Annotated in this window: 50 protein-coding genes (1 of these 50 cut by a window edge); 11 read left to right on the forward strand and 39 right to left on the reverse strand. The window is 74.2% G+C overall.

Features of this window, described 5'->3' with window-relative positions:
- The 10 genes from ACWIGU_RS28395 to ACWIGU_RS28440 form a co-directional block, all read right to left on the reverse strand.
- Positions 1 to 5,723: the 5' end (the start) of an amino acid adenylation domain-containing protein gene (locus ACWIGU_RS28395; RefSeq protein ID WP_454404531.1), read on the reverse strand. It extends 8,827 nt beyond the left edge of the window; only the first 5,723 of its 14,550 coding nucleotides appear in the window; it begins with the start codon at positions 5,721 to 5,723; its stop codon lies beyond the left edge, outside the window.
- On the reverse strand, positions 5,720 to 13,519 hold the full coding sequence (locus tag ACWIGU_RS28400) for an amino acid adenylation domain-containing protein (RefSeq protein WP_454404532.1): 7,800 nt from the start codon (positions 13,517 to 13,519) through the stop codon (positions 5,720 to 5,722). Before ACWIGU_RS28400 ends, ACWIGU_RS28395 begins: the two co-directional genes overlap by 4 nt.
- Positions 13,520 to 13,623: 104 nt before the next feature.
- Complete coding sequence (locus tag ACWIGU_RS28405; protein WP_454404533.1) at positions 13,624 to 14,325, reverse strand: response regulator transcription factor; 702 nt, start codon at positions 14,323 to 14,325, stop codon at positions 13,624 to 13,626.
- A 129-nt stretch (positions 14,326 to 14,454) separates the two neighbouring features.
- On the reverse strand, positions 14,455 to 15,273 hold the full coding sequence (locus ACWIGU_RS28410; protein ID WP_454404534.1) for a 4'-phosphopantetheinyl transferase family protein: 819 nt from the start codon (positions 15,271 to 15,273) through the stop codon (positions 14,455 to 14,457).
- A gap of 16 nt (positions 15,274 to 15,289) precedes the next feature.
- The gene (locus tag ACWIGU_RS28415) at positions 15,290 to 17,026 is read right to left on the reverse strand and encodes an acyl-CoA dehydrogenase (protein WP_454404535.1); all 1,737 of its coding nucleotides are present in this window, start codon (positions 17,024 to 17,026) and stop codon (positions 15,290 to 15,292) included.
- Between the two features lie 53 nt (positions 17,027 to 17,079).
- A complete protein-coding gene (locus tag ACWIGU_RS28420) occupies positions 17,080 to 18,036 on the reverse strand; it encodes an aromatase/cyclase (protein WP_454404536.1) in 957 nt (318 codons plus the stop codon).
- 44 nt (positions 18,037 to 18,080) lie between these two features.
- Positions 18,081 to 18,902, reverse strand: a complete 822-nt coding sequence (gene fabG, locus ACWIGU_RS28425) for a 3-oxoacyl-ACP reductase FabG (protein ID WP_454404537.1) — start codon at positions 18,900 to 18,902, stop codon at positions 18,081 to 18,083.
- Between the two features lie 23 nt (positions 18,903 to 18,925).
- Positions 18,926 to 20,797: an FAD-dependent monooxygenase gene (locus ACWIGU_RS28430; protein ID WP_454404538.1), complete on the reverse strand. Its 1,872-nt coding sequence runs from the start codon at positions 20,795 to 20,797 to the stop codon at positions 18,926 to 18,928.
- The gene (locus ACWIGU_RS28435; RefSeq protein WP_454404539.1) at positions 20,797 to 21,120 is read right to left on the reverse strand and encodes an antibiotic biosynthesis monooxygenase family protein; all 324 of its coding nucleotides are present in this window, start codon (positions 21,118 to 21,120) and stop codon (positions 20,797 to 20,799) included. Before ACWIGU_RS28435 ends, ACWIGU_RS28430 begins: the two co-directional genes overlap by 1 nt.
- A 45-nt stretch (positions 21,121 to 21,165) precedes the next feature.
- On the reverse strand, positions 21,166 to 22,791 hold the full coding sequence (locus tag ACWIGU_RS28440) for a class I adenylate-forming enzyme family protein (RefSeq protein WP_454404540.1): 1,626 nt from the start codon (positions 22,789 to 22,791) through the stop codon (positions 21,166 to 21,168).
- Between the two features lie 166 nt (positions 22,792 to 22,957).
- Between ACWIGU_RS28440 and ACWIGU_RS28445 the strand changes: the two genes are divergently transcribed.
- Positions 22,958 to 23,410: a nuclear transport factor 2 family protein gene (locus ACWIGU_RS28445; protein ID WP_454404541.1), complete on the forward strand. Its 453-nt coding sequence runs from the start codon at positions 22,958 to 22,960 to the stop codon at positions 23,408 to 23,410.
- Between the two features lie 25 nt (positions 23,411 to 23,435).
- Here the strand turns inward: ACWIGU_RS28445 and ACWIGU_RS28450 are convergent, their stop codons facing one another.
- Positions 23,436 to 24,386 carry an MBL fold metallo-hydrolase gene (locus ACWIGU_RS28450; protein WP_454404542.1) on the reverse strand — a complete coding sequence of 317 codons (951 nt, stop codon included), beginning with the start codon at positions 24,384 to 24,386 and terminating at the stop codon, positions 23,436 to 23,438.
- A 155-nt stretch (positions 24,387 to 24,541) separates the two neighbouring features.
- On the opposite strand from ACWIGU_RS28450, the gene ACWIGU_RS28455 reads away from it, so the two are divergent.
- Positions 24,542 to 24,760 carry a DUF6059 family protein gene (locus ACWIGU_RS28455; protein ID WP_454404543.1) on the forward strand — a complete coding sequence of 73 codons (219 nt, stop codon included), beginning with the start codon at positions 24,542 to 24,544 and terminating at the stop codon, positions 24,758 to 24,760.
- Between the two features lie 38 nt (positions 24,761 to 24,798).
- On the opposite strand, the gene ACWIGU_RS28460 is transcribed toward ACWIGU_RS28455, so the two are convergent.
- The 6 genes from ACWIGU_RS28460 to ACWIGU_RS28485 form a co-directional block, all read right to left on the reverse strand.
- On the reverse strand, positions 24,799 to 26,106 hold the full coding sequence (locus tag ACWIGU_RS28460; protein ID WP_454404544.1) for an FAD-dependent monooxygenase: 1,308 nt from the start codon (positions 26,104 to 26,106) through the stop codon (positions 24,799 to 24,801).
- Between the two features lie 2 nt (positions 26,107 to 26,108).
- Complete coding sequence (locus tag ACWIGU_RS28465) at positions 26,109 to 26,375, reverse strand: acyl carrier protein (RefSeq protein ID WP_454404545.1); 267 nt, start codon at positions 26,373 to 26,375, stop codon at positions 26,109 to 26,111.
- Positions 26,376 to 26,434: 59 nt separating this feature from the next.
- The gene (locus tag ACWIGU_RS28470; RefSeq protein ID WP_454404546.1) at positions 26,435 to 27,688 is read right to left on the reverse strand and encodes a ketosynthase chain-length factor; all 1,254 of its coding nucleotides are present in this window, start codon (positions 27,686 to 27,688) and stop codon (positions 26,435 to 26,437) included.
- The gene (locus tag ACWIGU_RS28475) at positions 27,685 to 28,950 is read right to left on the reverse strand and encodes a beta-ketoacyl-[acyl-carrier-protein] synthase family protein (protein ID WP_454404547.1); all 1,266 of its coding nucleotides are present in this window, start codon (positions 28,948 to 28,950) and stop codon (positions 27,685 to 27,687) included. The genes ACWIGU_RS28470 and ACWIGU_RS28475 overlap by 4 nt, the downstream gene beginning before the upstream one ends.
- 10 nt (positions 28,951 to 28,960) lie before the next feature.
- Positions 28,961 to 29,719 (reverse strand): thioesterase II family protein, encoded by a 759-nt coding sequence (locus ACWIGU_RS28480; RefSeq protein WP_454404548.1) that lies wholly within the window; start codon positions 29,717 to 29,719, stop codon positions 28,961 to 28,963.
- Between the two features lie 70 nt (positions 29,720 to 29,789).
- Entirely contained in the window at positions 29,790 to 30,611 is an 822-nt protein-coding gene (locus tag ACWIGU_RS28485) for an AfsR/SARP family transcriptional regulator (RefSeq protein WP_454404549.1), read from the reverse strand.
- A gap of 250 nt (positions 30,612 to 30,861) precedes the next feature.
- On the opposite strand from ACWIGU_RS28485, the gene ACWIGU_RS28490 reads away from it, so the two are divergent.
- The 5 genes from ACWIGU_RS28490 to ACWIGU_RS28510 all read left to right on the forward strand — a co-directional run bounded on the left by ACWIGU_RS28490 (position 30,862) and on the right by ACWIGU_RS28510 (position 35,399).
- Positions 30,862 to 31,149 (forward strand): phosphopantetheine-binding protein, encoded by a 288-nt coding sequence (locus ACWIGU_RS28490; protein ID WP_454404550.1) that lies wholly within the window; start codon positions 30,862 to 30,864, stop codon positions 31,147 to 31,149.
- 190 nt (positions 31,150 to 31,339) lie between these two features.
- Positions 31,340 to 32,410, forward strand: coding sequence for an LLM class flavin-dependent oxidoreductase (locus ACWIGU_RS28495; RefSeq protein ID WP_454404551.1), 1,071 nt, complete (start codon positions 31,340 to 31,342; stop codon positions 32,408 to 32,410).
- A 14-nt stretch (positions 32,411 to 32,424) separates the two neighbouring features.
- Positions 32,425 to 33,156, forward strand: coding sequence for a thioesterase II family protein (locus ACWIGU_RS28500; RefSeq protein ID WP_454404552.1), 732 nt, complete (start codon positions 32,425 to 32,427; stop codon positions 33,154 to 33,156).
- Positions 33,153 to 34,337 (forward strand): N-methyl-L-tryptophan oxidase, encoded by a 1,185-nt coding sequence (gene solA / locus ACWIGU_RS28505; RefSeq protein ID WP_454404553.1) that lies wholly within the window; start codon positions 33,153 to 33,155, stop codon positions 34,335 to 34,337. The genes ACWIGU_RS28500 and solA overlap by 4 nt, the downstream gene beginning before the upstream one ends.
- A gap of 48 nt (positions 34,338 to 34,385) precedes the next feature.
- Complete coding sequence (locus ACWIGU_RS28510; RefSeq protein ID WP_454404554.1) at positions 34,386 to 35,399, forward strand: AfsR/SARP family transcriptional regulator; 1,014 nt, start codon at positions 34,386 to 34,388, stop codon at positions 35,397 to 35,399.
- A gap of 24 nt (positions 35,400 to 35,423) precedes the next feature.
- Here ACWIGU_RS28510 and ACWIGU_RS28515 read toward each other — a convergent pair whose 3' ends face one another.
- The 16 genes from ACWIGU_RS28515 to ACWIGU_RS28590 form a co-directional block, all read right to left on the reverse strand.
- Entirely contained in the window at positions 35,424 to 35,948 is a 525-nt protein-coding gene (locus tag ACWIGU_RS28515; RefSeq protein WP_454404555.1) for a flavin reductase family protein, read from the reverse strand.
- A complete protein-coding gene (locus ACWIGU_RS28520; protein WP_454404556.1) occupies positions 35,945 to 36,802 on the reverse strand; it encodes a 4'-phosphopantetheinyl transferase family protein in 858 nt (285 codons plus the stop codon). Before ACWIGU_RS28520 ends, ACWIGU_RS28515 begins: the two co-directional genes overlap by 4 nt.
- Positions 36,799 to 37,689 carry an ACP S-malonyltransferase gene (gene fabD / locus ACWIGU_RS28525; protein WP_454404557.1) on the reverse strand — a complete coding sequence of 297 codons (891 nt, stop codon included), beginning with the start codon at positions 37,687 to 37,689 and terminating at the stop codon, positions 36,799 to 36,801. The genes ACWIGU_RS28520 and fabD overlap by 4 nt, the downstream gene beginning before the upstream one ends.
- Positions 37,690 to 37,708: 19 nt before the next feature.
- Entirely contained in the window at positions 37,709 to 45,616 is a 7,908-nt protein-coding gene (locus tag ACWIGU_RS28530; RefSeq protein WP_454404558.1) for an amino acid adenylation domain-containing protein, read from the reverse strand.
- 21 nt (positions 45,617 to 45,637) lie between these two features.
- Entirely contained in the window at positions 45,638 to 51,664 is a 6,027-nt protein-coding gene (locus ACWIGU_RS28535) for an SDR family NAD(P)-dependent oxidoreductase (protein ID WP_454404559.1), read from the reverse strand.
- Between the two features lie 38 nt (positions 51,665 to 51,702).
- The gene (locus ACWIGU_RS28540; RefSeq protein ID WP_454404560.1) at positions 51,703 to 52,479 is read right to left on the reverse strand and encodes a polyketide synthase; all 777 of its coding nucleotides are present in this window, start codon (positions 52,477 to 52,479) and stop codon (positions 51,703 to 51,705) included.
- Positions 52,476 to 53,210, reverse strand: coding sequence for an enoyl-CoA hydratase/isomerase family protein (locus ACWIGU_RS28545; RefSeq protein ID WP_454404561.1), 735 nt, complete (start codon positions 53,208 to 53,210; stop codon positions 52,476 to 52,478). Before ACWIGU_RS28545 ends, ACWIGU_RS28540 begins: the two co-directional genes overlap by 4 nt.
- On the reverse strand, positions 53,210 to 54,457 hold the full coding sequence (locus ACWIGU_RS28550; RefSeq protein ID WP_454404562.1) for a hydroxymethylglutaryl-CoA synthase family protein: 1,248 nt from the start codon (positions 54,455 to 54,457) through the stop codon (positions 53,210 to 53,212). Before ACWIGU_RS28550 ends, ACWIGU_RS28545 begins: the two co-directional genes overlap by 1 nt.
- A gap of 38 nt (positions 54,458 to 54,495) precedes the next feature.
- Entirely contained in the window at positions 54,496 to 55,785 is a 1,290-nt protein-coding gene (locus tag ACWIGU_RS28555) for a beta-ketoacyl synthase N-terminal-like domain-containing protein (protein ID WP_454404563.1), read from the reverse strand.
- Positions 55,782 to 56,033 carry a phosphopantetheine-binding protein gene (locus ACWIGU_RS28560; protein WP_329582750.1) on the reverse strand — a complete coding sequence of 84 codons (252 nt, stop codon included), beginning with the start codon at positions 56,031 to 56,033 and terminating at the stop codon, positions 55,782 to 55,784. The genes ACWIGU_RS28555 and ACWIGU_RS28560 overlap by 4 nt, the downstream gene beginning before the upstream one ends.
- A gap of 53 nt (positions 56,034 to 56,086) precedes the next feature.
- Positions 56,087 to 63,262: a beta-ketoacyl synthase N-terminal-like domain-containing protein gene (locus ACWIGU_RS28565; RefSeq protein WP_454404564.1), complete on the reverse strand. Its 7,176-nt coding sequence runs from the start codon at positions 63,260 to 63,262 to the stop codon at positions 56,087 to 56,089.
- Complete coding sequence (locus ACWIGU_RS28570; RefSeq protein WP_454404565.1) at positions 63,259 to 78,123, reverse strand: amino acid adenylation domain-containing protein; 14,865 nt, start codon at positions 78,121 to 78,123, stop codon at positions 63,259 to 63,261. Before ACWIGU_RS28570 ends, ACWIGU_RS28565 begins: the two co-directional genes overlap by 4 nt.
- 22 nt (positions 78,124 to 78,145) lie before the next feature.
- Entirely contained in the window at positions 78,146 to 80,149 is a 2,004-nt protein-coding gene (locus ACWIGU_RS28575) for an alpha-ketoacid dehydrogenase subunit alpha/beta (RefSeq protein ID WP_454404566.1), read from the reverse strand.
- A 238-nt stretch (positions 80,150 to 80,387) separates the two neighbouring features.
- Positions 80,388 to 81,185: an AfsR/SARP family transcriptional regulator gene (locus tag ACWIGU_RS28580; RefSeq protein WP_326779403.1), complete on the reverse strand. Its 798-nt coding sequence runs from the start codon at positions 81,183 to 81,185 to the stop codon at positions 80,388 to 80,390.
- Positions 81,186 to 81,361: 176 nt separating this feature from the next.
- Positions 81,362 to 82,261, reverse strand: coding sequence for a N5-glutamine methyltransferase family protein (locus ACWIGU_RS28585; RefSeq protein ID WP_454404567.1), 900 nt, complete (start codon positions 82,259 to 82,261; stop codon positions 81,362 to 81,364).
- Complete coding sequence (locus ACWIGU_RS28590) at positions 82,258 to 82,602, reverse strand: chorismate mutase family protein (RefSeq protein ID WP_454404568.1); 345 nt, start codon at positions 82,600 to 82,602, stop codon at positions 82,258 to 82,260. The genes ACWIGU_RS28585 and ACWIGU_RS28590 overlap by 4 nt, the downstream gene beginning before the upstream one ends.
- Before the next feature lie 16 nt (positions 82,603 to 82,618).
- Between ACWIGU_RS28590 and ACWIGU_RS28595 the strand changes: the two genes are divergently transcribed.
- On the forward strand, positions 82,619 to 83,515 hold the full coding sequence (locus ACWIGU_RS28595) for a prephenate dehydrogenase/arogenate dehydrogenase family protein (protein WP_454404569.1): 897 nt from the start codon (positions 82,619 to 82,621) through the stop codon (positions 83,513 to 83,515).
- 34 nt (positions 83,516 to 83,549) lie between these two features.
- Here ACWIGU_RS28595 and pabB read toward each other — a convergent pair whose 3' ends face one another.
- From pabB to ACWIGU_RS28610, 3 genes are all read right to left on the reverse strand, one after another.
- Positions 83,550 to 85,694: an aminodeoxychorismate synthase component I gene (pabB, locus tag ACWIGU_RS28600; protein WP_454404570.1), complete on the reverse strand. Its 2,145-nt coding sequence runs from the start codon at positions 85,692 to 85,694 to the stop codon at positions 83,550 to 83,552.
- A gap of 16 nt (positions 85,695 to 85,710) precedes the next feature.
- On the reverse strand, positions 85,711 to 86,922 hold the full coding sequence (locus tag ACWIGU_RS28605; RefSeq protein ID WP_454404571.1) for a cytochrome P450: 1,212 nt from the start codon (positions 86,920 to 86,922) through the stop codon (positions 85,711 to 85,713).
- Positions 86,923 to 86,986: 64 nt separating this feature from the next.
- Positions 86,987 to 88,051 (reverse strand): ornithine cyclodeaminase family protein, encoded by a 1,065-nt coding sequence (locus ACWIGU_RS28610; protein ID WP_454404572.1) that lies wholly within the window; start codon positions 88,049 to 88,051, stop codon positions 86,987 to 86,989.
- Between the two features lie 193 nt (positions 88,052 to 88,244).
- Between ACWIGU_RS28610 and ACWIGU_RS28615 the strand changes: the two genes are divergently transcribed.
- From ACWIGU_RS28615 to ACWIGU_RS28625, 3 genes are all read left to right on the forward strand, one after another.
- Positions 88,245 to 89,897 carry a (2,3-dihydroxybenzoyl)adenylate synthase gene (locus ACWIGU_RS28615; protein WP_454404573.1) on the forward strand — a complete coding sequence of 551 codons (1,653 nt, stop codon included), beginning with the start codon at positions 88,245 to 88,247 and terminating at the stop codon, positions 89,895 to 89,897.
- Positions 89,894 to 91,156, forward strand: a complete 1,263-nt coding sequence (locus ACWIGU_RS28620; protein ID WP_454404574.1) for a DegT/DnrJ/EryC1/StrS family aminotransferase — start codon at positions 89,894 to 89,896, stop codon at positions 91,154 to 91,156. Before ACWIGU_RS28615 ends, ACWIGU_RS28620 begins: the two co-directional genes overlap by 4 nt.
- Before the next feature lie 61 nt (positions 91,157 to 91,217).
- Positions 91,218 to 91,403: a tautomerase family protein gene (locus tag ACWIGU_RS28625; RefSeq protein WP_100598875.1), complete on the forward strand. Its 186-nt coding sequence runs from the start codon at positions 91,218 to 91,220 to the stop codon at positions 91,401 to 91,403.
- A gap of 80 nt (positions 91,404 to 91,483) precedes the next feature.
- On the opposite strand, the gene ACWIGU_RS28630 is transcribed toward ACWIGU_RS28625, so the two are convergent.
- The 3 genes from ACWIGU_RS28630 to ACWIGU_RS28640 form a co-directional block, all read right to left on the reverse strand.
- Positions 91,484 to 93,028, reverse strand: a complete 1,545-nt coding sequence (locus ACWIGU_RS28630) for a DHA2 family efflux MFS transporter permease subunit (RefSeq protein WP_454404575.1) — start codon at positions 93,026 to 93,028, stop codon at positions 91,484 to 91,486.
- Positions 93,029 to 93,131: 103 nt separating this feature from the next.
- Positions 93,132 to 93,785, reverse strand: coding sequence for a ScbR family autoregulator-binding transcription factor (locus ACWIGU_RS28635; protein ID WP_454404576.1), 654 nt, complete (start codon positions 93,783 to 93,785; stop codon positions 93,132 to 93,134).
- A gap of 12 nt (positions 93,786 to 93,797) precedes the next feature.
- Positions 93,798 to 94,052 (reverse strand): carboxyl transferase domain-containing protein (locus tag ACWIGU_RS28640; RefSeq protein ID WP_454404577.1); only part of this gene is annotated, 255 nt, incomplete at its 5' end.

A 94,052-nucleotide genomic window follows, 5' to 3' on the forward strand; every position in this document is an offset into this window, starting at 1 on the left:
CGGATCTTGAGCTGCTGGTCGGCGCGGCCGGCGAACTCGAGCTGCCCGTCGGTCCGCAGCCGCGCGAGGTCGCCGGTGCGGTACATGCGGGCGCCGGTCTCACCGAACAGGAGCGCGTACGGGTCGGGGACGAACCGTTCGGCGGTCAGTTCCCGGCGGCCCAGATAGCCGCGGGCGAGGCCGGCACCGGCGACGTACATCTCGCCGGTGACGCCGGGCGGCACGGGCCGCAGCCGCTCGTCGAGGACATACACGCGCGCGCCGTCGACGGGCCGGCCGATCGGCGGGACGACGGACCCGGCCAGCGGTGCGCTCATGGTGGCGCACACGGTCGTCTCGGTGAGCCCGTACGCGTTGACCATGCGGCGGCCGGGGGCGAACCGCTCGCTCTGGTCGGCGGCCGTGGTGTCGCCCGCGACGATCAGGTCCGTGCCGGGCGGCAGCGCGCCGTCGGGCAGGGCGGGAAGAGCGCTCGGCGGGAGGGCGATCAGCGTGACGCCCTGCTCGCGTACGAGCGTGGCGAGGCCGGGCCCCGGCAGGAGCTCGTCCGGCGTGGCGACGACCAGACCGGCCCCGGTGAGCAGGGCGCAGGTGAGCTCCCACAGGGCCGCGTCGAAGCTGATCGAGGCGAAGTTGAGAACGCGGCTGTGCGGGCCGAGACCGAAGGCGGCGGCCTGCGCGGGGAGCGTCGCCGCGGCGGCGCGGTGCGGCACCACGACGCCCTTGGGCAGGCCGGTGGAGCCGGAGGTGTAGATGACGTACGCCGGGTGCTGGGGCAGCAGCGGGGTGAGGCGGTCGGCATCGGTGAGGGCCGTGTCCGGGTACTCGGTCAGGTCCTGCGGGAGCGATTCGAGGACCAGCGCCGGGCGGGCGTCGGCGCGCATGTGCGCGATGCGGTCGGCCGGGTAGTCCGGGTCCATGGGGAGATAGGCGGCGCCGGACTTCCACACGGCGAGCACTGCGGTGAACAGGTCGAGGGAGCGGGGCATCTGGAGGGCGACGATGCGCTCCGGCCCCGCGCCCTGTGCGACGAGGTGGCGGGCGAGCCGGTTGGCGCGGGCGTCGGCCTGCCCGTACGTGAGCGACCGGGCCCCCATGACCAGCGCGGTGGCGTCGGGGGTGCGGGCGGCCTGTTCCTCGAAGAGCGCGGTGAGGGTGGTCTCCGTCCTGTCGGGCGCGTCGGCGGGGAGGTTGAAGTCGACGAGCACGTGGTGGCGCTCGGCGGGGCCGAGCAGGTCGACGGAGCCGATGGTGCGCTGCGGGTCGTCGGCGACGGCGTCGAGGAAGCGCACCAGCCGCTCGCCGAGGGCCTCCACGGTGGCGCGCTCGAAGAGTTCGGTGCTGAACTCCCAGTCGCCGCGGATGCCGGCGCGGACGCCGTCGGCGGTGTGCTCCTCGACGACGGCGAGGCCGAGGTCGAACTTGGCGAAGCCGACGCGGACGGGCTCGGCGGCGACCTCCAGGCCGGGCAGGGCGAGATCGGCGGCGGGCATGGACTGCAGGGCGAGGACGACCTGGAAGAGCGGGTTGCGCGCGAGGGTGCGCTCCGGGTTGACCTCCTCGACGAGCTTCTCGAACGGCAGGTCCTGGTGCGTGTACGCGGCGAGGTCGAACTGCCGCACACGTTTGACCAGTTCGGCGAACGACGGGTCGCCGGAGGTGTCGGTGCGCAGGACGAGCGTGTTGACGAAGAAGCCGACGAGATCGTCGAGCGCGTCGTCGGTACGGCCCGCGATGGGGCTGCCGACGGGGATGTCGGTGCCCGCGCCGTGCCGGGTGAGCAGCGCGGCGAACGCGGCCTGCAGCACCATGAACAGGCTGCTGTCCGAGGCCTTGGCGAGCGCGGTCAGCTTCTCGTGGAGCCCGGCGGCGATGCGGAACGGCACGGTCTCGCCCCGGTGGCTCGCGACGACGGGCCTCGCGTGGTCGGTGGGCAGCTCCAGATGTGCGGGAGCTCCCTTCAGCGCCTCGCGCCAGTGGGCCAGTTGAGCACCGTGCAGCGACCCGTCGTCGTCCGCGTCACCGAGCAGTTCGCGCTGCCACAGCGTGTAGTCGGCGTACTGGACCGGCAGCGGCGCGAAGTCGGGGGCGCGCCCGGCACACCGCGCGGCGTAGGCGCGGCCGAGGTCACGGGCGAGCGGGGCCAGGGACCAGCCGTCGCCCGCGATGTGATGCAGCAGCAGGAACAGCACGTGCTCGCGCTCACCGAGCTCGAACAGCGTGGCGCGCAGGGGGAGTTCGCGGGTGAGGTCATAGGGCTGCGCGGCGGCCCCGGAGAGCCGCTCGGCGAGTGTGGCCTCCTCGGCGGGTACGACGTCCAGGGCGGGGGCGGCCTCATTGGGCGGCAGGATGTGCTGGTAGGGCTCGCCCTCGTGGCTCGGGTAGACGGTGCGCAGTGTCTCGTGGCGGGTGGTCAGGTCGGCGAGGGCGGCGCGCAGCGCGGCCCGGTCCACGTCGCCGCGCAGCCGCAGCGTCAGCGGGATGTTGTAGGTGCTGTTGGGGCCGTCGAGGCGGCCCAGGAACCACAGCCGGCGCTGGGCGTGCGACAGCGGCAGCCGCTCGGGGCGCTCCGCCGGGGCCAGGGCGGGCCGGGCCCCCGACGCCTGGTCGAGACGCCCGCCCAGGCCCGCGACGGTCGGCGCGTCGAACAGGTCGCGCAGGGAGACCTCGGTGCCGAGGACGGTGCGGATGCGGCTGATCAGCCGGGTGGCGAGCAGCGAGTGCCCGCCCAGGTCGAAGAAGTTGTCGTCGATACCGACCTGCGGGATCTTGAGCACGGCCGCGAAGAGGGTGCACAGGATCTCCTCGCGGGGCGAGCGCGGCCCGCGCCGGACCGTGGTCACCTGGGGTGCGGGCAGTGCGGCCCGGTCGAGCTTGCCGTTGGGGGTGAGCGGCAGCTCGGGCAGCGTGACGATCGCGGCGGGCACCATGAACTCCGGCAGTGAGCGGGCGAGTTCGGTGCGCAGGGCCGTCGCGTCGAGGAGGCTGCCGGGGCCGTTCGCCGGAACGACGTAGGCGACCAGACGCTTGTCACTGCTTCCGGCGCCGCCTTCCTCGCGGGCGAGTACCGCGGCGCGGGCGACGGCCGGGAGCGCGGTGAGCGCGGACTCGATCTCGCCGGGCTCGATGCGAAAGCCGCGGATCTTGACCTGGTGATCGGCGCGGCCCGCGAACTCCAGCTGTCCGTCCGCGTTCCAGCGGCCGAGGTCACCGGTGCGGTACATACGGGTGCCTTCGGCGCCGTACGGGTCGGCGACGAACCGCTCGGCGGTCAGCACGGGCCGGTTCAGATAGCCCCGCGAGACGCCCGCGCCTGCCAGGTACAGCTCGCCGACGGCGCCGGGCGCCACCGGGCGCAGCGCGCTGTCGAGGACATAGACGCGGGCCCCCGGGACCGGGCGGCCGATCGGGGCGGGCTCGGTCCAGGCCGCCGGGTCCTCGGGCAGGGCGGTGCCGGTCATCACATGGGTCTCGGCGGGCCCGTAGTGGTTGTGCAGCCGCCGCCCCGGCACGGCGGCGGCGAAGTCGCGCACGGCGGGGCCGAGCGCCAGGGCCTCGCCCGCCTGGGCGATGTGGCGCAGGGCGGGCAGGGTGCGGCCCGCTTCGGCGGCGGCCTCGGCGACGGCCTCGATGACGAGGCTGGGCGCGTACAGCTCGGCGACGTCGTGCTCGTCGAGCCACGCGGTGAACTGCTCCGCGCTGCGCCGCACGTCCTCGGCCGGGACGGCGAGCGTCTTGCCGTGCAGCAGCGTGGCGAGGATCTCCTGGGCAGCCACGTCGAAGCCGATGGTGGTGAACTGCGCGACGACGGTGCCCTCTTCGCCGGGTATCTCCCGCTGGTGCCAGGTGAGCAGGTTGACCAGGGCGCTGCCCGGCATGACGACGGCCTTGGGGGTGCCCGTGGAGCCGGAGGTGTAGATGACGTACGCCGGGTGGTGCGGCAGCAGCGGCGTGATCCGTTCGGCGTCGGTGAGGTCCGTGTCCGCGTAGGCGAGCAGGTCCTGGCCGCTCTCCTCGCCGGTGAGGACCACGGCGGGCCGGGCGTCGTCCATCATGAAGGCGATGCGCTCGGCCGGGTAGGCGACGTCCACCGGGAGGTATGCGGCGCCGGTCTTGAGGACGGCGAGCAGCGCCACGTACAGGTCGAGGGAGCGCGGCAGCCGCAGCGCGACGGTCTGCTCGGGGCCCGCGCCCTGCTCGACGAGGCGGCGCGCCATCCGGTTGGCGCGCGCGTTCAGCTCGGCGTACGTCAGCGACTCGTCGCCCACGACCAGGGCGGTGAGGCCGGGGGTGCGGGCGGCCTGCTCCTCGAACAGTGCCGTCAGGGTGCGCTCGGGTGCCGCGGCACCGCTCGCGTTGAACTCCTCGACGACCAGGCGGCGTTCGTCTCCGGACAGCAGGTCGAAGCGGCCCACGTGCAGGTCGGCGCCGTGCTCGGCGATGTCGGACAGCAGCGCGTCGAGCCGCCCGAGCAGCCTGCGCGCGCCCGCCTCGTCCACCACGTCGCCCCGGTGATCGAGGCGGAAGCGGATGGTGTCGCCGGGGATGGCGAGCAGGCTCAGCGGGTAGTGGGTGGCGTCGCCGACCTCGAAGCCCGCGAGGCGCAGACCCCGGGACTCGGCGCGCAGGACGGCCGGGTCGAGGGGATAGTTCTCGAACACCACGACGGTGTCGAAGAGTTCACCGGTGCCGGCCGCCGCCTGTACCTCGGTGAGGGACAGGTGCCGGTGCTCGATCAGAGCGGCCTGCTCCTGCTGGACGCGGCCGAGGAGCTCGCCGAGGGTCTCGGACGGGCGGAGGCGGACGCGGACCGGCAGGGTGTTGATGAACATGCCGATCGTCGACTCGATGCCGGGTATCTCCGGCGGGCGGTGAGCGACGGTCGCGCCGAACACGACGTCGTCGCGGCCCAGTTCACGGCCGAGCAGCAGCGCCCAGGCCCCCTGCACCAGCGTGTTGGGGGTGATGTTGCGGGAGCGGGCGAGCGCCGTGAGCCGCGTGGTGGTCGCGGCGTCGATCTCGTGCCAGATCTGGCCGGGCAGGGCGGACCCGCCGGCCGCGCCCCGGCCGGCTCCGGCGCCCGCGACCAGGCTCGGACCCTCGAGGCCCGCGAAGGCGGCGCGCCACGCGGCGCGCGCCGCGTCGTCGTCGCGCCCGGCGAGCCAGCCCAGGTAGGCGCGGTAGGGGGTGACGGGCGGCAGGCCCGCGTCATCGCCGCACTGCCCGTACAGCGTGAACAGTTCGCGTACGAGCAGCGGCATCGACCAGCCGTCGAGGAGCAGGTGGTGCGTGGTGAGGACCAGCTTGTGGTGCTCGGGGCCGAGGGCGAGCAGCCCGAAGCGGATCAGCGGCGGTGCGCCCGGGTCGAAGCGCTCGGCGCGGTCCTCGGCGACGTACTGCGCGACGGCGCGCTCGCGCTCCTCGTCGCCCAGCCCGGTGAGGTCACGGGTCCGCCAGGGCAGCGGCACCTCGTGGGGCACGAACTGGACGGGCCGTTCGACGTTCTGCTGCCAGAAGCCCGCGCGCAGGTTGGGGTGGCGGCGCAGCAGGGTGCGGGCGGCCGCCGACAGGTCGTCCTCGTCGAGCGGGCCGCGCAGCTCGAAGACCATCTGGACGGTGTAGACGTCCGTGCCCTCGGCCTCGGCGCCGTAGGTGACCTGGAAGAGGAGACCTTCCTGGAGCGGGGACAGGGGCAGGACGTCGGCGAGTCCGGACTGCGTCATCGGGCTACCTTCCAGGCGGCTTCGAGCTGGTCGATCTGGTCCTGGCTGAGCGAGACCAGGGACAGGTCGGAGGGAGTGATGCCGCCCGCGTCGGGACGTTCGGCATGGGTGACGAGGGCCTTGAGGGCGCGGAACCAGGTCTCGCCGAGGTCGCGCACGGCGGCCTCGTCGAGGAGCCGGCCCGCCCAGGTCCACACGGCCTGCAGCCGGGGGCCCGAACTCCCGTCACGGGTGAGGGCGTTGACCTCGACCGCGTGCGCCAGGGGCAGACCGGCGTCGGTGCCGTCGCCGATCGCGTCGGCGTCGGGGGCGGCGGTCCACAGACCGCCTTCCTCACCGAGGAACCGGCCCAGGTAGTTGAACCCGAGGTCGGGTGTGCCGTGCGGGGCGAGCGCGGCGAGGCTGCGGCCGGTGCGGGCGTCGAGGTGGCGGAGCAGGCCGTGGCCGATGCCGCCGTCGGGGATCTCGCGCAGCTGCTCCTTGATCCGCTTGACGGCCTGCCCGGCGGCGGGGCCGCCCGCGAGGGCGTCGGCGCGGTCGAGGGCGCCGGGGGCCAGCCGTACGGGGTACATGCTGGTGAACCAGCCGACGGTGCGGGAGAGTTCGGCGCCGCTGGTGCCGGGCTCGCGGCCGTGGCCTTCGAGGTCGATGAGGACGGCGTCCGCGTCACCGAGGCCCCGGCGGCGGCGCCAGTCGGCGACGGCGAGTGCGAACGCGGTGAGCAGGACGTCGTCGACGCGCCCGTTGAACGCGGCGGTGACGGTGGTGAGCAGCGCGGAGGTGGTCGCGCCGTCCAGGTCGATGCTCAGGCTGCGGGCGGTGGCGGCGGTGTCCCGCCCGGGGTCGAGCGGCTGCGCGGTCACGGGCACGGAGCCTGCGGCCAGCGTCCCTGTCCACAGGGCGAGTTCGGCCGTCCGTTCGGGCCGCGCGGCCTCTTCGGCGAGGTAGCGCGCCCAGGCACGGAAGGGCGTGCCGACGGGCGGCAGGGTCCCGGTGACGCCCGGCTCCGTGGCCTCCCAGGCCGCCTTCAGGTCGGGCAGCAGGATGCGCCAGGAGACGCCGTCGACGACCAGGTGGTGGAGGGTCAGCAGGAGCCGGCCGGGCCGGTCCGGGCCCGCGTCCAGCCAGACGGCCCGGCCGTTGCGCCCGGCGAACGGGTCGAGGCGGTCCCGGGCGGCCGCGGCTTCCTCGGCCACCAGGGCGCGCAGCGCAGCGTCGTCGAGTCCGGCGGCGTCCACGCGGCGTACCCAGTCCTCGGCGTGTGCGCCGCCGGGGGCGTCGATCCGCATCGACCAGGTGCCGCCGTCGGCGCCGTCGCGTGTGAACACCGCGCGCAGCACGTCGTGGTGGTCGATGAGGGTGCGCAGCGCGGCGACGAGCCGGGCCTCGTCGAGCTCCGCGGGGACCGCGATCACCATCGACTGGCTGAACGCCTCGACGGGGCCGCCGCGTTCGCGCAGCCAGTGCATGATCGGGGTGAGCGGGACATCGCCCGTCGCCGCCGACGCGAGGGCTCCCTGCCCGGGTGGGGCGGGTTCCTCTGCGAGGGTCTCGGCGACGGCGGCGAGCGCGGCGACCGTCTTGTGCTCGAAGACCTGCGTTGCGGTCAGCGAGAGCCCTGCGCGCCGGGCCTTGCCGACGAGCTGGATGACCATGATGCTGTCGCCGCCGCGGTCGAAGAAGCTGTCGTCGATCGAGACGCCGCCGGCGCCGAGCACCTCGGCGAACAGGACCGCGAGCAGTTCCTCGCGCGGGGTTCGCGGGGCGCGTCCGGCCGGTTCGCCGGCGCCGAAGTCGGGGGCGGGCAGGGCCCGCCGGTCGAGTTTGCCGTTGGCGGTGAGCGGCAGCGCGTCCAGGCCCACGAACGCGGCGGGCACCATGTAGTCGGGCAGTGCCGCGGCGACGTGCGCGCGCAGCACGGCGGTGTCGACGTCGGCGCCGGGCGCGGCGACGACGTAGGCGACGAGCCGCTTGGTGTTGCTGGTGGCGGATCCGTCCTCGCGGACGAGGACGGCGCACTGGGCGACGCGCGGGTGGGCGCCGAGCACGGACTCGATCTCGCCGAGCTCGATCCGGAAGCCGCGCACCTTGACCTGGTGGTCGGCGCGGCCGAGGAACTCCAGGATGCCGTCGGGGCGGCGGCGCACCAGGTCGCCGGTGCGGTACATGCGGGCGCCCGGCGCGTCCGTGAACGGGTCGGCGACGAACCGCTCCGAGGTGGCGTCGGGCCGCTTGAGGTAGCCGCGGGCGAGCCGGGCGCCGCCGATGTACAGCTCGCCGCTCACGCCGGGCGGTACGGGGCGCAGCAGGTCGTCGAGGACGTGGCAGGTGGTGTTGTCGAGGGGGGTGCCGATGGGGACGGTGCTTTCCTGCTCCCAGGGGGCCCGCATGAAGTGGTGGGTGGCGAAGGTGGTGGCCTCGGTGGGTCCGTAGCCGTCGACGACCATCGTCGTGGGGGACGCCGCGAGCACCCGGCTGACGGCGGCCGGGGAGACGACGTCGCCGCCGGTCCACACCTCGCGTACGCCGGTGAAGCAGCCCGGGGACTCCTCGGCGAGCAGGTTGAACAGGCCGGAGGTGAGCCACATGCCGGTGACCTCGCCGTCCACGATCGCGCGTTCCAGGGTCCGGGTGTCCAGGTCCCCGGGGGGCGCGACGACGACGGCGCCGCCGGACAGCAGGGGCACCCACAGCTCGTACTGGGAGGTGTCGAAGGAGTACGGGGAGTGGAGCAGCACGCGCTCCTGGTTGCCGGTGCGCCAGCAGTGGTCGGCGGCGAGGACGCCGACGTCGCCGTGCGTGATGGCGACGCCCTTGGGGTTGCCGGTGGAGCCCGACGTGTACATCACGTAGGCGAGCTGGTGCGGGTGGGCGGGGACGACGGGCAGCGCGTCGCCCTCGTCCGGGAGCGCGTCGACCACGAGTACCTCGGCGTCGCCCGCCCAGGAGGCGCAGGCGTGTTCGGCGTCGGTGACACGGTCGGTGAGCAGGACGCGCGCGCCGACGTCGCCGGTGATCAGGCTCATCCGGGAGGCCGGGTAGCGGGTGTTGAGCGGTACGTAGAAACCGCCGGCGCGCAGCACCGCGAGCAGGGACACGACCAGGTCGGCCGAGCGCTGCTGCAGGACGGCGACGGCCGACTCGCGGCCGATGCCGGACGCGGCGAGCCGCCGCGCGAGCCGCCCGGACCTCAGGTCGAGCTCGGCGTAGGTGAGTTCGGTGCCGTCGTCGCCGACCACGGCGACGGCGTCGGGGGTGCGGGCGGCCTGCGCGGCGAACTGCTCGGCGAGCCCGGTGGCCGGGACGGGCCTCGCGGTGTCGTTGAAGTGGGCGAGCAGGGCGCTCTCGGTGGCGTCGAGGAGCTCGTGGGCGCCGACGGGCGTGTCAGGGGCGGCGACGGCCGCGTCGAGCAGGGCGAGGAAGCGGCGTACGACGGTCTCCGCGGTGGCCCGGTCGTACAGCGCGGCGTCGTACTCGAGATCGCCGTCGATTCCCGCGAACTCCCCCGCGCCGGTGCGGTGCTCGACCACGTTGAAGGTGAGGTCGAACTTGGCGACGCCGAAGTCGACCGGCTCGCGCCGGACCTCGACGCCCTTCAGCTCGGCGGGGGCCTCGAAGTCCTGGTAGGAGAGGACCACTTGGAACAGCGGATGGCGGGCGGCCGAGCGTTCGGGCTGGAGCCGCTCCACGACGCGGTCGAAGGGCACGTCCTGGTGGGCGTACGCGGCCAGGGCGGCGGTGCGGACGCGGGCGAGCAGTTCGGTGAAGGAGGGGTCGCCCGAGGTGTCGGTGCGCAGCACGACGGGGTTGACGAAGAAGCCCACGAGGGCGTCGAGGGCGCTGTCGGGGCGTGAGGCGGTGGGGCAGCCGAGGGAGATGTCGGTGCCCGCGCCCAGGCGGCTGAGCAGCGCGGTCAGCGTGGCCTGGAGCACCATGTGGCAGGTGGATCCGTGGGTGCGGGCGAACGCGTCGATGCGGGCGTGCAGGGCGGGTGCGATGTCGAGGGGGACGGAGCCGCCGCGGTGCCGGGCGACCGGCGGGCGGGGCCGGTCGGCGAGCAGTGCCAGCTCGTCGGGCGCTCCGGCCAGGGTCCGCTCCCAGTAGGCGAGCTGGCGTCCGGCGAGGCTGCCCGGGTCCCGCTCGTCGCCGAGCAGGTCGCGCTGCCACAGGGCGAAGTCGGCGTAGCTGACCGGCAGCGGCGGGAAGTCGGGCGCGTGCCCGGCGAGCCGGGACGCGTACGCGGTGGACAGGTCGCCGAGCAGGGGACGCAGCGACCAGCCGTCGCCGGCCACGTGGTGCATCAGCAGCAGCAGTACGTTGTCCCCGTCGGGCAGCGTGAACAGGTAGGCCCGGATGGGGAGTTGGCAGTCGAGGTTGAACGGGGTGCGGGCCGCGGCGGTGAGCTCCTCCGGGAGCCTGTCGGGCTCGATCCGGGACTCGATGACCCAGGGCCTGGCCTCCTCGGGCGGCAGCAGCCGCGGGGCGGCGCCGCGCTCCCCGCGGGGGTAGACCGTACGCAGGCTCTCGTGGCGGGTGACCAGGTCGTGCAGGGCTTCGCGCAGGGCGATCCGGTTGAGGGCGCCCGTGATCCGCAGGGCGATCGGCATGTTGTAGGTGGGCGCGGCCCCCTCCACCTCGCGCAGGACCCACATGCGGTGCTGGGCGTACGACATGGGGGGCTCGTCACCGTGCGCCGCGGGGCGCAGCGGGGGCCGGGCGGCCCTGGCTGCCCCGGCCACGCGCGCGGCGAGGCCGGCCGGTGTCGGCGCCTCGAAGAGGTCCTGGATGGTGATCTCGGCGCCGAGCGCCTCGCGCACGGCGCCGATGAGCCGCCCGGCGAGCAGGGAGTGGCCGCCGAGGGTGAAGAAGTCGCTGTCGCCGCCGACCCGGGCGCGCTCGCCGACGCCGAGGACGTCGGCGAAGATCCCGCGCAGTGCCTCCTCCTCGGGTCCCGCGGCGGGCGCGGCGGCCTCGCGGGGCTCGTCGGGCGCGGCGGGCGCGGGCAGCACGGCCCGGTCGAGTTTGCCGTTGGCGGTCAGCGGCAGCGCGTCGAGCGGGGTGAAGGAGGCGGGCACGCAGTGTGCGGGCAGCGTCGCGGCGAGCAGGCGGCGCCAGTCGGCGGGGTCGGGGGTGTGTCCGGTGGCGGGCACCGCGTAGGCGGCGAGCCGCTTGTCGCCCGGCCGGTCCTCCCGGACCACGACCGCGGCCTCGGCGACACCGGGGTGCGCGACGAGCGCGGACTCGATCTCGCCGAGTTCGATGCGGAACCCGCGGATCTTCACCTGGTGGTCGCCGCGGCCCAGATAGTCGAAGGTGCCGTCGTCCAGGAGCCGCACCAGGTCACCGGTGCGGTACATGCGGGTGCCGGGCGGGCCGTAGGGGTCGGCGACGAAACGGTCGGCGGTGAGGTCGGGGCGGCCCAGGTAGCCGCGGGCGAGGCCGGGGCCGGCCACGTACAACTCGCCGGTGAATCCGGCGGGAACGGGGCGCAGCGCGGAGTCGAGGACGCGGGTGCGCAGGTCGGTGAGGGGGCCGCCGACGAAGGACCGGGCGCCGGGCACGGCGTGTTCCGGGCCGAGGGGGGCGCAGGTGACGTGCACGGTCGTCTCGGTGATGCCGTACATGTTGACCAGCCGGGCCGCGTCGGCGCCGCGCCGCGCGTACCAGTTCGCCAGCCGCGCGGGCTCCAGTGCCTCGCCGCCGAACACCACGTGGCGCAGGGCGAGTCCGGGGGCGTCGGCGCCGCGTTCACGGTCGGCGGTGTCGAGCTGGTGGAAGGCGGTGGGGGTCTGGCTGAGGACGGTGACCCGTTCGCGGGCGAGCAGGTCGAGGAAGCGGTCGGGCGAGCGGCTGACCGTGTACGGCACGACGACGAGACGGCCCCCGTGCAGCAGCGCGCCCCAGATCTCCCAGACGGAGAAGTCGAAGGCGTAGGAGTGGAACAGGGTCCACACGTCGTCGGCGCCGAAGTCGAACCAGCGGCCGGTGGCACAGAACAGCCGCAGCACGTTGGCGTGCGGGATCACGACGCCCTTGGGCCGGCCGGTCGAGCCGGAGGTGTAGATGACGTACGCGGGGTGCGAGGCGTCCGTCCGGATCCCCGGGTCGGTGTCCGGGTAGGCACTCAGGTCCTGGCGCATCGCCTCGGGGTCGAGCACGAGGACGGGCCGCGCGTCCTCGAGCATCCAGGTGCGCCGGTCCGCGGGGTAGTCGGGGTCGAGCGGCAGGTAGGCGGCGCCGGACTTCAGGACGGCGAGCAGCGCGACGACCAGGTCGGGGGAGCGTGGCAGGCTGAGGGCGACGAGCCGCTCGGGTCCGGCGCCGGCCGCGACGAGGCGGTGGGCCAGGCGGTTGGCGCGGGCGTCGAGTTCGGCGTACGTGAGGTGGTCGCCCTCGTGGCTGACGGCGACCGCGTCGGGGGTGGCGGCGGCGCGGGCCGCGAACAGTGCGTGCAGGGTGCCGGTGGCGGCCGCCTCCTGCGGTGCGCCGTCGGCCGGCGTCTGTCCGGCGTGCAGACGGGCCAGGGGCGTGCCGGGGTCCGCGGCGGCGAGGGCGCGCAGGAAGCGGGTGAAGCGCTCCAGGTGCGCGGCGGTCTCCGCCTCGCCGTACAGGTCCGGGTTGGCCTCGACATCGATGCGCAGCCCGGTGCCGCCCGGCTCCTCGTACACGGAGAACTTCAGGTCGTCGACGGGTCCCGTGGACACCGGGTGCACGGAGGCGGCCGCCTCGCCGAAGTCCAGGGCCCGCTGATAGGGCATCACGTTGACGACGGGCCCGTAGCCGCGCTCACCGACCAGACCGAGCTCGCGGCGCGCCTCCTCGTACGGGTAGCGCTGGTGCCGCAGCACGGGGACGAGTGCGTCACGGACGTCCGCGACCAGCTCGGCGAGCGGGGCGGCGGGGCGCGGTGCGACGTACAGCGGGAGGACATTGGCGACCATGCCGGGGGTGCGGCGGGCGGCGGCGGTGAGGCGCGCGGTGACCGGCATTCCCAGGGTGATGCCCGGCTCTCCTGTCAGCCACTGGACGTACGCGGCGACAGCGGCCGGCGCGACGACCGGCCAGCCGGTCCCGGCTGCGGCGGCGACGGCGGTGAGACCCGCCAGCACGTCACGGCCCAGGAAGGCGGTGTGCCGCCGGGCGTGCGGCGCGGCGGGCGCGGTGGACCCGGCGAGAGTGACGGGAGCGCGGCGCGGGGCGGCGAGCCAGTGTGCACGGTCCCGGTCGTGGGCGGGCGAGTCGCGCCACGCGGCCTCGGCGTCGGTCAACTCGCCGGCGGAGCAGTCGAGTTCGGCGGCGGCACCGGTGTAGGCGCGGGCGACGCGTTCGGCGACGAGCCGGAACCCGTAGCCGTCGATGAGCAGGTGGTGGACGTGGCTGAACCAGCGGTGGGACCTCTCCCCCAGCGTGAACAGCGCCTGGGTGAACAGGGGCCCGCCGCCGGCGGTGTCGAGGGGGCGCGCGATGACGTCCCGCATCCAGGCGTCGGCGGCGGCCGCCGGGTCGGGCGAGGCGCTGACGTCGATCCGGTGGACGGTGAAGGAGGGGTCCGCGTCGACGCTCTGTGTGACGGTCCCGTCGGCTTCGGTGTGGAAGCGCCGCCGCAGTGCGTCGGTGCGGGCGATGACGTCGCGCAGCGCCCTCTCGAAGCGGTCCGCGTCGAGCGGGCCGGTGAGTTCGACGTACTCGCCGGTGTTGTAGACGGGGCTGTGCGGGTCCCGGGCCTGGGCGAACCAGATGCCGAGCTGGGCCGCCGTCAGTGGCAGACGCGTGCCGTCAGGAACGGGAACAGACACTCTTCCCCCAAAGTCCGGGCCGTCCGCTGCTGGTCGGCGCAGTACCGGTTCAGCCTCACGCGGCGGGTTGACGGCACGCTGACCCGGACCTGATGCGGGGCGCGTCAGCGCAGCCCGGCCTCGAAGGCGTAGATCGCCACGTGGACGCGGTTGCGCAGGTGGAGCTTGTGCAGCAGGTTCTGCACATGGGTCTTGACCGTGTGCTCCGACAGCGTCAGTGACTGCGCTATCTCCGTGTTGGACAGCCCCCGCGAGACCAGGTCGAGCACCTGACCCTCGCGGCCGGTCAGCGCGTCCGGCGGCACGTCGGAGACGGAGGTGGTGCCCCGCGGGCGGGCGGGAGCGCCCGCCGCGGCCGGCAGCGGACCACGGGCCAGGGCATAGCCGGCCGCGGCCAGGGACACGGCGGCGGCGAGCTGCCGCGCCGTCGTGGTGGCGGGCAGGTGGCCGTGCAGGGCGGACACGGTGCGCGCGTCGGGTTCGCAGCCGCCGACGGTGAGGACGGGCAGCGCCGGGTCGACGTCCTCGAGGACCGCGGCGACCTCGCGGGGTTCTTGCAGGCCGTGCAGGACGAGCACATCGGGGCGGTGCGCGCGCAGCGCCGCCACGGCACGGGGCCCCGGTTCGTCGTCGCCGACGAACGTGATGTCGTCATGGCTGTCGAGCAGCGACCTCACCCCCGCCCGCGCGAGGGCGTCGCCGCCCACGAGGAAGAGCCGCACCCCGCCGGGCGCGAACGCCGCGGCACCGCCCGGCAGCACCCGCAGCCTGGCGGACGGTACGAAGTCGGTTCCCGCTTCCGGCATGACGCGCCCCCTCACGCACTCGTGGACGCCGAGCACGCTATCCGGCGCGGGGCACGCAACCGCCCTGTCTCCAGCCGGATTCAAGGGCCCGGCAAGTGCTTCCGGAGCCGGGCACGCCGCGCGCCGGCCCTACCCGGCCTGCGGCACGGGGTCCGTCATGGCCGCCGCGAAGCCCGGGTCGAGCATGGTGCGCGCCGACGTGTCGTGCGCCGCGTCGAGTCCCGCGTCGTGGCAGGCGGTGCTGAGGAGATAGCGGCCGAGCGCCCGGTGCGTGGCGAAGGCCCACTCGTCGCGCGAGGCGAGGGTGCCGTCGGGGGCGAGGAGACGGCCCGTGTCAAGACCGAACCCGAACTCCGTGAATCCCAGCCGCATCCCCTGGCCGAGCGCCTTGGTGTAGGCCTCCTTCAGCGTCCACAGCCTCAGTGTCTGCGCGGTCTGTTCGCCCTCCGGCAGCGGGGCCAGCTCCGCCGCCTCCGTCGGCGTGCACATCTGGGCCTGCAGCAGGTCGAAGCGCATGCGGCGGTCGGCGGGCTCCGCGTCGACACCGATCCGGCCGTCCCTGCTGAGCCCGACCGCCATCAGGTCACCGGTGTGCGTGAGGCTCACGTCGATCTGGTCGAAGCCGCGCAGATACGGGCGTCCGCCCAGCCGGTAGGACAGATCCAGCGACTCCGCCTCCGTGCGCAGCGCGGCGGCCGCCGTGTACTTCAGCAGCAGCCGCGAGGCGACGAAGCGGTAGCGCACCGTCGGGTCGGTCATGCGGCGGTAGCGCGTCCAGTCCCGGCCGAGCAGATGGCGCAGCCGGGTGTGGGTGAGGGCGGTGGGCAGCCATTCGCCCCAGGTCGTGAACGCCACCGCGTTGCCGTACTCCGTCAGATTCTCGTGCACCTTCCGCCACGGCCCGCCGGGCAGGACATGGATGGGTGCGCCGATCCCCGGATGGTCCATGGTGTCTCCCCTCCCTCTAGCCCGCGATCCGTGTGTCGTACACGTCGAGGCTGCGGCCCTCGCGGAACCGCAGGAGCACCTCCGACAGGACCGACTCCGTTACGCCGTCCGGCAGTTCGGGGACGGGCACGCCGAGCCTGCGGCCGATCCGGGACAGGGCGAGAACCGCCCAGGCGGGCTGCGAGAGGAACGAGTCGGTGCCGTCCTGGCCCTGCCACACCCCGAGGCACGCGGCGGCGGCGAGCACCAGGGCGTACCGGTCGGCGAGCGCGCAGGCGCGCGGGTCGGCGAGCGTGGCGGCCACGGACTCCGGGAGCGCGGCGCACTGTTCGCGCAGCGCCCGCATCTCCTGGACGAACGCGTCCGCGAGGTCGGCGAGTGCCGCCCACAGGGGCCCGGCCGGGCGCAGCGCGCCGAGCCGCTCGCCGGCCCCGACCAGGGTCGCGGTCAGCACGTCGTCGCTGCCCGACAGGGTCAGCTTGCGGTAGTCGAGGGCCGGGACGGGCGCGGACAGCAGGAAGAGCCGCGCGGTGGGCTCCTCGGTGCGGAACCACGACGTCCGGGCGAGCGTGCGCAGTTGGGGTATCAGCACCGCCTGGCAGGCCGCGCTCCCGGCGTGACCGAGTCCGGCGACGGGCAGGTCCCGTACGAGTTTCTGGAAGCCGCCGTAGAGCGGGCCCCGGTCATAGCCGTGGACCCCGAGCACGGTGGCGAGTTCCTCCAGGTCCTCGCGCAGCAGGTCCGGCATGGTCAGCTTGACGGCGGCGGCCATCAGGTGGGCGCTGTCGGGCAGCAGGCTCAGCGCGCGCAGCCCGGTGACGGCCATGCTGTCGCAGGCCAGCAGGTCCGCGAAGACACCGGCGAGCACCGTGTGGTGACGGCGCGCCGGCTGCCCGGCGGGGCGTCCGGCGGTGGCGGCCCGCACCGCGAACCGCAGCGCGCTGTCCACCCCGGCGACGACGGTGCCGGGGATCAGACACCGGTTGACCATGAAGGTGCGCAGGGCGAGGGACACCCCGTCTCCGACCTCACCGACGAGGGTGTCGGCCCGGACGCGGCTGTCGGTGAACTCCAGTCCCGCGAACCGGCTGCCGCGCATTCCGGGGGTGGGAACGGGCTGCAGCCGGCGCAGACCGCCCGGCGGGAGCCGCTCGGGATCGAGCAGCAGCACGGAGTGGCTTCTTGGGCCTGCCGAGGTCGCCGTGCGGGCGTACATGACGAACGCGTCCGCCCGGTCGGCATTGATGACGACGTCCTTGCGGCCGCCGAGAACGAAGCCGCCGGGCGCTGAGCGCGCGGTGAACTCGTCCCGCAGGATGGCGTTCGCGTGGGCGAGTTCGTGGTGCAGGATCGTGACGCGGCCACCGCCCCCGTCGAGCAGCAACGCGGCCGTACGGGCGCGCTGCCGGTCGTCGCCCGCCGCCCAGACGGCGGACGCGCCGAACAGTGACGTGATCCCGTAGCCGAAGCCGAGGCCCACGTCCCGGCGGAACACCGGCCGCAGGACGCGGGCGAGCACATCGGGGCGGGCGAGCCGGCCGCCGAGCTCCCGGGGGACGAACTCCGCGGTGAGACGGGCGTCGGTGAGCAGCTCCTCGGTGGCTTCCGGTACGCGGCGCCGGTCGTCGGCGTCGAGCAGGGCGCGGTAGCCGTGCGGGTTGTGCGGATCGTCGGGGTCGCCGAGGAGAGCCTCGATCCAGGCGGCGCGCTCGGCGCCGTCCAGTGGCGCTTCGCCGGCCGCGGTCCGGGGCAAGGCGGGTGGCCCCGCACCGGCGGCCTCGGGTGCCCGTGGCGTCAGCGTCCCGGTCACAGGACGGTGACCGCGCTCTCCGCGTGCTTCTTGGCCAGGTTGAGCGTCGCCGTGCTGTTGCGGCCCAGGGCGTCGCGGACGTAGCGGCGGGCCCGCGCGATGTCCGCGTCCTCGCCGAGCACCTTCGCGATGTTCTCCTCGCGCAGTACGACGCTGTGCTGCGAGATGACGGTGGTGCCCGTCTCGTCGGGCACCACGGACCACTCACCGGTGTGCGCCGCCATCAGCGCCGGCGTGGCCGTCTGCTTGTAGACGATGCGACCGGCGTGCGGGAAGCACACCCGGACGGACTCGGTCGTGTGCGAGGAGCCGTCGGCGGTACGGGTGTCCATCGACATGACCTGTACGCCCGGCTCGTCCTCGGTGAAGTCGAGCCGGGAGACGTGGGGCACCAGCTGTGGCCAGTCGCCGATCCGGTAGAGGAAGTCGTAGACCAGCTCGGCGGGACCGTGCACACGCACCGAGTCCTCGAACGACAGGACCAGCTCGTCGAGCCGGGCCCAGCGCTCGGCGAGCCGGCTCAGATTGTCCAGCTCGGCACGGCTGTTGGTGGCGGTGGCCCGCTCGACCCACGCCACCTCGTCCGGGTCGTCGCCGGCGACCGTGAAGTCGTGCAGCAGCGTCAGCCGCGCCCGGTCGGCCCCGAGCGAGTCGACGATCCAGGTGCCGCCCATGGACTGGACGGGGGCGGCGGGCAGCTCCTGGCGGAAGTCGACGCGGCGCCGCTCGGGGTCCAGAGTGCGGCGCGATGTCCACGACTTGACCTGGTCGTTGGCGGTCGCCCACATGCGCAGCCGCTCGTGTCCGCCGTCGAACTCGAGCTGCTCCACGTGCACGCTGGGCGGAAAGTACAGCGGCCACTTGACCGCGTCGGCGATCAGGCCGTAGACCACGCCCGCGGGCGCGCCCACGTTCACCTCGTGCGTCGTGCGGTGCACTCGCTCAGCGGACATGTCCAGTTCCTCACTTCCGGATCAGGAGGCGGTTCGGGGGGCGGTCAGAAGTTGCCCAGGCCACCGCAGACGTTGAGCGCCTGTGCGGTGATGGACGCGGCGTGCTCGGTGGTCAGGTAGCCGACGAGTCCCGCGACCTCCTGCGGTGTGGAGTAACGGCCGAGCGGGATCTTCGCCTCGAACTGTTCCTGCACGTGGTCCTCCGTGGTGCCCCAGGCGCCCGCGTAGCCCTGGCGGACCCGCTCGGCCATGGGCGTCTCGACGTAGCCGGGGCAGACCGCGTTGACGGTGACACCCCGGGGGGCGAGCTCCTTGCCCAGCGCCTTGGTGAAGCCGACAACGCCGTGCTTGGAGGCGGAGTAGGGGGCACCGAGCAGGACGCCCTGCTTGCCGGCGGTCGAGGCGATGTTGATGATGCGGCCGCCTTGGGCGTCGGCCAGGCCGCCGTTGTTGAGCACCTCGCGCGTCAGCAGGAAGACTCCGTTGAGGTTGGTGTCGATGACGTCGTACCAGAGGTCGTCGGTGATGCCGGCGGTCGGGCCGCCGCCGCTGCGCCCGGCGTTGTTGACGAGGACGGTGATCGGGCCGAACGCGTCGACCGCGGCGCGGACCAGGGCTGCCATGGACTCGGCGGAACGCACGTCGGCGGCGGTGCCGTCGGCCTCCAGGCCCTCCTCGCGCAGGTCCAGAACGGTCTGTTTGACCTGCTGGGCGGTCCGCGCGCAGATGAAGACGCGGTGGCCGAGACGGCCCAGTTCACGGGCGACGGCCAGGCCGATGCCGCTCGTGGCGCCCGTGACGAGGGCGACCGGCTTCACGGGCGACGGTGAAGACGGCGGTGACGGCTGTGACTTCTGCGTCGTCATCCTCGTCATCCTCGTCATCCTCGTCATCGGGTGCTCTCCATTTCCATGGCGCCGGTGGTGGTCTCGGTCCCGACCGTGTCCTGAACGGCTCGAAGGCCACCTGAGCGGCGCTTGAGAGGTGCTGCACGATCACCGGCACGATCACCGACAGGGGGACGTACGGGGGCGAGCGCCTCGGCGAGCGCGCCACCGGTCAGGAAGTCGCCCCGCGCCGCGAGGTAGCCGTCGGGCCGGACGAGCGCCCAGGAGCCCGCCGCCAGGCCCAGGGCCGCGCACAGGGCGCCGTCCGGGTCGGGCAGCGGCCGCGGCCCCGCGCCGCTGCCGCCGACGGAGCGCACGGACAGCCACGCGCCGTGCCGCCCTGCCGCGTCGCGGGCCGCGCGCACGGGGACGCCGTCGGCGTCGTGGCCGCCGGGGGCGACGAGCAGGGTCCAGCGCACGTCGCGCAGTTCCCGCACCAGCGCGTCGCTGACCGTCGCCGCTCCGGACACGCGCTCGCCGGGCGCGGGCACGTGCCCGCGCCGCGGGACCATGACGGGCGAGGCGACGGGCGTCACGATGGGCACGGGTTCGGGCCCGCCGCCGGTGGTCAGGGAGGACCGGGCGTAGCCGAGGCGCAGCCCCGACATACCGCCGAGGACCTTGCGCTGGATGGCGCGCCGCAGCGGGTGCAGATTGCGTACCACGCAGAAGACGACGGGCAGGGCCACCGCGGCCAGGGCGTTCTTGAACTGGACCAGCGACGTGGCGGTGCGGGTCGAGCCGAGCAGGGCTTTGCCGACCGGGACACGCTCCTCGCCGTACGTGTCGAGCAACGGCCGCTCCGCGTAGCCCCGGTGGACCATGGCGAGCTTCCAGGCGAGGTTGTACGCCTCCTGGATGCCGGTGTTCATGCCCTGACCGGAGGCCGGGCTGTGCACGTGGGCGGCGTCCCCCGCGACGAACACGCGGCCCTCGTGCATCCGCGGAACCATGCGCTGCTGGAAGGTGAACACGGACGTCCACTCGGGGTCGCCGACCCGAACGGCGGTGCCGAGGCCCCGGGAGAGCTTCGCGGTGAACCGCTCGGCGGCGCCGGTCGCGTCGGGCCGGTCCGGGGCCGTGTCGAGCAGGCGCCAGTGGCCCTCGCGCGCGTAGGGGACCATCATCAGGGCCTGGCCGCCGGTGTGGACCCAGTAGATGCTGTCGGGCGGCAGGTCGGTGCTGACGGAGGCGTCGGCGAGCATCCAGGTGTCGCGGCTCTCGCCGAGCAGCGGCAGGCCGAGGGCCTTGCGCACGGTGCTGTGGCCGCCGTCGCAGCCCACGAGCCAGGGCACCGTGCAGATCTCCTCGTTCTCACCGGTCTCACCGGTCTCACCGGTCTCACCGGTCTCACCGGTCGCGCCCCTCTCCCCCGCCTGTCCCGTCTGCCCCGTATCCCCGGTGCCGTCGGCGCGGGTCAGCCGCGCTCGTACGCCGGTCCCGTCCTGCTCGAACCCGGCCAGCCGGACGCCCCACTCGACCTCCACACCGAGCCGGGCGACGGCCTCGCGCAGCACGGCTTCGGTGCGGGTCTGCTCGATGATGACGCTGTAGGGGTGGCGGGTGGGCATCGACGAGTAGTCGGCGTCGAGGCGGACCAGGCGGCGGCCACCGGCGTACATGGTGAACGCCCTGTTCCTGCGGCCGTGCCGGAGGATGCCGTCGACCGTGCCCATCTGGTCGAAGGTCTCCAGGGTGCGCGGGTGGACGGCGACGGCGCGGCTGGTGCGGGAGGGCCCGGACGCCGCGTCGACGAGCCGGACGCGCAGGCCCCTGCGGGCCAGTTCGTGCGCGGCGGTCAGGCCGACCGGACCGGCGCCGACGACGAGGACCGCCGGGCCGGGCGCGGGGCGCCCGGCGGGGCCGGTGCTCATCACAGGCCGGCCGCGATCGGTACGGCGGCCGTGCCGGCGCCGCGCTCGGGCACGGTCTCGTACAGGGCGGGCTCGGGAGTGGCCAGCTGCTTGAGGCCGCCGACGAGCGCCCCGAAGGCCGGGCTCGTGACAGCGGCGCGGTGGGCCGCGGCGTCCTGCCAGTCGGCGAGCTCCAGGAACACCGGCTCGCCGCCGGCCAGACGCAGCGTCCGGTGGCCGAGGTATCCGGGCTGGGCGCTCATGTAGGCGGTGACACGGTCCTTGGCGGCGAGGAACTCCTCGACGTCGCCGTGGACGGTCAGCTTGTTCACGAAGGTCACCATGGCGGGTCTCCTGTCCGGGGGGCGGTGCGTGGTCGGTGGTCGGTTTCAGGCGGCGGCTTCGGCGGCGGCGAGGGCGCGCACCTTGTGCCGGAGCGCCTGCCGTTCGGGTTTGCCCGTGGGGGTGCGGGGCACGGCGTCGAGGGCCTCGACCCTGCGGATGCGCTCGAACGGGGCGAGCCGCCGGTTGGCCTCCTCGGCGACCGCGTCCAGCGTGTCCAGAGTGTCGAGGCCGGTGTACGCGGCGCGGCGCGCGGTGCCGGCCGGGTCACGCAGGACGATGCCCGCCCAGACGACAGCTCCGTGCACCGCGTCCGGCCAGCCGACGACGACGCATTCGGCGACCCTCGGGTCCTCGGCGATGATCCGCTCGACGCCGGTCGGCGACACGAGTTCGTTGTCGTACTTGAAGACGTCGCCGAGCCGGTCCACCAGGAACAGGCGGCCGTCCTCGTCGAGCCAGCCGGCGTCACCGGTGGAGAACCAGCCGTCGGCGTCGATCCGGGACGGCTCGGCGTCGTTCAGGTAACCGGCCATCACCTGCGGCCCGCGCACCTGCACCTCACCGGTGGACCACACGGCGACGGGCTCCCGCGAGCCGAGGTCCACGACACGGCATTCGGTACCGGGCAGGGGCGGGCCGACGGCGCCGCGCACCGCGGGGTCGGCCGGGCGCTGCATGTGGGAGAGCGGGGAGAGTTCGGCGAGGCCGTACCCCTGGACGACGGGCACACCGAGCGCGTGGCGCAGGCGGCGGGCGGCCGCCGGCGACAGAGCGGTGCCGCCGGACATGACCGCGGTCAGCCGCGGGCCCGCCGGAACTCCCTCACAGGCGGTGGTCAGCCGCGGGTCGTCGGCGAGCCGGTGCAGCCGGGCGGGCAGCCCGTAGTAGTGGGTGGCGCCCTCGCGGGCGGCCAGGGCGAGCGAGGCCACCGGGTCCGGGTCGTGGCACAGGACCTGTGAAGCGCCCGCGCACACTGCCGAGTTGAGGTGCATCACATGGAACAGCGGCAGGTGGTTGAGGGTGACCGAACCGGGGCCGAGGCCCTGGGCCAGGGCGGTCTGCGTGGCGTTGGCGACGAGGTTGCGGTGGGTGAGGCGGACGCCCTTGGGGCGTCCGGTGGTCCCGGTCGTGAACTGGATGCACACCACCGAGGACGGATCGACGACCGCCGGTTCGTCCCGCTCGTACGGCTCGTCGGGCGTCTCGTCGAGAACCACGTGCAGGGGGACGGTGTCACCGGGGACCACCGCGTCGTCGGCGTCGGTGACGACGATCGTGTGCAGCAGGGGCAGCCGGTCGCGCATCTTCATCAGCTGCTCGGCGGTGGCCGCCGGCACCAGGGCGATCTCGACGCCGGCGGCGGCACAGACGTGGTGCAGCGCGTGCTCGTTCACCAGCGGATTGATCAGCGCGACGGTGTTGCCGCTGCGGCTGGTGCCGTAGTAGGCGGCGGGGAAGACCGGGTCGAGCGTGTTGGCCACGCCGACCACGGCGCCCCGGCGGCCGGCGGCGCGCGCGAGGAAGCGGGCGATCCGGTCGGCGTGGGCGTCGAGCTGCCCGTAGGTGACGGTGCCTCGCCCGGTGGTGAGGGCGGGCGCGTGGGGGTCGCGTGCGGCGGCGCGACGCAGAAGGCCGTCCAGTGGCAGGTCCGGGTACGTGAAGTGCGGCACGGCGTGCGGCCCCCTTCGACGGGCTGACTGGTTGACGTGCTGTGTGCGTGCGGTTGCGCACCACGCTCGGCGCGCGGGCTCGAGAAATGTTCGAAAGCCGCTCGACCCCGGCCTCAGAAGGTGGGGGGACCCGGCGGAGTCCACCGCCGCACCGAACGGAGTGGCCATGACCGCGCAGCTCGAAACCGCCCCGCACTCACCGGCGTTCGGCGCCCTGTACGCGCAGGTGCAGCAGTTCTACGCGCACCAGATGCAGCTCCTCGACGGCGCCGAGTCGCAGCGGTGGGCGGACACCTTCACCGAGGACGCCGTCTTCGACGTGCCGACACTCGCCGAGCCCGTGCGCGGCCGTCCCGGTCTGGTCGCGGCCAACCGCGGCGCCGCCGCGCGGCTCGCGCAGGCGGGCGAGCGGCACCGGCACTTCATGGGCATGTTCGATGTGGTGGAGCGCCCGGACGGCGCCCTGGACGTGCGGTCGTACACGACCGTCTACGCCTCGGTGATCGGCGGCGTCTCCCGGGTGCACCGGGTGTGCGTGTGCGAGGACGTGCTGGTGCGCGGCACGGACGGGCGGTTGCTCGTGGCGACGCGCAAGGTCACCCGCGACGACCTCGGGTGAGCCGGGTCGTCCCCGTCGTGCCGGTTCAGGCGAGGCAGCAGGGCGGTCCGCCGTTGAACTCGATCATCTCGCCCAGTGCGGCCTGCCGTTCGGACATGGGCAGCGGGGCGTCGGCGGGCAGGCCCTCCAATTCCGCGTACGCGCGGCGGAGGTTGGGGGCCAGCCGCTCCGGGTCGAGGAGCTCCGCGTAGCGCCCCAGGTGTGCGCCGCGCGCCGCCTGGATCGGTGTCAGGCCGGCCCGCAGGCCCTCCTGGGCGAGCCGCTGCACCAGGCGCAGATAGCCCTCGACTGCGTCGAACGCCTCGGGCCCGCAGACCGGTCCGTGTCCGGGTACGACGGTGGTGGCACCGAACGCGCGCAGCCGCCCCAGCGCCGCCAGCGAGCCGGCGATCGAGCCCATCAGGCAGAAGGGCGTCACACCGTTCATGACGAGATCGCCCGTGAACAGGACCTGCTGCCCGGGCAGCCAGACCACGGTGTCGTTCGAGGTGTGCGCGGGCCCCGTGTGTTCCAGCTCGGCCCGGATCGTGCCGACGTGCAGGGTGAGGCGGTCGCGGTAGGTCACGGTGGGCGGCGCGAGCTCGATGCCGCCCCACACCACGTCCGGCCACAGGCCCGTCAGGTGCAGCCCCGCCGCCATCATCTCCGTGCGCGTGCGCTCGTGGCCGATGACGAGGGCCTCGGGGAAGACGAAGTTGCCGAAGGCGTGGTCGCCGTGGAAGTGCGTGGTGACGACGGCGCGCGGCGCCGCGGGGTTCAACTCCAGTGCGGTGGCCCGCAGATGACGGGCCCGGGCCTCGGTCGCCGTGGTGTCGACGAGGGCGCTCTCACCGCCGGACACGATGATGCCGGCGTTGTTCAGGCACCACCCGCCGGGCGCCTGGAGATACGCGTGGACACCTTCGCCGACCTCGACGGCCCGGCCGAGCGGAGCGACGGCGGTCACCGGGGGACGCACGGTGGTGGTGGGCTGCACGGCCGGTCTCCTCACACAGTTCTCGGTCCCACCGAGCGTGCTGCGTACACCTCGCATCGCGGTGGAACGGGCCCGGCGCGAGCCGGTCTCGAGCGGTCGTCGACCGTTTCCTCAGACCGTTGCGGCCTACGGGTCCACCGAGCGAGGGAGCCAGCATGGCCGAGCGGCGTCGATGGTCGTCCCTACTGTTGCGGGAGGTCTGGTTGGGGCTTGTCGCCCTCGGCGCGGTGTACGTGGCCGGTGAGACGAGCCGCTCGCGCACACCGCGCGTCCTCCTGGCGCAGCCCCCCGCCGGCCATCCCGAGCGGCTGTGCCCGGACGTGCCGCTGACGTCGCTGGAGCTGGCCCTGATACGGGAGTTGGAGACCAGCTGACGTTCTGCCGCAGCCCGTCCCGCGCCCCCGGACGCGCCCTAGGGCCGGTCGAAGAGATCCGTCCGTACGTGGACGGGGACTCGGCCGTGGGCGATACGGGACGTGATGCGCGGGCCGATCGGAGTCCGGGTGACCAGCTTCGCGGCGCCCGCCCTGGCGAGCGTCGCGACGCGTCCGGAGGTGCCCAGGAACGCCTTGGCCTGCAGGCGCTGGACCCGGGTCACCGCGTCGGCGGCGGGCGCACGCAGCTCCTGGAAGCGGGCGAGGCGTGCGCGGCTCATGTCGCCCGCGTGCAGCGCTTCGACGAGGAGCGGGTGGAGCACGGCGGCGTCCTGCAGCGCGAGGTTGATGCCCTGGGCGCCGAGGGGCCCGTGGGTGTGCGCGCTGTCCCCGATCAGGACGAGCCCGTCGTCGGCCCACGACGTGGCACGCGCCGCGAACACGTCGAGCAGCTTCAGATCCGACCGGCTCGTCAGGTGCCGGTCGATGAGGTCGGCGAACTGCGGTACGGCGGCGGTCAGTTGGTTCTTGACCACGGTGATGCCGGCGTCGGCGACCTCGGGCCAGGAGCGGTGCGGCAGCGTCCAGCCGACGCGGATCCGGTCGGGGTAGGTGTCGTGGACGAGGACAGCCGTGCCGGCCGCGCGGTGGATGCGCACGAGCCCGGTGGCCCGGCCGGGCGCGGGCAGCGAGAACCACACCACGTCCTGGTCGAACGCCTCGGTGCGCCCGGCGTCGATCCCGGCCAGCGCGCGGGTCCTGGAGAACCTCCCGTCGGCGGCGACGACCACCCGGGCGGGCACGGTCACCCGGCGCCCGCCGGGTCCGCTCGCCACCGCCCCCGCGTACTGGCCGCGCTCCTGGAGCAGCTCCGTGACCCGGTGCCCGTCGAGACAGGTGAAACCGGGCAGCCGGCGGCAGGCCGCGAGCAGGGCGTCGAGCAGGTGGCGCTGCGGCAGCGCCAGGAGGCGGTCGTACGGTGCGTCCAGGCGCCGGTAGTCGATGTCGAGCAGCAGGCGGTCGCGCTCGAGGACCTGGAAGCCGCGCAGGGTGCGGTCCCCGCGGGAGCGCGCGGCGGCCAGCACCCCGAGTTCGTCCAGGATCCGCTGGCCACCGGGCTGGAGTATCTCGCCGTGGAAGTCGCGTGCGAGGGCCCGCGACTTCTCCAGGAGCGTGACGCGCACGCCGGAGCGCAGCAGCATCAGGCTCAGGGCGAGGCCGGCCGGACCCGCGCCGACGACGCAGACATCGGCGCGGGTCGTGGCGGGGGTGGTGGCGGTGCGCTCCGCCTGCTCCGCCTGCTCCGCCTGCTCCGTCTGCGCGGCTCGCCCCGGCTGCCCGGACATGCTCAGGCCACGGCCCTGGCGGCGGCCAGTGCCCGGTCGACCAGGGCGAGGAGGGCGCGCGGGGTCTCGGCCTCGTCGAGGCCGTCCTCGTCGAGGCGGATCCCGTATTCGCGCTCGATGCGTCCGGTGGTCTGCAGGAGTGCGAGCGAGTCGTAGCCGAGTTCCATGAACGTGACGTCGATGACGTCGCCGTCCAGGTCGACGCCCTCCTCCTCGCCGGCGCACTCGCGCAGCAGGGTCTTCAGGTCGCTCAGTTCGAGGCGGTCCATGGTCTCTCCGTTCGGTTCGCGAAGCTGCGGGTCGGGCGGGGTGCGAGGCCGGACGGGCCCTACGCGGGGGCGCTGACGACGGCCGCCGAGTTGAACCCGCCACGGCCGCGCGCGAGGACCAGCGCGTGCCGCAGCCGGATCCCGGTGCGGGTGACGGTGACCAGGTCGACGGGGCAGTCGTCCGCGGGCCGCGCCGTGCCGGTGGTCGGCGGGATCACCTGGTCGCGCACGGCGAACAGGGCGGCTGCCAGGTCGAGCGAGGCGCCGCCCGCGAGGAGACGGCCGGTCATCGACTTGGGGGCGGTGACCGGTACGCCGCAGGCACCGAACACCTCGGTGAGCGCGGCCGCTTCGGCCCGGTCCGCGTCCCGCTCGCCGGCCGCGTCGGCGAACACGACGTCGATCTCGTCGGGCCGCACGCCGGCGTCGGCGAGCGCGATCCGTGCGGCGTCCACGAGGCGGGGCGTGCCGGGGCCGTCGAACGTGGCGGCGTATCCGGCGATGGTGCCGTACGCGGCGGCGCCGCGGGCGCGGGCGGCCGCGGCGTCCTCCAGGACGAACAGCGCCCCGCCCTCGCCGACGACGTGTCCGGTGGCCTCGGCGGCGAACGGCAGGTACGCGGCGGCCGGGTCCTCTACGGTGCTCAGGCCGCCGCCGGCCAGATGGGCGGCCCAGCCCCACGGGCACAGGCCGGAGTCGACCCCGCCGGTGATCATCACGCGGGCGCCCTTGCGGATCTGGCGGCGGGCGTGCGCGACCGCGTCGAGGCCGCCCGCCTGTTCGGACACGACGACTCCGCTGGAGCCGCGCAGTCCGTGCCGGATGGAGATCTGGCCGGTGTTGACGGCGTAGAACCAGGCGAAGGACTGATAGGCGCTGACGTACTGGCCGCCCTTGCTCCACAGCTCTTGAAGCTCCCGCTGGCCGAACTCGAAGCCGCCCGCGGAACTGGCGGTGACCACGCCCGCGCTGTAGTCGGGCAGGTCGGCGGGATCGGTTCCGCAGTCGTCCAGGGCCTCCTTGGCGGCGACGAGCGACAGCCGGGTGACCCGGTCGGTCTGCGTCAGGAGCCGGCTGGGCAGATGGTCCTCGTCGAGGAAGCCGGGGACCTCGCCCGCGATGCGCACCGGGTAGCCGCTCGCGTCGAAGCGGGTCAGACGGCGGATCCCGCTCTCGCCGCGCAGCACGGCGGCCCACCAGGCCTCGGCGCCCAGGCCGTTGGGGGCGGCGACGCCGATGCCGGTGACGACGGTGGCCGTGGTGGACGGGGCGAGGGCCGGCGCGGCCGGCGCTTCCATGGTCGCTGTGCTCATGCTGCCTCCTGCAGTCGCGGCCGGGTCAGGACGATGGCGCTCTGGAAGCCGCCGAAGCCGCTTCCCACGCTGAGCACCGTGTCGGTGCGCTGTTCGCGTGCCGTGAGCGGGGTGTAGTCGAGGTCGCAGGCCGGGTCGGCCTCGTGCAGGTTCGCCGTCGGCGGCACGGTGCCGTGCTCGATGGCGAGGGCGCTCGCGGCGACCTCGAGGGCTCCGATCGCACCGAGGGAATGCCCGATCATCGACTTGATCGAGCTGATGGGCGTCCGGTACGCGTGGTCGCCGAGGCTGCGCTTGAACGCGGCGGTCTCGTGGCGGTCGTTCTGCTTGGTGCCGGAGCCGTGGGCGTTGATGTAGTCGACGGCGTCCGGGTTCAGGCGCGCCTCGTCGAGCGCGGCCCTGATGGCCTCGGCCATCTCCTCGCCGTCGGACCTCAGTCCGGTCATGTGGTACGCGTTGGAGCGCCCGGCGAATCCGGCGATCTCCGCGTACACGTGGGCGCCGCGACCGCGGGCGTGCTCGAACTCCTCCAGGATCAGAACGGCGGAGCCCTCGCCGAGCACGAAGCCGTTGCGGGTGCGGTCGAAGGGGCGCGAGGCGGTCGCCGGGTCGTCGTTGCGGGAACTGGTCGCCTTGATGGCGTCGAAGCAGGCCACGCTGATCGGGGAGATCGGTGCCTCGGTGGCCCCGGCGATCATGACGTCGGCGCTGCCCTCACGGATCAGGTCGACGGCGTGGCCGATGGAGTCGAGGCCGGAGGTGCAGCCGGTGGACACCAGCGAGACGGGGCCCTGGGCGCCGGTGGCCAGGGCCACTTCGGCGGCCAGGGAGCTGGGCACGAAGTAGTCGAAGAGGTGGGCGACGGCCTTGGTGTGGTCGACCTCCCACCGGGAGCCGTTCTCGCTGACCACCGCGTACTCGTTGTCGAGGCCGGTGGTGCAGCCGAGCGCGCTGCCGAGCGTGACGCCCGTACGCACGGGGTCGAGCTCGTGGCCGAGGCCGGCGTCGGCGACGGCCTCGCGGGCGCTGGTCAGCGCGAACTGGGCGGCCCGGTCCAGGCGGGCGGCCTCGCCGGGCGTGAACCCGTGGGCGGCCGCGTCGAAGTCGGCCTCGGCGGCGATGCGCGAGCGGAACGAGGACGCGTCGAACAGGGTGATGCCGCGGGTGGCCGTGCGGCCGGCTGTGAGCGTCTGCCAGTAGTTGCCGGTGCCCACGCCGCCGGGGGCGACGACTCCGATGCCGGTGATGACGGCGCGTCTCATCGGTGTCCTCTCACAGTTGTCCTCCAGCAGGTCCGGGTACGAGCGCGGTGCGGCGCGCCACGCGGCAGGCACGTCCGATGAGCGGGGGCAGTTCCGGGCCGCGTACGAAGAAGTGGTCGCCGGGCACCGTGCGGCGCACGAAACGACTGCTGGTCCAGCGCTGCCAGCCGGCCAGCGCGGCCGGCCCGACCACGGGGTCCTCGCGGCCGCCGACGGCGAGCACGGGCACCGGCAGGGGGCCCTTGGCGACGTCGTCCATGGCGGCGGCGCGCAGCGCGCGGGCCAGTTCGAGGTCGTCCCGCAGCACTGGCAGGACGGTGCGGTGCCAGACGCTGCCCCGCTCGGCGAGCGCTCCGTCCGGCGCGGAACCCAGGTCCCCGACGAAGCGCAGCAGTTGCTCGTCGGTGAGGTCGCCCGGGTCGGCGGCGGGCGCGACGGTGTGCGGGGCGGGGCAGGCCCCGACAGCGAGCAGCCGGGGACCGGGCAGGCCGGCGTCGAGGAGGGCGCGGGCGAGGGTGTGGGCGACCATGCCGCCGAGGCTGTGCCCGTACAGCGCGTACGGGCCTTCTTCGGCGGCTGCGGCGAGCGGGCCGAACAGATCGTCGAGCAGAGCGTCGCGGTCCGTCGGCCGCGACTCGCGGCGCCGGGCCTCACGCCCCGGGAGCAGCATGGGGACGATGTCGATGCCCGGCCCGCAGCGTTGCTGCCAGCGGCCGAAGCTCGTCACCCCCGCGCCGGCGTGCGCGAAGCAGTACAGCCTTACGTCCATGGGACCCGAGCCTCGCCGACCGGCCTGGAGAACGACTTGAACGGGCCGGCCACCCGCAGGGCGACGGCCGTCAGGCGGCGTACAGGTCGAACGTGGAGGAGCGGCGCGGCCCGCAGGTGACGTCGAGCTTCGGGTCGACGGCGAGCATCGCGTGGTGCAGGCGCTGGAGCTGCGGCGCGGGTTCGACACCGAGCTCCTCGATGAGCCGGCCGCGCAGCCGCTGGTAGATGCCGAGCGCCGCCGCCTGCCGGCCGGAGCGGTAGAGCGCCACCATGGCCTGCGAGTGCAGTCCCTCGTGCTGCGGGTGACGGGCGATCAGATCGGTGAGTTCGGCGATGACCTCGACATGGCGGCCGAGGCGCAGATCGGCGTCGATGCGGCGCTCGCGGGTGACGAGCCGGCTCTCCTCCAGACGCATGACCTCGATCGACAGGATGGGCCCGACGCGCACGTCGACCAGCGCGGCACCCTCCCACAGGCCGAGCGCCTCCCGGTAGGCGCGGGCCGCCTGCTCGTCCTCGCCCTCGTCGGAGGCCTGCTGCCCCTCGGCGACCAGACGCTCGTACTCGCGCACGTCGACGGCCTCGGACGGGATCTGCAGGAGGTAGCCGCCGTGCCGGGTGGCCAGTACGTCCTTGGCGGCGCCCGGCACGCCGGGCCCCATGGCCGTGCCGAGGCGCCGGCGCAGCTGGAGTATGTACGTCTGCAGGGTGGTGAGCGCGCTCTGCGGCAGCTCGGTCCCCCAGATCTCCTCCATGAGCGTGGGCACGGGCACCACACGTCCCGGGTAGAGCGCGAGCAGTGCGAGGATCTGCCGTGGCTTGCCCGCCGTCGGAACGATCGACATCCCGTTGACGGCGGCACTCAGCGGACCCAGAACCTGAATCTTCATGGTCTCCTCCGTACCGGTATCCGATGGGCATCGATATTGCGCCGCACAGCGGATTCCTGTCTTTTCCTCACGAGCCGGGGACGAGAGGCACCGTAGCCGCCCTCGATCTTTCGCAGCGTCATCCTCCAGGCGCCTTCGAGCAGTTCTCCACGCGCCTCTGTCTGACACGGCACTGACGCGGGCCTGACCCTTCGAATAGGGCGCCGGCAACGCCTTCCGGAGGAGTCGCGACGCTATTACCTTCCCTTCCATGAATACCCGTGAAAAGCGTGATGTGCCGGCGCAGGCGGATCCACTGACCCGGCAGCTGCTGCGGCAGATGGTCGCCGGCGCGATGCAGCTGGAGCTGTCCGAACTCCCGGATGACGAGGGCGACTTGGTCAACCACGGCCTGGATTCGATCAGCACGATGCAGCTGATCGCCGCATGGCACCGGCGCGGGGTCGAGGTGGGCTTTCCCGAGCTGATGGCCCGTCCCACGCTCGGCCACTGGTGGGAGCTGATTTCCCGCCCCGCCGACGGCACACGCGCCGCCTGAACGGGCCGGTATCCGTGGGACGGTGGCCGGTTTCGCGCCTCAAGGCCTCACCTACGGCCCCTTGAGAGGCACTCGTGTCCGCCCCGCGAACGCTCCGATCCGTCTATGGTCCGATAGCCGAAGAGCTATTCATGGTTTTCCGGGAAGCACCGGAAACGGATCACCAGACGGAGCCCCCATGGAATTCGGCGTGAACTTTTTCCCGGTCGTCGACCCGGCGAAGAAGAGTGCAAGCACCTATTACGACGAGAGTCTTCAACTGGTCGAGCTGGCCGAGGCGCTGGAGTTCGAACACGTCCAGACCGTCGAGCACTACGGCTCCGCCTACGGCGGCTACAGCCCCGACCCGGTCGTGTTCCTGACCGCCGCCGCCGCGCGCACCAGCCGCATACGCCTGGTGACCGGCGCGGTCGTCGCGTCGTTCGCCCACCCCGTGCAGATCGCCGCACGCCTCGCGCTCCTCGACAACCTCTCGCACGGCCGCCTCGACGTCGGCTTCGGCCGCGGTTTCCTGCCCGACGAGTTCGAGCTGTTCGGCGTCTCCATGGAGGAGAGCCGCACCCGCTTCACCGAGGTCGTCGACGCGTGCATCGCCCTGTGGAGCGGCGAGGAGGTCCGCTTCGAGGGCGAGGTCCACCGGTTCGGCCCGGTGTCCGGCTTCCCCCTGCCCTACCAGCGCCCCCGTCCCCCGGTGTTCGTCGCGTCGGCGACGAGCGCAGAGTCGTGCGCGCTGGCCGGCACCCAGGGCCACCACCTTCAGGTCGTGCCCTCCGTGACCAGTCAGCAGCAGCTCACCGAGATGACCGCCGCCTACCGCACGGCGCGGCGCGCCGCGGGGCACGAGGGTCCGGGCCGCATCCAGATCAAGTACACCTGCTACCTCGGTGAGAACCGTGACGTGGTCCTCGCGGACGCCCGCGCCAACGAGCAGAACTACGTGGACATGATGGCCGGCGCGGTCGCCTCCTGGGCGGGTGCGCGCTCCGAGCAGTACCCGGGCTACGAGAAGTTCGTGGAGAAGGCGCGTGCCTACGACTTCGGCCAGGCCCTCGCCGCCCACAAGGTCCTCGCGGGCACGCCCGACGACGTGCGCGCGCAGATCGAGACGATCCGCGGCTGGTACGGCCCGGACATCTGCCTGAGCCTGCAGTTCAACCCGGGTCATCTGCCGTACGCGCGCGCCGTGCGCGCCATGGAACTGTTCGCCGCCGAGGTCGCCCCCGCGTTCGCCGGCTCCGCCGTCGCGGCCGCGGCCGCGTGAGGGGGGTGAACGGTATGCAGCAGCCTCTGCGCCTGTTCGTCTTCCACCACGCGGGCGGCTCCCACCTGTTGTACCGCGAGTGGCCGGCCAAACTGCCCGCCCACTGGGACGTGCGTCTCATGGACGCGCCCGGCCGCGGCCGCCTCACGGGCGAGCCGCCGATCGACGACGCGGGTGAGCTGGCGGCCTTCTTCCTGCGCCGCCTCACCGCCGATCTGACCGGCCCGTTCGCCTTCTTCGGGCACAGCATGGGCGCGCTCGTCGCGTACGAGATGACGCGTCGCCTCGCCGCCGAGGGGCGTGAACTGCCGGTGTGGCTCGGCCTGTCGGCGCGCGGCGCGCCGCGCCCGCTGGGCGAGAACACCCGTCGCCACGCGCTGCCCGACGAGGAGCTGCGCCTCCATCTCGCCGCGATGGGCGGCACGCCCGTCGAGGTGCTGCGGGACCCCGACCTGTGGGAGATGTTCGCCCCGGCGATCCGCAACGACCTGAAGCTGGTGGAGAGCTGGCGCCCGCTCGCGGACACCCCGCCGCTGACGATGCCGGTCGCCGTGTACGGCGGCATGAAGGACGTCGTCGTGCCGCCCGAGCGGCTGGCCGCCTGGGAGCAGCACGCCGAGCGCTTCCAGGGGCTGCGGATGTCCGAAGGCGGCCACTTCTACTTCCAGGCCGACCCGCGCCCCCTGCTCGACCTGATCACCCGGGACGCGACGGCCGCCCTGTCGGCGGCGGTGAGCCCGTCATGACCGGGCCGGACACCGATACAGCCCACACCGCACGCACAGCCGACACAGCGGACGTAGCCGTGGTCGGCCTGGGTGCCTGGGGTGCGAGCGCGCTGTGGCAGCTGGCCCGGCGCGGCATCCGGGCGATCGGGATCGAGCGCTACGGTCTCGCCAACATCAACGGCTCCTCCCACGGCGAGAGCCGGATGTTCCGCACGGCGTGCCTGGAGCACCCCGCGCTGGTACCGCTGGCCCAGCGTTCGCGGGCACTGTGGCAGCAGCTGGAGAACGAGACGGGCACCCGCCTGTTCGAGCCGACCGGCGCGATGCTGATCGGGCCCGAGGACGGCCGGATCGTGGGCGGCGCCCTGCGGGCGGCCCGTGAACACGGCCTGGACGTCGAGGTGCTGGACCGCGACGCGCTGCGCCGGCGCTGCCCGGCCCACGAAGGACTGCCCCGGGACCACATCGGGGTCGTGGAGCCCGCGGGCGGACTGACGCTGCCGGAGGCGACGATCCGGGCGGCGGTCGGCGCGGCCCGGGCCGCGGGGGCCCGGGTCCTCACCGACACGCGCGTCACGGCGCTGGAGTTCACCGGGCCGGACGTCGCCGTGCACACGGCCGCGGGCCGGGTGCTGCGCGTCGGGCAGGTCGTGGTGTGCGCCGGTCCGTGGCTGGATCAGCTGGTGCCCGGCCTGCCGCTGGAGGTCGTACGGATGCCCACCACATGGTTCACGCCCGAGGTACCGGACGAGCGGTTCACGCTCGGGCGGCTGCCGGTGTTCATGCGTGAACTGGACGGCGGGGACGTGCTCTGGGGCCACGGCACGCTGCCGGGCGGCACCGAGGTGAAGCTGGGCCTGGAGGACGGCGGCAAGCACTTCCGGGTCGTGGACGCGGAGACGGTGGACCGGTCCGTCGCACCGGCCGACTGGTCCGTACTCGCCGGACATCTCGCGACGACGGTGCCGGGCGTGGGCCCGGACCCGTCGCGGGTCACCGCGAACATCTACGCGCGCACGCCGGACGGCCAGTTCGTCATCGGCAGGCCACGCGGCAATCCCGGGCTCGTGGTCGCGGGCGGCTGCAGCAGCCACGGCTTCAAGCACTCCACGGGCATCGGCGAAGCGGTCGCCGACCTCGTCCAGGGCAAGGAGCCCGCGTTCCCCCTGGGCTTCACCGACCCCGACCGGTTCGAGTGACGCGCGTGCCGCGTGAGGCGTGACGCGCGAGGAAGATACGAGGGAGAGATGCAGTTCCGCATTCTCGGTCCCGTGGAGATCCAGGACGAGCGAACCGGTCTGAGGATTCTTCCGACGGGCGCCAAGCAACGCGCCCTGCTGGGCGCACTCGTGGTGAAGTCCGGGCAGGTCGTGTCCGTCCACCGGCTGATCGACGAGCTGTGGGGCGAGCACCCGCCCGCCAACGCGACGAACGCGCTCCAGGCCCATGTGGCCCGGCTGCGCCGGCTCCTGCCCGTGCCCGAACCGGGATCGGGCGAGCCGCACCACGAGTGGATCGTGACGCGCTCGCTCGGCTACGTCCTGCGCCTCGGCCGGGACGCCGCGGACACCACGGACGCCGCACGGTTCAACGAGCTGGCCACCCGGGGGCGGGCCGCCGCCGCGGACGACCCGCAGCACGCGGCCGAACTGCTGCGCAGCGCCCTGGCGCTGTGGCGGGGACCCGCGCTGGAGGGCAGTGTGCGGGGGGACATCTGCGCGGCCGAGGCGGCGCAGCTGGAGGAGAACCGGCTCACCGCTCTGGAGACGCTGTACGACGCGTGTCTGCGCGCGGCGCGGCACGACGAGATCATCGGGGAGCTGGAGGAGCTGACGACGGATCATCCGATGCGGGAGCGGTTCTACGATCTGCTGATGGTGGCCCTCTACCGGTGCGGACGCCAGGCCGAGGCCCTGAGCGTGTACGACCGTGCGCGCAAGCGCCTGGTGCACGAGCTGGGTGTGGAGCCGGGTCCCGCGCTGCGCGGCCGGATGGACGCGATCCTCCAGCACGATCCGGGTCTCGCGGCGCCGGGGGCGGCCGAGCGGGTGGCTTCGGTGCACCCGATGCCGCTGCCGGCACGGACCGGCGTGACAGGGCCGGGCGTGACCGGCGGGGATGCCGGGCCCGACGCGACCGTGCTGAGCCTGAGCGGGGAGATCACCCGGCTGCGGCACCGCATCGAGCGGCTCTCACGGGAACAGGAGGAGCTGATGCGCCGGTTCGACCGGCTGACCGCGCATCCGGCGGCGGGCCAGTAGGCCCGCCGCCGGGCGGCCGGCAGGTCAGATCCGGTGCTCGCGCGCTGTGTGGAAGCCGCGCCGGTACCACAGCAGGGGATCGGCCGCAGGGGCGGCGCCGGGGCGGATCTCGGCCGGCGTCCCGAGCACGAGGTCATGGTCCCCGGCGCGGACGATGCGCGCCGTGCGGCAGCGTACGAGGAGCGCCGCGTCCGGGAGGTACGGCGTGCCGGCCCCCTCCCACGCCGCGAAGCCACCGCCCGTGAACCGGTCGACGTCCTGCGTGGCGAAGCGCCGCGCGAGCGCCCGGTGGCCCTCGCCGAGCACGTTGACCACGAACTCCTCGGCACGCGTCAGCGTCGCGTGACAGCTGGAGGTCAGCGCGATACCGACCATGATCAGCGGTGGCTCCAGCGAGACGGAGGTCACCGAACTGGCCGTGAAACCGCGGCGCCGACCGTCCGGGTCGAGGGCGGTGACGATGCTGACCGGTGCGGCCAGCAGCGCCATCGCGTCCCGGAAGGCCTGCGGGGCGACCACGGGGCGGGACTTTTCCTGCAGTCCAGTCATACGTGCTCCTCGATCGCGGATACGGCGTCCGCGAGCGGGCGCAGCTCACGGTGCGGCGCGGGCAGCGACAGTTCACGCGGCGCGGCGCGGCCCCAGGGAAAGCCGTCATGGACCTCCAGCCGCCGCGGCGCGGAGCCGTCCGCCCCGCGCTCCACACAGAGGGACACCAGCACCTGCGGCCGCGGCGCCAGTTCGGCGAAGCACCAGCGGTCCGCACTGTCACCCGCGGGCGGCCTGAACCCCAGCACGCCCTGTTCCTCGTCCAGTTCGAAGGCGAACGAGTCGAACGGCAGCCCCAGACCGAGACCCCGGGCCTTGGCGTACGCCTCCTTCAGGGTCCACAGCCGCAGCGTGGCCCGGTCGCGCCGCGCGCCCTCCGCGATGGCGGCGAGGTACGCGCGCTCCTCCGGCGCGAACGACTCCACGATCCACTCGAAGCCGCGTTCGCCGCCCCGGTCGATCCGCTCGATGTCGACACCGACCCGGCGGTCGCGGGCGACGGCGACGACGTTGAAGCCGTGCGCGTGCGAGAGGTTGAAGTCCAGGTCGCGCCCGCCGCCGGGCAGGCCACCGGGCGGCGACTGCAGGAAGGGGCGGCCGCGCGAGGAACGCCAGATCGTGGCGTCGGCCTCGGGGATGCCGGTCTCCAGGGACAGCACGCGCCGTACGAGGCTGTGGGCGACGAGGTACTGCCGCCGGTCACGCTCGAACAGGAACCGGCCGGCGATCTCGCGCTCGTGCTCATCGAGCCAGTTCCGCGCCAGCAGGGTGCTGGTCGCCTCGTCGAGGCCTTCGTTGGGGCAGAACCAGATCCCCACGGTGTCCCGGCCACCGCCCGGGCGCTCACCGGTCATCGAGTGCCCGCCCCGGTCAGAAGCTGGTCCCGCTCGCGGCGGATCTGCCGCAGCATGCCGGCCAGCACCCTGCCGGTGCCGATCTCGGTGAACTCGGGCTCGGGACCGTAGACGCCGGTGAGGATCGCCTCGACGGTCTCGTGCCAGCGCACCGGCTGGTGGATCTGCTGGAGCAGGGTCTCACCGATGCGGTGGTGCTCGTAGGGGCGGGCGGTGGCGTTGGCGATCACCGGGTACGCGAGGGGGCGGAACGGTGTCGCCCGCACGACGGGGCCGAGGCTCTCGGCGGCCGGGGTCATGTAGCGCGAGTGGAACGGGCCGCTGACGTCGAGACGGCGCACCATGCGGGCGCCCGCGTCCTCCAGGATCGGCCCCGCCTCCGCCAGGTCGTCGGCCGGTCCCGCGAGGACGATCTGGCCGGGGGTGTTGAGGTTGGCCAGATCGAGGGAGCCGAACCCGGCACGCAGCAGCAGGAAGCGCAGCTGACTCTCCGGCAGGCCGATGACGGCGCTCATGCCGCCGCCGGTGATCCCGGCCATCGCCGCGGCGCGCGCGGCGACGAGCCGCAGCCCGTCGGCGAAGCCGAACGCACCCGCCGCGTGCAGGGCGTTGTACTCGCCCAGGCTGTGTCCCACCGCGAGGTCCGGGCGCTCGCCGCCGTCCTCCAGGTGGGCGCGGTGGGCCAGGGCGTTGACGACGAACAGGGCGGGCTGGGTGTAGCGGGTGTTGCCGAGCTGCCCCTCGGGGTCCTCCAGGCACAGCCGGCGCAGGCTGTAGCCGAGCACGTCGGCCGCCTCCTGCTCCGCGTCAGGAAATCGGGCGAACAGTTCCCGGCCCATGCCGACGCTCTGGGCGCCCTGGCCGGGGAACATGAAGATCCGCGTCATGGTGGTCACTTCCTTCGGCTCAGACGGTCACAGGTGTGGGGAAGGCCTGGTCGGCGAGGTCGCCGAGGTCGGCCGCGGTGAAGAGGGTCTCCAGCGGGAGCTCGCGGCCTCCGTCGACGGCGATGCGGGCAGCCAGGCGCAGGAGCTGCCTGCTGGTGGCTCCGAGGGCGAACAGGTCCTGTTCACGGCGGAGCTGGCTGGTGTCGGTCCCGAGCTCGGCGGCGATGATCCGGGACAGGCGGGTGAAGGGGGCGGCGGCAGCGGGTTCGGCGCCGGCTCCGCCCGGGGCGGCGCAGGCCACCGGTGCGGGCTCCTCGGCGAGGCCGATTCCCCAGACGGAGCCGAGGCGGGCCGAGAGAGCGCCGGCGGCTTCGGGCGCGGGCGCAGACAGGGGCGCGGCAGCCGCGGGCGGGGCGGTCGGTCCGGACAGCGCGGCCGGGATTGCCGGGGCGGCCGGGATGGCCGGGGCGGCCGTTGCAGCCGGTGCCTCCGGTGCGGTCGTTGTGGCCAGTGCGGCCAGTGCGGTCGTTGCGGCCGGTGCGGCCAGTGCGGTCGTTGGGGTCGCAGCGGCCGGTCCGGTCGGAAGCGGGTAGCGCGTACGGGTCAGTGGTGTGGCCGGGAGTGCTGCCTTGACCGCGGCGATCGGGGGCCAGTCGACCTGCTCCCCGGCCGCCCACGCCGCCAGCATGTCCGCCTCCCGCCGCGGGCTGTCGGCGCCCGCGACGACGACGCCCTCGCCGCCGCAGCGCATGCGGTGGGCCAGCGCGCGCAGGCCCGCGACAGCCCCTGCGGCGTCCGTGACCAGACCCCCGCGCGCCGGGCGGTCGGTGCGGCCCTCGCGCAGGGCGCGGGCCACACGCCCGGCCCCCAGGGACGGGTCCCGCGCCCAGGCGTCGGCGAGGCTGTCGGCGAGCGCGGCGAGGTTGTGCGGCGTGTCGGCGGACAGCGGCAGCGCCCAGGTTCCCTGGTCGTCGGGGCCCTGCTGTACGGCCGGCGGTTCCTCGACGACGAGGCTGCCGTACGAGCCGCCGCCCGCGAAGCCGTTGACCAGGACGCGGCGGGGCGCACCGGGTGCGGTGCGCCAGCGGCCGGCGCCCTCGGTAGCCAGGGTGACCGGTCCTCCGGTGCGGTTGAGCGCCGGGTTCACCGCCGAGGTGAGCAGCGTCGGGTACACGTCGGCGCGGCGGAACTGGGTGACGACCTTGCCCAGTTGCGCGAAGACCGAGGCCGCCTCCAGGTGCCCGGTGTGGGGCTTGACCGTGCCGACCGGCACAGGGGCTGCGGCTGTGCCGTCGCCGCCGAACAGCCGTCCCAGCGCGGTGAATTCGAGTGCGTCGGCGAGCGCGGCGCCGGCCGCGGCCGCCTCGACGTACCCGATGTCGGCGGGCCCGATCCCGGCGTCGTCGAGCGCGGCCCGCATGGTGGCCTCCTGCCGCTCAGGGTCCGGGATGCCGAACTGGCGTGTCGTACCGGAGTGCTGGAGCGCGCCGCCGCGCAGCACGGCGTGCACCGGGTCCCCGTCGGCAAGCGCCCGGTCCAGCGGCTTGAGCAGGACCGCGCCGACCCCTTCGCCGACCAGCCAGCCGCTGGCCCGGTCCGTGAAGGCGCAGGAATCGGCGTCCTGGGCGACGAGGCCCATCTCGGACAGGACGTCGAGGTGGTCGGGGTGGAGCACCAGGTTGGATCCGGCGGCGAGCGCGGCCTCGCAGCGTCCGTCGGCGACGGCCCGGTAGGCCGCCTCGACCGCGGCCAGACCGGATACGCAGCCGCTGTCGATCAGCAGGCTGGGTCCGGTGAGGCCGAAGGCGTGCGAGGTGCGGTGGGCGAGACCGCCGCGGGTGGCGTGCGTGCCGTCTTCGGCGCGTTCGTCCGCGCGGGCGGCGACGCCGTACAGGGCGTGGTCCTGCCACATGGATCCGACGTAGACCCCGACCCGGCCGTCGAGGCGGTCCGGGGTGAGCGCGGCGTCCTCGAAGCACCGGCGGGCGACGGACAGCAGGATGCGCTCCTGCGGGTCGATGGCGCTGCCTTCGGACTCAGGGATGCGGAACTCCTCGGCCTCCACGGCGAGTACGTCGTCGAGGTAGCCGCCGACGGCCGCGCCGGGGCGCCGGGCACGTGAGCGCAGCGGCGCCCAGCGCTGCGCGGGCGCGGGCCCGGTGGCGGTGCCGGAGCGGGCGATGAGGTCGTCGAGTTCGTCGAGGGTGCGGGCCCCGGGCAGTTCGGCGGCGAAGCCGACGACGGCGACGGCCCGCTCGCCCCGCGGCGAGGGCACGGGCGCGGCCGGGGTGAGGGCGTCGGGGGCGAGCGCGGCGCGCCTGCCGCGGGTCTGCTCGGTGAGGGCGCCGCCCCACAGGGACAGCAGCAGTTCCTGGTCGCCGCCGACGCCGAAGTCGCCGCGGACCGCGTCGAAGTCCATCTGCCCGACCGCGCACAGGCCGAGCCCTCGCTCGGGGGCTCCCGTCAGCAGCAGCTGGGCGATGTGCCCGGCCTCGACGGTGGAGAAGCGGGTGGCGTTGCGTTCGCCGTAGGCGGGGGCGATGGCGGCCGGGGTGGAGACCAGGAACACGCCGAAGCCGGAGCCGGCGACGAGGTCCCGGTTGTGGTGGACGTGCAGGTCCGTGCCGTACCGGGCGTCGGGGGCAAGGGCGATCAGGGCACGCTCGGCCGGGTGCAGGTAGTACAGGCCGGGTGCCAGGTCCTGTACGGCGCCGGGGGCGACGTACACGTACACCTGGACCGGGTAGAAGCCGCCGCCGGACGGATAGCGGCGCTTGGCGCGGCCGTCGAGCTCGCCCCAGGTGACGCCGGCGAGGAGGCCGAGGAGGTCGTGGGCGGGCAGCGGGCCGGCGGTGAACTCCCGGAAGGAGGAGGCGTCGAACAGGGCGCGTGCCTCGTCGGGGGCGGCCGGCGGGACGGGGACGCGGCGCAGCGACGGGGGCAGCACCCGCTCGGCGACCCGGGCCTCCTTGAAGGCCGCCTTGGCCGCCGGGTCCAGGGCGATTCGCACGTCGGGGCCGGCGGCGGAAGCGGTGGGCGCGGACGGGGGCGTCGCGGGCGCGGGCGTCGAAGGCGCGGGCTTCGGGGCGACGCTCTGCGCGATGGACCGTGGGGTGGGGCTCTGGATGAGGACGTCCACGGGGACCTGTGTTCCCGTCACCGCCTCGATCTCCTGGGCGATGCGGATCATCGTGAAGGAGGTCGCGCCCAGGTCGAACAGGTCGGCGTCCAGGCCGACCCGGTCCACGCCGAGTATCGCGGCGGCGCTGCGGGCGACGTCCTCGGCGCCGATCGGCGCGGCGTCACCGTCCGAGGGCGCCGGGGAGGCCGGGGGTGTCGCGGGTGTCGTGTCCGTCGCCGGTACGGCGGCCGCCGTGAGGGCGTCGAGCGTCGGCTTGCTGATGAGCGCGTCGACCGGCAGCGCGGTACCGGTGAGCCGTTCGATCTCCTGCGCGATGCGGATCATGGTGAAGGAGGTGGCGCCGAGGTCGAACAGGTCGGCTCCGCCGTCGAGTCCGGCGACCCCGAGCACGTCGGCGACGGCGGCCCGGATGTCCCCGCGGACGTCTGTCCCGGACACCGGCGCGGATACCGGCGGGGACGCCGGCTTCGCGCCGAAGAGCTCCGCTGCGGCCGGGCGGTCCAGTTTGCCGTTCGTCGTCAACGGAAGGTCCTCCACGAAGCGGAAGTGGCTCGGTATCAGGTACGCGGGCAGCAGGTCGCCCAGGGCGCGGCGGATCTGCGAGACCCGAGGCGCACGGTCCCTCTCGCGGGCCACGCAGACGGCGGCGAGGACCTGTTCGCCGGAGGCCTCGTCCTGGACCGGCAGCACGCGCGCCTCGGCGACCCCGGGCACGTCGGCGAGGGACGCTTCGATCTCCTCGGGCTCGATGCGCAGCCCGCGCAGCTTGAACTGGCCGTCGATCCGCCCGAGATAGCGGATCTCGCCGTCCTCACCGACCAGGCCGAGATCCCCCGTGCGGTAGAGCCGCGGCGACGGGTCGAGGCCGGGGAAGGGCGACGCGACGAATCGCTCGGCGGTCAGCTCGGGCCGCCCGTGGTATCCGAGAGCGACCTGGCGGCCGCCGATGAGGATCTCCCCGGGGGTGCCGGGGGCCACCGGGCGCAGCCGCTCGTCCACCACGTGGATGCGGGTGTGCGCGACGGGGCGTCCGATCGGCACGGTCGCCTCGTCCCAGTCGGGCCTGCAGGCCCAGTGCGTGACGTCGATGGCGGCCTCGGTCGGCCCGTAGAGGTTGTGCAGCTCGGGGCCGCCGGCCGCCTGTCCGCCTGCCTCGAACACCTCGTAGAACTGCCGCATCGTGGCGACCGGGAGTGCCTCGCCGCTGGTGAACACCGTGCGCAGTGCGGTGCACGCGGAGGCTGCGGGGTGGCGCAGGAACATGCCGAGCACGGACGGCACGAAGTGGGTGACGGTCACCTTCTCGTCGCGCAGCAGCCCCGCGAGATAGCCCGGGTCGACGTGGCCGCCGGGCCGGGCGACCACGATGGACGCGCCCGCGAGGAGCGGCCAGAAGAACTCCCAGACCGATACGTCGAATCCGTACGGGGTCTTCTGGGCGACCCGGTCGTCGGGGGTGAGCCGGAAACGGTCCTGCATCCACAGCAGCCGGTTGGCGACGCCCTGTTGGGTGTTGCGGCAGCCCTTGGGCCGGCCGGTCGTCCCGGAGGTGTAGATCGTGTAGACGGGGTCGTCGGGGCCCACCGTGACGGCCGGCGGCGTGCTCGGCAGTGCGTGGAGCGCGGCCCGGTCCGCGTCCCGGTCCGGGCAGACGACGACCGCGCCGGCCTCGGTGGGAACGGCGGCGAGGGCCTCGTCGGCCACCACGACCGTGGCTCCGCTGTCCTGAAGGAGGTAGCGCACGCGCTCGGGCGGGTTGGCCGGATCGACGGGGACGTAGACGGCGCCCGCGCGCACGATGCCGAGCAGGGTGGCCACCAGGCGCTCGGAGCGGTCCATGTGGACGGCGACGTGGTCGCCGGGGCGCACCCCGAGAGCGTGCAGGTGACGGGCCAGCCGGGCGGTGCGGCGGTCGAGTTCGCCGTAGGTGAGGGTCCGCCCGGCGTAGTGGACGGCGTCCCGCTCGGCGTGCGCGGCGAACGCGGCCTCGACGAGTTCGACGAGCGTCACGGGCGTGTGGTCGTCGACGGACCCGGCACTCCCGGTCGGTGCGGAGGCCTTTGAACAGGCCTGTTCAAAGGCCTGTTCAAAGGCCTGTTCAAAGGCCTGGTCAGAGGCCTGGTCAGAGGCCCGCTCAGAGGCCCGCTCAGAGGCCAGTTCAAAGCTCTGCTCAGAGGACTGCTCCCCCGCGACGAACTCCCGCACCCGGCGCGCGTACCGCTCGAACATCGCGTCCAGGCGGTCCGGCGCGAGGGCGCCGTCGGCCGCGTCCCACTGTCCGGCGAGCTCGTCGCCGACGAGCAGCGGCACATGGTCGAGCGCCACCTGGGCGGTCTGCGACTGGCTGGTGCGCAGCAGCACGCCGTCCGGGTGCAGGGCGGCGTCGATCTCCGGAACGCGGGTGAAGACCACCGGCAGCCGCAGCGCGCCGCCCGAGCGGAACACCCGGGTGCGCAACTCGCCCAGACCCGGGACCAGTTCGGCGCGCTCCAGGTCGGCACGGACCCGGCTCCACAGCTCGCGGGCGCGCTCGGCGAAGCCGTCGGGGAGCGAGTCGTCGACGGTGACCCAGGCGAGCTGGGTGAAGTCGGCGACCATCGCGTCGGCGTGCGCGAGGCCGTGGGGGCGGTCCCAGGAGACGACGGTGACGGTGAACGGGCCCGCGGCCCCGTACTCGGCGCGCAGTTCGTCGGTGTACGCGGTGAGCAGCACGAGGTCGGCCGGGACGCCGATGGCCGCGGCGCGCTCGGTGAGCTCACGCCACGATCCGAGCGGCGCCCTGCGGTGGGCGCGCGGCGCGCCGGGAGCGGGCTCGGGCAGGGCGGGGCCGGACGGCAGGGCGGCGAACTTCTCGCGCCAGGCGGTGCGCGCCCGCTCCCCGGCCCCGGTGCGCCTGCGTGCGGGCAGCGCGCGCAGGTGGGCCGTCGGATCGGCGGGGGTGTCCAGGACGCGGTCGTCGCCGTCGTGCAGGGCGAAGAGCTGGCCGAACAGGAGCGCGAAGCTGCGGGCGTCCGCGAGCAGGGCGTCGAGGACCACGTGCAGCACGAGGGTTCCGTCGGGCAGCGCGCTGGCCTCGAGCGCGTACATCGGGCTGCTGCCCAGCGGGAACGTGGTGTCGCGCAGCCGCGCGCCGATGTCGGCGAGCGCGGCCTCGACGTCGGCCGCCGCGGTCAGGTCGTGGCGGGCGATGCGGTACGGGGGGACGGTCGGAGCAACGGTGAGCGTGCCGTCCTCGTGGACGGCGGCCCGCAGCATGGGGTGGTGCGCGACGAGCCGGTTCCAGGCCTGTTCGAGCGCGTCGACGTCGTGCCGTCGGAGCAGGAACTCCTGGTAGACCCTCGTCTCGGCATCCCCGCCGAGGCCGCCGATCCGCCCGACGAGATAGGCCGACTGGACGTCGGTGAGGGGGATGGGGTCCCCGGCCTCGTCGGCGGAACCGGCAGCGTCGTCGGGGCCGGGGAGCGCGGCGGGCAGCGCGAAGGCGTCCGTCCCCTCGTGCGCGATCCGCTCGAGTGCCGTGCGCAGCGCGGCGAAGGCGTTCTCGGTCCGGGTGCCGTCCACGGCACTCGGCGCGAAGTCCCACGAGACCAGGAGCGCCCCGTCGCGTTCCTGCACACAGCTCTCCAGGTGGACGCCCGGGGTGAGCGTCGCCGAGGACTCCAGGTCCACCCGGGCCGCCCAGTTGTCCGGATCGTCGCTCAGAGCTGACAGGCTGCCGAGGAGGCTGGTGAAGACCATCGGCACCGTAAGGCCCCGGCGGCCGGGTTCGGTCCGCGCCCGTTCCCGCAGGGCCCGTACGCCGCTGACCGCCGCGTGTTCCAGGTCGCTCCACAGCCGGGCGCGCACCAGGTCGAGCCGCTCCCCCGCGGTGCCCGTCGCGGGCGGCGCGACGAAGACGGACGTCGAGATGAACGGGCCGACCAGGCGTGGCACATCGGCGTGCACCCGCTGCCGGTTGTACGTGGTGAGGACGACGGGCAGCGGCGCCTGACCGCCGCCGTCGGCGCCCTGCACCGCGGCCGTGCACAAGGCGAGCAGCAGCGCGGTCGGGGTCGCCCTGGCCTCCTTGGCCGCGGCCTTCACCCGCTCCCAGCGATCGGGCTCCAGGCGCAGGGCGAGCCTGCGGTGGCCGGGCCCGTCCGCGGCGCCGTCCCCCAGGGGCAGCGGGCGTTCGAGGTCGATGTCCGCGAGCTGGTCGCGCCAGTACGTCAGGGAGGCCGGAGGCACCTCGGCGGCCGCGCCGGCGGCGCAGTACGCGCGGAAGGTGAGTGCGGGCTCGGTGACCGCGGTCCCGTGGGCGTACCGCTCGTACCACTGCTGAAGCAGCAGCGAGACGCTCGGTCCGTCGGCGATCAGCTCGTCCACGGTGAACAGCACCCGGGCCCGGCCGCCCGCCAGGTGCGCGACGCGGATCGCGAAGAGCGGCCAGCGGTGCGGGTCGAACCCCGCCAGCGCCTCCCGGCGCAGCCGCGCCAGTTCGGCGTCCCGCTCGGCGGGCGAGGCGGTGGTCAGGTCGGCCCGGACGAACCGGTGGGCGGGCACCTGTTCGCGCACCGTCTGCCGTGCGTCGGGCAGGACGTGGGCCCGCAGCATGTCGGTGGCGGCGACCACGTCGTTCCAGGCGGCCTCCGCACGGTCGGTGTCGAAGGCGTCGGCCTCGAACTCCAGGTGGATCTGGGTTCCGGGACCGTTGCCGCCCCCGAGCGTACGGCCCACGTAGAACGACTCCTGGACTTCGGTGAGGGCGAACGGTTCGAACCGGGCGGTGGGGTCGGTCTGCGGCATGGCTGGGTTCTCCGGTTCCCTCTACTGGCTCTGCAGGTCGGACAGGCGGGCGACGAGTTCGTCGACGGTGAACTCGCTGAGCAGCTGGAGCGGCAGCGTCCGGCCGAACCGCTCGGTGATCTCGAAGCGCAGGTTCATCGCGCCGATGGAGTCCACGCCGAGTTCGACGAGGGTCCGTCCCGTGTCGATGGGCCCCTCGGCGCCGGGCCCGGCGGCCAGCTCGCCGACGAACTCGACGATGCGGGCCAGACGGGGGTCGGACGCCGGGTCGGACGCGAGGTCGGACACCGGGTCGGTCGAGGCTTCGGCCGGAACTTCGGCTGAGGTTTCGGCCGGGGCCTGGATCGGGGTTTCGGCCGGGGTTTCGGCGTCGGCGGCCTCCTCCTCGTCCTCGGCGAGCCAGTGACGGCTCCTGAGGAACGCCGACGGCGGTACGGACACGATGCGGCCCGGTCCGGGGTCGAGCGCCGTCCAGTCGACCTCCCAGCCGCTCACCCACAGATCGGCGATCTGCTCAGGACGGTCCGCCCGCCACAGCGCGGCCACCAGGTCGTCGGTCTCCGGGGCCTGCGCACGGGCCGTGCCGGCGGTGCCCGTGCGCAGCGCACCGGAGGCGGTGCCGTCCGCGGCGAACCGGGCCAGTTCCGCGGCGAGTTGAGCGGTGGAGTCGGCGACGACGGCGAGGCGGTGCTCGTGGACCGCGCGCCCGCTGCGCAGCGTGCGGGCCACGTCCGCGAGCGGGGCGCCGGCGCCGGGAAGCCACTGGGACAGGCGTGCGGCGGTGGCGGTGAGGTGGGCGGCGGTGGGCGCGGACAGGACGACGAGCTGCCGCCCGGCCGGCTGCGGCGCGCTCTCGTCCGCCACCGGAATCGGCAGATGCTCCTCCACGACGGCATGGGCGTTGACGCCGCCCGCGCCGAACGAGCTGACGCCCGCGCGGCGGGGCAGTTCGCGGCCGGAGGCGTCGCGCAGCCGCGGCCAGGGTGCGGCCTCGTACTGAAGGCTGAAGCGCGTGCCGGCGAGGTCGAGGCCGGGGTTGACGGGATCGGCGTGCCAGGTGGGCGCCAGCGTGCCGTGACGCAGCTGGAGCAGCACCTTGGTGAGAGCGGCGATGCCGGCGGCGGACTCCCCGTGGCCGATGGCGGACTTGACCGAGCCGAGGGAGCAGGGCACCGCGGCCGCGTCGCCCCGGCCGTACGACTCCTGGAGACCGGCGAGTTCGACGGGGTCGCCGAGTTCGGTGCCGGTGCCGTGGGCCTCGATCACGTTCACGGTGGCCGGGTCCACGCCGGAACGGCGCAGAGCCTCGCGCAGCACCCGGGCCTGGGCCCACGGGCTGGGCGCGGTGAAGCCGTTGGTGCGGCCGCCGTGGGCAACGGCGGTGCCGCGGATCACGGCGTGCACGGTGTCGCCGTCGGCGAGGGCGCGGGCCAGCGGCTTGACGACGACGGCCCCGGCGCCCTCGCCGGGCCCGAACCCGGCGCCCCCCGCGCCGAAGCTGCGGCACAGGCCGTCCTCGGCGAGGAATCCGGATTGCCGCAGCATGCGGAACCGGGAAGGGTGCAGATAGAGGTTGACCCCGCCGACGAGCGCGGCCGCGCACTCGCCGCGCCGCAGCGCCTCCACGGCCAGGTGCAGGGCGACCAGCGAGGACGAACAGGCGGTGTCGACCGGCTGGCTGGGACCGCGCAGGTCGAGGAGGTACGAAAGCCGGTTCGGCAGCGACCAGAAGTGGCCGGAGGGCATGTCCCGGTGGCCTGCCGCCCAGCGCTCGGCGCCGAGCAGCGGGTAGTCGGCGGAGGTGATGCCCGCGAAGACACCGACGCTGCGGGGCTCGCCGTCGGGCGCGGTGAGGGCGTCGAGGCGGGCCCCGGCGAGTCCGGCGTCCTCCAGCGCCTCCCAGGCGACTTCGAGGAAGAGCCGCTCCTGGGGGTCGGTGAAGGCGGCTTCCCGCGCCGACATGCCGAAGAACGCGGGGTCGAAGGAGTCCACCCGGTCGAGGAAGTGCCCCTTGGCCCGTACGCCGCCGGAGCTGCGCCAGCGGTCGGTGGGCAGGTCGCCGACGGTGTCCTTGCCGACGAGCAGGTTCTCCCAGAACGCCTCGGGGTCGTCCGCCCCGGGGTAGCGCCCGGCAAGCCCGACGATGGCTACGGCGTCATCGGGGCCGAGTGCCGGGCCGAGTGCCGGGCCGAGTGCGGGGCCGAGTGCGGGGCCGAGTGCGGGGCCGTCGTGGGGAGTGCCCTTCACCGCGGCAGCGGCCCGTACGGACGGCTCGGCGGCAGGCGGGCCGGACGGCTCGGCGGTCACGGCGGCACGTGCCCGCTGCGGGGTCAGGCGCGCGAGGTGGCCCGCCAGTTCGGTCAGATCGCGCAGGCCGAAGAGCATCTCCGGGCCGACCGGGGCCACCTGGGCGCTCAGCTTCGACGCCAGCGTGCGGATCATCACCGAGTCGAGACCGAGCGCCTCCAGGGAGGTGCGCGGGCCGATCGCCGACGGGTCGTGGCCGAGGGTGTCGGCGACCGTGCGGCAGACCAGTTCCACCAGGCCGTCGGGCGTGGCGGCGGGTGACGGCGTGTCCTGTGAGTCGGCCGGAGCCGGGGCCGGCGCCGCGCTCTCCCGGCCCGGCAGCAGGTGCAGTCCGGCGAGGTGGCGGTGCCAGGCGTCCGCCCGGCCGTGGAAGAGCGACACGACCTGCGGACCGCCCGGGCCGAGCAGCCGCTCCAGGGCCCGCAGTCCCCGCTCGGCGGGGAGCGGGACCATGCCGACGCGCTCCTCGACCACCTCGCGCACCGGCTCGGGGATGGCCATCCCCGGCACGTCCCACAGCGGCCACTGCACCGACACGGTGCGGCCGTGCCGCTCCCCCGCCGCGGCAAGACCCGCGCGGCGCTCGGCCAGGGCGTCCAGCGCGCCGTTGGCGTAGGCGTAGTCGGCCTGGCCGATGTTGCCGCTGACCGCCGCGACCGAGGAGAACAGTGCGAAGACGTCGAGCGGCAGTCCTGCCGTCGCCTCGTCGAGCGCGGCGGCACCGGCGGTCTTGGGGGCGAGCACCGCGGCCACGTCGGCGGCAGTCTTGCGCAGCAGGTACGCGTCGCGGACCACGCCCGCCGCGTGGAAGACACCGTGCAGGGCGCCCTCGTGGGCGAGGATGCCGGCGACCAGTTCCGCGGCCCCGTCCGGGGCGGTGACGTCGGCGCGCACGTAGCGGATGCCTCCGGCCCCGTCCGCCGGCGGACGCGCGGCCGGATCCAGCTCGGCCCAAGGGGTCCGCCCGCACACCACGACCCGGGTGCCGGGACGCGCGGCGAGCCGGCGCGCCAGCGCACGTCCGATGCCGCCCATGCCGCCGGTGACCAGGTACACGCCGTCGGGGCGTGGCACGAAGCCCTCTTCGGGCAGGGCGGCGGGGCGCAGCACACGGCGTACGCGGCGTGCGCCCCGCACGTCGGCGAGGTGTCCCGACTCGGGCTGGGGCACGGCCAGTTCGGCCCGGACGGACGGCGCGGCCGCGGCCCCGTCGTCGGCGACGAGCAGGGCACGTCCGTCCAGACGGGGGTTCTCCTGGCGCAGCGTCTGTACGAGGGCGCGCGCGGAGTCGGCCCGCAGGGCGTCGGCGGTGACGGCGAGCACGGTCAGCCGCTGTGTGCGGAAGGCGGAGAGCACCGAGCGCAGGGCGGCGAACGCCGCAGCGTCGGCGTCCGGGCCGGTGCCGATGCGCACCACGAGCGTGACTGCGTCGGGGTCCGTGGCCCGCACCGTGTCGATGTCGTCGAGGCCGGTGCCGCCCAGTGCGGCGCAGAGGTCGCCCCGGGTGTCGTGCACGAGCAGCGGCCCGTGGGCGGGGCGCGGGGCGTCGGCGGGAAGGGGGGCGTCCTGCCAGCCCGGCGCGTACAGGACGAGGTCGTCGAGGGTGTCGTGAGCAGCGGATGCGCCGGCGGCGTCGTGGGGATCGGGGACGGCGCTCGCTGTGGGCCGCACGCTCACGTAGTGGCGGTCGCGTGCGAAGGCGTATCCGGGGACGGAGATGCGGCGGTAGCGGCCGGGCGGGCACAGCCGGGTGAAGTCGACGTCGTGGCCCTCGGCGTAGAGCCGGGCCAGTTCGCGCAGGTGCCCCCGGTTCCCGGGCTCGTCCGCCGCCCGGTCGAGGACGCGGCGCAGGAGCGCGGCGCGGGCGCGGCGGGCCTCGCGGTCGACGGTCCGCGACGCGTTTGCGGCAGGCGCGACAGGCCCTTCGACGCGTCGTTCGTCGCTCCCGCCCACCGCCAGCCGGTCGAGCGAGTCGAGGAGTTGCTCCCGGTCGTCGACGAGCAGCGCGGCCCGGTGCGGGTGGTGGTCACGGGCGCACGACAAGGTGTGCGCGAGGTCGGCGAGTGCGGCGTCGGCCCCACCGGGCGAGCGCAGCCAGCGGGCGAGTTCGGCAGCACGGTCGGCGAGCGCGCCGGGGCGGCGGCCGGACACCGGAACGAGCACGGGCAGGCCGGCCGCGGTGACGGGTCCTGCGGGCGGGGGCTGCTCGACGACGACGTAGGCGTTGGTACCGCTGAAGCCGAACGAGCTGACGGAGGCGCGGCGCGGCCGTCCCCCGGTGCCGGGCAGGGTGAGCGGCTCGGTGGCGACGGTGAACGGGCCGTCCTCGAAGGGGATGCCGGGGTTGAGCGTCGCGGCCGTGCAGTGCAGCGAAGGGGGCACCTGCCCGGTGCGTACGACACCCATGGCCTTGATCAGCCCGGCAAGCCCGGCCGCGGCCGAGGTGTGGCCGACGTTGCCCTTGACCGAGCCGATCGGCACGCTGCGCGCGGGCCGGCCCGCGGGCCCGAACACCTGGTTGAGCGCGGTGATTTCGATGGGGTCGCCCAGCGGGGTGCCGGTGCCGTGGCACTCGACGTAGTCGACGCCGTGCGGGTCAAGGCCGAACCGGTCGAGCGTGCCGGCGATGAGCCGGGCCTGCGAGGCGGCACTGGGGGCGGTGATCCCGTTCGTCCTGCCGTCCTGGTTGAGGCCTGAGGCGCGGATCACCCCGTGCACGGGGTCCCCGTCGGCGACCGCCCTGGACAAGGGTTTGAGCACGACGACGGCGCATCCCTCGCCCGGGACGATGCCGTCGGCGGACGCGTCGAAGGGACGGCAGCGCCCGCTGGGCGAGAGCATCCCCGCCCGGCTCATGAAGACGTGCGGCAGTTCGGTGAGGTAGAGGGTGACGCCGCCGACGAGCATCATGTCGGCCTCGCCGAGCCACAGCGACTGGCAGGCCTGGTGGAGGGCGACGAGGGAGGACGAGCACGCCGTGTCGACGGTGACGGCCGGACCCGAGAGATCGAGGTGGTAGGCGATGCGGGCGGCGAGCAGCGAGTTGGAGTTGCCCTGCATGACCTGCGCGAGCCGGGTGTGCTCGCTCTCCCGCTCGATGAGGTCCTGGTAGTCGTTCATCATGACGCCGGCGTGCACGCCGACACGGGCCCCCGCGAGCCCTCCGGCGCGCTGCCCGGCGTGTTCCAGAGCGCGCCAGGCCTCCTGGAGGAAGAGCCGGGCCTGCGGGTCGGTGAGCTCGGCCTCGCGCGGGGTCATCCGGAAGAAGTCGGCGTCGAACCGGTCGGCACCGTCCACGAAGGCGCCCCACTTGGAGACCGACTTGCCCTCGGCCGCGGGGTCGGCGTCGTAGTGGTCCGCGATGCGCCACCGCTCGGCGGGCACCTCGGTGACGAGGTCGTCCCCGTCCAGGATCCGCTGCCAGAAGGTGTCGGCGTCATCGGCGCCGGGGAACCGGGCGCTGTAGCCGATGACGGCGACCGGCTCGGGCGCGCCCGCGGGCACGCCCGCAGGAGCGGGCGCGGGCGGGGTGGCCTGGCCGGCCGCCGCCCTCAGCAGAGCGGCCGCGGTGCTGCGGTCCACCCCGGCGGCCGGCGCGGAGGCCGGTACGGGGGCCGGTACGGGGGCCGGTACGGGGCCTGCCTCGGTCCGCAGCAGCGCAGCGGCGGACGCGGCGTCCAGCGCACCGGTCTTGACTCGGGTCAGGATCTCTTTCGCGTCCATGCCGTCCATGCCGTCCATCGGTTCCTTCGGTTCCTGGGTGGTCGTGTCAGCTCGGATCAGTGAGTGGCTGTGCCGTACGCGCCGACGATGCGTTCCATCACCTCGGGCAGCCGGAACGACGTGCGGTGCAGGGCCGCCTCGCGGGCCACCGCCTCGCCCGTCGCGGCCAGCAGCGGCACGGCCAGCTCCCGCTTGAGCAGCTCGATCGACGCACGCGGGGCGCCCGTCATCGACAGCGCCAGCTCCCGGGCCGTGCCCGGCACGTCCTGGTGCGGCACGACCCGGACCGGGGCGCCGCGCTCGCGCAACTCGGCGCCTCGGTAGTTCCGGGCGGTGAAGAGCATCTCCGTACCCAGTTCGCGCCCGAAGCGGCTCGGGAACAGGTAGCTGGCGCCCATGCCGGGCGTGAAGCCGTACTTCATGAAGTTGCCCGCGTACACGGAGCGCTCGCTGAAGACCGCGAAGTCGGCGTAGAGGGCGAGCACGAGCCCGCCGCCGATGGCGTGGCCCTGCACCGAGGCGATCACGGGCAGCGGGCACCGCGCGAAGACCCGGAAGAAGTCGTCGGTGTCGAAACTCCCGTTCCCCTGGGCGAAGTTGACCAGCTCGCGCTGGGTGCCGCCGGCGCAGAACAGCTCGGGCCTGCCCTCGACGACGACGGCACGGGTGCGCGGGTCGGCGGCGGCCTGCTCGATCGAGTCGACGAGGCCCGAGGTCAGGCCGGCCGAGAACGTGTTGCGGCCGCCCGGGTCGTCCATGGTGACGACGGCGACGGGCCCCTCCCAGGACAGCCGGACGACGGACAGAGCGGCATCGGCGGTCGGTGCGCTCATGCGGCACGCTCCCCGATCAGCCGGTGCACGGCGGGGTCGGTGAGCCGGTCCAGGAAGGCGCGCCCCGCGTCGAGGCCGAGCCGCCCGTCGCGGGGGAAGAGCCGGGCCCGGTACTCCTTGAGCGCCCCGGCGGTGGACCGGTCGACCCGGCTGAGTTCCACCAGGGCGCGCCGCAGGGCCTGTTCGGCGTCGTCGGCAGCCGAATCGGCGAGGCCGGCCGCGACCGCGCCGGCGGCGTCCAGGGCCTCGGCGAGCAGGGTGGCCGAGAACGCCCGCTGCTCACCGGTCCTGCGCGCCACGAACGGCAGGGCCATGGCGGGCACCAGACCGACGAGGGCCTCGGTGAGACGGAAGCGGGCCCGCGGACCGGCGATCACCAGGTCGCAGGCGGCCGCGAGCCCGACGCCGCCCGCGGTGGCGTGGCCGTCGACCAGGGCGACGGTGACGACGGGGGTGCGGGTGAGACGGTCGAGGAGTTTCCAGTACGGGAGTTCGCCGGCTCCGGGCTCCGGCACCTCGGCGGGCACCCCGTCCGACAGGTCGGTGCCGGCGCAGAAGTCCTCGCCCCGCGCGGACAGGACCAGGACCCGGCAGTGCGGATCGGCCTCGGCGCTGTCGAGCGCGGCGTGCAGGCCGTCGAGGAGATCCGGTGTGACGGCGTTGCGCAGTTCGGGCCGGTCGAGGCGGGCGCGGAGCACTCCGCGGGCCGCGGTCAGGGTGACGGCGGTCATCACTGCTCGCCTCCCAGCCACACGTACTCACGGTGGTAGTCCCGCACGCCCCGCAGCACGAGGCGCCGCCCGCCGTCGAAGCGTGCCTTGGTGATCTGCGGGAAGCGGTCGAGGTCGAAGGTGAAGTCCTGGGTGCCGAACTTCAACTCCGCCGTGGCCGCGAGGAGTTCGTCGTACTCGTCGGTGCTCAGCGAGTACCGCGCGTCCAGCGCCTCGCGGATGCCCATGGCGCGTACGGCGCGCTGCGACGCGGGGGTGATGACGGCGCTGTAGAACTCGGAGGCGCAGCCGGAGCCGTACGAGAAGACACCGACGCGGCGCTCGCCGTCGATGACGGCGTTGTCGATGGTGGAGGCCAGCGCGAGGAAGACCGTGCCGGCGTAGATGTTGCCGACCTGCTGCGGGTACTGGATCGCCGGGCCGAGGCGGGTCGTGAAGTCGTCCTCGACGGCCTGCGGGGACGTGCCCCGCTTCAGCTTGCGCAGCGCGGCCCGGTGCGCGCCCTTGACCATGCCGGGGAACGGCGTGTGCATGGCCAGCAGGTCGAAGGAGTCCACGAAGTCGGCCCCGTCGACCTTGCGCGCGTAGTCGGTGAAGGAGCCCTTGAGGCAGTCGATGTACGTGAGCAGCGACAGGTCCGTGTCACCGGCCTCCCGCTCCGGGTCGGGGCGGCAGGTGTCCATCACCTCATAGCTGTGGAAGCCGTTGGCACCCTGGTCGAAGGCCGCGACGACCGGATTGTCGCTGACCAGCATGGCCATGGCGCCGGCGCCCTGGCTCGGCTCGACGTAGGTGTGCGGCACAGGACGGGCCACGTCGCTGCTGATGACCAGGGCCTTGGTCCCCTCGAAGGGGCTGGCGGCGACGACGGCGGCGGCCATCTGCAGGGCGGCGGTGCCGCTGTAGCACGCCTGCTTGGTCTCGAACAGGCGGCAGCTGCGCGACAGCCCCAGGTGGTCGTGGACGTAGGTGGCGAGCGACTTGCCGAAGTCGACCCCGGACTCGGTACCCACGATCAGCAGCTCGATGGAGTCGCGCTCCTCGGCACTGAGGGCGTCGACGATGGGCTTGGCCGCGTTGACGGCGAAGGACACGGCGTCCTCGCAGTGCAGCGCGACGCTCTTGCGCGCCATCATCAGGTTGCCGATGCGGCTGTCGTCGAGGCCACGGGCCGCGAACAGGGCCGGAACGTCGATGTAGGTCTCACCGCAGTAGGCGTTGATGGCTTCGATGCCGACCTGTTTCATGGTGTCTTCTCCGTAACTGCAGGAACTGCAGGGCTGCTTCAGGGCTGCTCGGGGCTGGACGCGGGTCTGCGGATCACGACGGAGGCGTTGATGCCGCCGAAGGCGAAGCTGTTGCTGAGGGCGGTGCGCAGCGGCCGTCGCTCGGCCGTGCGGCCGGCCAGTGGCAGGCCCGCGGCGGGGTGTTCGAGGTTCGGGTTGGGGTGGACGGCCCCGGCCCGCAGCTGGGCGATCGCCGCCACGGCCTCGACGAGCCCCGCGGCGGTGAGGCAGTGGCCGGTGAGCGGCTTGGTGGAGTTCACGCGGTACGTCGTGCGGCCGCCGAACACCTTGTGCAGCGAGGCCGCCTCGGTCTCGTCGCCGAGCACGGAGCCGGTGCCGTGTGCGTTGACGTAGTCGATCTCGTCGGGTGTGATGCCGGCCGTCGCGAGGGCCGCGCGCATGGCGGCGGCCTGCCCCTCGGCGTCGGGTTCGGTGCCGCGCCGCGCGTCGAGGCGCTGCCCGTGCCCGGTGATCTCGGCGAGCACGTCGGCGCCGCGCTCCCGGGCCGCGCCGGCGGGCTCCAGGAGGACGGCCGCCGCCGCCTCACCGCGGACGAAGCCCTGGCGGTCGCGGTCGAACGGGCGGCACATCCGGGCGGGTTCGTCCCTGAAACGCTCGTGGGCCATGGCGCCGGTACGGCGGAAGGACTCGGCCTCCACGGGCGACAGTTCGGCGGCCGGGGCGACGACCAGCACGCGCTCGGCCCAGCCGGCGGCGAGGGTGCGGACGCCCTGCACGAGCGCGAGCGTGCCGCTGGCGGAGGCGCCGCCCAGCGTCCAGCCCTCGCCGTGGATCCCGGTCAGTTCGCTGACCGTGCCGACCACGTCCACGTCGAGGTGGGTGAGCGCGTACGAGGCGCGCAGCCGGCCGGGGCTGTGGGCATGGCCGAGGACGGTCCCGGCCTGGTGGGCCAGGGCGAGGTTGCTTCCGGCGACGATCAGGGCGGTGCCGTGGGCGAGCTGGTCCCGGGTCAGTGCGCTGTCGCGGACAGCGCGCAGGGCGACGCACGCGGCGGTGCGCGCGGGCAGAGCGGCGCGGCCCGCGACCTTGCGCAGCCGTGCCGCCGTCGCGGGATCGTCCGCCAGGTGCCGCCCGGCCCAGTCGGCGAGGGTGAACCCGTCGAGCACGGCAACGGGCAGGCTCTCGCCGCCGCCGCCGCCGTCCGCCGCCGGCAGGGTCACCGCGCTGCGGCCGGCGAGCAGCGCGGCGGTGAAGCCGTCGAGGTCGTCGGCGAGCGGGGTGAGCACCGAGGCGGCCGTGACGGCCACGGCGCCGGATATGTGACTCACGCGTGCGCGCTCGCGTGCGCGCGGAACACCGCGACCAGGGACCGCAGATCGTTGGCCTTGGTCAGCTCCGCGTTGGGCACCTTGATGCCCAGTTCGTCCTGGGCGGCGATCACGACGTCCATGCGGTCGATGGAGTTGGCGCCGAGGTCGCGCATGCTGTGGTCGAGGGTGATCTCGATGTCGGCGACCTCGGGCAGGACGTCGACGATCTGGGCGCGGATGACGGCGAAGATCGCTTCGTCGGTCATGGGGAGGTCCTTTCGGGTGCTCAGGAAGGCGGGTGCTCAGGAGTGCGGGGTGCTCAGGAGTGCTGGGGCAGGAGGGCGAGGGCCTGCTCGACGGTGAGCCGGTTGTCGCGTACGGCGCCGAGCAGGGCGTCCAGGTCGGCGGCGCTGATCTGCCCGGCGGCGGCGCCGGTCGTGGCCGGGGCGGTCGTGGCCGGGGCGGGTGCGGCGCCGCGGGCGGCGATGTGCGCGGCGAGGGCCGTCAGGCTCGGGTGGTCGTAGAGCACCCCGGCCTTCTCGTCGAGGCCGTACGCGTTGTTGAGGAACGCGACGAACTCGACGCCGAGGATCGAGTCGAGGCCCAGGGTGTTGAAGGTGGCGTGGACGTCGATGTCCCAGACGTCGCAGTACAGGGTCTCGGCGAGCTGCTCGCGCAGGGTCTCCAGGACGGCGGCGCCGCGGTCGTCGTCGGCGGGGGCCGCCTTCGGGGCGGGGGCCTGCGCCGGCTGCGGCCGGGCGGGCGGGGCGGGGACGGCCTGCTGTGCGGCGGGCTTGACCGGCTTGTCCCCCGCGGCCCTGGCGGCGACCTGGCGGGCGAAGGTGCTCGGCGTGGGGTGGTCGTACAGCTCGGTGGCCTTGATGTCGGTGCCGAACCGGGCGTTGACCAGCGCCACGAACTCCACGCTGAGGATCGAGTCGACGCCGAGCGTCTGGAACGTCTGCTCCGGGTCGAGGTCGGCCGGGTCCATGTAGAGCACCCCGGCGAGAACCTCACCGACCTCCTCGGCGACCCGGTCCTGATGCGCACCGTCGTGCGGTGGAGCGACCGGAGCGGGAGCCGCGGCGGCGGGGGCGGGCGCCCGTACGGGAGCGGGAGCCGGAACGGGTGCGGGAGCCGGAGCCGTGTCCAGCGGCCGGAGGGAGATCTTGCGGTCACGAGTCATGGAGGACGTCTCCTGTGGAGTCGGAGTGGTCGTGTTCTTCGCGGGCACCGGCTGCGGCAGGGACGGGACAGCGGGCGTGGGCCCGGGCGCGGGCTCGGGCGTGGGCTCAGGCGTGGGCTCGGGCGTGGGGGCCGCTGACGGCTGCGGGCGGGAAGCGGGCGCGGCCCGGTTCTCGCGGCCGAAGTCACGCAAGTGGCCGCGCTCCAGGGCCGGTTCGGCACCGGCCGTGCCCTGGCCCTGCCGGTGCAGCCGCTCGATCTGCAGGTCGTACCAGCAGCGGACGCGTTCGAAGGGGTAGTGCGGCAGCGGCGCACGCCGTGCCTGCGCTCCCGCGGCCGACACCACGACCCGGTCGATCCGGCCTCCGTCGAGCCACACCCGTACGGGGTCGTCGGCGGTGACCTCGGTGCGCCGCCACGGCCGGGGGCGGCCCGCCGCGACCGCCTCCAGGCCGGACAGCAGTTCCGGCATCGACCCGGCCGCCACGGCAGCCCTGCGTTCCAGGTCGGCGCGGCCTGCCGCGAAGGTGTACGCGACGTCGGCGAGCGGTGTCTGCGTGCCCCGCTCCCCCGCCGCGGTCAGGTCGTCGCGCAGCGCCGCGGCGTACGCCGCCAGCGCCTCGTCGGTGCGGGCGGACAGGAACACCACGACGGGCCTGGGCTGTTCGGGGGCGCGCGGTGCCCGCGGCGGCGGACCCTCGACGACGATGTGGGCGTTGCCGCCGCCGGCACCGAACGAGCTGATGCCCGCGCGCAGCGGCCGGTCGGTGCCGTCGCGGGTGGTCCAGGGCGCGACGCCCTGCTGGACCGTGAACGGCACGCCGTCGAAGTCGATCTCGGGGTTCGCGGGGGTCGCGTGCAGCGAGGGCACGAGGGTGCGGTGCCGCATCTGGAGCAGCACCTTGGCGAGGGCGACCGCGCCGGCTGCCGATTCGAGGTGTCCGACGTTCGACTTCACGGAGCCGATGGGCAGGTCGCCCGCGCCCTTCACGCCGTCCCGTGCGAACGCCGAGGCCAGGCCGCGGATCTCGATGGGGTCGCCGAGCGAGGTGCCGGTGCCGTGAGCTTCGACGTAGTCCAGGCCGTCGGCGGTCAGGCCCGCGTCGCGCAGCGCCTTGGTGACCAGGTCGGCCTGGGCGCGCGGGTTGGGCACGGTGTAGCCGTTGGTCCGGCCGCCGTGGTTCGCGGACGTTCCCCGGATCACGCCGTGGATGTGGTCGCCGTCGCGCACCGCGTCGGCGAGCGGCTTGAGGACGAACGCCCCGACGCCCTCGCCGGGTACGTAGCCGTCGCCGCCCGCGCCGAAGCTGCGGCAGCGCCCGTCGCTCGCGGCGAACCGGCCCTGTCCGAGCATGAAGTACTTGTTGGGGTGGATCAGTACGTTGACGCCGCCCGCTATGGCCACCTTCGAGCTGCCGGCGCGCAGCGACTCGACCGCGAGGTGGATCGCGGTGAGCGCGGAGGAGCAGGCGGTGTCGACGGCGGTGGACGGCCCCTGGAAGTCGAAGTAGTACGAGACACGGTTGGCGATGGACCAGTAGGCGCTGTTGGCGAGCACGTGGTTGCCGCGCAGCCGCTCCTCGGCCTCGTGCAACTGGTACTCGCCGTACATGGCGCCCACGAACACTCCGACGTCCTTGCGGTGCACCGGGTCGTCGGCGGTGACGAGCGTGTCCGGGGTGTACCCGGCGTCGTCGAGGGCGGCCCAGCAGGACTCGAGGAAGAGGCGGGCCTGCGGGTCGACGGTGCCCGCCTCGCGCGGAGAGATGCTGAACAGCGGTGCGTCGAAGTTCTCCACGCCCCGCACGAAGCCGCCCCACTTGGTGTAGGTGCGGTCCACGCGGGTCTTGTCCGTGTCGTACAGGGCCTCGGCGTCCCAGCGTTCGCGCGGCACCTCGGTGATGCTGTCGCGCCCCGCGAGGAGGTTGGCCCACAGCTCGTCGAGGCCGTCCGCCTCGGGGAAGCGTCCGGCGACACCGATGATGGCGACCGCGCGGGGATCGATGCCGGCGTGCGGATCGGGGGCGCCGGGCCGGGCGTCCTGGTCCCCCCTCGCGCCGCGCAGGCTCACGTCGAGGAGCGCGGTCGACGAGGCGGGCGGATGATCCTCGGTGACCGGCACGCCGGCCGGCTCGGTGGGGCCGATGAGACCGGCGCACCGCTCGGGGAACTCCTCGACGAGGTGCTCGGCGAGTTCGGCGACCGTGCGGCACTCGAACAGGAGCGTCTTGGAGAGCCGTCCGAAGTCGGACTCCAGGAGTTCGACGACGCGGATGGCGAGCAGGGAGTCGATGCCGAGGTCGTCGAAGGGCCGGTCGGGCCACACCTGGTCGACGGGGGTGCGGGTGGCCTCGGCGACGACGGCGCGCAGCCGCTCCTCGAGCAGGCCGGCGGCCGGCGCGGACCGGGGGACGGGGGCGGCCTGCTCCGCCGGTGTGGTCGGGGTCGCAGTCGGCGTCGGGTCAGGTGCGGGAACCGGATCCTGGGTGAGCCGCGGGAACGCCTCGCGCAGCCGGTCCAGATCCCCGTACAGCACGACGGGTGCGCTTACTTCGCCGTCGCGTTCGGGGGCGCCGAGCAGCGCCTCGAGGACGGTGATCCCGGTCGCGGACGGCATCGGACGCATCCCGAGCCCGTCGAGCACCTGCTCGGCGTCGGGGCCGGTCCGCATCCCGCCGTCGGCCCAGTACGGCCAGCTCACGGAGAGCGAACGGCCCGTGCGAGAGGCGGACTTGACGAGGCGGGACCGGCGGGTGACGAACTCGTCCACGGCCGCGTTGGCGAACGCGTAGTCGGCCTGGCCGGGGCTGCCGAGGGCCCCGGAGACCGACGAGTAGACCGCGAAGAAGTCGAGTTCCCAGTCGGCGGTGGCCGCGTCGAGCGCGGTGGCCGCGGTCAGCTTGGCCGCCGTCACCGCGGCGGCGTCGTCGATGTCCTTGCGCAGCACGTACGCGTCGCGCAGCACGCCCGCGCAGTGCACGACACCGTGGACGGGGCCCTCGGCGTTCAGCCGGTGCGCGAGGGCGCGCACCGCGGCCGGGTCGGCGCTGTCCAGGCGGTGATAGGTCACCGATCCACCGCTGCGTGCGGCGCGTTCGGCGAGGTGGGCGATCTCGGCGCCGCGCTCGCCCTCGGCGGCGGAGCGGCCGGTGAGGACGACGTGCGCCGCGCGGGTGTCGATCAGGTGGCGGGCGAGCTGCGCGGCGAGGCCGCCCATGCCGTTGATCCAGTAGCGCCCGCCCGTGCGGAACGGGGCGCGGCCGGGGGCGGGAGCGTCGCAGTGGCGCAGGACGGAGGTGGTGAGCGTGCTGTCGCGGGCCACGCCGAGCCATCGCGCCGCGGGCGCCTGGGCGACGGCGGCGCGCACGGCGGACGCGAGGGCGTCGGGGCCGGCCTCCGCGCCGAGGGCCACTGCGGTCAGTTCGAAGCGCGGGTTCTCCCCGGCGAGCGAACGGCCCAGCGCGGCGATGCCGTGGCCGGTGACGGCGGCGGCGTCGTCGAGTGTGCCGGCGGGGAAGGGCACGACGATCCGGGCGCCGCGCCGGGACAGGGGGCGCAGCAGGGCCTTCAGCAGGGCGAGCACGCGCAGGGCGTCGGGCGCGGATCCGGCGTCGGACCCGGCGAGCGGCCACACCACGACGGGCGGCCGGGGGTCCTCGCCGAGCCGCGCGACCAGTTCGTCGCCGAGGGCGGCGGCGCGCTCGGCGTCCTCGGGGTCGGCAAGGCGCACGGCCGCACCGGCCAGGGGGGCGTCGCCGATGACGACGAGGGGGGCGGGTTCACCGCCGGGGGCGCCGTCGAAGGGGACGGTCGCCGGGGCGAAGAGGTGCACACCGGACGGGAGTCCGGGGACGGCGGAGGTCGGCTGCGCGGCGTCGCGCGGGACCGGGCGCAGTGCCAGACCGGCCAGCGTGAGCACCGCTGTGCCGTCGGCACCGGTGACGGTCACGTCGTACTTGCGCACCCGGCGCCCGCCGCCGGCGAGCCGGACCGGGCGGACCCGTACCCATGCCTCGCGCGGCAGCGGCGCGTGCAGGGTGAGTGTGTCGACGGCGAACGGGATGAACGTCTCGCCTCCCAGGTCCTCGCGCAGCACGCACCCGATGACCGTCTGCAGGGCGCCGTCGAGGACGTACGGGCACAGGGTGTCGCCGCCGGACGGGCCGTTCGCCACGACGCGTGCCAGCGCGCCCTCGCTGCCGTGCCGCAGTTCGCGCAGCACCTGGAAGGCGGGGCCGTAGACGACTCCATGGTCGGCGAAGTAGCGGTACAGATCGGCCGGTTCGGCGGAGTCGGGGTAGGCGGTGCGCAGTGCGGCCGGGTCGAGGCGCTCCGGGGCGGCCGGCGGCCCGGCGAGCAGGCGTGCCTCGGCGTGTGCGGTGTCGGACAGGACGCGTACGGCGTCGCCGTCGACGACGGCGCGCAGCGTCACGGGGCCGGTGACCTCCACCGGCCGGTGGAAGGCGACGTCGGCGAGGCCGGCCGTGGCGGGTTCGGAGCGCCGGGCGGCGGTCAGGGCCAGGTCGAGCTGGGCGGCGGCGGGCAGCACCGGCCGGCCCGCCACGACGTGGTCGGCGGCGACCGGGTCCGCGGGGCGCACGGTGCGGGCCGGAGCGGCGCCGGGCCGGGGCCAGACGGTACGGGCGAAGGGATAGCCGGGAAGCCGCACGCGCCGCGCCCCTGCCGCGTCCTGTTCCGGCAGGTCGCCCTCACCTGCCGCCCAGGCCCGGTAGCCGTCGGGCGCGGCGTCGGGGACCAGAGGCCCGCCTGCCGCCAACTCCCTCAGTTGCCGGGACAGTTCGGTGACGGTGGCGGCGCCGAGCACCGCTCGGATGCGGCGCCGGCTGCGGCCCGTGCGCAGGGTGTGCGCCACATCGGCGAGGGACCGTCCGGCCACGGCGTCGGCGAGGTCACCGGCGAGCTCGCGCAGCGCGGTCTCGGTGTGGGCGGACAGCACGGTCCAGCGCACGCCGCCCCCGGCGCCGGCGTCGGGCGCCGGCTCGGCCAGGGGCGGGGCCTGTTCGAGGATGACGTGGGCGTTGGTGCCGCCGATGCCGAAGGAGCTGACGGCGGCGCGCCGGGGCCCGTGCGGGACGGGCCAGCCGCCCTCCACGACGCCCCGTTCGGCGACGCGCAGGCCGCCGGCGCCGCGCAGCGCGCGGTTGGGCTCGCGGAAGGGGGCCTGGACCGGCACGGCCGCGTTCTCCAGCGCCAGTACGGCCTTGGCGACGCCCGCGATGCCGGCGGCGGTGTTGAGGTGACCGAGCACCGCCTTGACGGAGCCGACGGCGGCCGGGTGCGGGCGCTCTCCTCCGTAGACCCGTTCCAGGGCGGCGAATTCGACGGGATCGCCGAGCGGGGTGCCGGTGCCGTGGGTCTCCAGGTAGCCGACCGAGTGCGGGTCGGTGCCCGCGACGGCCAGGGCCTCGCGGATCACGGCCTCCTGCCCTTCGGGGGACGGCGCGTGGTAGTCCATCTTGCGGCTGCCGTCGTTGTTGACGGCGCTGCCGCGCAGCACGGCGCGGACCGGGTCGCCGTCGCGCACCGCGTCGGCGAGGCGGCGCAGCACCAGGGCGCCGCCGCCGTTGCCGAAGACGGTGCCGTCGGCGGTGTCGTCGAAGGGGCGGCACTCACCGGTCGGCGAGAGGATCATGCCGGGCGCGGCCAGGTATCCGGCCTGCGGGAAGTGCAGGGACGCCGCCGCCACGACGGCCAGGTCGCACTCCTGGCCGAGCAGGCTCTCGGCGGCCAGGTGCACGCCGACGAGTCCGCTGGAGCAGGCGGTCTGCACGGTGAGGCTGGGGCCGGTGAGGCCGAGTTTGTAGGAGACGCGGGTGGCCGCGAAGTCCTTGTCGGAGGAGGAGAACCGGATCATGCCGGCCGCGTCGAGGTCGGTGATGCCGACGGGCGGCTGCGTGGGCTGGCCGACGGAGACGTAGGCGGCGGTGCGCAGCCCGGTGCGGTCGGGGGCGAAGCCCGCGTCCTCCAGGCCGTGCCAGGCGACCTCCAGGAGCAGGCGCTGCTGCGGGTCGAGCCACTCGGCGTGCTGGGCGCTGTATCCGAAGAACTCGGCGTCGAAGGCGTCCGCGTCCTCAAGGACGACTCCGGCGGGGACGAACTCCTCGCGGGCCACGGTGGCGCGGTCGTGCCCGAGGCCCATGAGTTCGGCCTCGGTGTAGCGGCGGATACCGGTCTTTCCCTCCTCGAGCAGCTCCCAGAGCCGGCCGACGGAGGTCGCGGGCCCGAATCGGCAGGCCATGCCTACGACAGCGATGGCGTTGGGGTCGATTCCGGGGTCGTCGTGGGTCATCGATCGTCTCCGAGTCGGAACGCGCGCCGCAGCTCACGGCGGGAGGGTCGGACGGGTGCGGTGGCCGCGGCCGCGACGGGGCCCTTCCGGGCGGGGGCGAGGCGTTCGGCGAGCAGGCCCGCGATGTCGTCGACGGTGGGCCGGGCGAACAGGTCGGCCAGCTCGATGCCGGTGTCCGGATAGGCCTCGTCGAGCCGTGCGAACAGCCGCCCGAGGAGCAGTGAGTTCCCGCCGATGTCGAAGAACCTCCGGTCGCTCGGGACGTCGTCGATCTCCAGCAACTCGCCCCACAGGGCGAGGACTTCGTGCCGCAGGTCCGCCGTGCTCGCGGCGGTCGGCGCGCCGGTGCGTCCGGTGTGCGCCTGCGGGTCCTTCCCGGCCCCCGGCTGCGGCAGGGCGCCCTGCGCGGCCAGCCGTACGGCTTCCTTGCGGTCGACCTTGCCGTTGGGCGTCAGAGGCAGTCCCTCCGCCGCCACGAGGCGGTCGGGGAGCATCCACGGCGGCAGCGTCGACGAGGCGAAGTCGCGCAGTTCGCCGAGGCTCGGCAGACTCTCGCCGGTCCGGGGCACGGCGATCACGAGGAGCCTGGCCGAGGGGCCTTCGCCGTGTACGGCGAGGACGGCGCGGGCGAGCGCGGGGTGCGCGCCCAGCACCGCCTCGATCTCGCCCAGTTCGACCCGGTGGCCGCGGATCTTGACCTGGCTGTCGGCCCGGCCGAGGAAGAGCAGCCGCCCTTCCTCGTCGCGGCGCACCAGGTCGCCGGTGCGGAACCAGCGTCCGCCGCCGACCGCGCGGACCGGGTGAGCGGTGAAGCGCTCGGCGGTCAGGTCGGGCCGCTGCCAGTAGCCCTGGGCGACGCCCGCCCCGCCGATCCACAGTTCGCCCGGCTCCCCCGGTGCGGGGGGACGGTGGCCGTCGACCTCGGTGAGGACCAGTTCCGTCGCGCCGATCGGCTCGCCCAGGTGCACCGGGCCCGTGTGCGTGACGCGCGCGATGGTGGACCAGATGGTCGCCTCGGTGGGGCCGTAGACGTTCCAGAGGCTGGCGGTGCGTTCGACGAGGGCGGTGGCGAGGTTGCCCGGCAGGGCCTCGCCGCCGCACAGCGCGGTCAGTCCGGGCGCCCCGCTCCAGCCGCCGTCGACGAGCAGTTGCCAGCCGGCCGGGGTGGCCTGCATGGCGGTGATCTCGCGGGTGTCGAGCAGGCGGGCCATGCGCCGGGCGTCGACGACGTCCGCGCGTTCGGCGACGACGACGGTGCCGCCGACGAGGAGCGGCAGGAACAGCTCCAGGACCGAGATGTCGAAGCAGACGGTGGTGACGGCGAGGAGCCTGCCGGGCGACCGCTCGTCGATGCCGACCCTCGCCGCGATGGCGTCCAGGGTGTGGACGACGTTGCCGTGCGTGACTCCGACGCCCTTGGGCCTGCCCGTACTGCCGGAGGTGAACATCAGGTACGCGAGGTCGGTGGGCGCGGCGGGCGTGCCCGGTGTGCCCGTGGGCGCGTCGGTGCCGGCCCGGATGTCCCGCGGGTCGACGATCCGCAGCCGCTGCGGCAGCAGCCAGGTCAGGTCCCGGTCGGCGAGGGCGACCTCGCAGCCGGCGCCCTCGACGACCATCGCGAGGCGCTCGCTCGGGTAGGAGTCGTCCAGCGGTACGTACGGGCGTCCGCTCTTGAGGATGCCGAGGAGTACGGCGGGCAGCCGCGCGGAGCGGTGCATGAGGACGGCGACGGGCTCGCCCGGCGCGGCGGTGGCGTCGACCCGGCGTGCGACGGCGTCGGAGAGTGCGTCGAGTTCGGCGTAGGTGAGGCTCTCGTGGTGGTCCTCGACGGCGGTCGCGTCCTGGCAGCGCCGGGCGCTGGCGGCGAAGCGCGCCACGAGGGTGCCGGCGGCCGGGTCGAGCAGGTCACCGACGGCTGAGCGGGTGTTGCGCGCCAGTTCGACGGTGGTGCGGCGCAGGTCGTCGACGAAGCGGTCGACGGCGGCGCCGTCGAGGACCGCGGTGCGGTGGTTGGCGAGGATCTCGACGCCCTCGGGGGTGTCGGTGACCTCGAGGCCGAGGTCGAAGTGGCCGCGCTGGCCGCGCCGGTGCACCGGCTCCCATCCGTCGTCGGCCGCCTCGGTGCCGCGCTCCCAGTTCTGGTAGGCGAGGGTGACGCTCGGCACGCCGGCGTCGCCGTGCGCGGCGCGGCACAGCGCGGCGAACCGCGGGTAGGGCAGCGCGGCGTGCCCGAGGGCTTCGCGCACGGTCTGGCTGAGGCCCTGGAGCCAGGTGGTGAGCGGGAGTCCGGGGTCGAGGTCGACGCGCAGCGGCACGGTGTTGACGAAGCAGCCGACGGTGGCCTCGTCGCTGTCGGAGCCGCGCCCGTACGTGGGTACGGCCATCAGCATCGAGCGGTGCCCTGTGGCCCGCGCGAGGGCCACGGCGAACGCGCCGAGCAGCGCGGTGAACCGGGGCACTCCGGCGGCGCGTGCGATGTCGCCGAGCGCATCGGACAGGCTGCCGGGCAGGCCGTACTCGCGGTGGGCACCGGCCGCGCCGGCCCCCTCTCCGCCCCCGGGGAAGAGCACACCCGCGGGCGTGCCGCCGGCCAGCCGCGTACTCCAGTGCTGTTCGGCCTCGGCCCACTCGGCGGCCGCCGCGGTGTCGCGTTCGCGGCGCAGTGCCCCGGCGAACGAACCGGCCTCGGGGAGGCCGGCCGGTCCGCCGCGGGCGAGCGCCGTGTACAGCGCGGCGACGTCACGGCGCAGCAGGTCTGCCGAGCGGCCGTCCACGACGATGTGATGGGTGGTCAGCTGCAGGACGGGGCGGTCCCCGGCGACCTCCCAGAGAACGGCCCGCAGCAGGGGTTCGGACGAGGTCCGCAGCCGGCGGTCGGCCTCCTCGGTGACGGCGCGCTCCAGGGAGTCCTCGTCGACGATCCGGGTGACGAGCGCGGGCGTGTCCCGGGCGGGCACGAAGGCGGGGTTCCCGTTGTGGGTGCGCACCGAGCACCCCAGCACGGGATGGCGCCGCACCAGTTCGGCGACGGCGCCACGCACGGCCTCGCGGTCCGCGCCCGCGGGCAGCCGCCAGGACAGCGAGATGTTGTACGGGGCGTGCGGCGCGGCCGACTGGTCCGCGGCCCACATGCCGAGGAGGCGGTCGGGCAGAGCCGCCGGAAACGTGTCGGGAAGGACAGGGGCGGGGGCGGGTTCAGCCGGGGCAGGTGCGGCGGCGGCGTGTTCGGCGCGGGCGCCGGTCCCGGCGGCCGGAGCGAACCCGGCCGCCTCGACGGCGGCCGCCAACTGGGCCCCGCGCGCGTCGAGCAGACGTTCCGTCAGATCTCGGAGGCCGGTGCTGTCCAGGAGCAGGGTCAGGGGCACCCGGCCGAGGTCGTCCTCCAGGATCCGGCACAGGCGCATCAGGGCGATGGAATCGACTCCGTAGTCGGAAAGCGGTGTCCCGGGGTCGAGTTCGCCGGCGCTCCTGCCCACGGTGTGCGCGACCCGCCCGGTGATCCAGCGCAGGGCGGCCTGCGGGAGTCCGTCCACGGGCGGCACGGCGACGGGCGCCCTGGAGGACACCGGCTCCCGCGCGGCAGGCGTTTCGGCGGTCCGGGCGGGGACGTCAGGCGCGTCGTGGCGGACCTCGAGGGCCCGGTCCCACACGTCGAAGTCGCCCGCCACCAGCGCCGCGTACGGCGTCGGGGCGTCCTTCGCCGGGTCGAGCAGGGGCCACACCGAGCGCAGGGCGGTACGGGTGGCGACCGGGCGCAGGCCGTACGTACCGGCCAGGTAGGTCAGTGTGTCCGGCTCCGGGGCCATGCCCGCGTCCGCGAGGACCGGCCAGCCGATGGACAGGGTGCGGCCCGGCCGCCCCGACGCCGTGCGGCAGGCGGCGAAGCCGTCGAGGAAGCCGTTGGCGAAGGCGTAGTCCGACTGGCCCTGGTTGCCCACCAGTGCGGCGAGGGACGAGGCCAGGACGAAGAAGTCCAGCGGGTGTCCGGCGAGCGCCGCGTCCAGGCGGAGCGCGCCGAGGACCTTGGCGCGGCACACCTCCTGCACAGCCTCGGCCGTCTTGCCGCGCAGGAATCCGTCGCGCAGCACCCCCGCCGTGTGGACGACACCGCGAAGCCGTACGCCCTCCCGCTCCAGCCACCGCGCCAGCGCGGCGACATCGCCCGCGTCACCGACGTCGCAGCGCCGGTAGGTGACCGAGCCGTTCCGGCTCAGTTCCTCCAGCGCCGCCTCGTCCGGTTCCGAACGCCCCACCAGCACCAGCCGTGCCCCCGGCGCGCGCGCCAGGACATCGGCGGCGACATGCCGGCCGAGTCCGCCGAGCCCGCCGGTGACCAGGTAGGTCCCCTGGGGGTCGAGCACGGTGCCCGCCGTGGCCGTGTCCGTGGCAGCCGTGTCTGTGGCAGCTGTGTCTGTGGCCGCGAGGGGAGTGAGCACCGACACCCGGCGCCCCTGCGGGCCCAGCCGCACCCAGTCGACGCCCCCGGCGGCGCGCATCGCCTCGGCCACCAGGGCCTCGGTGTCCGCGTGGTCGGGGTGGTCGCCGCCGTGGACGTCGAGGGTGGCCAGACGCAGCGCGAAGCGGCCGGTCTCGCCGGCGACGGTCCGCGCCAGGCTGTGCAGCGCGTGCACCAGCGGCGCGACGTCGCCGTTCTCCTCGGCCCGGGTCACCAGCAGGATCCGGGCCCCGTCCAGGGCCCGGCTGCGGACGAACGCCCGCAGCAGTGCGAACACGATGGCCAGCGCACCGCTCGCGAACCTGGACCACTGCGCAGTAGCGCCGTCCTGGGTCAGCGGGGCGCAGCCGAGTGCGTCCGCGGCCGGGCCCCGGGTGAGGTCGACGAGGACCACGCCCGGTGTCCCGGTGCGTTCGGCCGTGGCCGCGAGGACCTGCTCGTCGCCGGCCTCCCCCGACGTCAGGGTGGCGGCGGCCTGTGCGCCCCACCGGGGCACCGCGTCCCCGATGACCCACAGCGGCCCCTGCGGGCCGGGGGGTGCGTCGTCGCCGACCGGGGCCGGCCGCCAGTCGAGGCGGTATCCGGCCACCGGTACGCCGTCCGCCGCGCCGTCGCCCGTGTCCGTGGCCGCCGGCCGCGGCGTGGCCGACTGCTCGCCGGCGTCGACGCGGATGCGGAAGCCCGCCACGTCGACGAGCACGTCGCCGCTGTCCGGATCGATGATGTTCAGGTCGAAGACATGGATCCCGGCCGCGTCGTCGCGCCGTACCCGGCGGGCGTGCACATAGGCGCGGCCGGTGGCGGGCTGATGGACCGTCAACCGGTCCACGGCCAGCGGCCGCAGGGTGCGCCGGGTCCCGGTCTCCTCGGTGAGGAGCAGATACGCGGCACTCTGGCAGGCCCCGTCGAACAGCGCCGGGTGCAGCACGTGGCGCCCGTCCGGGTCCTCACCTTCGGCGAGCCGCAGCTCGGCGGTGACCTCGTCGCCGTGGACGGCGGCGCGCCGCACGGTGCGGTACAGCGGTCCGTACGCGAAGCCGTGCGCCGCGAAGGACCGGTAGAAGTCCTCCTGGCCGCCGCCCAGGTGGGTGTCGAGGTCCGCGATCCGGTAGACCAGGACCGGCCGCACCGGGCCCGCCGCCTCGGGTCCGGGCGCGGGCTCGGCCCAGCCCTGGGCGACGACGGCGTCCGCGACGGACGTGGAGAAGCGCCGCGCGCCCCGTACGTCGGGCTCCTCGAGGACGGTGGTGACCGTCATCGGCAGCCCGGTGGCCGGCTGCGGCCAGACCAGGTCGCGCAGCACGGTGCGGTACGGGTTGCCGCCCGCGCCGAGCAGCGCCTCGTGCACCAGCTCGGGGTGGAAGGCCCCAGGCAGCACCAGCTCACCGTCCACCACGTGGTCGGCGACCCAGCGCGACGCGCCGCCCAGGCGCGCGGTCACGGTCCGGGAGGCGGGCACGGTCACCGTGTCGGCGAGCGGCATCGGGGACGAGGAGGTCTCGGGCAGGGCGCAGCGCACGCGGGCGAGCGGCGTGCCCGGCAGCGGCACGCGCCGCCCGGCGGCCGGGCCCGTGTACGTGCCGTCGGTGACCCAGGCGCGGGCGGCCGCGTCGGCCTCGGGCGGCGCCGGGTCCGTCACGAGGGCCGGGTGAGAGGTCCCCTCGGCCAGCGCGTGCAGCGCGGCGCGCAGTTCGGCCTGGTCGTGGGCGGTCACGGCGGCCCGGTGCGGCCCGTGGTCCCGGCCCGTGTGCAGGGTGTGGGCGATGTCGGCGAGGGCGAGTCCTTCGACGGCGCCGGCGAGCGCGCGGGCCGTGCCGGCCAGCCGGTCGGCGTCCGGCGCCGCGACCGGTATCAGGACGGGGCCAAAGGGCTGTGGCGTCGCCGGTCCCGCGTCGTACTCCTCCAGGACGACATGGGCGTTGGCGCCGCCCGCGCCGAAGGAGCTGACGGCCGCGCAGCGCGGGACTCCCGTGCCGTCCCAGGGCTCGGCGGCGGTCTGGATGCGCAGTGCGGTGCCGTCGAGGCCGAGCTTCGGGTTGGGCCGCTCGGCGTGCAGGGTCGGCACGAAGCGCGCGCGCCGCAGCTGGAGGATGGTCTTGGTGAGTCCGGCGATACCGGCGGCGGCCTCGGCATGCCCGATGTTGGACTTGACCGAGCCGACGCGCAGCGGGCCGCGGGCCCCCGCCTCCTCGAAGGCCAGGGTCAGGGCGCGCAGTTCGATGGGGTCGCCGAGTTCGGTGCCGGTGCCGTGCGCCTCGAGATAGCCGACGGCGGCCGGGGAGACCCCGGCGCGGCGCAGCGTGGCGCCGATGAGGGCGGCCTGGGCGCGCGGATTGGGAACGGTGTAACCGCCGCTGCCGCCACCGTGGTTGAGTCCGGTGCCGCGGATCACCGCGTGGATCGTGTCGCCGTCCGCCTCGGCCCGGTCCAGGCGCTTGAGGACGACGGCGCCCGCGCCCTCTCCGGGCACGAAGCCGTCGCCGCCCGCGCCGAAGGCCCGGGTGTGCTCGCCGCGCGAGGGCATGCCGAGCGCGCACAGGCCGGTGAACCGGTCGGGGTGCAGGTAGAGGTTGACGCCTCCGGCGAGTGCCAGGTCGGCGTCGTCGTTCTCCAGGGCCCGGCAGGCCAGGTGCAGGGCGGTCAGCGACGACGAGCACATCGTGTCGACCGTGAGGCTCGGGCCGCTGAGGTCGAAGACGTGCGACACCCGGTTGGCGACGGACGCGGCGGCCGTGACGGCGTACTCGGGGTTGTCGGCGCCCGCGGCACGGGCGTCGCGCTGGGTGAGCAGATGACTGTTGGCGGTGACCCCGGCGAACACCCCGACGCGGGGGCCGCCCTGGGTGCCCGCGAGGGTGCGCCGGGCGTAACCGGCGTTCTCGAAGGCTTCCTTGGCGATCTCCAGGAACAGCCGCTCCTGCGGGTCCATCAGGGCCGCGTCGCGGGGGGTGATGCGGAACATCGAGGGGTCGAACGCGTCGATCCCGTCGACGAAGCAGCCCCAGCGGGCGTAGCCGCCGCCGGTGGTGCGCGCGGTGCGCCAGTCCCAGCGCTCGGCGGGCACCTCGCGTACGGGGGTGTGCCCGGCGTTCAGCAGCTCCCAGAAGGCGTCGAGGTCCTGGGCGCCGGGATAGCGCCCGGCGATCCCGACGACGGCGACGGCGGGTGCGCCGGTGTCGCGGCTGCGGCGCGCGGGGACGGGCGCCGCCCCGGCGGCCCGCGGCTGCGTGGCGGGGCGTACGGCCGGCTCGCTGTGCAGGGGTGCGGGCCGGGGGGACGCGGTGGGTGCGGGCGCGGCGGGACGGGCCGGTGCAAGATGGCGCGCGAGCGCCCTGGGCGTCGGGTGCTCGAAGAGCAGGGTCGCCGCGACGCTGTGCTCGGGGAACATGCCGCGCAGCCGCTCGCAGAATTCCTCGTTGAGGAGCGAGTCCACGCCGAGGGAGGGAAAGTCGGTGTCCGCGTCGAGCAGTGCGGGGTCCCGGACGGTGAGTTCGCCGACGAGCCGCAGGACGCGCTCCAGGAAGGAAGGGTCCTCCTCGACGGCGGGCGCCGGCCGGGCGACGGAGGCGGCCGGTGCGGCGGTCGGCAGCGCCGCGCCACGTTCGGCCAGCATCTGGGCCAGCTGGTCGACGGTCCGGTGCTCGAACAGCGCGGTCGCGGCGACCGGTCCGTACCTGCGGGACACCGCCTCGACGAGCTCCATGTTGAGCAGCGAGTCCACGCCCAGCTCCTGCCAGGGCAGATAGCCGGGCACCTCGGCGTCGGAGCCGCCGAGCAGGTCGCGCACGATGGCCCGCAGCCCCTCGGCGATCTCCAAGACCGTGGCGTCGGCCGCTGCCGGGTCATCGGTGGCAGTGGCCGTGGCGGCGGGCGGCCGGCAGGTCAGCAGGGCCACGCATCCCGGCGCGTCGCGCAGATGGTCCACCTCGGCGAGGCTCCATCCGTGCTCCTGAAGCAAAGACCGCCAGCGGGGCACGTCGAGGAGGGGGCCGTGGGGCAGGCGCCGGTCCGTGTCGACATAGCCCCACCAGCCGTCCGTCAGACCGAAGGTCAGGGTGTAGACCGCGGCCGGGACGACCATCTCGACCAGCAGCAACCGGCCGCCGGGGGCGAGCAGTTGCTCGATGTGGGCGAGGGTGCGGGACAGGTCGCGGGTCGCGTGGATCACGTTGCTCGCCACGACGAGGTCGACGGCGCCGGGTGCGAAGCCCTGGGTCTCGGGACTCTTCTCGATGTCGAGGAGGCACGGTCGTACGCGGTCGCCGAAGCGGCGGCGCCCGTGCTGGAGGAAGGCCGGGGAGACGTCGGTGTACGCGTAGTCGGCGACGCGCACACCGCGGGCGTCGAGCGCGGCCAGCGCCGACGCGGTGGTGCCGCCGACGCCCGCGCCGATCTCCAGGACACGCGGTGCGGCGAGCGCGGCTGCGGCGTCGCCGAGGGCCGCCGCGGCGGCGGAGTTGACCGGGTCGAAGAGCTGGTTGCCGCTGTAGACGGCGGTGACGCCGCTCAGGTCGCCGCCGGGGAACAGGACGGCGGTGACGGGCAGTTCGCCGCGCAGGACGGGACCGTACGACTCCAGGGTCCGGTCGAGCAGCGTCAGGTGCCCGGCGAGGTCGGGGTGGTCGGCCAGCAGCGAGTCGCGGGTGCGGGCCAGTTCGGGCCCCGCGGGCACGGGCCGTGCGGACTCGGCGTACTGCGCCAGGAGTTCGAGGATCGCGGCGATGAGCCTGCGGTGCCCGGGTACGGCCGCGAGCAGTGCGGCCGCCGCCTCCGTGTCGACGTCGGGCCGGGCGGCGAGCGCGGGAGGCAGGCCGAGTGCGGTCATCCGGTGGGCGAGTGCGGCACGGGCGTAGCGATCCAGCCGGTGCGCGGCGTCCTGCGCCTGCGGGGCCGGGTCGTCGGGTGCCGGGCGCGCGGTGAGCGGGCGCAGCGGCTCGGGATCACCGCCGAGCACGAGGGACTGCGGTCGGTTGCCGGACATGCCCGCTTCCAAGGCGGCCACTCCCCTTTCCGGTACGAATTCGGTGATCCCGGGATATTCACGCTTGACGTGCGCGGTGTACCGGCGGGCGAGCCCGGTGCCGTGCCACAGCCCCCAGTCGAAGGTGCGTACGGCGAGGTGCGCGTCCCCGTCGACGGCGGTGGCGTAGTGGTCGAGGAACGCGTTGGCGGCGGCGTAGTTGAGGCCGCCGACGCTGCCGAAGAGCCCGGCGGCGGAGGAGAACAGGACGAGCGCGGCGGGCCGGCCGTCCGGGCGGGTGCGCAGGGCGCGGCGCAGCGCCAGGACCGCGGTCACCTTGGTCGCGAGGACCTGGTCGAGGTCGGCCGGGGTGAGTTCGGCGAGGCGGGCCGGGCTGATCGAGCCGACGCTGTGCACGATGCCGTCCGGCTCACCGAACGCGGCCCGGCACGCGGCCAGGGTGCGCTCCACGGCGGCCGGTTCGGTGACGTCGGCGCTCAGGTACCGGGCGGTCCCGCCGAGGGCCGCGAGGCCGTCGAGCAGGGCACGGGTGCGGTCGTCGGCGGCCGAGCGCCCGACGAGCAGCAGCCGGGCGCCGTAACGCCGTGCGAGGTGGCGGGCCACCTCGGCGCCGATGCCTCCGGATCCGCCGAACAGGACGTAGGTCCCGCCGTCGGTGAACGCGTCGCCGGTGGCGGCGGGGGCGGGCTCGGGGCGGTCCGTGTAGACCTGACGCAGGCGCCGCGTGCCGCGCAGGGCGATGAGCGGTACGGCCTGGGCGCAGGGTTCGGTCAGGGCCGCGGCGACCTGGGCGGGTGTGGCGGCGGCGTCGAGGTCGACGGCTGCGGCGCTGACGCCCTCGATCTCCCGGGGCAGCGTGCGAACGGCGCCGAGCAGGGCGCCCTGGAGCGACGCGCCGGGCGAGGGGGCGCCGCCGTCCGGGTCGGTGAGGCCGGTCGTGACGAGGGTGACGCGGGCGGGACGGCCGGCCGCTTCGAGCGTACGGGCCACGGTCAGCAGGGCCGCGAGCCATTCGCGCAGCCGGCGGATCCCGGCCGTGTCCTCGCTCCACCCGGAGCCGTCCACGAGAAGAGCGACGTGGCCGGCCCCCCGCACCGCCTGCGCGAGGCCGGCAGAGTCGCTCCGCACGGTCCGGGCGCCGAGGCCTTCGGCGCGGTGGAGCCCGGCCGCATCGTGGACGAGCACGAGCCCGTCGAGCCGCGCGGTGTCCGGCCGGGTGGTGCCCGAGGGCTCCGCGCACCACTCGGGCACGAGCACACGGACGGCGGGCGCGTCGGCGGGCGCCTTCTCGGGCGGGACGTCGGCGCCGGCGGCGGGCGCCGCGGAGGCAGCCGTCCCGGTGGCGTGCAGCCGCAGGCCCGTAACCCGCAGTACGGTCCTGCCGTCGGCGACCGCGGCCAGGTCCACGACGGTGTACGTGGCGCCCTGGGCGGTGCGGCGGACCGTCAGTTCCGCCGTGTCCGGGACCACTCCGGACCATTGGACGTGGTCGGCGGCCGCCGCGACGCGGGAGGCGGAGCCGTCCGTCAGGACGCACGAGGTCTGCAGCGCCGCGTCCAGCCACGCCACGCGCTGGGTGCGCGGGTCGGTGGCGGCGGGGGCGACGATCCGGGCGACGGCCTGTCCGTCGCGTCGGCGCACGTCGTGCACCACGCGGTAGACCGGCCCGACCTCGATCCCGTTGCGCTCGAGAAAGGCGCCGGGATCGGCGGCCTGCTCCGGGCTGCCCGGTTCCGCGACGTCCGTGGCCGGCACCGGTGCCGGAGAGTCGGTCGCCGCGACGGCGCGGGCGACGACCACACCCTCGTGCTCGACGGCGAGACGCACGGTGCCGTCCGTCTCCTCGGCGCTGCGTACCAGACGCACGCTGCCGCCTTCGGGCACGGGTACGGGCCGCTGGAAACGCAGTTGCCCCAGCGCGACGGGTCCGCCGTCCGCGAGCGCGTCGATCAGTGCGGCTCCGGGCAAGGTGGTCCGCCCGCCGACGCGGTGCTCGGCCAGCGAATGCCCGTCCTCGATGACGTAGCCGCTGCTGCTCCCGCGCCCGGAGGACACAGAGGACGCAGAGGGCTCAGAGAACTCAGGGGCCGCAGCGCCCGGCAGCCAGTAGGAGTGGCGTTCGAAGGGGTACGGCACCAGCGGTACGCGGCGCGGGCGGGGCCCCGCGGGCAGACGCGAGGCCCAGTCCCCGACCGTGGTGTCGGCTCCGCCGAGCCAGTCGCGCAGCCAGGGGTCAGCGGGCTGCTCCTGCGTGCCGTGCTCGGCGAACTCCCTTGCCGAGCGGGCGAGTTCGGCCAGATCGGCGACGACGAAGAGGGCGCGGTGCGGCAGGTGACGGCGGCCGGACTGGAGCGTCCAGGCAAGCTCGTCCAGGGCGGGCGAGGCGGGCGAGGCGGCCAGCTCGGCCGTGCGGGCGGCCAGCCGGGTCAGCGAACCGGGCGTAGCGGCCGACAGCGGCACGGCGAACGGCCCGTCGCCGACGGCGTGTTCGCGGGGCAGGTCCGGTGCCTCCTCCAGGACCACATGGGCGTTGCTGCCGCCGAACCCGAACGCGCTGACGGCCGCGCGGCGGGGCGCGCCGCCGGTGCGCGCGGGCCACGGCACGGGCTGCGCGGCGACCCGGACCGGGGTCCCGTCCAGTTCGATGTGCGGGTTGAGACGCGTGAAGCCGGGCATGCCCGGTATCAGCCCGTGGCGCAGGACCTGCACCGCCTTGACGACGCCGACCAGGCCCGAAGCGCCTTCCAGATGCCCGATGTTGGCCTTGGCGGAGCCGACCCAGATCCGGCCCTTCGGCCCTCCGGCGCGCGCGGGCATGCCCTGCGGCTCCGCCTCGAGGACCTCCCGGAAGGCATCCAGCTCGATCGGATCGCCGAGCGGCGTGCCGGTGCCGTGCGCCTCGAGGAACCCGAGATCGGCGGCGCGCAGTCCGGCCCGGCCGAGCGCGGTGCGGATCAGCCCGCTCTGGGCACGGGGGTTGGGCGCGGTCAGCGCGGCGGCCCGGCCGCCGTGGTTGACGGCGCTGCCGCGGATGACGGCGAGCACGGGGTCGCCGTCCGCGACGGCGCGGCGCAGCGACTTGAGCACGAGCCAGCCCGCGCCCTCGCCCCGGACGAACCCGTCGGCGTCCGCGTCGAAGATCCGGCTGCCGCCCTCGGGCGAGAGCATGCCCGCCCTGCGGTAGGCGCGGGCGTTGAATCCGTTGCTGAGGAGGTTGGCGGCACCGGCGAGGGCGACCTCGCATTCGCCGGAGCGCACCGCGGCCTGGGCGAGGGCGAGCGCGGTGAGCGCGCCGGAGCAGGCGGTGTCGACGGTGATGCTGGGCCCGGTGAAGTCGTACAGGTGGGAGACGCGGTTGGCGAGGAACGCGGGGAACGTGCCGGTGGTGGCGTACCCGTCGGCCGACGCGGCGCGTTCCACGAGCTGCTCGCGGTAGTCGTAACTGCAGGCGGCGGCGTACACCCCGACGGGCGTGCCCGCGAGGGTGTCGGGGGCGAGTCCGGCGTGTTCCAGAGCGTGCCAGCTGAGTTCGAGCAGGGCGCGCTGCTGGGGATCCATGGAGGCGGCCTGACGGGGTGTCACTTCGAAGAAGGGCGCGTCGAACAGGTCGATGCGGTCGAGGAGCCCCGCGCGGAACCCGGCGGGCACCTCCCCCGCGAACCGTCCGGCCGCCACCGCCTGGATCCGGCACTCCCCCCGGCTCAGCAGCTGCCAGAAGGCCTCGGCGTCGTCCGCCCCCGGCACCTTGCAGGACATGCCGATGACAGCGACGTCGTCGGCATCGGCATGTCCCGGCCGTGCGTCCGTGGCCCCGGCGGGTACGGGGGCGGGCGCGGCCCCTTCGGCGGGTACCGCCCCTTCGTCCTGCGGTGGTCCGGGCAGCAGCGCCGCCAGCTCCGTCAGCGTCGGGTGACGCCAGACGGCGGTCGCCGGCAGCTGCACGCCGAAGGCGGCACGGGTCTCGCGGATCAGGCGCAGGGCACGGGCGGAGTCAAGACCCTGCTCACCGAGCGGGCGGCCGGGGTCCGCCGGATGCCCGAGGACGTCGGACGCCAGGGCGACGAGCCGCTCCAGCGCGTCGGGAGCCGCCCGCGGGGTGCCCGCCACCGGGCCTCTCGTGGCGCCGACGGCGGGCTCGGCGGCCCGCGCCGCGCGCCGCCCTGCCGCCTCTGCCTCTGCCTCTGCCTCTGCCTCTGCCTCTGCCTCCAGGGATTGCCGCACAGCGTCCAGGTAGGCGGACGCGTCGCGCCCGTTGAGCACCGTGTGGTCGAACGCGAGCACCATCCTGCGCACCGCGCCCTGGCCCGTCCCCTCGACCGCGCCGAGGAACAGGGTCGCCACCGCCGGCGGCACGACCACCGGCACCGCCAGCGTCGGCCCCCGGTCCCCCAGGTGGGAGAGCATCAGCGTGACCCGGCCGTCGGCCTGCGACCGCCCGTCGAGTGCCTCTTCCACGGCCTGCGCGTACCGCGCGTCGAAGTCCTCGGCCGTGACCTCGTCGGCGCCGCGCACCACCGCGACGGTGAGGTCCCCGTCGTCGGTGGCCACGGCGATCCCGAGGTCCACGTGCTCGTACACGCGCAGCGCGCTCTCGTCGAGCCGCCGCGAGCGCAGCCGCGCCGCGCCGGGCGCCGCCGCGCAGCGGGCCGCGACCCGGGCGAAGGCCTGGAAGACGGTCGAGAAGCGAGCGCCACGGTGTTCCCGCAGGGCCCGCTGCAGCGTGTCCTCGGCGACGAGGGCGGAGACGACCGCGGGAACGACCTGGTCGCGGGCGCCGAGCATGGCCCGGTTCAGGGCGCGCTGCCGGATCGACTGGGTGACGTCGGTGAAGCCGGTGACCGGCTCCGGCGCCGACGGGCCGCTGGCGCCGGGTGGGCCGACCGCAGCGACGTCCGCGCCGGCGTCCGTGCCGCTCTCCCGCCGCTGGGCGACGTACCGTTGCAGATCGGCGGGCATCAGGCTCGTGCCCGCCGCGGGAACGTCCGGCAGCAGTGCCTCGTCGATGCCGAGGCGCCGGGCGTGGGCGCGGGTGCGGGGCGGGATGCGGCGGGTCGGGGCGGACTCCCGCCCGGGTGCGCCCTGTACGGACGCGCCGGGCGCGCGCTCGGCGGCCGCGGTCCGCGATGCCGCCGCGGTCCGCGATGCCGCCGCGGTCTGCGGTGCGGTCCCGGCCGTCTCGCGGTCCGGGGCGATCCGGCCGACGGCTCCGCCGATCGCAACGGTGTCCCCCTCCCGGACCAGCCAGGCGTCCAGGATCCCGGCCACCGGGGACTCGATCTCGACGGCCGCCTTGTCGTGCTCCATCTCGTAGACGACCTCGTCCTTGGCGACCGCGTCGCCCGGTTGCTTGAGGAACCGGACGATGCGGACCTCGACGATCCCCTCGCCGAGGCGCGGAACGGACAGCACCGACTCCGTGGTCATCTGCGCTTCCTTCTCCATGCGGTCAGGCCAGAACGGAACGGACGGCCGCGACCACGTCGTCCGCGGCGGGCAGCACGGCGCGCTCCAGGTCGGGGTGGAACGGGACGTGCACGTCCTCGCGGCTCACCAGGCGCGGCGGGGCGAGCAGCGAGTAGAACTCGTCGTCGGACGAGAGGAGTTCGGTGATCAGTCCGGCGCCGAAGCTGCTCGTACGGTTGTCCTCCTGCACCACGACCAGGCGCCCGGTGCGGCGCACGGAGGCGGCGACGGTCCTGCGGTCGAGCGGCACCAGCCAGCGCAGGTCGATGACGTCGGCCTCGACGCCGTCGGCGGCGAGGCTCCCGGCGGCGTCGAGGGCGAGTTCGGTCCCGTTGCCCCAGCTGACGACCGTGACGTCGTCGCCGGTACGCAGCGTGCGGGCGCCGAGCGCGGGTGCGGGCCGCCCGGCCGGCTCCCTGCGCTGCCGCATCAGGTGCTTGGGCAGCAGGATCAACGTCGGATCGGGTGCGGTGAACGACTCCAGGAAGGCGGCCTCGGTGTCCTCGGGGGTGGAGGGGACGACGACGCGCAGTCCGGGCAGGTGGGTGAACAGGCTCTCGTTGCTCTGGCTGTGCCAGATTCCGCCGCCCGGCAGATAGCCGCCCCAGGGCGCGTAGATGACGACGGGGCACTGCCATGCGGAGACCGTGCGCCAGCGCAGCGTGGTGAGCTGGGCGGCGAGCTGGTTGAAGGCGGGTCCGGCGAAGTCGATGAACTGGAGCTCCACGACGGGCCGCAGGCCGGCGGCGGCGAGCCCGACGGCGGCGCCGACGATGGTGGCCTCGGCGAGCGGCGCGTTGGTCATGCGCTCGCCCGCAAGCTTGCCGAGCCCCTTGGTGAAGCCGAAGACGCCGCCCTTGGGATCGTCGATGTCCTCGCCGAACAGGACGAGTTCGGGGTGGCGTTCCAGGCCGGTCGCCAGGGCCCGGTTGACGGCGGACACCATCGTTCCGCCGCACGGCTCGGTGAGCGGTCCTGCGGCCGGTTCCTGTCCCGCGGGGTGCGCCGTCTCGCCCGCCGGCGCGAACAGGTGCTCCATGATCAGCTTCGGATCCGCGGCCGGCTCGGCGGCGACCCGCGCGAAGACCGCTTCGACCTCGTCGGCGTGCCGGGCTCGCGTGCGCTTGAGCCATGCCTCGTCGACGGTGCCGTCCGCGAGCAGCCGTGCGGTGAAGATCTCCACCGGGTCGCGCAGGCCGGCGAGGTCCTCGCTGCTGCGGTAGACGCGGTGGTCGTCGGAGGACGTGTGGGGGTCGAGCCGGTCGAGGTGGCACCACAGCACGACGGGCCCTTCGCCGCCCCGCACGGCGCTCAGCGCTTCGCGGGAGGCGGCGTGCAGGGCGTCGGGATCGGCGCCGTCGACCACGGTCGTGCGCTCCTGGGGCAGCAGGCCGAGCGCGTGCGGCGACATGTGCTCGGTCGGCGTGGAGATCCCGTAGCCGTTGTCGGAGACGAGGAAGACGACGGGCAGCCGCCGCTCCACCGCGAAGGCGACGGCCTCGAAGAACTCGCCCTGCCGGGTGGAGGCGTCGCCGATGGAGCAGACGACCGTTTGCTCACGGCCCATCAGCTGGGCGGCCCAGGCGGCTCCCACGGCGGGCAGGCACTGGCTTCCGGTCGGGCTCGCGATCGAGAAGACATTTCCCGGACGGTGGCCGAAGTGGGCGCTCATATTGCGCCCCGCCGAATGCGATCCGGCCTTGGCCATCAGATCGCGCGCCTGACCCTCGGTATCCATTCCGCGGGCCATGAGAACAGTGCGGTCGCGGTAGTGGGGAAAGATCAGATCCTGCGGATCCAACAGCTCACAGAGCGCGGCCAGACCCTCGTGACCTGCGGAGGAAATATGGAACCAGGCCTCTCCCTGACGCAGCACGATGCCCGATCTGCGGTCGCATTCCCGGGAGAGCAGCATCAGTTCGAGGAAGTCAGCCCGCCGCTGCGCGGGTATCCCCGATGGCCGCGATTCCTTCGTCCGATTCTTCACAGCCAAATCGTGCCGTGTCACCCGGGTCCCGGGCATCGCCCCCAATAGCCAATTCATTCGGGGCTGTTGATACCTCGTAGGAGTGAGTCCCGGGAATTCGGCTACGGAAAAATAGTGAGCCCTCCCTCCCGGGAGTGAGGTCATCCGGGAGGGAGGGGGGCACGGCCCGCGCCCGCGGGGCCGGTCGGCTCATCCGCGGGACGAGGGGGTGTCCGACGGTTGCGACCGCGTGCTCGGGTCAGGCGGGGACGGCGGAGGCGAGGGGCTCGGGGTGCGCCATGAGGATGGACCGCTGGAGCCTGCCGAGGGCCGTCGACGGCTCGAGGCCCAACTCCCGTACGAGGGTGGCGCGCAGGCGCTGGTAGACGTTCAGGGCCTCCCCGCGACGCCCCGAGCGGTGCAGCGCGAGCATGAACTGGCCGTGCAGGCTCTCGTGCATCGGGTACTGGTTGACCAGCACCGTCAGTTCGGACAGCAGCTCGCGGTGCCGGCCGAGCCGCAGGTCCGCCTCGATGCGCTGGTCGAGGGCGCACAGACGGGTCTCCTGGAGCCGCCTGACCTCGAGGGTGATCTGGCTGCCGGCCTGGACGTCGGCGAGCGCGGATCCGGTCCACAGTGACAGGGCGTCGCGCAGCCGCTTGGCGGCACCCGCGTAGTCCTCGGCGTCCATGGCCCGGTACCCGGCGCCCGCGCGTCGTTCCAGTTCCTGGAAGTCGAGGGTGCCGCCGCGGGTCTCGAGACGGTAGCCGCCCGGCAGCGTGACCAGGATGTCCTTGGCGGTTGCCTGCTCGTCCCCGCCCCGGTCCAGCGCCTCCCCGATCAGCTCGCGCAGTTGCAGGATGTAGGTCTGCAGCGTGGTGCGGGCGCTGCGGGGTGGTGTCTCGTCCCACAACTCCTCTATCAGTGTGCACACCGGTACGACGTGGTCCGCGTTCAGCGCGAGCAGCGCCAGGACCTGGCGGGGCTTGGGTGCGGTCGGCGCGATCGAGATGCCGTGCTCTCGCACCGACAACGGGCCCAGTACTTCGATGTCCATCGTTTCTCCCCTGTGGGTGCAAGCTGGTCGGCGCGTGCGGGGTCCGGCTCCGGCGCGGGATGAGCGTGCCGCGGCATCTGAACCCACCTCAAATAAAAAAACAGCACGGTCGGTTTGTCAATCCGAACCATGTAGTCTTTTTTCTCATGAGCCCCAAGCCACACGGGAGACGCCGGTCACGCAGCGCGGCCGGACACCTCGGCGCGGACGGCGGTCAGACACCCGTCGTTGCATGTGGGACGCGACGCCGCCGCACTCCAGCGCCCCGTCCCGGCGAACAGCCGGGGCACGGAATCCAGCTGGTAACCGCCGTGCTCCAGCAGCACCACACCTCCGGGACGCAGCAGCCGGCTCGCCGTCAGTTCCATCGCGCGGATCATCTGGAGACCGCCCTCACCTGCCCAAAGAGCCAGCGGAGGGTCGTAGTTGAGGACCTCCGGGGAACTGGTGCGCAGCCCGATGGGGATGTAGGGCGGGTTGGTGACGACCAGGTCGACGGTGCCGTCGAGCTCGGGGAAGGCATCACGCGCGTCACCCTGCACGATCTTTGCACCCGTACCGTGGGCGTTACGCACGGCGACCCGCACCGCGGCCTGCGCGAGTTCGATCCCGTACACCCTGGCCTGGGGGAAGCGACGGGCGATGCTGACCGCCATCGTGCCGGGCCCGGCGCAGAGATCGACCACCAAAGGAGACCGAATTCCGGCCTGAAACAGACCGTGGAGTCTGTTAATTGCGTCGTCAACGATCTCCGCGGTCTCCGGCTTGGGCACGAAGACCCCGGGCGCCAGCTCGAAGCGGTGTCCCATGAACCAGGCGTGGCCCACGATGCGTTCGGCCGGTTCGCGGGCGGCACGCCGCTCCACGTACGTCCACAGGTCCGCCGGGACCGGCCCCCGCAGCTGTCCGTCCAGGTCGTGGGGGGTCACCCGGGCCGCGTGGGCTGCCAGGAGCCGGGCGTCGTCGCGCGCCGCCGCCTCCCCGATGCCCGCCGCGACGAGCCGTTCGACGGCGAGGTCCAGTGCGGCGGCGAGCGTCGTCGGCGTGGCCCCGGCCGTCCGTGCGGCGGTCGTCACGAGGCCCTCCGCTCCGGCTCGCCGGCGGCCGGGCCGCCCGTCGCGATCCACTCGTCCTCCAGGCGGCACGTCTCGGCGATGATCGTGTCGTACAGGCTCCGCAGGAACGCGGGGTCGATGCCGTGCTCCTGCGCGTACCGCGCGGCGCGGCCCTGCACCGTGGCGATGCGGTGCGGCTGCATCATCGCCACGTCGTGGACGCGCTTGTACTCGCCGATGCGCAGGCAGATCTCCAGCCGCTCGCGCACCGTGTCGAGCAGGCCGGAGTCGACGGCGTCGAGCCGGGCGCGCAGCGACTGAAGGTCCTCGGTCGCGTCCACGGGTCCGATACGTAGTGGCATGACGATTCCTCTCTCGATGAAGAACGATGAAGAACTAGGGGGCAAGGTGTTCGAGCACTGTGTGGTGGCGGGTGGTACCGGCGAGGTGGGGCGCATGTTCGCCGCTCGGCTCGCGGACTCGGGGGCGCGGGTCCTGTGCCTCGACCCGGCGGCCTCGGCGCCCGCCGCCCTGGCCGACGACATCCGCGCTCCCGGCCCCGCGGCCGCCAGGGCCATCGCGGCGGCCGACCTGGTGCTGCTCGCCGTACCGGAGCCGGTGGCACTGGACGCGGTCGGCCCCGTGACCCGGCTGATGCGCACCGACGCCCTGTTCGCGGACACGCTGTCGGTGAAGGGCGGCATCGCCGGGCGCCTGCACGCCCTGGCACCCGGCATCCAGGCGGTGGGGCTCAACCCGATGTTCGCGCCGTCGCTGCCCCTGCCGGGCCGGCCGGTGGCCGCGGCCACCGTCACCGACGGGCCCGCCGTCCGGGCGTTCCTGGCGCTGGTCGCCGGCTGGGGCGCCCGGGTGGTCGAGATGTCCGCGCAGGAGCACGACGCGCTGACGGCCGCGCAGCAGGCGGCCACGCACGCGGCCGTCCTCGCCTTCGGCCTGGCGCTGGGAGAGCTCGGTGCGGACGTCGGGGCGCTGCGCGCCACGGCGCCGCCGCCGCACCGCACGCTGCTGCAGCTCCTTGCCCGGATCTCCTCCGGCACCCCGGAGGTGTACTGGGACGTCCAGTCCGGCAACCCGCACGCGCAGGCCGCCCGGCGCGCCGTGGGCCACGGCCTGGAGCGGCTCGGCCGGGCGGTCGCGAACGGCGACCCGTCGGCGTTCGAGACGCTCTTCGAGGAACTGCGCGCCACGCTCACCGAGCGGCACAGGAGCGAACTGGCCGAATCCTGCGCCGAGTTGTTCGCACGGCTGCGGTGAGGGCGGGCCGGTCCTGCCCGCCCCCCGACGGCGGTCACCGCACGCTGCCGGCCAGGAGTTCGCGCTTCCCGGCCGGGGCGGCGGCATGTGCCTGACGCAGCGCGCGCAGCGTCGTGCGGGCCTTGAGGAGCATCTCCTGCACCTCGTCGTCCGGGTCGGACAGCGCGATGACCGCGCCGCCCACACCGATGGTCGCGGCGTCCGCGGTGGCGACGATCGTACGGATGACGATGCTGAGGTCGACGGCCCCGCTCAGGGCGAAGTAGCCGAGCGCCCCGGAGTAGACGCCGCGCGGCCCGCCCTCGAGGCGGTCGATGAACTGCATGGTGCGCACCTTCGGCGCCCCTGTCATGGAACCGCCGGGAAACGCGGCGCGCACCGCCTGCGGCCGCGAGACATCCGCCGCGAGGCGTCCCCGTACGGTGCTCACCAGCTGATGCACGGTCGCGTAGGACTCGACGTCGAACAGCTTGGGCACATGGACGCTGCCGATCTCGCAGACCTGCCCGAGATCATTGCGGACCAGGTCCACGATCATCAGGTTCTCCGAGCGGTCCTTCTCGGCCCCGGCCAGGCCCCGGGCAAGGGCCTCGTCCTCGGCCGGGGTGGCACCGCGCGGCCTGGTGCCCTTGATCGGCTTGGATTCGGCGGTGCCCGCCGCGTCGATGCGCAGATACCGCTCGGGCGAGGACGAGAGCACGGCGCCCTCGGGGAACTGCAGGTAGGCGGCGTACGGCGCCGGGCTGATGGCACGCAGCGCCCGGTAGGCGGTGAGCGGATCGACCCGGCCTGGCACGCGCAGCAGGTTGGTGAGGCACACCTCGTAGGTCTCGCCGTCGCGGATGAGACGCCGGCACTCCTCGACCAGCTCCCGGTACTCGGCGGCGTCGTGCCGGAACTCCACGTCCAGCGGCAGCAGTTCCTCGTCGGGCAGCAGGAGGAAGGGCGGGCGGGGCACGGTGCCGGCCAGGGCGCGGGCCGCTTCGGCGAGCCAGTCGTCGGCGTCGCGGGCGCTCGCCGGATGCCGGTCGCTGCTCAGCGCGAGCAGCCAGGCACGGCCGTCGGCGTGGTCGACGGCGAGCATCCGGTCCGCGAACACGAAGGCGCCGTCGGGCAGTTCGGCCGTGTGGGTGCGGTCGCCGCCGCTGTCGGCCTTGGTCTCGTATCCCAGGTAGCCGACGTAGCCGAGGTTGAACTCGAAGGGCAGGTCCGGTGCGGGGGTGCTGCGCGCGGCCAGCTCACGCTCCAGGTGCGCGAAGAGCGTGCCGGGCCGCCGCAGCACCTCGGCACCCGAGCGGTCACGCACCCGCACCAGCCGTTCGGCGACGTCGTACGTGAGGATCTCGCCGAGCGGGCCCTGGGGCGCGCCGAGGAAGGTGAAGCGGGACAGGCCCGGGTCGACGCGGCTGCTGTCCAGCCAGAAGCGGGCCGGGGCATCTGCGAAGAGCTCCTCGAACGCGGCGTCGGCGTCCGGCACCTCGGCCAGCTCCCGCACATGCAGCCGCAGGTCACCGGGCTCGCCGGGCCGCTCCTGCCGGGTGTCGTCGCCGGCCACGCCGGGCACCTCGACGCCCAGCGGGGCCCGGCCGAGGGCGCGCAGGCTCAGGTCGCGGAAGTTGGCGAGCAGCCGGTGGCCGTACTCGCTGCTCACGGACTCCGGATGGAACTGCACGCCCCAGCGCGGTGCGCCGGTATGCCGTACGGCCATCAGGAGGCCGTCCCGCGTCGACGCGGTGGGCTCCAGTTCGGCGGGCAGTTCGTGGACGGTGAGCGAGTGGTAGCGCACCACGCGCAGCGGCGAGGGGATCGCGGCGAACAGTTCGCGTCCGTCGTGCTCGATCCGGCTGGTGCGCCCGTGCACGGGTTCGGGCGCGTGCCCCACCTCGCCGCCGCCCAGCAGGCACAGCGCCTGGTGCCCGAGGCACACGCCGAGCAGCGGCAGGTCCCACTCCTCGATGACCCGCCGGCTGAGTCCGAGGTCGGTGTCGGTGCCGGGATGGCCGGGTCCCGGGGAGACTACGACGTTGTCGAAGTCGGCCGGGTCCAGCGCCGCCCAGCCGGCGTGGTCGTCGTTCTTGATGACGACGGGGACCTCGGCGTTCACCTCGGCCAGCATCTGGAAGAGGTTGTAGGTGAACGAGTCGTAGTTGTCGATCAGCAGGGTTCGTACGGTACGCACGGCTGCCCCCTCGGTCTCAGGCTCGGCGCACGGTCAGCGGGAGATTCCGCACACCGAGCAGCCCGTCGCGGTGGTAGCGCAGTTGCGCGCCGGGAGTGATGCGTATGTCGGCGAAGCGGTCGAGGAGCGCCTCCAGCGCGATACGGCCTTCCATACGGGCGAGCGGGGCGCCGAGGCAGTAGTGGATGCCGTGGCCGAAAGCGATCTGCTGGCGCGCCTCGCGCGTGGGGTCGAAGCGCTCGGGCTCCGGGAAGGACCGCTCGTCGTGGTTGGCGGACAGGAGCGAGGGGACGATCATGCGCCCGGCCGGGATGGTGACCCCGGCAAGCTCGGTCTCCTGGGTGGTGACCCGCGCCATGACGGTGATCGGCGGACGCAGGCGCATCACCTCTTCGATGACGGCCGGGACGATCCCCCGGTCGGCCCTCACCTGGGCGGCGACCCCGGGGTTCTCCTCCAGGCACAGCACGGTGTTGCCGAGCATCATGGAGGTGGAGACGTGTCCGGCCATGAGCAACAGGCCGCCGAACTCCACTATCTGGGAGTCCGTCAGGGTCTCGCCCTCGACCTCGGCGGCGACCAGCTTGGAGATCAGGTCGTCCCCGGGGTGCTTCCTGCGGTCCTCGACGTGCCCGAGCAGATACTCGTGCATCGCCTTCATCGGCTCCTTGACGAGCTTCTCGTAGTCCTCGCCCGCGTCGTCGCCGAACTGCATGTCCGCCGGGTCCTCGACCTGCATCGACAGCATCCGGTCGGACCAGGAGCGGAACAGGGCGCGGTCCTCGGCCGGTACGCCGAGCAGCTCGGCGATGACGATGACCGGCAGCGGGTACGCGAAGTCGGCGACCAGGTCGAAGGAGTCGCCCTCGATCCCGTCGAGGAGCTGCCCGGCGAGCTCCACGACCCGCGGTTCGAGGTCGGCGACCGTCCGCGGCGTGAACGCCTTGCTGACGAGCCGGCGCAGCTTGCGGTGCAACGGCGGGTCGATCACCGAGAGGATCTCCTCGGTGAGTGCCTCGGAGTCGGGGCGCAGCCGCTGCAGTTCGGAGGAGAACACGGCCGGGTCCGCGCAGACGGCGAGCACGTCGGCGTGCCGGTGGACGTGGAACACCCCGTACTCGTCCTCGTGGACGGGGTGTTCGTCACGCATGTTCCGCAGCCAGCCGAAGAGCTGGTGTCCGCCGTCCTCGACGGTCGGCCGGGGGGCGGGCAGTGTCTTCTGGGCCATCGAGGGGGTCTCCTTCGCGGGTTCGGTCCAGGGGGCGGGCCGGCGGCCCGGTTCGGTGCCCGGTTCAGTGCCGGGCCGGGGCGGCGACGGGGAGCGGCTGCAGCGCGTACGGGTCGACGGTGTCGGCCGGGTGGTGCTCGATCTGCAGCCGGCTGCCGAGTCCGTGCTCGGCCGCCGCTTCCAGGAAGACCTCCATGGCCAGGGCGTCCTCGAAGGCGAATCCGGTCGAGTCGAAGACGGTCAGCGCGCCGCGGCGCTCGTGTGCCAGGGCGGGCTCGGCGGCGAGCCGGGTCAGGCCGGGCCCCGTCTCGTGCGGGGCGAGCCGCTGGCACTCGCCCTCGCGGTGGGCCTGCTCGGGGTGGTCGGCGGTGACGAAGGCCCGGCGCAGCAGCGGGAGCGGCAGTTCGGTCTTGCCGATGAGGTCGGCGCCGACGGCGTTGATGTGCAGGTGCTCGCGGTGCGGGCCGTCGGGGAACACCGGACCGCCGCCGGTGGGCACCGAAGTGGCCGTGGTGATGATGTCGGCCTCGGCGGCGATCCGTGCGGGGTCCGCGCACTGAACGGGGATCCCGGTGAACGCGGCGCGGCGCGCGAAGCTGTCGCGGTGCGCCGAATCCGTGTCCCACACCAGGACCCGCTCCAGCGGGAACACGAGGGACAGCGCGTGGAGTTGGGTGACCGCCTGGGCGCCGGCGCCGATCAGGCCGAGGGTGCGGCTGTCGGGGCGGGCGAGCAGCCGGCTCGCGACGGCCGAGGCGGCACCGGTGCGCAGCGCGGTGAGCAGCACGCCGTCCATCAGGGCGGTCAGCGCGCCGGTGCTGTCGTCGTAGCGGGCGACCGTGCCGATGATGGTGGGCAGCCCGAAGTGCTTGGGGTTGCCGGGGCTGTAGCCGACGGTCTTGAGGGTGATGCTGTCGCCCGGGTCGCGGTGCGGCATCCACTCGAAGATGCCGCGCACCGGCTCCGTACGCTCGAACCCGTCGCGCAGGGGCGACAGTTCGCGTGCGCCGCGGCCGATCTCGGCGAACCCCTCGGCGAGCCGGTCGATGATCCGGCCCATCAGGTCGTCGCGCCCGACGGCGGCCACGATCTCCGCGATGTCGTGCCTGCTCAGGACCCAGGTCTCCATCGGGTGTGCTCCCATTTCTTCGGCCGCTCTCGGCATGGCTTCCCTCAGCCCGTACGTCGGCATCGTGGTCGTCCGTGCTGACGCAGGGCTGATCGCCGCCTGACGCGCCGGGCGGCCGCGGCGCCCGTACATCAGCGGCGCGTCAACGCCCCTGCTCAGACTTGGCCGGACGCGAACGGCGGAAGGATGAGCGATGCTGGACGGATGCGTTCCCTGGCCCGAGGAGCTGGCCTCGCGATATCGCGAGGCCGGGTACTGGCGGGGTGAGACGCTCGGTGCGCTGCTGCGGCGGTGGGCCGACGAGTACGGCGACCGGGAGGCCCTGGTCAGCGCGGACGGGCGGCGCCGCATCACGTACCGCGCCCTGGACCTGTGGTGCGACCGGCTCGCCGCGGGTTTCGCGGCGCGCGGCACAGCACCCGGCGACCGGGTGCTGGTGCAGCTGCCGAACACTCCCGACTTCGTGGCGGTCTGCTTCGCGCTGTTCCGCCTGGGGGCGCTGCCGGTGTTCGCGCTGCCGGCCTACCGCGACAACGAGATCCGGCACCTGGCCGAGCTGTCCGGCGCGAGCACGTACATCGTGCCGGACACGTTCAACGGCTTCGACCACCGTGATCTCGCGCGGTCGATGCAGGAACAACTCCCCCAGATCTCCCAGGTGTTCGTCGCGGGTGACCCGGGCGAGCCGCGCGAGGGCTGCACGGCGCTGGCCGACGTGGACGCCGAACCGGTGGACCTCCCCGGGCCGGACGCGTCGGACGTGGCGTTCTTCCTGCTGTCCGGGGGTACGACGGCGCTGCCGAAGCTGATCCCGCGCACCCATGACGACTACGCCTACCAGACGCGGATCACCGGCGAGATCTGTGGCCTGGACGCCTCGACCGTCTATCTGGCGGTCCTGCCGGTCGAGTTCAACTTCCCGTGGGGCTGCCCCGGCATCATCGGCACGCTGCGGGCCGGCGGCCGCGTCGTCTTCGCCGACACTCCCCAGCCGCTGGCCTGTTTCCCGCTGATCGAGCGGGAGCGCGTCACGCTCACCTCGGTCATCCCGACGATCGTCCATCTGTGGCTGGCTGCCGTCGAGGAGGGTCACGGGCACGACCTGAGCAGTCTCGACGTCCTCCAGGTGGGCAGCGCCAAGCTGCACGACGAGGTGGCGGCCCGCATCGAGCCGCTTCTTCGCGTACGGCTCCAGCAGGTCTTCGGCATGGCGGAGGGCCTGCTCACCTTCACGCGCTACGACGATCCGCACGACACGGTCCTGACGACGCAGGGCCGTCCGGTCTCCCCGGCCGACGAGATCCGCGTCGTGGACACGGACGGCGCGGACGTGCCCCCCGGCGGGATCGGCGAGCTGCTCACCCGGGGCCCGTACACGCTGCGTGGCTACTACCGGGCCCCCGAGCACAACGAGCGCGCCTTCACCGAGGACGGCTTCTACCGCAGCGGCGACCTGGTGCGCCGCACCGCGGGCGGGGAGATCGTGATCGAGGGCCGGGTCAAGGACGTCGTCATCCGCGGCGGCGACAAGGTCTCGGCCACCGAGATCGAGGGCCATCTGACGGCTCACCCGGACGTCCAGCAGGCGGCGGTCGTGGCGATGCCCGATCCGGTGCTCGGCGAGAAGGTCTGCGCGTACGTCATCGCGGCACCGGGCCGTCCCGCGCCGAAACTGCCGGTGCTGCGCGAACTGCTGCGCTCGCGGGGCCTTGCCTCCTACAAGCTGCCGGACCGCGTCGAGGCCGTCGCCGCCTTCCCGCTGACCGGCCTGAACAAGGTCGACAAGAAGGTCCTGCGGGCCCGCATCGCGGACAAGCTGGAGCGGCTCGCCGGGGAGGCGGCATGAGCGCCGTGGCCCTGGGCGGGGGCACCTACCGTGTCCCGTTCGCCCGGCGCGGCAGCGTCCTCGGCGAGGCCGATCTCGCGGCCCTGGCCGAACTCGTGCGCGCCGAAGGCACGTTGACGGCCGGTGTGTGGCGCGACCGGTTCGAGGAGCGATTCCGGGAGCGGATCGGCGCCCGTCACGCACTCACCGTCACCAGCGGCACGGTCGCCCTGGAACTGGCGACCAGGCTCCTGGACCTGGCCCCGGGCGACGAGGTGATCGCGACCCCGCAGACCTTCCAGGCCACGATCCAGCCCCTGCTGGACCACGACGTGCGGGTCCGCTTCTGCGACGTGGACCCCGACACCCTGAACATGGACCCGGACGTCCTCGAGACCCTGGTCACGGACCGCACGCGGGCCGTCTTCCTGGTCCACTACGGCGGCAACCCGGCCGACATGGACCGGATCATGGCGATCGCCCGCCGGCACGGCGCGATCGTGGTCGAGGACAGCGCCCACGGCATCGGCGCCCTCTACAAGGGACGCCATCCGGGCGCCCTGGCCGACATCGGCTGTTTCAGCTTCCACTCCACCAAGAACATCACCACCCTCGGCGAGGGCGGAATGATCACCCTCGCCCGCGACGAGTGGGCCGAGCGGGTGCTGCGCATCCGCGACAACGAGGTGGACGGCGTGTACACGGCGCGCACCGACCTGGCCGGCGAACCTCCCGCTCTGCTGCCGTGGATGAAGTTCGCCGACGCCGTGTACGGGCACACGGCGGTCGGTATCCGCGGTGCGGGCACCAACGCCACGATGTCCGAGGCGGCGGCCGCCGTCGGCGTGGTGCAGCTGGACTCGCTGGAGCGCTTCGTGGAGCGGCGCAGGTGGATCGCGAGCCGCCTCGACGAGGCCCTGTCGGCGTTCCCGGGCGTACGCCTGCACCGCGCGACGGCGGACAGCCGGCACGCCTATCACCTGTACACGTTCTTCCTGACCGACGGACGGGAGGTGCGCGAGCACTTCGTGCGCGCGGTCGACCTGCTCGGCGTGGAGGTCCAGCTGCGCTACTTCCCGCTCCATCTGTCCCCGGAGTGGCGACTGCGCGGACACGGCGCGGGCGAGTGCCCGAACGCCGAACGCGTCTGGTTCGAGGAGCACATGAACCTGCCCTGCCACCCGGGCCTGACGGACGATCAGGTCGATCACCTGGTGACGTCGGTGACCCAGGCACTGCACGAGGCGTACGAGAAGGCGAGCCTGGCCCGAATCGCGTGACCGCGTGCGCACGTCACCGAGAACACCTCCGAGCGAACCCGACCGAAGCGAAGGACCGGACATGCCCTACATCGACGTCAAGATCTACGACCGCCGGCTCACCCCGGAGTCGGAGCGCGCCCTGATCGAGCGGCTCACGCAGGCCACGGTGGACGTCTTCGGCGAGGACATCCGCGCGCAGACCTGGATCACGCTGACGGGGATCCCCGCGGAGCGCTGGGGCATCGCGGGGACACCGGGGTCCTAGCCGGACGCCCCCGGCCACCCGCACACCACAGGGCCCCGGAGCACGATCTGCTCCGGGGCCCTGTCGTCGCTGTACGGCGGCTACCCGGCGGCCGGGGCCTCGACCGGGTCGGCGGGCGCCGTGGCGGCCGCCGCGGACTGGTCGGCCAGGTGCAGCAGGCACCCGGCGAGAAGTCCGCCGGCGAACACGGCCGCGGCGCCGATCAGTTGACTGGTGCTGACCGCGTCGCCGAAGGCGTCGTGGACCTGCCTGATCACCTGCGGGTCGTCCCCGGCGTCCGTGAGGGCCGCGGCCAGCGACCCCGAGGCGCCGACGCCCACCGGGAGCAGGGCCGCGAACCGCGACCCCAGGACCGCGCCGAGCACCGCGACGCCGAGACCGCCGCCGAACTCGGTCAGCGTGCCCTGCACGCCCGCGCCCACGCCCGCCTTGGCGGGCGGGATCGCCGACATGATCGAGATGGCCATCGCGGGCATGGCCAGGGCGATGCCGCAGCCCATCACGACGAGGCCGACCAGCATCCCCCCGTAGCCCGCGTGGGAGCCGGAGCCGAGCAGCGCCACCGCGGCGAGGCCCACCGCCAGGAGTGTCATCCCGAGCGCGATCGACCGCGCCGCGCCGAGCTTGGCGAGCAGCTTGGCGCCGATGCCCGCGAGGTTGAGGGCGACGATCGTCAGGGCGAGCGGCGCGGTGCGCAGTCCGGCCTGCAGGGCGTCGTAGCCGAGCACCAGCTGGAGGTGCTGGGTCAGCAGGAACAGCGATCCGGCCATGCCGAGCGCCACGAGCAGTCCGCCGGCGATCGCTCCGTTGAAGCGGCGGCTGCGGAAGAAGCTCATGTCCAGCATGGGGTGGGAGACGCGCAGTTCCCAGCGCACGAAGGCGATGAGGGCGAGAAGGCCCACCGCCGCGGGGACCAGCACGCGCGGCGACGCCCAGCCGTACTGGGGTCCGGAGATGATCGCGTACACCACGCCCACCATGCCGAGCGTGGAAAGGGCGGCGCCGAGGAAGTCGGGCCGCTCGCCCTGCGGGTTCTTGGTCTCCGGGATGAGCCGGGCGGCGGCCAGCAGGCCGATCAGCGCGACCGGGATGTTGATCAGGAAGATGGAGCCCCACCAGAAGTGGTCGAGGAGGGCTCCGCCGAGCAACGGCCCGGCCGCGAAGCCCAGCGAACTGACCGCGCCCCACAGGCCGATGGCCCGCGGGCGCTCCTCGTCGTCGAAGACCTGCATGATCACCGCGAGGGTGGTGGTGGCGAGCAGTGCGCCGCCGATGCCCATTCCGGCGCGGGCGGCGATGAGCTGTCCGGAGCTCTGCGCGAGCGCCGCCGCGGTGGAGCCGAGGCCGAACAGGACGAGACCGGTGAGCAGCATCAGTTTGCGGCCGTACCGGTCGGCGAAGCTGCCCGCGGTGAGCAGGAGTCCGGACTGCACGAGGGCGTAGGCGTTGACCATCCACTGGACGTCGGCCGTGCTCGCGCCCAGGTCCTCGGTGAGTACGGGGATGGCGACGTTGAGAACGGTGTTGTCGAGCAGGACGACGAGCTGGGCCAGGCAGATCACCCCCAGGATGACCCAGCGCCTCGGGTCGCGTTCCGCCGATGCTTCCGGCTGGGTGCTGTGCAAGGAAATTCCTCCTGGGGGGTGGGGCCCGACGGTTGGGCACGGGCCCGGAGCTGTCGGTTGCCGACCGGGGATCGTGCCCCCGGTGTACTGGGCCGGCCGGGCGTCAGGACCTCAGACCCGCGGCTCGGGCGGCGCCGGCGCCGTCCCGGCCCTCCGCCCTGAGGCGATCGAGGGTCGACGGCGAGGCGAGCCGTGGCAGCAGCAGCTGCCAGAACTGGGTGAGCGTGCGGTACGAGAGCCAGGTGGAGTCCTGCGACCCCAGCACCTCGAAGCCCACGGTCGCCGCCACGACGGCGACCACCGCGTCGTGCGGTGCCACCGCCTCGGCCAGACCGCCCTCGCCCTCGGCGCGCTCGAGCGTCCCCTCGACCCACTTCCTCCACTGGAGCCTCAGGTTCCGCTCGCTCGTCGCGTAGGCGTTGTCGCCGCACAGGGCGAAGCCGGCGCGCAGGACCTCGTCGTCGCGGAGCATGCGCGCCAGGTCATGGGTGGCGTCCACCAACGACTGCAGGGCCGTGCCCGGTTCGTCCTCGCCGCGCAGCGTGATGAGGCCGAGCCGCCTCGCGGCGGCTTCCTCGACGGCCCCCGCGAGGGCGGCCTTGCTGTCGAAGTGGAAGTGCAGCGCCCCGTTGCTCACACCTGCTCGCCTGCTGATCACCGTGAGCGACGAGACACTGAAGCCCTCGCCGTCGAATGCCGCGGCGGCGGATCTGATCAGCGCCTCTCGCGTGCGCAGCGCGCGTTCCTGTTTGACCATCAAGGTGCTCCGTTACTGCGGCGGGTTGCCGTGCTTGCGGGAGGGCAGGTCGGCGTGCTTGCTACGCAGCATGGCCAAGGACCTGACCAGGACTTCTCTGGTGGAAGCGGGGTCGATGACGTCGTCGACCAGGCCCCGCTCGGCCGCGTAGTACGGGTGCATGAGCTCGGCTTTGTACTCCTTGACCATGCGGGTGCGCATGGCCTCGGGGTCCTCGGCCTCGGCGATCTGACGGCGGAAGATGACGTTGGCGGCGCCCTCGGCACC

Source organism: Streptomyces sp. NPDC055400 (assembly GCF_053644375.1).

Excerpts from the sequence above, each read along its gene's own strand:
- fabG (WP_454404537.1), bottom strand. The coding sequence starts at position 18,902 with ATGACGACGCAGAAGTCACAGCCGTCACCGCCGTCTTCACCGTCGCCC.
- ACWIGU_RS28595 (WP_454404569.1), top strand. The coding sequence starts at position 82,619 with ATGAAGAACGATGAAGAACTAGGGGGCAAGGTGTTCGAGCACTGTGTG.
- ACWIGU_RS28530 (WP_454404558.1), bottom strand. The coding sequence starts at position 45,616 with ATGCCGCAGACCGACCCCACCGCCCGGTTCGAACCGTTCGCCCTCACC.
- ACWIGU_RS28535 (WP_454404559.1), bottom strand. The coding sequence starts at position 51,664 with ATGGACGGCATGGACGGCATGGACGCGAAAGAGATCCTGACCCGAGTC.
- ACWIGU_RS28465 (WP_454404545.1), bottom strand. The coding sequence starts at position 26,375 with ATGGACCGCCTCGAACTGAGCGACCTGAAGACCCTGCTGCGCGAGTGC.
- ACWIGU_RS28420 (WP_454404536.1), bottom strand. The coding sequence starts at position 18,036 with ATGTCCGCTGAGCGAGTGCACCGCACGACGCACGAGGTGAACGTGGGC.
- ACWIGU_RS28615 (WP_454404573.1), top strand. The coding sequence starts at position 88,245 with ATGCTGGACGGATGCGTTCCCTGGCCCGAGGAGCTGGCCTCGCGATAT.
- ACWIGU_RS28460 (WP_454404544.1), bottom strand. The coding sequence starts at position 26,106 with ATGTCCGGGCAGCCGGGGCGAGCCGCGCAGACGGAGCAGGCGGAGCAG.
- ACWIGU_RS28470 (WP_454404546.1), bottom strand. The coding sequence starts at position 27,688 with ATGAGCACAGCGACCATGGAAGCGCCGGCCGCGCCGGCCCTCGCCCCG.
- ACWIGU_RS28455 (WP_454404543.1), top strand. The coding sequence starts at position 24,542 with ATGGCCGAGCGGCGTCGATGGTCGTCCCTACTGTTGCGGGAGGTCTGG.
- ACWIGU_RS28430 (WP_454404538.1), bottom strand. The coding sequence starts at position 20,797 with ATGAGCACCGGCCCCGCCGGGCGCCCCGCGCCCGGCCCGGCGGTCCTC.
- ACWIGU_RS28540 (WP_454404560.1), bottom strand. The coding sequence starts at position 52,479 with ATGAGCGCACCGACCGCCGATGCCGCTCTGTCCGTCGTCCGGCTGTCC.
- ACWIGU_RS28610 (WP_454404572.1), bottom strand. The coding sequence starts at position 88,051 with ATGGAGACCTGGGTCCTGAGCAGGCACGACATCGCGGAGATCGTGGCC.
- ACWIGU_RS28485 (WP_454404549.1), bottom strand. The coding sequence starts at position 30,611 with ATGAAGATTCAGGTTCTGGGTCCGCTGAGTGCCGCCGTCAACGGGATG.
- ACWIGU_RS28500 (WP_454404552.1), top strand. The coding sequence starts at position 32,425 with ATGCAGCAGCCTCTGCGCCTGTTCGTCTTCCACCACGCGGGCGGCTCC.
- ACWIGU_RS28445 (WP_454404541.1), top strand. The coding sequence starts at position 22,958 with ATGACCGCGCAGCTCGAAACCGCCCCGCACTCACCGGCGTTCGGCGCC.
- ACWIGU_RS28570 (WP_454404565.1), bottom strand. The coding sequence starts at position 78,123 with ATGACCACGGAGTCGGTGCTGTCCGTTCCGCGCCTCGGCGAGGGGATC.
- ACWIGU_RS28405 (WP_454404533.1), bottom strand. The coding sequence starts at position 14,325 with ATGCCGGAAGCGGGAACCGACTTCGTACCGTCCGCCAGGCTGCGGGTG.
- ACWIGU_RS28605 (WP_454404571.1), bottom strand. The coding sequence starts at position 86,922 with ATGGCCCAGAAGACACTGCCCGCCCCCCGGCCGACCGTCGAGGACGGC.
- ACWIGU_RS28515 (WP_454404555.1), bottom strand. The coding sequence starts at position 35,948 with ATGACTGGACTGCAGGAAAAGTCCCGCCCCGTGGTCGCCCCGCAGGCC.
- ACWIGU_RS28565 (WP_454404564.1), bottom strand. The coding sequence starts at position 63,262 with ATGACCCACGACGACCCCGGAATCGACCCCAACGCCATCGCTGTCGTA.
- solA (WP_454404553.1), top strand. The coding sequence starts at position 33,153 with ATGACCGGGCCGGACACCGATACAGCCCACACCGCACGCACAGCCGAC.
- ACWIGU_RS28490 (WP_454404550.1), top strand. The coding sequence starts at position 30,862 with ATGAATACCCGTGAAAAGCGTGATGTGCCGGCGCAGGCGGATCCACTG.
- fabD (WP_454404557.1), bottom strand. The coding sequence starts at position 37,689 with ATGACGCGGATCTTCATGTTCCCCGGCCAGGGCGCCCAGAGCGTCGGC.
- ACWIGU_RS28435 (WP_454404539.1), bottom strand. The coding sequence starts at position 21,120 with ATGGTGACCTTCGTGAACAAGCTGACCGTCCACGGCGACGTCGAGGAG.
- ACWIGU_RS28625 (WP_100598875.1), top strand. The coding sequence starts at position 91,218 with ATGCCCTACATCGACGTCAAGATCTACGACCGCCGGCTCACCCCGGAG.
- ACWIGU_RS28410 (WP_454404534.1), bottom strand. The coding sequence starts at position 15,273 with ATGGACCATCCGGGGATCGGCGCACCCATCCATGTCCTGCCCGGCGGG.
- ACWIGU_RS28620 (WP_454404574.1), top strand. The coding sequence starts at position 89,894 with ATGAGCGCCGTGGCCCTGGGCGGGGGCACCTACCGTGTCCCGTTCGCC.
- ACWIGU_RS28580 (WP_326779403.1), bottom strand. The coding sequence starts at position 81,185 with ATGGACATCGAAGTACTGGGCCCGTTGTCGGTGCGAGAGCACGGCATC.
- ACWIGU_RS28550 (WP_454404562.1), bottom strand. The coding sequence starts at position 54,457 with ATGAAACAGGTCGGCATCGAAGCCATCAACGCCTACTGCGGTGAGACC.
- ACWIGU_RS28510 (WP_454404554.1), top strand. The coding sequence starts at position 34,386 with ATGCAGTTCCGCATTCTCGGTCCCGTGGAGATCCAGGACGAGCGAACC.
- ACWIGU_RS28560 (WP_329582750.1), bottom strand. The coding sequence starts at position 56,033 with ATGACCGACGAAGCGATCTTCGCCGTCATCCGCGCCCAGATCGTCGAC.
- ACWIGU_RS28590 (WP_454404568.1), bottom strand. The coding sequence starts at position 82,602 with ATGCCACTACGTATCGGACCCGTGGACGCGACCGAGGACCTTCAGTCG.
- ACWIGU_RS28520 (WP_454404556.1), bottom strand. The coding sequence starts at position 36,802 with ATGACCGGTGAGCGCCCGGGCGGTGGCCGGGACACCGTGGGGATCTGG.
- ACWIGU_RS28480 (WP_454404548.1), bottom strand. The coding sequence starts at position 29,719 with ATGGACGTAAGGCTGTACTGCTTCGCGCACGCCGGCGCGGGGGTGACG.
- ACWIGU_RS28635 (WP_454404576.1), bottom strand. The coding sequence starts at position 93,785 with ATGGTCAAACAGGAACGCGCGCTGCGCACGCGAGAGGCGCTGATCAGA.
- ACWIGU_RS28545 (WP_454404561.1), bottom strand. The coding sequence starts at position 53,210 with ATGACCGCCGTCACCCTGACCGCGGCCCGCGGAGTGCTCCGCGCCCGC.
- ACWIGU_RS28475 (WP_454404547.1), bottom strand. The coding sequence starts at position 28,950 with ATGAGACGCGCCGTCATCACCGGCATCGGAGTCGTCGCCCCCGGCGGC.